The organism is Streptomyces sp. NPDC005483 (genome assembly GCF_040606035.1).
Lineage (GTDB): Bacteria > Actinomycetota > Actinomycetes > Streptomycetales > Streptomycetaceae > Streptomyces.
In genome coordinates, this window is the sequence record NZ_JBEXEA010000030.1 from 1 (window position 1) to 110608 (window position 110608).

Annotated in this window: 114 protein-coding genes, 2 tRNA genes and 1 pseudogene; 69 read left to right on the plus strand and 48 right to left on the minus strand. The window is 69.6% G+C overall.

Features of this window, described 5'->3' with window-relative positions; all coding sequences use genetic code 11:
- The first annotated feature begins 789 nt into the window (after positions 1-789).
- The 38 genes from ABZT06_RS38675 to ABZT06_RS38860 all read left to right on the plus strand — a co-directional run bounded on the left by ABZT06_RS38675 (position 790) and on the right by ABZT06_RS38860 (position 26764).
- Complete coding sequence (locus ABZT06_RS38675) at positions 790-1161, plus strand: hypothetical protein (protein WP_355752052.1); 372 nt, start codon at positions 790-792, stop codon at positions 1159-1161.
- Between the two features lie 67 nt (positions 1162-1228).
- Complete coding sequence (locus tag ABZT06_RS38680; RefSeq protein ID WP_355752054.1) at positions 1229-1786, plus strand: hypothetical protein; 558 nt, start codon at positions 1229-1231, stop codon at positions 1784-1786.
- A 114-nt stretch (positions 1787-1900) separates the two neighbouring features.
- A complete protein-coding gene (locus ABZT06_RS38685) occupies positions 1901-2500 on the plus strand; it encodes a hypothetical protein (RefSeq protein ID WP_355752056.1) in 600 nt (199 codons plus the stop codon).
- 441 nt (positions 2501-2941) lie between these two features.
- Positions 2942-4117 carry a DUF932 domain-containing protein gene (locus ABZT06_RS38690; protein WP_355752058.1) on the plus strand — a complete coding sequence of 392 codons (1176 nt, stop codon included), beginning with the start codon at positions 2942-2944 and terminating at the stop codon, positions 4115-4117.
- A 243-nt stretch (positions 4118-4360) separates the two neighbouring features.
- Positions 4361-4846, plus strand: coding sequence for a hypothetical protein (locus ABZT06_RS38695; RefSeq protein WP_355752060.1), 486 nt, complete (start codon positions 4361-4363; stop codon positions 4844-4846).
- Positions 4839-5312 carry a hypothetical protein gene (locus ABZT06_RS38700; protein WP_355752062.1) on the plus strand — a complete coding sequence of 158 codons (474 nt, stop codon included), beginning with the start codon at positions 4839-4841 and terminating at the stop codon, positions 5310-5312. Before ABZT06_RS38695 ends, ABZT06_RS38700 begins: the two co-directional genes overlap by 8 nt.
- Complete coding sequence (locus ABZT06_RS38705; protein WP_355752064.1) at positions 5309-5515, plus strand: hypothetical protein; 207 nt, start codon at positions 5309-5311, stop codon at positions 5513-5515. Before ABZT06_RS38700 ends, ABZT06_RS38705 begins: the two co-directional genes overlap by 4 nt.
- 167 nt (positions 5516-5682) lie before the next feature.
- Positions 5683-6495 (plus strand): hypothetical protein, encoded by an 813-nt coding sequence (locus tag ABZT06_RS38710; protein ID WP_355752066.1) that lies wholly within the window; start codon positions 5683-5685, stop codon positions 6493-6495.
- 124 nt (positions 6496-6619) lie between these two features.
- On the plus strand, positions 6620-7285 hold the full coding sequence (locus tag ABZT06_RS38715; RefSeq protein WP_355752068.1) for a hypothetical protein: 666 nt from the start codon (positions 6620-6622) through the stop codon (positions 7283-7285).
- 245 nt (positions 7286-7530) lie between these two features.
- Positions 7531-7773 carry a hypothetical protein gene (locus tag ABZT06_RS38720; protein ID WP_355752070.1) on the plus strand — a complete coding sequence of 81 codons (243 nt, stop codon included), beginning with the start codon at positions 7531-7533 and terminating at the stop codon, positions 7771-7773.
- A 67-nt stretch (positions 7774-7840) separates the two neighbouring features.
- The gene (locus ABZT06_RS38725; protein ID WP_355752072.1) at positions 7841-8176 is read left to right on the plus strand and encodes a hypothetical protein; all 336 of its coding nucleotides are present in this window, start codon (positions 7841-7843) and stop codon (positions 8174-8176) included.
- Between the two features lie 31 nt (positions 8177-8207).
- On the plus strand, positions 8208-8579 hold the full coding sequence (locus ABZT06_RS38730; RefSeq protein ID WP_355752074.1) for a hypothetical protein: 372 nt from the start codon (positions 8208-8210) through the stop codon (positions 8577-8579).
- Between the two features lie 43 nt (positions 8580-8622).
- Positions 8623-9330 carry a hypothetical protein gene (locus ABZT06_RS38735; protein WP_355752076.1) on the plus strand — a complete coding sequence of 236 codons (708 nt, stop codon included), beginning with the start codon at positions 8623-8625 and terminating at the stop codon, positions 9328-9330.
- Positions 9327-9527: a hypothetical protein gene (locus ABZT06_RS38740; RefSeq protein WP_355752078.1), complete on the plus strand. Its 201-nt coding sequence runs from the start codon at positions 9327-9329 to the stop codon at positions 9525-9527. Before ABZT06_RS38735 ends, ABZT06_RS38740 begins: the two co-directional genes overlap by 4 nt.
- Before the next feature lie 9 nt (positions 9528-9536).
- A complete protein-coding gene (locus ABZT06_RS38745; protein ID WP_355752080.1) occupies positions 9537-10148 on the plus strand; it encodes a hypothetical protein in 612 nt (203 codons plus the stop codon).
- Positions 10149-10308: 160 nt separating this feature from the next.
- Positions 10309-10382, plus strand: a tRNA-Ile gene (locus ABZT06_RS38750).
- A gap of 215 nt (positions 10383-10597) precedes the next feature.
- A tRNA-OTHER gene (locus ABZT06_RS38755) sits at positions 10598-10666 on the plus strand.
- 219 nt (positions 10667-10885) lie between these two features.
- Positions 10886-11584, plus strand: coding sequence for a hypothetical protein (locus ABZT06_RS38760; RefSeq protein WP_355752082.1), 699 nt, complete (start codon positions 10886-10888; stop codon positions 11582-11584).
- Positions 11585-11751: 167 nt separating this feature from the next.
- Positions 11752-12096: a hypothetical protein gene (locus ABZT06_RS38765; protein WP_355752084.1), complete on the plus strand. Its 345-nt coding sequence runs from the start codon at positions 11752-11754 to the stop codon at positions 12094-12096.
- A 56-nt stretch (positions 12097-12152) separates the two neighbouring features.
- Complete coding sequence (locus ABZT06_RS38770) at positions 12153-12395, plus strand: hypothetical protein (RefSeq protein ID WP_355752086.1); 243 nt, start codon at positions 12153-12155, stop codon at positions 12393-12395.
- A gap of 60 nt (positions 12396-12455) precedes the next feature.
- Positions 12456-13154, plus strand: coding sequence for a hypothetical protein (locus ABZT06_RS38775; protein WP_355752088.1), 699 nt, complete (start codon positions 12456-12458; stop codon positions 13152-13154).
- A gap of 138 nt (positions 13155-13292) precedes the next feature.
- On the plus strand, positions 13293-13784 hold the full coding sequence (locus ABZT06_RS38780) for a hypothetical protein (RefSeq protein WP_355752090.1): 492 nt from the start codon (positions 13293-13295) through the stop codon (positions 13782-13784).
- A 143-nt stretch (positions 13785-13927) separates the two neighbouring features.
- Positions 13928-14260, plus strand: coding sequence for a hypothetical protein (locus ABZT06_RS38785; protein WP_355752092.1), 333 nt, complete (start codon positions 13928-13930; stop codon positions 14258-14260).
- A gap of 184 nt (positions 14261-14444) precedes the next feature.
- Positions 14445-15917, plus strand: coding sequence for a ParB N-terminal domain-containing protein (locus tag ABZT06_RS38790; protein WP_355752094.1), 1473 nt, complete (start codon positions 14445-14447; stop codon positions 15915-15917).
- 82 nt (positions 15918-15999) lie between these two features.
- Positions 16000-16392, plus strand: a complete 393-nt coding sequence (locus ABZT06_RS38795) for a hypothetical protein (protein WP_355752096.1) — start codon at positions 16000-16002, stop codon at positions 16390-16392.
- A 101-nt stretch (positions 16393-16493) separates the two neighbouring features.
- Positions 16494-16829, plus strand: coding sequence for a hypothetical protein (locus ABZT06_RS38800; protein WP_355752098.1), 336 nt, complete (start codon positions 16494-16496; stop codon positions 16827-16829).
- 151 nt (positions 16830-16980) lie between these two features.
- Positions 16981-17364 (plus strand): hypothetical protein, encoded by a 384-nt coding sequence (locus ABZT06_RS38805; RefSeq protein ID WP_355752100.1) that lies wholly within the window; start codon positions 16981-16983, stop codon positions 17362-17364.
- Between the two features lie 66 nt (positions 17365-17430).
- The gene (locus tag ABZT06_RS38810) at positions 17431-18042 is read left to right on the plus strand and encodes a cell envelope biogenesis protein OmpA (RefSeq protein WP_355752102.1); all 612 of its coding nucleotides are present in this window, start codon (positions 17431-17433) and stop codon (positions 18040-18042) included.
- Positions 18043-18073: 31 nt separating this feature from the next.
- A complete protein-coding gene (locus ABZT06_RS38815) occupies positions 18074-18886 on the plus strand; it encodes a hypothetical protein (protein WP_355752104.1) in 813 nt (270 codons plus the stop codon).
- Between the two features lie 44 nt (positions 18887-18930).
- The gene (locus ABZT06_RS38820; RefSeq protein WP_355752106.1) at positions 18931-19401 is read left to right on the plus strand and encodes a single-stranded DNA-binding protein; all 471 of its coding nucleotides are present in this window, start codon (positions 18931-18933) and stop codon (positions 19399-19401) included.
- Positions 19402-19548: 147 nt separating this feature from the next.
- Positions 19549-20670: a DNA-processing protein DprA gene (locus ABZT06_RS38825; RefSeq protein ID WP_355752108.1), complete on the plus strand. Its 1122-nt coding sequence runs from the start codon at positions 19549-19551 to the stop codon at positions 20668-20670.
- An 8-nt stretch (positions 20671-20678) separates the two neighbouring features.
- Positions 20679-21899, plus strand: coding sequence for a hypothetical protein (locus tag ABZT06_RS38830; RefSeq protein WP_355752110.1), 1221 nt, complete (start codon positions 20679-20681; stop codon positions 21897-21899).
- Positions 21900-21989: 90 nt separating this feature from the next.
- Positions 21990-22622: a hypothetical protein gene (locus ABZT06_RS38835; RefSeq protein ID WP_355752112.1), complete on the plus strand. Its 633-nt coding sequence runs from the start codon at positions 21990-21992 to the stop codon at positions 22620-22622.
- A complete protein-coding gene (locus ABZT06_RS38840; protein WP_355752114.1) occupies positions 22619-23149 on the plus strand; it encodes a DUF6248 family natural product biosynthesis protein in 531 nt (176 codons plus the stop codon). Before ABZT06_RS38835 ends, ABZT06_RS38840 begins: the two co-directional genes overlap by 4 nt.
- Positions 23150-23241: 92 nt before the next feature.
- A complete protein-coding gene (locus ABZT06_RS38845; protein ID WP_355752116.1) occupies positions 23242-24276 on the plus strand; it encodes a phosphoadenosine phosphosulfate reductase in 1035 nt (344 codons plus the stop codon).
- Positions 24277-24312: 36 nt separating this feature from the next.
- The gene (locus tag ABZT06_RS38850; protein WP_355752118.1) at positions 24313-24654 is read left to right on the plus strand and encodes a hypothetical protein; all 342 of its coding nucleotides are present in this window, start codon (positions 24313-24315) and stop codon (positions 24652-24654) included.
- 133 nt (positions 24655-24787) lie between these two features.
- Positions 24788-25504 (plus strand): hypothetical protein, encoded by a 717-nt coding sequence (locus ABZT06_RS38855; RefSeq protein WP_355752120.1) that lies wholly within the window; start codon positions 24788-24790, stop codon positions 25502-25504.
- A 345-nt stretch (positions 25505-25849) separates the two neighbouring features.
- Entirely contained in the window at positions 25850-26764 is a 915-nt protein-coding gene (locus ABZT06_RS38860; RefSeq protein WP_355752122.1) for a replication-relaxation family protein, read from the plus strand.
- Here the strand turns inward: ABZT06_RS38860 and ABZT06_RS38865 are convergent, their stop codons facing one another.
- The 5 genes from ABZT06_RS38865 to ABZT06_RS38885 form a co-directional block, all read right to left on the minus strand.
- Positions 26765-27028, minus strand: coding sequence for a hypothetical protein (locus tag ABZT06_RS38865; protein ID WP_355752124.1), 264 nt, complete (start codon positions 27026-27028; stop codon positions 26765-26767).
- 23 nt (positions 27029-27051) lie between these two features.
- A complete protein-coding gene (locus tag ABZT06_RS38870) occupies positions 27052-27468 on the minus strand; it encodes a hypothetical protein (RefSeq protein ID WP_355752126.1) in 417 nt (138 codons plus the stop codon).
- A gap of 50 nt (positions 27469-27518) precedes the next feature.
- The gene (locus ABZT06_RS38875) at positions 27519-28235 is read right to left on the minus strand and encodes a hypothetical protein (RefSeq protein ID WP_355752128.1); all 717 of its coding nucleotides are present in this window, start codon (positions 28233-28235) and stop codon (positions 27519-27521) included.
- A 619-nt stretch (positions 28236-28854) separates the two neighbouring features.
- Positions 28855-30159 carry a hypothetical protein gene (locus ABZT06_RS38880; RefSeq protein ID WP_355752130.1) on the minus strand — a complete coding sequence of 435 codons (1305 nt, stop codon included), beginning with the start codon at positions 30157-30159 and terminating at the stop codon, positions 28855-28857.
- A gap of 155 nt (positions 30160-30314) precedes the next feature.
- The gene (locus ABZT06_RS38885) at positions 30315-31652 is read right to left on the minus strand and encodes a hypothetical protein (RefSeq protein WP_355752132.1); all 1338 of its coding nucleotides are present in this window, start codon (positions 31650-31652) and stop codon (positions 30315-30317) included.
- A gap of 989 nt (positions 31653-32641) precedes the next feature.
- Here ABZT06_RS38885 and ABZT06_RS38890 point away from each other — a divergent pair.
- From ABZT06_RS38890 to ABZT06_RS38930, 9 genes are all read left to right on the plus strand, one after another.
- On the plus strand, positions 32642-33574 hold the full coding sequence (locus tag ABZT06_RS38890; protein ID WP_355752134.1) for a conjugal transfer protein: 933 nt from the start codon (positions 32642-32644) through the stop codon (positions 33572-33574).
- On the plus strand, positions 33571-33903 hold the full coding sequence (locus ABZT06_RS38895; RefSeq protein WP_355752136.1) for a hypothetical protein: 333 nt from the start codon (positions 33571-33573) through the stop codon (positions 33901-33903). The genes ABZT06_RS38890 and ABZT06_RS38895 overlap by 4 nt, the downstream gene beginning before the upstream one ends.
- Before the next feature lie 23 nt (positions 33904-33926).
- Positions 33927-34463: a hypothetical protein gene (locus ABZT06_RS38900; protein ID WP_355752270.1), complete on the plus strand. Its 537-nt coding sequence runs from the start codon at positions 33927-33929 to the stop codon at positions 34461-34463.
- Positions 34460-37138 carry an ATP-binding protein gene (locus tag ABZT06_RS38905; protein WP_355752138.1) on the plus strand — a complete coding sequence of 893 codons (2679 nt, stop codon included), beginning with the start codon at positions 34460-34462 and terminating at the stop codon, positions 37136-37138. Before ABZT06_RS38900 ends, ABZT06_RS38905 begins: the two co-directional genes overlap by 4 nt.
- Entirely contained in the window at positions 37135-37512 is a 378-nt protein-coding gene (locus tag ABZT06_RS38910) for a hypothetical protein (protein ID WP_355752140.1), read from the plus strand. The genes ABZT06_RS38905 and ABZT06_RS38910 overlap by 4 nt, the downstream gene beginning before the upstream one ends.
- Positions 37513-40182 (plus strand): hypothetical protein, encoded by a 2670-nt coding sequence (locus ABZT06_RS38915; RefSeq protein WP_355752142.1) that lies wholly within the window; start codon positions 37513-37515, stop codon positions 40180-40182.
- Positions 40179-41327 (plus strand): bifunctional lytic transglycosylase/C40 family peptidase, encoded by a 1149-nt coding sequence (locus tag ABZT06_RS38920; protein WP_355752144.1) that lies wholly within the window; start codon positions 40179-40181, stop codon positions 41325-41327. Before ABZT06_RS38915 ends, ABZT06_RS38920 begins: the two co-directional genes overlap by 4 nt.
- Positions 41328-41584: 257 nt before the next feature.
- Complete coding sequence (locus ABZT06_RS38925; protein WP_355752146.1) at positions 41585-41965, plus strand: hypothetical protein; 381 nt, start codon at positions 41585-41587, stop codon at positions 41963-41965.
- Positions 41941-44571, plus strand: a complete 2631-nt coding sequence (locus tag ABZT06_RS38930) for an ATP/GTP-binding protein (protein ID WP_355752148.1) — start codon at positions 41941-41943, stop codon at positions 44569-44571. The genes ABZT06_RS38925 and ABZT06_RS38930 overlap by 25 nt, the downstream gene beginning before the upstream one ends.
- Before the next feature lie 38 nt (positions 44572-44609).
- Here ABZT06_RS38930 and ABZT06_RS38935 read toward each other — a convergent pair whose 3' ends face one another.
- Complete coding sequence (locus ABZT06_RS38935) at positions 44610-45857, minus strand: protein kinase (protein ID WP_355752150.1); 1248 nt, start codon at positions 45855-45857, stop codon at positions 44610-44612.
- 396 nt (positions 45858-46253) lie between these two features.
- On the opposite strand from ABZT06_RS38935, the gene ABZT06_RS38940 reads away from it, so the two are divergent.
- Genes ABZT06_RS38940 through ABZT06_RS38995 form a run of 12 tightly spaced genes read left to right on the plus strand, consistent with a single transcriptional unit; the run spans position 46254 to position 57629 of the window.
- On the plus strand, positions 46254-46778 hold the full coding sequence (locus tag ABZT06_RS38940) for a hypothetical protein (protein WP_355752152.1): 525 nt from the start codon (positions 46254-46256) through the stop codon (positions 46776-46778).
- Positions 46772-47623 (plus strand): ATP/GTP-binding protein, encoded by an 852-nt coding sequence (locus tag ABZT06_RS38945; RefSeq protein WP_355752154.1) that lies wholly within the window; start codon positions 46772-46774, stop codon positions 47621-47623. The genes ABZT06_RS38940 and ABZT06_RS38945 overlap by 7 nt, the downstream gene beginning before the upstream one ends.
- 33 nt (positions 47624-47656) lie before the next feature.
- Positions 47657-48361 (plus strand): SAF domain-containing protein, encoded by a 705-nt coding sequence (locus ABZT06_RS38950; RefSeq protein ID WP_355752156.1) that lies wholly within the window; start codon positions 47657-47659, stop codon positions 48359-48361.
- A 2-nt stretch (positions 48362-48363) separates the two neighbouring features.
- Positions 48364-49266: a hypothetical protein gene (locus ABZT06_RS38955; protein WP_355752158.1), complete on the plus strand. Its 903-nt coding sequence runs from the start codon at positions 48364-48366 to the stop codon at positions 49264-49266.
- A complete protein-coding gene (locus tag ABZT06_RS38960; RefSeq protein ID WP_355752160.1) occupies positions 49259-50851 on the plus strand; it encodes a CpaF/VirB11 family protein in 1593 nt (530 codons plus the stop codon). The genes ABZT06_RS38955 and ABZT06_RS38960 overlap by 8 nt, the downstream gene beginning before the upstream one ends.
- Entirely contained in the window at positions 50848-51771 is a 924-nt protein-coding gene (locus ABZT06_RS38965; protein WP_355752162.1) for a hypothetical protein, read from the plus strand. Before ABZT06_RS38960 ends, ABZT06_RS38965 begins: the two co-directional genes overlap by 4 nt.
- Positions 51768-52667, plus strand: coding sequence for a type II secretion system F family protein (locus ABZT06_RS38970; protein ID WP_355752164.1), 900 nt, complete (start codon positions 51768-51770; stop codon positions 52665-52667). The genes ABZT06_RS38965 and ABZT06_RS38970 overlap by 4 nt, the downstream gene beginning before the upstream one ends.
- A gap of 48 nt (positions 52668-52715) precedes the next feature.
- The gene (locus ABZT06_RS38975; RefSeq protein ID WP_355752166.1) at positions 52716-52922 is read left to right on the plus strand and encodes a hypothetical protein; all 207 of its coding nucleotides are present in this window, start codon (positions 52716-52718) and stop codon (positions 52920-52922) included.
- Positions 52923-52924: 2 nt separating this feature from the next.
- A complete protein-coding gene (locus ABZT06_RS38980; protein WP_355752168.1) occupies positions 52925-53341 on the plus strand; it encodes a TadE/TadG family type IV pilus assembly protein in 417 nt (138 codons plus the stop codon).
- On the plus strand, positions 53338-53793 hold the full coding sequence (locus tag ABZT06_RS38985; protein WP_355752170.1) for a TadE/TadG family type IV pilus assembly protein: 456 nt from the start codon (positions 53338-53340) through the stop codon (positions 53791-53793). Before ABZT06_RS38980 ends, ABZT06_RS38985 begins: the two co-directional genes overlap by 4 nt.
- Before the next feature lie 53 nt (positions 53794-53846).
- On the plus strand, positions 53847-54233 hold the full coding sequence (locus tag ABZT06_RS38990; protein WP_355752172.1) for a hypothetical protein: 387 nt from the start codon (positions 53847-53849) through the stop codon (positions 54231-54233).
- A gap of 3 nt (positions 54234-54236) precedes the next feature.
- On the plus strand, positions 54237-57629 hold the full coding sequence (locus ABZT06_RS38995; protein WP_355752174.1) for a LysM peptidoglycan-binding domain-containing protein: 3393 nt from the start codon (positions 54237-54239) through the stop codon (positions 57627-57629).
- Between the two features lie 27 nt (positions 57630-57656).
- Here ABZT06_RS38995 and ABZT06_RS39000 read toward each other — a convergent pair whose 3' ends face one another.
- From ABZT06_RS39000 to ABZT06_RS39190, 39 genes and pseudogenes are all read right to left on the minus strand, one after another.
- The gene (locus ABZT06_RS39000; RefSeq protein WP_355752176.1) at positions 57657-58097 is read right to left on the minus strand and encodes a hypothetical protein; all 441 of its coding nucleotides are present in this window, start codon (positions 58095-58097) and stop codon (positions 57657-57659) included.
- A 186-nt stretch (positions 58098-58283) separates the two neighbouring features.
- On the minus strand, positions 58284-60152 hold the full coding sequence (locus ABZT06_RS39005; protein WP_355752177.1) for a DUF2637 domain-containing protein: 1869 nt from the start codon (positions 60150-60152) through the stop codon (positions 58284-58286).
- A gap of 218 nt (positions 60153-60370) precedes the next feature.
- Positions 60371-61168, minus strand: coding sequence for a ParA family protein (locus tag ABZT06_RS39010; protein ID WP_355752179.1), 798 nt, complete (start codon positions 61166-61168; stop codon positions 60371-60373).
- 63 nt (positions 61169-61231) lie between these two features.
- The gene (locus ABZT06_RS39015; protein ID WP_355752180.1) at positions 61232-62488 is read right to left on the minus strand and encodes a ParB/RepB/Spo0J family partition protein; all 1257 of its coding nucleotides are present in this window, start codon (positions 62486-62488) and stop codon (positions 61232-61234) included.
- A 419-nt stretch (positions 62489-62907) separates the two neighbouring features.
- Positions 62908-63849 (minus strand): DUF1643 domain-containing protein, encoded by a 942-nt coding sequence (locus ABZT06_RS39020; RefSeq protein ID WP_355752182.1) that lies wholly within the window; start codon positions 63847-63849, stop codon positions 62908-62910.
- A 353-nt stretch (positions 63850-64202) separates the two neighbouring features.
- A complete protein-coding gene (locus tag ABZT06_RS39025) occupies positions 64203-64397 on the minus strand; it encodes a hypothetical protein (protein ID WP_355752184.1) in 195 nt (64 codons plus the stop codon).
- Between the two features lie 602 nt (positions 64398-64999).
- Positions 65000-66268 (minus strand): hypothetical protein, encoded by a 1269-nt coding sequence (locus ABZT06_RS39030; protein ID WP_355752186.1) that lies wholly within the window; start codon positions 66266-66268, stop codon positions 65000-65002.
- Between the two features lie 298 nt (positions 66269-66566).
- Positions 66567-67454, minus strand: a complete 888-nt coding sequence (locus tag ABZT06_RS39035; protein WP_355752188.1) for a phage Gp37/Gp68 family protein — start codon at positions 67452-67454, stop codon at positions 66567-66569.
- Positions 67455-67574: 120 nt separating this feature from the next.
- Complete coding sequence (locus tag ABZT06_RS39040) at positions 67575-68366, minus strand: NUDIX domain-containing protein (protein ID WP_355752190.1); 792 nt, start codon at positions 68364-68366, stop codon at positions 67575-67577.
- 138 nt (positions 68367-68504) lie between these two features.
- Positions 68505-68858 (minus strand): hypothetical protein, encoded by a 354-nt coding sequence (locus ABZT06_RS39045; protein ID WP_355752192.1) that lies wholly within the window; start codon positions 68856-68858, stop codon positions 68505-68507.
- Positions 68859-68926: 68 nt separating this feature from the next.
- Entirely contained in the window at positions 68927-69322 is a 396-nt protein-coding gene (locus ABZT06_RS39050; RefSeq protein WP_355752194.1) for a hypothetical protein, read from the minus strand.
- Entirely contained in the window at positions 69309-69470 is a 162-nt protein-coding gene (locus ABZT06_RS39055; protein ID WP_355752196.1) for a hypothetical protein, read from the minus strand. Before ABZT06_RS39055 ends, ABZT06_RS39050 begins: the two co-directional genes overlap by 14 nt.
- Positions 69467-70603 carry a GGDEF domain-containing protein gene (locus ABZT06_RS39060; RefSeq protein WP_355752198.1) on the minus strand — a complete coding sequence of 379 codons (1137 nt, stop codon included), beginning with the start codon at positions 70601-70603 and terminating at the stop codon, positions 69467-69469. Before ABZT06_RS39060 ends, ABZT06_RS39055 begins: the two co-directional genes overlap by 4 nt.
- Entirely contained in the window at positions 70600-70857 is a 258-nt protein-coding gene (locus ABZT06_RS39065) for a hypothetical protein (RefSeq protein WP_355752200.1), read from the minus strand. The genes ABZT06_RS39060 and ABZT06_RS39065 overlap by 4 nt, the downstream gene beginning before the upstream one ends.
- Positions 70858-71031: 174 nt before the next feature.
- Entirely contained in the window at positions 71032-71481 is a 450-nt protein-coding gene (locus ABZT06_RS39070) for a hypothetical protein (protein ID WP_355752202.1), read from the minus strand.
- On the minus strand, positions 71481-72359 hold the full coding sequence (locus ABZT06_RS39075) for an AAA family ATPase (RefSeq protein ID WP_355752204.1): 879 nt from the start codon (positions 72357-72359) through the stop codon (positions 71481-71483). The genes ABZT06_RS39070 and ABZT06_RS39075 overlap by 1 nt, the downstream gene beginning before the upstream one ends.
- A 197-nt stretch (positions 72360-72556) precedes the next feature.
- Positions 72557-73159, minus strand: a complete 603-nt coding sequence (locus tag ABZT06_RS39080) for a hypothetical protein (RefSeq protein WP_355752206.1) — start codon at positions 73157-73159, stop codon at positions 72557-72559.
- The gene (locus ABZT06_RS39085; RefSeq protein WP_355752208.1) at positions 73156-73749 is read right to left on the minus strand and encodes a hypothetical protein; all 594 of its coding nucleotides are present in this window, start codon (positions 73747-73749) and stop codon (positions 73156-73158) included. Before ABZT06_RS39085 ends, ABZT06_RS39080 begins: the two co-directional genes overlap by 4 nt.
- A gap of 341 nt (positions 73750-74090) precedes the next feature.
- Positions 74091-74735, minus strand: coding sequence for a hypothetical protein (locus ABZT06_RS39090; protein ID WP_355752210.1), 645 nt, complete (start codon positions 74733-74735; stop codon positions 74091-74093).
- A 346-nt stretch (positions 74736-75081) separates the two neighbouring features.
- Complete coding sequence (locus tag ABZT06_RS39095; protein ID WP_355752212.1) at positions 75082-77652, minus strand: DNA translocase FtsK 4TM domain-containing protein; 2571 nt, start codon at positions 77650-77652, stop codon at positions 75082-75084.
- A 110-nt stretch (positions 77653-77762) separates the two neighbouring features.
- A complete protein-coding gene (locus tag ABZT06_RS39100) occupies positions 77763-78419 on the minus strand; it encodes a Pycsar system effector family protein (protein WP_355752214.1) in 657 nt (218 codons plus the stop codon).
- A gap of 96 nt (positions 78420-78515) precedes the next feature.
- Positions 78516-78869: a hypothetical protein gene (locus ABZT06_RS39105; RefSeq protein WP_355752216.1), complete on the minus strand. Its 354-nt coding sequence runs from the start codon at positions 78867-78869 to the stop codon at positions 78516-78518.
- Entirely contained in the window at positions 78866-79216 is a 351-nt protein-coding gene (locus ABZT06_RS39110; RefSeq protein WP_355752218.1) for a hypothetical protein, read from the minus strand. Before ABZT06_RS39110 ends, ABZT06_RS39105 begins: the two co-directional genes overlap by 4 nt.
- Before the next feature lie 186 nt (positions 79217-79402).
- Positions 79403-80083, minus strand: a complete 681-nt coding sequence (locus ABZT06_RS39115; RefSeq protein WP_355752220.1) for a hypothetical protein — start codon at positions 80081-80083, stop codon at positions 79403-79405.
- 210 nt (positions 80084-80293) lie between these two features.
- Entirely contained in the window at positions 80294-80815 is a 522-nt protein-coding gene (locus ABZT06_RS39120) for a hypothetical protein (protein WP_355752222.1), read from the minus strand.
- 91 nt (positions 80816-80906) lie between these two features.
- A complete protein-coding gene (locus ABZT06_RS39125; protein WP_355752224.1) occupies positions 80907-81140 on the minus strand; it encodes a hypothetical protein in 234 nt (77 codons plus the stop codon).
- 33 nt (positions 81141-81173) lie between these two features.
- Positions 81174-83738: a hypothetical protein gene (locus ABZT06_RS39130; protein ID WP_355752226.1), complete on the minus strand. Its 2565-nt coding sequence runs from the start codon at positions 83736-83738 to the stop codon at positions 81174-81176.
- 86 nt (positions 83739-83824) lie between these two features.
- On the minus strand, positions 83825-84217 hold the full coding sequence (locus tag ABZT06_RS39135; RefSeq protein ID WP_355752227.1) for a hypothetical protein: 393 nt from the start codon (positions 84215-84217) through the stop codon (positions 83825-83827).
- Positions 84218-84219: 2 nt separating this feature from the next.
- Complete coding sequence (locus tag ABZT06_RS39140) at positions 84220-85680, minus strand: hypothetical protein (RefSeq protein ID WP_355752228.1); 1461 nt, start codon at positions 85678-85680, stop codon at positions 84220-84222.
- Between the two features lie 117 nt (positions 85681-85797).
- Positions 85798-86169, minus strand: coding sequence for a hypothetical protein (locus ABZT06_RS39145; protein WP_355752230.1), 372 nt, complete (start codon positions 86167-86169; stop codon positions 85798-85800).
- Between the two features lie 242 nt (positions 86170-86411).
- The gene (locus ABZT06_RS39150) at positions 86412-87917 is read right to left on the minus strand and encodes a DUF2637 domain-containing protein (protein WP_355752232.1); all 1506 of its coding nucleotides are present in this window, start codon (positions 87915-87917) and stop codon (positions 86412-86414) included.
- A gap of 462 nt (positions 87918-88379) precedes the next feature.
- Positions 88380-88721 carry a hypothetical protein gene (locus ABZT06_RS39155; RefSeq protein WP_355752233.1) on the minus strand — a complete coding sequence of 114 codons (342 nt, stop codon included), beginning with the start codon at positions 88719-88721 and terminating at the stop codon, positions 88380-88382.
- A gap of 41 nt (positions 88722-88762) precedes the next feature.
- Positions 88763-89737 (minus strand): hypothetical protein, encoded by a 975-nt coding sequence (locus ABZT06_RS39160; RefSeq protein ID WP_355752235.1) that lies wholly within the window; start codon positions 89735-89737, stop codon positions 88763-88765.
- A gap of 296 nt (positions 89738-90033) precedes the next feature.
- Positions 90034-90222, minus strand: a pseudogene (locus tag ABZT06_RS39165) (DUF5999 family protein); the annotation flags it as partial.
- 156 nt (positions 90223-90378) lie between these two features.
- Entirely contained in the window at positions 90379-90657 is a 279-nt protein-coding gene (locus tag ABZT06_RS39170; protein ID WP_355752272.1) for a WhiB family transcriptional regulator, read from the minus strand.
- A gap of 213 nt (positions 90658-90870) precedes the next feature.
- The gene (locus ABZT06_RS39175; protein WP_355752237.1) at positions 90871-91389 is read right to left on the minus strand and encodes an ATP-binding protein; all 519 of its coding nucleotides are present in this window, start codon (positions 91387-91389) and stop codon (positions 90871-90873) included.
- Positions 91390-91765: 376 nt separating this feature from the next.
- Positions 91766-92389, minus strand: coding sequence for a hypothetical protein (locus ABZT06_RS39180; protein ID WP_355752239.1), 624 nt, complete (start codon positions 92387-92389; stop codon positions 91766-91768).
- A gap of 160 nt (positions 92390-92549) precedes the next feature.
- Positions 92550-92942 carry a hypothetical protein gene (locus ABZT06_RS39185; RefSeq protein WP_355752241.1) on the minus strand — a complete coding sequence of 131 codons (393 nt, stop codon included), beginning with the start codon at positions 92940-92942 and terminating at the stop codon, positions 92550-92552.
- A 14-nt stretch (positions 92943-92956) separates the two neighbouring features.
- Positions 92957-93766 (minus strand): hypothetical protein, encoded by an 810-nt coding sequence (locus tag ABZT06_RS39190; RefSeq protein WP_355752242.1) that lies wholly within the window; start codon positions 93764-93766, stop codon positions 92957-92959.
- A gap of 354 nt (positions 93767-94120) precedes the next feature.
- Here ABZT06_RS39190 and ABZT06_RS39195 point away from each other — a divergent pair, with 354 nt between their 5' ends.
- The 4 genes from ABZT06_RS39195 to ABZT06_RS39210 all read left to right on the plus strand — a co-directional run bounded on the left by ABZT06_RS39195 (position 94121) and on the right by ABZT06_RS39210 (position 98403).
- Positions 94121-95425, plus strand: a complete 1305-nt coding sequence (locus ABZT06_RS39195; protein WP_355752244.1) for a GNAT family N-acetyltransferase — start codon at positions 94121-94123, stop codon at positions 95423-95425.
- Positions 95426-95878: 453 nt separating this feature from the next.
- Complete coding sequence (locus ABZT06_RS39200; protein ID WP_355752246.1) at positions 95879-96895, plus strand: XRE family transcriptional regulator; 1017 nt, start codon at positions 95879-95881, stop codon at positions 96893-96895.
- Positions 96896-96919: 24 nt separating this feature from the next.
- Positions 96920-97483, plus strand: coding sequence for an isochorismatase family cysteine hydrolase (locus ABZT06_RS39205; protein WP_355752248.1), 564 nt, complete (start codon positions 96920-96922; stop codon positions 97481-97483).
- 29 nt (positions 97484-97512) lie between these two features.
- Positions 97513-98403, plus strand: a complete 891-nt coding sequence (locus ABZT06_RS39210; RefSeq protein ID WP_355752250.1) for an oxidoreductase — start codon at positions 97513-97515, stop codon at positions 98401-98403.
- Between the two features lie 41 nt (positions 98404-98444).
- Here ABZT06_RS39210 and ABZT06_RS39215 read toward each other — a convergent pair whose 3' ends face one another.
- Positions 98445-99248: a hypothetical protein gene (locus ABZT06_RS39215; RefSeq protein WP_355752252.1), complete on the minus strand. Its 804-nt coding sequence runs from the start codon at positions 99246-99248 to the stop codon at positions 98445-98447.
- An 835-nt stretch (positions 99249-100083) separates the two neighbouring features.
- Between ABZT06_RS39215 and ABZT06_RS39220 the strand changes: the two genes are divergently transcribed.
- The 6 genes from ABZT06_RS39220 to ABZT06_RS39245 all read left to right on the plus strand — a co-directional run bounded on the left by ABZT06_RS39220 (position 100084) and on the right by ABZT06_RS39245 (position 108896).
- Positions 100084-102309: a hypothetical protein gene (locus tag ABZT06_RS39220; RefSeq protein ID WP_355752254.1), complete on the plus strand. Its 2226-nt coding sequence runs from the start codon at positions 100084-100086 to the stop codon at positions 102307-102309.
- 429 nt (positions 102310-102738) lie between these two features.
- A complete protein-coding gene (locus ABZT06_RS39225) occupies positions 102739-105006 on the plus strand; it encodes an NACHT domain-containing protein (RefSeq protein WP_355752256.1) in 2268 nt (755 codons plus the stop codon).
- 326 nt (positions 105007-105332) lie between these two features.
- A complete protein-coding gene (locus tag ABZT06_RS39230; protein ID WP_355752258.1) occupies positions 105333-105953 on the plus strand; it encodes a hypothetical protein in 621 nt (206 codons plus the stop codon).
- A 58-nt stretch (positions 105954-106011) separates the two neighbouring features.
- A complete protein-coding gene (locus ABZT06_RS39235) occupies positions 106012-106896 on the plus strand; it encodes a hypothetical protein (RefSeq protein ID WP_355752260.1) in 885 nt (294 codons plus the stop codon).
- Positions 106897-106996: 100 nt separating this feature from the next.
- A complete protein-coding gene (locus ABZT06_RS39240; RefSeq protein WP_355752262.1) occupies positions 106997-107800 on the plus strand; it encodes a DUF6042 family protein in 804 nt (267 codons plus the stop codon).
- Positions 107801-108524: 724 nt separating this feature from the next.
- Complete coding sequence (locus tag ABZT06_RS39245) at positions 108525-108896, plus strand: hypothetical protein (RefSeq protein ID WP_355752264.1); 372 nt, start codon at positions 108525-108527, stop codon at positions 108894-108896.
- A gap of 296 nt (positions 108897-109192) precedes the next feature.
- Here ABZT06_RS39245 and ABZT06_RS39250 read toward each other — a convergent pair whose 3' ends face one another.
- The gene (locus ABZT06_RS39250) at positions 109193-109843 is read right to left on the minus strand and encodes a DCL family protein (RefSeq protein ID WP_355752266.1); all 651 of its coding nucleotides are present in this window, start codon (positions 109841-109843) and stop codon (positions 109193-109195) included.
- 57 nt (positions 109844-109900) lie between these two features.
- Positions 109901-110608, minus strand: a 708-nt coding sequence (locus tag ABZT06_RS39255) for a hypothetical protein (RefSeq protein WP_355752268.1), incomplete at its 5' end; no start/stop codon positions are given.

Here is a 110608-nt window from a genome sequence, read left to right on the forward strand (position 1 = left end):
GCTTCGCTCTGCCTCCGGCAGCCGAATACTCGCTCCGCTCGTTTCGCGCGTCCCCGCGCGAATTGCCCGCCTCCGGCGGGGAATTATGGAATGGCCTCCGGCCAATCCATAACCTTGCGTGCCTCCGGCACGAACAGCGAAATGGGGTATGGGTGTTCCTCCGGAACACGAATGGGCGGGTTTTGTTTGTGGGGTGACGGTGTGTTTGGTGAGGGTTCGTCATACGGGTTTCCCTGCTTGGGAGTTTGCGGGAATCTCCGATTCCCTTACGTGCAAGGACATTTGATTGTATTCCGTGGAGAAAAGTAAACCACGGAATACGGTTAAAGGGAAATAGGGCCCCTCCGGGGCCCGGCTTCCCTTGGATTCAGGAGCGAGGGGGCAGGGGGAGAGACCGCCACTCATGACCGGCTGCACTCCCCCACCCGCGCGACGGCCCCAGGCCGACGCGCAACGCAGGAAAAGCCGCGCCCCGATCCCCGATGCCGCCGCGCCGACCACGCCCCGCCCCCACCCCTTCTCTCTTCTACTTGGGCAGGAAGCAGCGGCCGCAGAGGGGATGTCAGCAGGCGTACCAGGGCTGATTGTTGAGGTGACCAGCAGTGATGCGAAGACCAGTCGAGGGGGCCCGCAACCTCTAGCGCAACCTCTAGCGCAACACCGTGGCGCAACATCTAGCGCAACTTGTAGCGCAACAAGGGTTCCATCCGAGCAGTACAGACACTATTATTTGAAGTCCTGGGGGAGGCGACCCCCGGGAACCGCAAGGGACCAACGAAGGGGAAGAACGTGGAACTGACCATCACGGACGGGATCGTTCGCGGAGTACGCGGCGCAGACGCGCCCATGACCGATCGTGCAGTCCAGGCCCGCACGATCGCGAACTTCCTGCCCCTGCTGTGTGCGCGAGCAGGCGTGAAGATCGTGCACAACGCAGACCGGAACTACACCGGCATTCGGTTCGAGACCAAGGCCGCCGGACCGGTCGTGCTGGAAATGCCGACGGGCGAGGAGCCCTACCGACTGGTTCAGGAGTTCATCGACCCCGACAAGTCAGGCCGCATGGAAGTTGAGTTGCGGCGATTCCCGCAGATCTACAAGCCCCACGGAATCGCGCTCATCACGTCCGAATTCCTCCGGTCGAACGGGTTCCTGAGGTAATCCGCACGGGGCGCCCCGATTGGGGCGCCCCCTTCCACCCAGCATCACCGAAAGGAGAAAGGGAACCATGGAGAACACGCGGATTGCAGGGCAGGCCCACGAGATCGAGGCCCCGCTCACGGACGCCGAGAGGGAACAGGCCGGTTACGCGCTGCGGGAGCTGGCGCGCAGCGAGAGCGACCCGGAAGCGCTGAGGGTGCCGCACGACCAGTTGGAGATGATCCGGCCGTTCTTTGAGCTGGGTTGGGCCATGGGTGTGCGCACCGGTCACACCGGCCCGGCTATGGCTGATGTGCCGGTTGACCGTGCGACGATTGCGCGCGCGTTCGTGATGCTCATGTCCGAGCGGGTGGCGGATCAGTTGGTCATCGCTGTTGCCCGGAGCCTGGACCCGCAGCACGCCGGACCGGTCCTGTGGCAGAAGGTCAGGTATCACGGCAGTCTGACGCAGCGTCACGGTACCTACTGGGTGGGTGCGATCCACGCGCACGCCGAACCGTTCAGCGGAGCCCCGGAAGTGCGTTACGACCTGTGCGAATTGCGCGGTCTCGCGCTGGTCTCAGTGGTCACGAACGTACGGCGGACGAGTCTCACGCCGTTGAGTGAACACCGCTGGACGTTCTAAGTGTGCTGATCAGGGGTGGGTTCACCCACCCCTGAAACACACTATTATTGCAGTTGTTCGGGGGTGGTGGCCCCACCCCCGAATCCGCAGAAGCCAACGCCGAAGGGGAACGACATGGCAGAGCAGGGAACGCGGCAGATGCAGCCGGACGCACAGAAGTACATCGAGACCGTCAACGCGGCCATCACGGCCCGGAATACGGCCGAGAAGGCGGCGGGAGAGAAGTACCCCAAGCGTTTCGGGTACGGAGAGGACGAGGAGCGCCAGGCCCGCGCGTTCAACGAGGAGATCGACGCGGCTTACACCGCGTGCAACGCCGTCCAGGCGACTGCCTGGGAGGCCCTCACGGCGTCCAGCGATCCGCTGGTCAAGTGGATCGCCGAGAACTGCGCTCAGTACAAGGGAGAGGCTCAGACCGTCCTGGCCGCCCTCCCGGCCACGGTCGAGGAACTCGACGAACTGGCGGACCGCAATGACTGGTGCGGAGTCTGGACCACTTTCAGGCAGCAGGCCTTCGAGGCCGGGGTCATGCCCGGCGTCACCCCGCCGAGCCCGGCCAGGAAGGCCGTGTTCGATCAGATCAACAAGGAAGCCTGCTGCCCCATGGGGGACCGGGCGAAGGGACGCATCGGCAGGGCCCTCGACGCCCTGATCGCCGAAGCCATGGCGACCGCCAGCAACCCGGACGCGGAGACCGCCGAAGCAACGGCGTAACCGGAACGGCTCGCAGGCTGCCAGAGCCCGAGTAACGGCGCCGAGCCGCCGCGCCCTGCTTCCGCGCAGGGCGCGGCCAGCCCGGCCCGATTCCGGGGCCGAGGCACTGCCGCCCGGCCCCCGCGCTCCCCCCGGTGAGCGCCGGGCGGCAGGGGCACACCGTGAGCGTCCCGATCAGGACCGGCGTCGCGACGAGACGAGGGCCGGTCAGCAGTACGCACGAGGGTGCGGACGGACCGATGCTCACCGCCCCGTTTCCACTCGCGCCCTAGGACACCTCACCGAGGCCGGCCAGCGCGCCCCGAACTCCGTGGCGGCATCAGTCGGGACGCCAGTTCAGGGGTGGGTTCACAGACACCCAAGAAACACTATTATTGAAGTTGTTCGGGGGTGGTGGCTCCGCCCCCGGCCCGCAGAGACCAACACGAAGGGGAACACCGCATGACTCAGCAGTTCGCCGAGCGCGCTACGAACGTAGCCCCCACCGGCGCCCGTAACGCCGACCTGTCCGACCTGGTCCGCATCCTGGAGGACGGACAGCGCCGGAAGCTCGACGTCATCGCCCCCGCATCCGCGCTGAGCATGCGCGAGGGAAACGTGCACGTCGAAGGCGTCGAGGCCCAACTCAGCGCACGCGGCGTGACGGCCGTTGACGGCATCTACCGGCCGACCGCCGTTGCCGACGAGGGGATCTCCGACAAACTCCGCATCCCCCTGGCCTACCTGCGCCGCATGCGCACGGAAAACGTCCCGCTGCTGGACGAGAACGTGAACGCGTGGCTCCGTGAGGGTCCGGAGCGCCGTTTCATGCTCCGCGCGTTCCGGGGCGAGAACGGCCCCGGCATGCCGTCCGAGGGCGTGGCCCGCGCGCTCCTGTCCGACAGCTACAAGCTGATGGACAACCTCGACATGCTGCTGGCCGCCCTGGACGGGGTGGAGCAGTCCGGGCACCCGACCCGCATCACGGGGTGTGACCTCACCGACCGGCGCATGTACGTGCGCGTCGAGTCCGAGGCGGTCGCGGTCCAGGCCCGCAACCTGCTGCGCGGCTACCGCTCCCCGTTCGACGGTCGCAGCGGCGACGAACTCCCGATGATCTCCGCTGGGTTCGTCATCACGAACAGCGAAGTCGGGGCGGGGGCGTACACCATCACCCCGCGCGCGGTCATCCAGGTCTGCCGCAACGGTCTGACCCAGGCCAAGGACGTCATGCGCGCCGTGCACCTCGGAGGCAAGCAGGACGAGGGCGTTGTGTCCTGGTCAGGCAAGACCCAGGAAAAGACGCTGGAACTCATCACCTCCAAGACCACCGACGCCGTACGCACCTTCCTGTCACGGGAGTACGTCGAGGCCAAGGTGTACGAGATGGAGGCCGCCGCCGGTAAGACGCTGGACGAGCCGACGAAGACCATCGAGCACGTCACCAAGGCGCTCAGCATCGGCAACGAGACGAAGGACCGCATCCTTTCCCACTTCATCCGGGGCGGTCAGATGACGGCCGGGGGCGTGATGCAGGCCGTCACGTCGACCGCGCAGACCCTCACGGACGCCGACCAGGCCGCCGCCCTGGAAGCGCTCGCGGTTCCCGCCCTCACGGCCGCCGCCGCGCACGGCTGACAGACCCCCGTGCGGGCCGGGCAACTCCCCCAGCCCGGCCCGCACGGGCCCAACCGTCCCAGAGCGCGGAGCGCGTCACCCAGCCCGGCAGGGAGCGCGGAGCGCGCCGCCCCAGCCCTGCCGCGTAGCGGCAGGGCGACGTGTCGGCGGAGCCGACCGCGCGCCAACAAGACCTCTGTGCCCAGGGGCGAAACGGCGGCCGGCCTTTCTGCGTCGCCGCTCACCGCCCCGGAAGGAGTCCTCATGTCTGCACGCCCGGAACTCACCCACCCCGGAGACGACGCCATCGCGGCCGCCATGAGCCGCACCCTGACCGCCCTTTCCGCCGTGGTCCAGGCACTGGGAGACGGCGAACACACGCTGAATCTCGTGGCCCAGCGGACCGACAACACGTTCGTCACAGGCCGAACCGATCTCTCCCTCGGCATGGCGCCCCTCCGCCTGGCCGTCCTGGACGAAGAGGAGTTCTGCGCCCTGCGCATGCTGCTGGTGTTCGCGCTGGAGGGCAGCACCATGCACAGCGCCGTCCTGATCGCGACCACGGCCGCCGAGCCAAGCCCCCGCGCGTGCGGCTGGACCATCCGGGACGGGTGGCTGCACCCCATGGACACGGTCGAACTCCAGGACGCCGTCATTCCATGCCCCGACGTCGCCGCCATCACGCGCGAGGTGTACCCCGCCCCCGTTCTCCTCCAGCTCCCCGACACCCTGGAGGACCCGCATGCCTGAGACGGAGCTCCCACAGCCCGACAACGCCGCCACGGCGTCCGCCATGGGCCGCGCCCTGCACGCGCTGACCGCGTTGTTCCCTGCACTGGGAGAGGGGAGCCACGAGCTCAGCCTCACCGCCGAACGTACAGACGGCACGGAGTTGAGCGCCGACCTGTACGTGAACGTCGAGCCGGGTTCGTGGCGCGTGGATCACTCCGAAGAGGAGTACATGCGGTTCTTCGTGCTGCTGACGTTCGCGCTGGAGAGCAGCACCGTGTGTGACGGCATCCTGGTCGCCATGACCTCTGACGCTGGCCTGCGCGTGTGCGGGTGGGAGGTACGGGACGGGTGGCTGCACCCCATGGACACCTTCGAACTCAACCAGGCCGCCATGGCCTTGTCCGCAGACGACGCCGCGCCGTACGTCGCCTGTCACGCCCCCGAACTGCCCCGCCCCCACGGAACCGCCGAGGAGCGCTCATGAGCCAGAAGCCCGCCGTCACACCGGACGGCTACTGCACCAACACCAAGCCGGTCCCCGGCACGACCGGACAGGTCAACGGCCATGCTCTCGGCGGGAAGTTCCTCAAGATGCACGGACGCCGCTACGCGGACTGCCCGTGTGGCCGCCGCCCCAGCCTGACCGACCGGAACAAGCTCCGCCGCCACAAGCCGCCGAAGGAGTAACCCCGCAGACACCGTCCACGCCCCTCCCCGGTACGGGGGCGTGGACGGCCCTCCCCGGCCAGCGCGCCACTGGCCGGCTGCCGTCCCGACGCCCGCCCCTCCCCTTCGGCGGGCGTCGGGACGGCAGGCCCCGAGCCAGCCCTTCAAGCCCCGAGGAATCGCCGCACATGACCAGCCCGATCCTGACCATCGATACGCCCGCCGGCCCTGTGCGCGCCACCGCCGGACCCCGCGAGGCTGACGCCGTCGTGTTCGAGCTGGGCGGGGCGATGCGCGGCAGCGTGCACGTCACCGGCACCACCGACCCCCACCACTGGGACCAGTTCACCGCCGTACGCGCCTGTCTCGGCCCCGTGAACGCCTTCAAGACCACCGCCCCCGCCGAGGCCCTCCCCCGGCTCGCCAGCAGCCGCACCGGCTACCGCGGCAGCCTGATCCTCTACCGCGACAGCCTTGACCGCCCAGAGGTCTCGGTGAACCCGCTGTCCTCCGCCTCTGATCACCCTCCGTCAGAGAAGACAGCCGCGGTACTCACCGCCGTCCTGCGCGGGTGCGCCGAGCACGTGGCGCAGCGCGCCGACCTGCCCGCGATCCTGGAGGCCTCCCGGCAGCGCGACACCCCCAGCCTGCTGCGCTTCCTCACCTGGTCCACCGCCTACCACCAGGCCGAAGCCGTCCGCCTGGAGCGCGAGGCCCGGGCCGCCCGCCCCGCGTTGCGAGCCGCCGTGGCCGCGTGGCGGACCGCCGCACGGTGGCTTGCCCTCTCCCCGCACCCGGTCCTGCTGCTGATGCTGGCCGACCGCCCCGACTCGCTGACGCAGGAGATTCGGGGGTTGCAGTGGTGGGCCCCCTACTGCGTCGAGGCGGCCGCCGAGGAGCACGAGCGCGCCCGCCGCGCCCAGGATGAAGCCGACTCCCTGCGTGCCGAGCAGCGCAGGCGCCCGCGCGGCTGCCGCCCGTCCCTAGTCGACGTTCCCTGACAGCCCGATGAAGACGCAGGTCAGAGGCGGATTCACATCCCCTCGAACGACACTATTATTAGAAGCAGTGGAGGGGGCGTGACGGCCCCCGAACTGATCGAGACCAGGGACTGAGGAGGGCATCGTGCCGACCATGCTCGAGCAGCTCGCCACTGGGGAGAAGCACGATCCCACGATCCTCCTGCCGAACGTGTGGTACGCCCTGCTGCGTACCGTGGAGACGGTCTGCCCGTGCGGCAATACGACGAGCGTCCGCAACGGGGTCCTGACCACGCACGAGCCGAAGTCGACGTGGGACATGGACGGCACGCGGCGTGCGGCTATCCGTGACGCGTACGGCGCCGGGATCACCTGCCGCTACAGCGGACGGACCGTCACCCTGGCCGCCGCCCTGGAGCGCGACAGCGTTCTGACTCCGGCCGAGCGGCACGTCCGTGATGTCACGCAGGGCCGGCTAGAAGCAGGCATCACGGATACGGCCCCCGAGGGCTACGCCCTACCGAAGCCGGTTGCTGTCCTGTTCGCGCTCGCGGAGGCCCACGGCTGGCAGACACAGCAGGCGTGGGCACCCCTTGACGGGGGTTTCCTCCTGAACCTCCGTGTAAGTCGACCGGCCGACGGGGGCCGAAAGTGGCAGTACGACCTGCCCTACTTCATCGCTTCAGGCGTCGCGCGCCGGACCCGGTCCGGGCTGTGCGTCACGCCGGACCGCAGGAGCCAGCACGACACCCCGTCCATCAAGGCCATCACGGCAGTGATCCGGGCCAACCCTGCTCCGACGGAGAGCTGAGGGACGCGCGACGGGAGGCACCCTCGCAAGGCGGCGGCATCCCCGACTTCACCCGCCACGCCCAGACGGAACCCCCGCGGCCGCCGTCCGGCCCCGGGTCGACGCCCCCTGACAGACGAAGGAATACGCAGGTCAGGGGTGGGTTCACGCCACCCCTAAAGACACTATTATTAGATGTGCGAGAGGGGGCGTCACTGGTCCTGCCCCGCCCCCTCTCGCACCCGGAGCCGACCGAAGGAGCCACTGTGCCGCCTCAGTTCACGTTCACCGCGAACACCGGATCGCTCGGCTACCGAGTCAACGACCGCCGAGAGACCGGCACTTGCTACGGAATCGTCTGGCGCCTCCCAGACCTCTGCGAGTGGGTCGCCGAGTATCCCGGCAACCACCCCGGCAGCGGCGGCGGCATCCCCGGCTTCGCCAGCCGCGAATGGGCCGCGCGCTTCCTGTACCGCTACCGCAAGCCCGAGTCGTCCGGTCGCCCCTGACCCACCACCCCTCACCCACGCGCTCAGCCCGCGATCGCAGGTGCGCTTGACCGCGAAGGACCCCGACATGGCCCTGAGTACCGGCAGGCAGTACGCCCGCACCCTCGAAACCGGCGACCGCTACATCGTCACCGACCTCGACAACAAGCGCCACGAGGTCACCGTCTCCACCATCACCGAGCACCTCGACGACTCCAACTCTGTCCGCCACCAGTACGCCGACCCGGTCGACCACGCGCACTTCACGTACTCGGCCGTCGTGCACGTCACCCACCGGGCGCCCCGCTGCCCCCACGGCTACGACTGGCGTTGGTGCGAGCGCCTCCCGTGCGTCGACTGCGAGTGGCCCGACGAGATCGACACCGCGTACATGGGCAACGCACCTGCCTGTACCGCCGCGTGACAACCCGACACCGAAGACAGGAGCCCCGATCATGCGTTGGCTGATGAGCCTGGGTGAGCGCACCCGCCCCGACGCGCCGACCTACGCCGAGGACCCCGCCCCCGACCAGGCGCGCGCCCTGGCCCTGGTCGACGACTTCGCCCACCTCTTGACCGTTCTGCGGGAGTGGCAGCGCACGTACGGCGAGGAGCTGACCGCGTGGGCCGTACAGGTCGAGGCCGACGACGTCGAGAACCTCCCCGCGGAGCTCATCAAGCAGTGGGAGTGGGAGGGCGCCCCGGTCCGCCTCGACATTGACCGAGGCGGCTACGTGAAGGTGTCCGACTACCGCGACGTATCAGTGCGGCCCGGCATCCACGCCCGCACCACCACCGGCCTCCCGCTGTGGACCATCACGCCGTGAACCTCCCAGCCATCAGGCCGCACCACCCGGAAGGAGAAACACCGTGCCTGTCGGCCGCCACTTCGGCCTGGTCATCAGCCGCATGCCCCTCCTGACCTACGCGGCAACCATCGGCGCCTCCGAGGACTGCCGTTTCGTGTGCTCAACCTGCTACGACGACTGCTGGGGCCTCTACCGGCTTCACGGCGAGACGGCCTGGTTGTGCTCACTGTGCGCCGACATGAAAGACAACGGCATGGTCCCCGGCCCCCGCCCCTTCAACGCTCAGCCGCCCCGGCAGCTCAGGGTGGGCCAGCAACTGCGCAGCCCCGAGGGCGTGTGGACCGTGACCGGCTCCAAGCGCGTCCCGACACAAGAGAACAGCGCACGCCAGCACGCCCGCATGTACCTCCTCACCCGCGAAGGCGGTCAGGAGGAGGAACGGCGAGGCCGCGACATGGCCGACTTCCACCTGATCCCGGCCGAGTTCGAGCACATCACCCGCGCACGCTGCAACGAGCTCGGCGCCGCGCTCACGGCCGCCGGCCTCTCCTGGGGGGACAACGGACGCCAGGGCACCCCCCGGAGCCTGACGTACACCGCCACCGGCCCCCGCGGCCCCCAGTGGTCCATCCGGCCCGTCGCCCCAATCGACTTCGACCCGCGGCAGCCGTCGAACCTGTGGCATGCCGTTCGTGCCAGCCCGCCCCACCAGAGCCCCGCACTGTCCGCCCGGGATCTCGCCGACCACATCCGGGAGATCCCCGCATGAGCGGCCAGCCGCGCCCGTGGCGGCCGGAGGACTTCGACGACCGGTGCGAGACGTGCGGCGCACCCGCGGGCCAGGTGTGCCGCTCATGGTGCGACACCGGTTACACCGCCGAGGACGCCCGCCGCGACGCCGAGCTCCGCGACCAGAGCGCGACAAACCTCCCGCCAGCACACCCGACCCACAGCCCGAAGGAGTGACCAAGCGTCATGACACGCGAATTGATCACACAGGAGCAGTTCGACGCGTTCACCGACGAAGTGGCGCGCGAGCTGGGTACGCACTGCCGGACGGCCGAACTCACCGACTACGCTCGCGGTTTGGGACGGCTCATCGTCGACGGTGAGGGCCGCGCCCTGCGCCTGTGCCAGCCGGACGACCGCCGACCCGACCGCCTGAAGATCTTCGCCGCACTGCCGGACGAGGCCAAGATGATCGCGCCGTCGGTCGGGGTCACGGCCCGCAGTGCTCAGCACGTGGCCCGGGAGATCACCCGGCGTCTGTATCCGCTGCACGCCGAGGCCGTGCAGCAGGCCGCCGAGATCGCCGCCCGGCAGGAGGCGGAGGAGCGCGGCCGCCGCGCCGTCACCGAAGCCGTGGCCGGCGCACTGCCCGGTGCGCGGATCGACGAGCAGTACCGGCGCACCCGGATCATCTGGCAGCACGACACCAGGCCTTCTGGCGAGCATGGCCCCATCCGGGTCGACAGCGTGACCGTAGTCGTCGGACCCTCCGGGGAGGGTGTACAGGTCGAGGCGTCCGGCCGCCCTGGCTCCGTCACCGCCATGTTGGCCGCGTTCGCCCAGGCGGCTCAGGAGTAAAAGAGCAGGTCAGGGGCGGGTTCCCACACGAGCAGAAAACACTATTATAAATGTTGTGAGGCCGGGTCCCGTCGCTCACAGGGAAGCCCGCCCCGGCCTCGACCTCGCAGCCCCACCGACCGGCCAGCACGACCGGCCCGGTCACACAACCGAACACCGCAGTGCTGTAGCTCAGTTGGCAGAGCGCGGATCTTATAAGTCCTGAGGTCGCGGGTTCAAGTCCCACCAGCACTACTCCAACACCGTTCCGCCCGACCGAGACGCTCGCCAGCGTCTACGCGGAGCGAGGCGAGGAGCGCCGCCTGATCTGGGACGTTGCCGCCAAGGCCCTCAACCTGAAGCCCAGCGAGACATTCTGGTACGCCTCCGCGCCCACCGCACTGAAGGCACTTCGCGAGATCGCCGGACACTGACCCACCATCGACCGGCCGCCGCACAGGCGGCCCCAAGCCTGCGTAGCTCAGCGGTAGAGCGGCCCCACTTGTGGGTGGTCAGGGGTTCAAATCCCCTCGCAGGCACGCACGACGCACCCATCTGACCGCCCGCCGAAGCAGACGACGGCTAACAACCCCCCAGCATCGGCCGACGTCGCCCAGGCGTTCGCCGGCACCTGCTCCTGCACCATGCCCTGCGTCGCCGCCAGCCTCGGGTGCGCGAAAGCCGACACACTCACCGAGCCGTCGCGCCGCCGCCGAGCGACGCCCCACCCTCTCCACCAACCCCCTCAGGAGTTCGCTGTGCAAGGGAACGTGACGCCGGTCATCGATTGGTACAGCAACAAGACCTACCAGTGCCCACAGTGCCACCACGACACGGTCGCGGACCCCTCCCGCTGGGAGGTGTACACCTGCTGCAACTGCGCCACTCGTTTCGCCCGCTTCCCCCGCCTCCAGCGCTTCCTGCGCCACGTCGGCGTCACCTGCGAGTTCTGCCTTAAGCGCCACCCGGTGACGGTGGACGGCGAGCGCTTCGGATTCCTGCGCTGCCGCCACAACGGCGTCGGAATGTACACGGAGCACCAGTTCGAGGCATGGCTGTACGACCCGGACAAGGTCACCGCCCACCACGACGGCGCGACCTACCTCGGCACCCGCGCCAGTCGCGCGGAGGCCATGGCCGATCTCGCCCACTGGCGCAGCATGTTCGGCCCCGTCGAGGACGACCTCAGCCCCGTCCTCGCCGTCGTGGTCGACGAGCAGTTCTACAAGTACGGGACGGACATGTCCGAGGAGCAGCGCGACGGGTTCCTCGACGGCACGCTGGAGGTCTATGGCGTCGGCATCCTGCGCGCCTTCCCGGCCCGGCACCGTCGGCGGGGGCAGTTCCATGCCGACACCGCCACGTTCACCTGGGGTCTGATCGCCCCGTCCGGCCTGGAAGGCCTCTACACCCGCAGGGCACCGAAGTCCCTGGCCGCCTACGCCCCGCAGTTCTGATCTGCCCCGCGCCGCCCCGCCCGCTTCTCGTTTGTGCAGGTCAGGGGCGGGTTCCCACATCCTCAACTTACACTATTATTAGTAGTGAAGCGGGCTCGTCGCCTCCCTTGCCTCACACACCGGGTGACGGTCCCGCTCCTTTCGTCCTTCCAGCCCCAGGAGTTGCCATGCTTCGCACGCTGCGCCGCGCCCTGCGATCGGCGCGTCTGCTTGTTCCCGCCCGCCGTTTCACTGCCGGGATCGCGGCACTGCCGCCCACCGCGCGCGAAGCACTCGGCATCGACGTCACGGCCGGGGAGGCCATCGCCTACAACCGCGTCCGTGTCGCCACCGCGACCGCCGTAGCCCTCTACCGCGACGGACACACGCTGCCGATGCCCGACGACGACCTGGACGACGCGGTCCGCGCCCTGGACTTCCCCTTCTCTGCCCCGAGCCCGGAGACCCGTGCGTCCATCCGCGCCGCCCTCGCCGTCCTGGAAGCCGACTCCACCATCACCGTCACCCACTGACCACCCGTCCGCCCCGTGGGCCGCCCGGATGGGCGGCCCACACCGAAGGAGTCCCGGTGTTTCTCGTCGTACCCGACCCCGCCCACGGGCTGGTCGCCGCCCCGCGGTGCTCCGACGACCTCACGCCCGACACCGAGCATTCCCTTGCCGCCCAGGGGTTCGCCTGGAACGGCGAGATCGAGGCGTACACCCGCGAGGCCGACCACGGCCCCGCGGCCGTGGACGAGACCGCCGGCATGCTGCGCAAGCTCGGCCACTACGTCTTCTCCGCCTACAGGCCGCTGCCCAGCAGGAGCTGACCGCCGCCCGCCCGGCCCCCGGCGTCACCGCCCGCCCCCATTGCGCAGAGGAGTTCCGCCATGCCCCGACGCCGCACCCAGCCGCAGCGGCCCGCCCGGTACGCCGCCGCCGAGCACGAGGGACGCCACCAGGTCGTGGACCAGCTCCACGGGTACGCGCTGAGCAGCCACACGACCGCGACGGCCGCCGAGGAGGTGGTACGCGAGCTGACCGCCAGCCCCACGGCCGCAATCGAGGCCGTCGACGTGCTCGACGCAGGACAGAGGGGCCCGGCCGTCATCGAGCGCCGGATCCTGCGCCGGTACGGGTACGGATGGAGCCTTCGCCAGGACGAAATGCTGTCCCTGCGCGGGGAATTCAGCCATGACCGGCTGGAGACCCTGATCTCCGGCGGTCACCTGGCCATGGTGTTCAGCCCGGCCGGTCAGCCGTACTACACCACGCCCGAGCGGTACGAGCAGCTTCCGGTCCGCTGGATACGCGACGGCGACGAGTCGTTCCCGGCCGCCGATCCCGCCCACCTCGAACGCCCTCGCCCCGCCCTGGAGTTGCTGCCCGCGCGCAAGCGCTATGAGCTGTGCGAGCTGCACGGGATCACGCTGTGGCGGTGCCTGATCTGCGGGCCGCGCGAGCGCTTCGAGTGCCAGTGGGGCGAGTGCACCGCCAACCGCGTCACGGCCTACTGCGAGCGCTGCGTGCGCATGGACCCCGGCCGTGCGTTCCCGCTGCCACCGCGCCGAGAGCATGACTGGCCGTAAAACCGCAGGTCAGGGGTGGGTTCACACCTCCCCAAATGACACTCTTATTGATGTTGTTGGCCCTGCGGAACACCCCGTACGGCGGGGCCCCCCGCCGTACGGGCCCCCTCACGGACATGCCACGGAAGGACACCGGCGATGACACACGAGGAACTGGCCGCACTGCTGGCCGAGCCGACCACACCCCTGATGCGGACCGCGCTCCGCAGCCTCCCGCCCAAGACCCTGGAGACCCTGGCCAGCGCCGCCGACCAGGCCGCCGAGCAGGGGTGGCGGCAGATCGTCGTCGACCGGGTCCGGGCCTTCGCCGCCGAGCAGCCGGGAGACGGACCGCAGGCCGTGGCCGCCTACTTCACGACGACGGAGCAGCGCACGGGCAGCGGGATGTCCGTGAGCTGGAGCCCCTTCATCGCAGCTCTCGCCCCCACCGAGGAGATGCCGGACCTCAGGCATACCGAGACCAGGGCGCGCATGGTGCCGGTCGGCGAAGCAGCAAGGGCCGAAGAGGACTTCGCGGACCCGGAGCTGGCCGAGGCACTCCAGCGGCTCGCGGCCCTCGACCCGCCCGCGCACGCTGATGCCCTGCGCGTCCATCTGCCGACCTCCCGCGTCACCCGGCTGCATCCCTGACCACCCACACCTGCCGACGCACCGGCACCCGGAGTGCCCCGCCTCCCCGGCCCACCCCCGCGACACCCGTCCACATCAGCCGGCCTGCCAGGTCGGCGCCACCCGCGCGCCGAACCGGCGTGTAGGCCAGGAAGGTTGCACCCATGTCCGTGTCTCATGACGTGTACGCCGTGTACAGCGTCGCCGTCGCGCCGCCCGTGCCGCGGGAAGCGCTGGATCAGTCACTGGCCGCCCAGGCGCACCGCCCCGCCAGCGGGAGCCCTGCCGACGTACGCGTGCAGCTGTTCACCGTCGGGGACGACGAGCACACGCTTCTCGGAACGGGTTACGCGCAGCTGGGGGAGAACGCGTACCGGGCAATGCCCTCCCTCCCCGTGGACGCCGAGTGGGATGACGCTCTGCTTGAGCAGGTGAGGAACGTGGGGCTCACGGTCCTGTCCGGTCCGTGCTGGCACATCGTGCACGACCTGAGCTGAGGGCCGGACCTGTCGACTGTCCGAAGCGGCGCGCGGAGCACCGACCGTCCTCTGATGGCGATGTTTTCCCAGGTCAGAGGGTATCTAGCCCATACACCGAAACACACTATTATTGAATATGAGGCGAGGGGGTGACACCCCGAACGCCCTAATTCGCCGCACAGGCAAGGAGAAGGAGAGCCCCATGGCCACCGCCGTCTCGACCCCGCCCACCGATCCCGCGACACACGAGGAGGAGGTCACGCCGGAAATCGTTCTGCTCGACCCGGCGCTCGTGGTGCGTGACGAGTGCAACGCCCGTGAGGAGGACACCGAACCGGACGAGGACCTGATCAACTCCGTCAAGGAGATCGGTGTCGAGGAGACCATCAGTGTCCGGCCCCGACCCGACGGCACCTACGGCGCGTTCAAGGGCTGGCGGCGCGCACAGGCGCAGCAGGTCGCCAACGCCACCGCCGAGCAGGACGGCCGCCCCGTGCGCAGGATCAAGGCGCACGTGCGAGAAGACCTGGTCGGTCGCGACGGCTGGACCCGGTTCCTGTCCCTGGTCGAGAACAAGCACCGCGAGGGGATGAGCGAGCGCGACATCCTGAAGTCGCAGGAGCTGTCCCTGATCGACATGAGCGACATCGAACGGCGTCAGGCCACGAAGGCTCTCGGTGTCGGCCGCAACGCCGTCAAGCAGGCCAAGGCTGCGCAGAAGCTCGACGACGCCACCCTTCGCCGGGCAGCGGCCGGAGGCATGGACCTGGAGCAGACCGCCCAGCTCGCCGAGGTCGAGAACGTGCCCGGTGCTGAGCGCCGCCTGCTGCGCGCGCTGGAACGCGACCACGAGGAGGGCAACGGCGGACGCGGCCACTGGGACCAGGAGATGGCGCTGCTCAAGGCCGAGCAGGACGACGCCGACGCCCGGACCAAGGCCGAGGAAGACCTCAAGGCGGCGGAGATCCCGCTGCTGCGGCAGCCGGGGTGGGGGCAGAAGGACCCGTCCAAGCCGCTGTCCGAGCTGACCACCGGTCTGGGCAATCCGCTCACCGAGGACAACCACAGGAACTGCCCCGGCCACAGTGCCCGGCTCGACGACGAGCACCAGCCCGTGTGGCACTGCGCCGACCCGGCCGCGTACGGCCACAAGGTCCGTCCCCAGCCGAAGAAGCCCAGGACGCAGGAGGACGAGCACAGGGCCGAGGAGCGGCGCAAGGTCATCGCGTGCAACCGGGCCTGGAAGGCCGCCGCCGGTCCCCGTCAGGACTTCGTCGCCCGTCTGGTGCGCCAGAAGACGCTGCCGGATGCGGCCCGCGTGTTCGCGCAGGAAGTCGTGCTCACCCTCCCCTACTTCTACAGCTCCTGGACCGACAAGCACGAGACCGAGACGGTCGCCCGCTTCCTGGGCGTCAAGGAGCCCCAGAACGCGGACCTGACCGAGACAGCGGTGCAGCTGCCCAAGGCGCGCGTCGTCAACGCGCTGTTCGCGCACGTCGCCGCCGCCTGCGAGTACGGCATCCGTGAGCCCAAGACGTGGTCGCACCTCACCGCGCCGCAGGCCCGCTACCTGCTGCTCCTCGAAGCACTCGGTCAGGACGACAACGGCAGCTACCGGCTGTCCGAGGTCGAGGACCAGGCGGTCGCCCGCCACCGGCCCGACACCGCCGCCTGACCCACACCTCCCGCAGACCCCGGCCGGGCACAGCCGTGCCCGGCCGGTTGCCCATCCCTGTGTCACAGAGAGGCGAACCAGCATGACCGTCACCATGGACGAGGTCCTCGAATTCATCGGCGAACTGCCGGACGCGATCAAGGTTTCGAAGGTCCAGGAGGCCTGCGCGCATCGGCTGACCGCGATCGACAAGGAGGCGTTCGCGGGAATCGTGGCCGGACGCCGGGCCCGACTCAACGACACGTTGCGCCCGGCCCTGCTGCGCGGTCTCACCGGCACCGTGCAGGAGCGCAACCGCACCCGCACCCGCGCGGGCTTCCTGCTGGACGAGGAGTCCACCCGGCGGCTGCGTACCGACCCGCGCAACGGTGAGCCGGGCAGGCCCAAGTACCGCATCCCCGAGGACATGACGCGCTTCCGGATCCCGGGCAGCGGTATCCCCGTCTCCTGCCTGGACGTGATCGAGGACGACTGACCAGGCCTGATGGCGCCGCCCCGGCAACGGGTCGGCGCCCGCCCCCCTCCGACAAACCGGCCGGGCTCCTCACCATCCCGGCCCGCACCTGAAAGGCCGTCATGACCGACCAGCAGCAGGCCCCGTCCCCCGACCCGGACGGCGAGGCCCTCGATCGCCCCCTGACCCTCGCCGTGCTGCGCCACCTGGTCCGCGCGGACTGGAAAGGCTTGCCCGGAGACACGCTCGTCGTGCTGTCCCGGGACGCCGAGGGCAACCTCTACTCCCCGTTCTCCACCTACAGCATCTCCCGGTACGCGCCGACCCACAGCGACCTCGTCGGCGACGTCTTCCCGCTGCCGGAGGAACTGAAGAAGGACGAGTCCCTGCGCGAGCTGTACGCGGACGGCATCCCCGACACCGCCGTCCCCGCCCTGGTGCTCTACCCGCTCGGCTGAAGCCCACGGGGCGGGGCGTCCCACAGCGGCTGCCCCGCCCCGCCAGCTCCCCCTTCCCCGGGGCACCTTCCTGGCCCCCTCCTCACGAAAGCGACGTGTCACCGCCATGTCCGCCCCACCACACGCCGGTCGGGAAGGACCGCAGGCCCCAGTGCTGGTCATCAGCGACAGCACCATCAGCGATCCGGTCGGCCTGCGGACGAGCCCGGTCCCCCTCCTGCACCTGCCCTCACCGTTGTTCAGCGCGGAGGAGTACCAGCGTGCCCCGCTCGTGCTCCTGGACGACCGCAGCTACACCGCCTTCACGCACCGCCACGTGCCGCGCCGCCCAGGCCTGATCGTCGTCCTGGCCGACCCCGACGACGGCACCATCTCCCCCCGGGCCGCCGCCATCGGCGCCGAGGCCGTCATCCGAGCCGGAGAAAGCCTCAACTGGCTGCACCTGCGCCTGCACGACGCCACCGACTGCCGCTACGCCCACTGGGAATCGCTCCTGGCCGGCGGCCCCGCCGACCCTCCCCCACCCAGTAGCTGACCGCGCGGCACCCGAACCCCAATCAACCCCGCCGCTCGCCCTCCCGCGATGTGAAGGAACTGACTCATGCACGCGATACCCCAACGCTGTGCCCACCGGCCGCTGGCGGGCGGACTCGTGGTGCCGTACGTAACCCTGATCCACGACGGACACGCTGCCTTCGGCGTCCTGGACGCCGACAAGACCATCAACGCCTTCCGGCGACGCCTGTGCCAGATCTGCGAACAACCGCTGAACGAACGGTGCTTCCTGATCGTCCGCCCCGCCGACGTGTCCAAGGGCTGCTCTCCCGAACCGGCGCTGCACCCCGAGTGCCTGCCCTACACCGCCGAACACTGCCCGATGCTGAACGGCACCCGCACGCACTACCGCCGCAGCCCCGTCCTGGCCAGTCACCCGGCCGGACGGCCATGCACCGATCCGTCCTGCCCCTGCCCGCCGTCGAGCCCGGACGAGGGTCACACCGCCCGCAGCGGCAGCTCCGCCGACCGGTACGAGGCCTGGATGATCCACACGCACAACTACCAGTTGATCTCTAGGCCTGAGCGGCTCGACGCGCCCTTCGGCATCAGCCTCGACGCGCCCGTCCTGCGCAAACGCGTGCTGCGCACCGCGGCCCTCAGCCCGGAGGCGCAACACCTGATGGACCTCTGGAACGCCCTGATGGACGGGTCCTGACCGCCCTCGTACCGCACGGAAGGAAACCACCATGCTGATCAAACCGGACCCGGCCACGCCCGCAGGCGAGGCCATCATCGACCTGGCCAACCTGCTGGACCGTCTCCAGGAACGCACCGGCGAATTGCCGGGAGCGGACACCGTCGACATCGTCGAAGAGTGGCTGGGCCGCTTCACCTTCGCCGTCCCCGCAGACCGCACCCCGCAGGCAGTCGGCCGGGCATGGGTGCTGCGCCGCTGGGACCTGCACGCCGATGACTTCACCCTCTGGTCCGACGAGGCCTCCGCTCTGGCCGCGCTCGCGCAGGAAGTACGCAGCTCCTGGGACGACGTGGCGGGCACCGACGGCCTCCCGTACCGGCCTCCCGCCGACGACCAGGCGGTCGTGGACCTGTACTACGGCCCGGACAAGACCCGCGGAGACGAGGGCTACATGGTGTACCCGGCCGATATCTCCCGTCACGTGGGCGCCCCGCGCAGCGTCAGCCTCTCGGACGCCGAGGCCTGCGCGGTGGTGAACAGCTCGGCGGTCTTCCACCCGCAGGAGCACCCCGACGACGAGGGTCTGCCCTGCATCGAGATCGCGGGTCTGCTCGTGTTCGTCTACCTCGACGCCGACTGCGGAGCCGTACGGGTCTCCGTTCATCTGGACACCGCCGACGAGCAGTTGGTGCGGGCTGACGGCACGGTCCCGATGTGGGTGGAGATCGGGGACGCCACGGTGTTCGACAACGTCAATCAGCAGCCGGCACCGATGGAGCGGACCGGGTGGAAGGCCCTCATCCGGCGGCTTACCCGTTCCTCCTCGCCCGCCGGCGGCGGGAAGCCTCGGCAGGGGGGTTGACCCACCCCCGAAAGACACTATTATTTGTAATAGGAGGTGTTCGCATGGCCCCGTCCGTCACGCACGTGACCGGCACCATCAGCGGTGACGTGGAAGTCCGCTTCACCCAAGACGGCATCGCCGTCTGCCGGTTTCGTCTCACCGAGACCCCCACACACTGGGACACCGCCACGCGGAAGTGGCGCGACGGGGCCCCCATCACCTACATCTGCACCGCCTGGCGAGACCTGGCCCGGAACGCCGCCGAGTCCCTTGTCGACGGAGTCACCGTTCTGGTCAAGGGGCGCATCACCGAGATCAGGGACAACTCCCTCTACCTGAGCGTCGACGACCTCGGCATCAGCCTGCGCAGGCGCATCGCCTACACCGAGACCAGCCTGCCCAGCCCGATCGCCGCCCGCCCCTACACCCCGCCCCCGGCACCTCCACCGGCCCCCGTACCCCAACCCGCCGCCGGGCAGCCGGGCAGCCCGCCCGCCTGGTGGCAGGAGAAGCGGGCCACCCGCTGGTCCTAGCCCGGCCCCTGCACCGCAGCCGCCGACGGCACCTCCCCCTTCCCCTCGGCCGCTGAATCACCTTCCCCCCTTCGTTCCCTTCGCCCGCCCCTGCGCGGCACCGGCTCGCCTGCCGGTGCCGCGCCCTGCCCGAAAGGCCGGCCACCCGTGCCCGCACACGCCCTGACCGAACGCGCCGCACGCGCCGCACTCTCCGCCCACTTCACCCCCGGCCAACTCGCCGCCGACCTCGCTGAGTACACCCCGGCCGAGGTCTGGGACCTGCGCGTCCGCGCCGACGGCAGCGGGCGCCTGGCCCACTACCGGCCGCAGGCGGAGCTCGCCCAGGCAGAAGGGACCTGCCCGTTCGTCATCCCGTCCGACGAGGAGTGGCCCACCGCCCTCGCCGACCTGGGGCCCGCCTGCCCGCTGGGCCTGTGGGTCCGCGGCCGCGCGCGACTGCCGCAATTGACCGGCAGTGCCGTCGCCGTGACCGGCAACCGGGTCCCCACCGAGCAGGCCGCAACCCGCGCGCACGCCTTCGCCACCGCGCTCGCCGGGGCCGGTCACACCGTCACCGCGACCCTCGCCTTCGGCGTCGACTCCACCGCCCACCAGGCCGCCGCCGAGACGGGCCGGGCCTCTCTCGCCGTCCTGCCGCGCGGCCTGGACGGTGCCCACCCGCACTCCCACGCCCCCCTGCTGCGCTCCATCCTCGACAGCGGCGGCGCGGCCGTCAGCCTCTACCGGCCGGGCACCGCGGCCAGCGGCACGTCGCTGAAGGCCAGCGCCGCCCTGCTCACCGCACTGGCCAGGGCCGTGATCCTCGTCGAGGCCCTGGACCACGCCGTGGCCATGCTTACGGCCGAGACCGCCATCGACCTCCACCGCCCTCTGCTCGCCGCTCCCGCGACCGGCGACGTCCGCTCGAGCGGCAACGCCCGCCTCATCGACAAGCAGCTCGCCGTGAACAGCCCGGATCCCCATCTCGTGCTCGCCCTGCCGCACGCGCGCGTAGCCCGGGCCGGCGACGTCGCGGACGGCGACCTGCTCCTGGCCGCAGTCGGGAAGGACGGGGCCGCCGACTACTTCAGGACCCCCTACATCGCCCACCCCGAGCCGTTCGACCCGTCGTGCGGATGCGGCGTGTGCTGCCTGGTCACGGCGCCCGGCGAGGTGGTGGTGCTGTCCCAGGGCGATCCCTGGGAGTCCTGCGATCCGTGGCCCGCCGACGACCTCCTGCTCATCGTCTCCGCCCAGCGGCTGACCAACCGGTTCCTCGAGGAGTGACCGCTGCCATGTCCCCTACGACGTACACGCCGCCGCTGCCCGGCCTCGGTGCCAACGACACCCTGGACACCGTCATCAACTGGGGCGCGGGCGCCGACTCCACGGCCTACCTCACCAAAATGCTCACCGCCCCCGAGGCCCACGGGATCGACCTCGATCGCACCGCCGTCCTCTACATGGCCACCGGCGCCGAGTGGCCCGAGACCCAGCTCCTGGCCGACGAGTTCATCATCCCGCTGCTGCGCGAGAACGGCGTGCGCTTCGTCCAGCTGGCACGCAACGGGCACCTCCAGTCCGACGGGTTCACGATCCTGGACGACTCCTGCCGCCCCGAACGGCTCTTCGCCCGCGGGCCGTGGACTCTCTGGGACGACCAGGAGTCCGTCGGCACCGTGCCCCAGGTCGCGGGCACCCGCAAGTGCTCGCTGTGGGCGAAGGGTGACGTCGGCGACTGGTGGCTCAAGCAGGTCTTCGGCGGCCGCCCGTTCCGCCAGATCATGGGCTTCAACGCCGACGAGGAAGGCCGCCGCTTCAGCGACCAGATCACCTCGAAGATGGCCGGACGCACCGGGGAGTTCCCGCTCATCGACTGGGGCTGGCACCGGCAGGAGTGCGAGGCCTACCTCCTGAAGCGGTTCGGCGTGCACTGGCCGAAGTCCTACTGCTGGTTCTGCTGCTTCTCCGCCTCCATGGGCGCGCTGCCCGCCCACCTGGAACGCATGCGCTCCCACCCGGACATCGCCGGCAAGGTGCTGCGCCTGGAGTACACGGCGATGAGCCTCAACCCGCACGCGAAGCTGTACGGCCGCAAGAGCCTCCTGGAGCTCTTCGACCCGGCCCAGCCCCGGGACCGGGCGTGCCTGGAGGCGTTCGAGCGCGAGCTTGACATGCCGTGGGCGCTCTACCGCGTGCGCCGCCTGTTCCTGGTGACGGAGGACGGCAGGCGCCGGCCGGTGAAGCGCTCCACCGAGCGTGTCGACATCGGCCGCCCGCACCAGCTCGCCCGGCGGCTGATCTCCGTCTCCGAGCGGCACGGCGTCGACGTCGAGCACGACCCGGTGTACGGGCGTGCCCGGGCCTGGCTCCGCCCGCGCGCACAGGGCTGGCCGATGGCGGAGGAACTCTTCGTCACCGCCCCCGCCCGCGTGATCAACAAGCAGGACCAGAACTTCGAGCAGCACTGGGATGCCCTCGTCTCGGGCTCCACCACCCAGTTCCCCCTGGCCTGAACCGCCCCTCACTGCCGCTCTCGGAAGGACTTCCCGTGCGCGTATCCCTGCTCTCAGCCCCTGATCCTCCCCCTCTCCCGCTTCTCCGCCGTGCGGTACCTGGCCACGCCGTCCGGAGCTGACGTACGGGCCGCCATGCAGGCCGGGCTGCTGGCCTGCATGACGACCCCGGCCCAGGGCAACGTGATCCCGCCCGGCGCCCTGTATGCCTGCGACAACGGCAAGTTCGGCAAGGGCTGGCCCGGCGAGCAGGCCTGGTTCGCGTGGCTGAAGGCGACCGTCGACCGCTACGGGCCCGAGCTCTGCCTGTGGGCCGTCGCCCCTGATGTCCCGATGGACGCCGCGGCCACCCTGGCCGAGTCGCTGCCCTGGCTGGAGCCCATCCGCGTCCTGGGCATCCCGGCCGCGTTCGCCGCCCAGGACGGCAGCGAGCACGGCCTCATCCCCTGGGACTCGATCGACGTGCTGTTCCTTGCCGGCAGCACCGAGTGGAAGACCTCACCGGCCGCCCACCGCCTGGCACTTGAAGCCCGGGAGCGCGGGCTGGCCGTCCACATGGGCCGCGTCAACTCCCGCCGGCGACTGCGCATCGCGCAGGCCTTCGGCTGCACCAGCTGCGACGGCACCTACCTCGCCTTCGGGCCCGACACCAACCTCCCCCGCCTCTTGGCCTGGATGAACGAACTCCACACCACCCCCACCCTGTTCGGAGACGAAGCATGACGACCCGCCTGCGCCACATCGGCGCCGCGATCATGGGCATCCTCGACCCCGTTCCCTCCGCCGTGCCCTCCCCGATGACCGAGGAGGAAGGCGCATGGGTCCGCGCACACGCCTGGACCAAGGGACTACGCAAGATCGACGACGCCTACCCCCACGGCTTCCACCGCTGGTGCTCCTGCGAGCGCGGCATCTGCCTCGGCTGTGCCTCCGGGCACCACGACCGGTGCGTGAGCGCCGACGGCCCCCGCGTCGACGAGCACGCCGACACCATCACCGATGCCCAAGGGTTCGTCGTCGCCGTGATCCGGTACGGCCCGGACCAGCGGCCCTGCCGGTGGGCCTGCCCCTGCACTCACGCGACGCACCCCGAGGAGACTGCCGACACAGGCGGCCCTGAGGAACCCACCGCCCCCCGGCAGGCCGCGGCCGCACCCGGGCCTGCCTCCAGGGCCGAGAGCCAGCTCACCCTCTTCGCCGATCAACAGCCCTATCCCAAGCAGGTCGACCCCGAACGGCAAGCGGGCTGAACACTCCCGGCTGCGCTGTCCGCGCTGCTGCCCCGGCAGTCCCGTCAGAGACACCGGTCACCCCCCTCCCCCTCCACGGAAGGAACGGATCCATGTCGAATCCCAGCCCGCTGTACGTCGACCCGGTCGAGTTCGCGGCGAGTCGGCACCGCATCGTCATCAACCTGTCCGGCGGTAAGGACGGACTCGTCGCCGGAGTCATCGCGATGGACGCAGCCCGGCAGGCCGGCGTGGCCGACCGTGTCTGGACCGCTCACGCCAGTCTGGGGCCGATGGAGTGGCCGGCCGTCACCGTGGACGGGGTCCGCTGGCCGGGCGCCAGCGAACTCGCCGCGCAGCACAGCAAGGCGCTCGGGGTGCCGCCCGAGCGGCACATCGAGGTACGGCGAAGCCGTGAAGTCGACGGCGAACGGGTGCCGTTCGACCTGCTGACCTTCATCGCGGAACGGGGCGACTGGCCCTGGCTCGGCCGGGCCCGCACCTGCACGGGCCCGTGGAAGACGAGGATGGTGTACCAGGCGTTCACCCCGCAGGTCCGCGCGCTCAGGAAGGAGACGGACGGCCCGCTGATGTTCGCCAACGTGCTCGGGTTGCGGGCCGAGGAGAGCCCGGATCGCCGCAACAGGGAGGTGTGGCGCCGTACGACCGACAACTCCGCCCGGGTCGTCGACGAGTGGCTGCCCGCCCATCAGGTGAGCACCGAGGAGGTCTGGGAACGCACGATCGGCGCGGGGCTGCCCTACCACTGGTGCTACGACTCGCACCCCGGAGCCAAGGACCGGCGTGGTTCCAGCCGCTGCTCGTGCTCGGCCTGCACCCTGGCCAACCACCGCGATCTGCTGCTGACCGCCGGGCGCCGACCGCGGCTCGCCGAGCTGTGCGCGCTGGTCGAACGCGTCCGCCAGGTGCCGTTCAACCCGAACATCACCATGGCCGAACTCATCGAACTGTCCCGCCGGCGCGACGCCCCCGACCCCGGCGTCCAGATCGAGGAGAACGCGGACTTCGAGCGGATGGAGCGCGACGTCCACGCCGCCCTGCGCAAGCCGCCCACGTGGGACTCCAAGGCCCGCACCGGCCCGGACGAGCTCCTGCACAGCTCCGCCGGTTGCGACGGCTGCACGTGACCACCCCACCGCCCCCCTTACGGAGGGATACTGCTCATGATGACGACGACTCAGCGCCTCCTCGACCTCGCCGCGGCCGCACCGGCCAGCCACGGCGAGGACCTGGTGCTGCTCCTCAGCGAGGCGAACGACTTGTACCAGCAGGGCCTTCAGGCCCTGCACCGAGAGGTGGCAGCGCGTCTCGGCGGGCTGGCCATCGCCGATCTGATGCTCGCCGCGGATGCGGCCGGTATGCCCTGCGATGTCTCGCAGGACCGTGACGAGGTGATCCTGCTGCTGGCCCTGGTCGAGTGGGAGATGACCCCGGCCGCCATGGCGTACACGGAGATGGCTACGGACGCCGCGCGCCGCGGTATCTGCTTGATCCCCGAGGAGTAGTCCGTGCGCCGTGAGCGCGGCCGTCGGAGAAAACCTTGGGCCGCGGGCTGGACCTCCACCCGAAACTCCTGCCATTATTTGCGTTGTGAGTCGGGCTGGCCGGCTCACTGCTGACAGGACGGACGGTTCTGCCATGACCTCGCGCCGTGAGCCTCGCCTGGCCGACGCCGCCGAGATCGCGGCTGAACAGGGCCTGACGCCCGCGCGGATCACCAGCCTCTACACCGAGCGCGCGGAGAACACGGCTGGCACGACGTTCCCCGAGCCTGCCGACAAGCGCGGCCGCGCACGCCTGTGGGACCACGCCGAGGTCACCGAGTGGTTCGCCCACCGGGCGCCGGCACGACTCGCGGAACACGCACCACCTTCGCTCGCCCCGGAGACGTTGCTGAACGCGGCGGAGGCCTCGAGGTATCTCGGCTACAAGAACTCCAACCAGGTCACGACCTTCGTGCGAGACCACCCCGGGTACTTCCCCGACCCGGATGTCGTCGACGAGAAGGGCACGGCGGAGAACCCCTACCGCCGGAAGCTTTGGAAGGTGGAGACGCTGCAGGCGTGGGCGGCTACCCGACCGGGCCGCGGAAGACGAGCAGGAGCCAAGCAGGCACCGCCCCTGCCCGAGGTCCCGGTCGACGGCGATCCCGAGGAGCTTTTGGGGGCGAGCCAGGCGGCTGCCCTGCTGGGGTACAAGACGGTCGGTTCCTTCTCCAGCAGCCTGTCCCAGGGCAACCTTCCGCTGTTGAAGGACACGGACGGGGTCGCCGTGAACGCCGGGCGTCAGAACGGGCGCCGGCGGTGGACGCGCCGACGCATCCTCGAGCAGGCGGCCCAGCGGTCGCAGAAGTAGAACCCGGCGGTGAGTGGACCTCCGCGCACCGCCCCATAGACGCGGCAGCCGGCTTTGGGAGTTGGTCCCTTGCGGGCCGGGTGTCGCACGATGGCCGGCATGGCGTGGCTCGCCACCACGCCCCGCAGCAGCATCCGCTGCTGCGGACCGGCCATCGCCGATCTTCCAGGACAGCTTCTGTGTCATCCGTCGTGTTCGCGGAGGTCTGGGGGACGTCGCGCAGTCTCGTGGTCGGGGCCGTGGCCCCCGACCACGGCCCCGACCACGAGAGCGTTGTTGGGTCGTGACCCCGGTCGGGGTCTCGTGGTCGGGGTTTGGGTCGGGGGCTGAGGGTTACCTCCTTCCATGACCCGTTCCACATCAGGTAATGCAGCCGCTGATCTGGCCCCGAGCCCCGCTGAACCGCTGCGCTTGCAGGTTCTGACCGCGCTCGCCCTGCACCGCATGGCCACGACAGGCCAGTTGCGTCAGATGCTTCGACCGGACAGCTCCCGCCAGCTGTTTTCCCGCGTGCTGAACAAACTGCGTTCGACGGGCTTCGTCGACCTCACCCCGCTGCGACAAACAGACCGGTCGCGTACGCACGCCTGGTACCTCACCTCTGAGGGAGCGCGCCAGACTCGCGATCTCCCCGCCCTGCGAGGGAGGCCGCCGTACCCCATCACCTCGACCACCGCGGCCTCCTTGAAGACAACGCACACGCTGACCGTCGTACGTTCGCACCTGCCCTTTGCGGCAGACGCGCGCCGACTCGGGCACGAGCACGGCCCGTGGGACTGGACACCTGAGGTAGCGCACCCCATCGGTGAGGGCGAGCAACTCGTCGCCGACGCCGTCATGCACTACACCGTCGTCGACCGCGAACGCCGGCGGAAAATGCGCGCATTCATCGAAGTCGACCGCACCACGATGAGCAGCGAGCGCCTGGCCGTGAAGTTGATCGCTTACGCGAGATTCCTCCACTACGAAGCCCAGCCCGTCGGCCGCCGCAAGCCCGCCTCCATCGCTTCGACGTGGCTGCGCTGGTATCCGGTCTTCCCCCGCGTGCTCGTCGTACTCACCGGCGCCTCTCGGGCGCGGCTGGGGAACCGAATCGGCGATCTGCAAGCCATGGTCGCGCAGCATCCGCTCGTGGCAGCGCTCTCCCGCGAGGCGCCGCTGGGAGCCGCCGTCCTGGAAGACATCGAGGAACAAGGTCCGTCCGCGTCGGTGTGGGTGCCACTGACCGGAGGCGAGCCACGTCCGTGGACCGACCTGTGATCACACAATTCGGCGTTCGTCCCCGCGTGCGGTCAGGTAGACGAATCGGTCGTCCTGGTAGCGTGGCGCCACCCCGAACGGTTCTCCCTCCGTTTTCGCGTCGGTCACTTCGGTCCCGTCGCGCTGGCCGCCGGAGGCATGGACCTCGGAGGCGGCCAGGTGGTCCGCGTACATGGTCATGGCCATGGCGTCGCCGCGGTCCGGGGCGCGGCCGAGGCGGGCGCCCGCACAGTAGGAGGGCGTGGGAAGGGCGCCGACAGGCAAGAGTTTGTACGCCGCTGCCCACGTCAGATAACAGGTGGAGGTGTGCCGGCGTTCGTCGAGGAGCGCGCCGCTCCCGCCACGGCCGCCATGTCGCCTGGATCGCTACGCCGCAGCACGAAGATTTTGACCAGTGCGAGCAGGCTCGGACCGCACAGCAGGGTTGACAGCCACCAGGAGTCCGGAGCGACGTACACGCCGCCCCCCAGCATCGCCAAAGCCACCACCGCGCCAACAATCAGTTCCGCGACGTGACGGCGGTGCGCACGCCGCTGTTGACGTTCTGTTTGTTGCTGCTGCGCTGCCTCGCGCTGGAGATCCAGACGAGCCATTCGCTCACGATGCTCACGGCGCAGTGACGGCTCCATCGCCGACATGGCTACTGCTAGGTGGGCCGCGTCCAGTTCCTTCCACTGCATGGCGACCTGCATGGCCGCATACACGATGGGGTCCTCGTCAGGCACTCGGTCGGCAGGCAGTCGCCCCTCTGTCGTCACTGTTGCGCTCCCCCGCCGCCGCTCGTTATCGGTCCGAACTCTCGTGCGATGTCCTCTGGAGGCGGTCCCAGGCGAAGGAACAGCATCGCCAGGGTCTGGTTGATCGCGGCGGCTGTCGTCTCGGCCATCTGCCTTCGCTCGCCGCCAGACAAATGAGCAAATGCCGCGACGTTAGGCGGCGTTGAGGCCCCCGATGGAGGATCATCGTCGTCGTCGATAAGGAACGCGCTCATTGGGGACGGATAGCTCTGAGCCGCGGGCGGCGTCGGAAGGTCCTCTGCCGCGACGTTAGGCGGCGTTGAGGCCCCCGATGGAGGATCATCGTCGTCGTTGATAAGGAACGCGCTCATTGGGGACGGATAGCTCTGAGCCGCGGGCGGCGTCGGAAGGTCCTCGTCAGGCTCGATGAGGAACCCCTCGCGCTGGAGCCGTGAAGAAAGGTAGTCGGGCCGTTCCCGAAAGCTGTCATCCAGTGCGCCCATGCGGGCCAGTAGCTCGGGACTAATGGGCGGCTCGTCATCGTCACTGTGAAAGCTGATACGAGGCCCGCTCGTTCGCTGCAGGTTCGTATTCTTCCAGGCGCTCAGCTCGCCCCGTTCCATGTCTGTGAGGGCTGCGAGGCTGCCGCCCGGCGGCCCGAAACACAAACCCGCCCCGTCACTGTCCTCACGCACCCAGACTTGGAGATCACCGGGACCGTCGCTGCTGGTCACGCGGCTCACCAGCCCTTTGAGCTCTTGCGCTGATAGGGGCGGTCCCTTGTGCCTCCGAGTCGCCTTGATGATGGCTCTTGCCTCATCAAAGCTGACAAGTGCAAGCGTCGAATCTGGTGATCGGCGCTGCAGTAGCCACCGCCAGAATGCTCGTACGCCCATGCCTCGCCCCCTCACGGCGAAAGGTGCCGAGGGGCCCACTGTAGTGACGTAGCCAGGGCAGGGCAGCAGGAACAATGGTCTGTTCTTCGGCGGGCGCAAAGGATGGTTGGAGGTGGGGCCTCTCCTACAAGCTCTAGGCCACCGCCATCGGGATCCGAACGAGCACCTTCGGGTCGTCGGCCGCGAGGGCCCCAGAGTTCTCCGTAGCGGACCAGATCGCGGCCTTCGAGGCATAGCGGTGGGCGATCTGGACCGGACGTCTTAAGGCGTCTCCAGACGAGAAGATCGCCAAAGTCGCCGGGAATGGGCATCGTGCTGCCAACGGATGCAGCCGACACGTAGCCGGGCTGTCTCGCCACTGCGTCGTCTGGCGAACAGGCAGGTCAGCGTGATCGAGCGGATGAGTTCACCTGGGTAGGTGCAGCCGTCGGCGGCGACAGGTCGCCGGGCTCGACGTTCAGGCCGGCCCCCGTTGGAAGAGCGGGGGCAGCAAGCCATCGCCCGGCCAGGGATCCTGTTCGGCTACCAGGCACGTCAGGAACGCGTGGATCTCGGCCAGAACCGCCGCACGCTCCTTGGGCCCGTACGTGATGAGGTCGTCGGCTCCGGCGTCGAAGGCGCGCACCTGGCTGTGCGGTCCGGTGATGATGAGGGCGCGGGCGATCTCCGGCAGGCCGAGACTGAGGGCGTCGCACTCCCCTGCACGGACGAGCTGTACGAGGTCGGTGATGACGTTTTCCCAGTCACCGACCTCCGGCCAGTCGGCGCCGCCGCCCAGTTCGTGGGTCAGGGTGGCCAGCGGGACGATCTCACCCGGCTGGCGCCCCCGGGTGAGTCGGTCGTGGATCCGGGCGCCGTCGGGCTGCTGCACCTGGGGGTGGAGCAGGGTGTCGGCGGCGACCACGGTGGTGTTGATCTCCTGGGTCCCCGCGTTGGGGTAGTACGGCTCGTGTGCGAAGAGGAGGTAGACGTCCGTAGTGCGCGCTGCGTGGGCGGGCCGGGTCTGCGTCATGGGCGGGTATCCCTTCCGTGGTGCCATGTCGTTGGTGGGCGGGGGTGTTGGCCGCGGCGCTGGTTCGAAGCCGGGCGGAAGCGGGCCCAGGGGGCTTTCGGCGCTGCGGGGCTCGCCGGCCTCGTCGGCGGTCGGCGCGGCGCGGGGGCGCTCGAGTATCTGGGCGACCTGGTCGGCGAGTTGGCCCATCAGCCGCTCCCGGTGTGCAAGACGCATCGATGCAGTGCTGGTGTCCTGGTCCTGGAGCAGGTCGGCGGCGCCCCACAGCAGGGTGTGGCCGATCTCGGCTGAGCGGCGCAGTTCGTAGCGATCGCTGTCGGCGCCGGCCTGGACGATGTAGGTGTGCAGGGCGGCGAGGCGCTGCAGGTAGTGGCAGGCGGCGTCTCCTTCAACGCTGCGGACGTGTGTGCGGGCCCGTTCGTCGAGCAGGTCGGGCAGGTGCTCGGTGAGCAGCGGGGCGAGCAGCATCGCTGGCAGCACGAGGTCGGCGGGGATGCCGCGGCTGAGGGCGAACAGGGCGGCGAAGAAACTGACGGCTCCCATGGCGGCGGCGGAGTACCGCAGGGAGGCGGGGCTCGTGGCGGTCAAGGCGATGCGGTGGGCGGGGCGTCGGGTCAGCCAACGCATGGCCAGCCGCTGCGGAAGCGTGGCGCCCGGGGTGAAGACCCCGATCTGCGAGGGGACCTTGGGCGGGGTGCCGTCGCTGGGAACGCTCCAGCCCAGCCAGCCCCATCCGGTGCGCTCGTACACGAGCGCAGGTTCGCCTGTGCCAGTGCATATGGTCTCGCGGCAGACATGGCCGGAGCGCAGGGCGCGGGAGCGTTCTTCGTCCCATCGTTGCGGATCGCGGGCGAAAGGGCGCAGCGGCTGCTGGGGTCCCGTTCCGAGCGAGTGGAGCGTGTCCGTCATGGGTTGCTCGCTTCCAGATGAAGGTCGGTCGCAGTGAGGGCAGAGGTGCAGGTGGCGCATCGGCCGCCGGCGTCGGGGTGTGCACGACGGGGAGTCGGCCCGGGGCAGGTGCGGCACAGCGGCCAGTCGAGGCAAGCCGGGCAGAGGTCTTCACCGGGTGCGGTGCCGGGCCTGCCGCAGCCCGCGCATTCGACGAGCGCCCGGTAGGTGATCGCCTCGTCGACCGTGCGGGCAGCAGCGGGCTGCGGCGTCCACGGGGTCTCGCCCGGGTCTACGTCGTCGGCGCTGGCAGCCGGAGGCGGGTAGAGCTGAGCGGAGCGCAGCCGGGCGGCGACGATCGCCCCGACGGAGGTACGGATCTGGCTCGGCAACGGGCGGCTGGTGATGACGTGGCGCAGCTGCTCGCCGCTCCAGCCGGCGTCCAGCATCGCGGTCACGACCCGGCCCTGGTCGTACAAGGCCTTCTCCTGCAGCAGCAGTCCAGGATGGGCCGAACCGATCGACAGCAGCAGCCGTGTGCCCGCATCGAGAACCTGCGGCGCCGCCGCGCCCCTTCGCGGCGCGGGCACAGCCGGGCGGCTGCTTGTGCGCTTGTCGTCGGCGCACGGAGGGACGGAGTTGGTGTTCTGCTCGTTGGTCTTCTTACTGCTGGTGTTCTTTGTGCGGCGGCTGGCCAACGTAGGCATATCCAGTACTGGATTTCCCGACTCTGGCTGCGACCTGGTGCTTTGCAGAGCAGGCAAGTCGGTGATGAAGTACGTGGCCGATCCGAGGGTGCCGTCGGGATTCCGGTCGCGATCCCGCTGCAGGTAGCCGCAGCGTGCAAGCTCATCAAGTCCGGTCGTCACCGCGTCCACGCCCTCGCGACCCCGCCGAGCCAGATCCGCGACCGTCATGTGCCAACCCTCGCGATGGGTGCTGATCAGTCCGAACAGGCCCTTCGCTTTGAAGGACATCCTGTGGTCACGGAACATTGAGTTGGCGATCTGCGTGAACTGGTCGCCGGCCATGACGCCGCGGCGGATGCCCATGCCGTATTCGCCCCGGCTGTCGCTGGGCGCCAACGGCGCGTGGACCGCTGTGGCTGCGTCAGCCATGAGGGCGTCGGCGACGGCGGGATGGTCGGTGATGAAGTACGTAGCCGATCCGAGGGTGCCGTCCGTACGGCGCAGGCGTTCACGGATGAGGTAGCCGTGTTTCTCCAGTTCCATGAGTCCGGTGCGCACCGCGTCCCGTCCGTCAGGACCGGAGCGGACCAGGTCGGCGATGGTTACCTGCCAGCCGTCCTGATGGGTGCTGATCAGTCCGAACAGGCCTTTCGCTTTGAAGGACATCCTGCGGTCACGGAACAAGGCATTAGCAACCTGAGTGAAACGGTCCCCGGCCATCGAGCCCCGTCGAATGCGCGCTCCAGGCATCACGCGTCCACACGTGCGCGATGTGCGCGGCAACCGGGGCCTCCCACACCGCTCGGGTGAGTAAGCCGGCAGGCGCCTGCGGTTGAAGGGACGTGCGTGGGATCCATACAGACAGCTCAGCCGTCGACGCCGACCAAAACTGCGGCCACAACCCCCGACCACCGATCACGATCCAGCAACATGCGTCCTGGGCTGCCGTGGTCTGGCGCGTGGTCGGCCCCGACCACGCCCCTTGGCCAAGCCCCAGGCTTACCCGGTTCACCACTTCGAGGCGGCAGCGGCCCCGCTCCACTGGCAGATCGCCACGGGTTCAGCGAGCTGCGTGTCCCGTGGATCACCCCATGCGGTAATCGATCAATGAGCTACTTCATGTACGCCGTCATGGGCGGGACGGTCGACGAGCCTGATGAGCACATGCCGTCAAAGCCCCGTGCCACGATGAACAGCGGTCTGATCCGGCTGCGCATTCGGTCAGCACCGCAGACTGCGCAACCGCGCGCCGGCCATTGCGCACACGCTGCGCACCGGGTCCCGGATCGTGCGCAATCGACGTGCGCGTGTGAGTGCGCAGCCTCCGCCCGGGCTTGGCAGGAGCCGGCTGCGCAGTCGCCTGCCGCTGCGTAGCCCCCGGCGCGGACGCTCGGGCGGACTGCTCGCCAGCGGGCTTCACCCACCCGCGTTGTACCAACGCCATCCGCCTCGATGGCCGTGTGCTCCGGAGTATCGGAGCGGGAGTTCACGGGGTGCGAAATGTCGTGGTCGGGTCTGTGGTCGGGGCGACCACAGACCCGACCACCGGTTTGTGTCCCCTTCGTGATCGTGGTCGGGTCTTCGTGGTCCATGGTCGGGTCGGGGTGGAGAAGTTGTCTCGGGTCAGAAGCAACAGTTCTGACCTGGGAGTTTGAATGTCTCCTGCCATACAGGCAGCACAGGAGCACGCCGCGCCGCCGACCGCCGCGGGGGCGCGGCTGCAGCAGATGCGGCGCCGGGTGCGTCTGGGCCGCCTGGGCGTGTGGGCCGCGGTCGCTGCTGGTCCCGTCGCGCTGGCCGTCGCCGTGGCCACGCCCAGCACCGTGGTCCAGGCGGCCTCCGCGGCAAAGCCGACCTCCGTGAAGTCGACCGTGCCGGCCGATCCGTCCGGGTACGCGGTGGTGTTCCTCGACGCGTGGCTGCGCAGCCGCGCAGGCGCCGAGACCACTGCGCAGGCCCGGCTTGCGCAGTCGATGGCACCGGACGTTGATCTTCCCGAGGTGTCGGATGCGCAGGCCGGGCCGGAGTCGGTCGTGGCGGTGCGCAGTGCGCAGCAGACGGCCACGGCGTGGTCGGTGACCGTGGCCGCGCAGTACGCCGACGGCTCATTGCGCTACTTCGCGGTACCGGTCGTCACCGACTCGCACGGCGCCTCGTTCACCGTCTCCGCCGCCCCTGGGTCGGTGGCCGGCCCTGCACGCGCCAAAGGGGCACAGTCTCCGTACTCGGTGGCCGTCCCGACGGGCAGCGAGATTTCGACCGCCGCCGGAGAGTTCCTTGCCGCGTACCTCGCGGGTGCCGGTGAGGTCGACCGCTACCTCGCGCCCGGCGTGAGCCTGTCCCCCGTCGCTCCCGCCCCGTACCAGACGGTCACGGTCCGGCAGATGCTTGCCGCCAACCAGGAAGCTGCCGCCGAGTCCGTCCCGGCGGACGGGACCCGGGTGCGGGTGATGGCCGAGGTCGAGGCCCGCAACCGGGCGGGGCGGTGGCCGCTGGCGTACGAACTGACACTCACGGCCCGCTCGGGCCGCTGGGAAGTCGCCTCTCTGGAGTCCGGCACCGCGCAGTTGGGGGGTGCCCGGTCATGACCAGTGTGATGCTCGCCGGCGAGCTCGGCGATCTTGGCAACTCGTGGATCTCGATGTTCGAGGGATGGGCAACGAAGGGTCTCCAGGCCGGTCTGCTCGTGATGGTCGTCGTGATCATGATCCAAAAGTTCTCGCTCAAGGCGGGGATCGGCGCCCTGATCCTGATGGTGATCGCGCTCGGACTGTACAACTCGCGTAACGACCTTGCCCGGATGTTCGAGGACGAGGTGAAGAATCCGTCCAAGGGCGCACCCGCCGTTCAGGGCATCGTTGAGGGCGGTTCTCCGGATGCTCGTGAACCCTCCGCAGGGTTCGGGGGTGGGCTGTGAGCGCCGCCGCCGCGTCCGTGCGGATGGGCCGTTTCTACACCGCGGCCCGCCGCCACCCGTGGGTGCTGGGCAAGGTGGCCGACTGGCGTATACCGCTCGGTCCGTACACGCCCGCGCAGATCCTCCTCGCCGTCGTCGGCGGCTTCGTCCTGGTCAAGACCCTCTCCTTGTGGTCATGGCTGGGGCCCGTTCCGATCGCCGCCTGGCTGCTGGGCATCTGGGCGGTACGCCGTCCGAAGATGATGGGCCGCGCCCCGCTCCCGGCCGCCCTGGGCTGGTTGCTGCTTCTCTGGCAGCCGCGCGGGGGCCGGATCGGCGGCCGCGCAGCCCGCGACCGCGCCGCACGATCCCTCATCGGTGGCTTCGTCATCGAGACCAACGCCCCGGCCGCGCCGATCCCTTCGGCTCCGAGGCCGCCAGCCGTCGCCGAACGGACCCCGCGCCAGGCGAAGAGACCGCGGCGGAGCGGTCGTCCAGCGGTGGCCGCCGCTGGGCCGGTACGGCCGGTGTCGGGTGTGCAGCAGTTGCTCGCGCGCGCCGAACAAGGGGGTGCGCGGTGAGGGTGCCGATCCGTCACATCGCCGGGCACCTGGTGTGGTCGACGCACGGCAGCGTGTGGGCCGTCTACCGGCTGCATCCGGGCCCGGATGAGCAGGGCCGCCGCGAGGAGACCGTCCAGGGCAGCTACGTGCCCGCCGCTGTCCGGGAAGAACAGCTCACCAAGATCACACATCTGGTGCGGTCCCTGACCGGGTCGCCGAGGGTGTTCGGCCTGTGCGCCCAGGTCGATCCGGGCGAGGTCGCGCTGCGCATGATCGAGGGCATCGAGCCCGCCGAGGCGGCGCCCGGCCAGTCGCACCCGTGGGTGGAGAACGTCGAAGCCACCCTGGATCTCCTGGACGGACAGGAGATGCACCGCCGCACGCTGTGGCTTGCCGTCCCGCTGCAGAGCGAGGGGGCCGGCCGGCAGATTTCCGCTCAGGTTGGCGCGGTGTGGGCGGAGATCGCCCCGGCGCTGGGCATGCGGCCCACCCCGGTGGCACGCCGGGAAGTGACCGCCTACCAGGAGCAGGCCTCCCGGGTGGAGGCCGCGCTCGCCGGCGGCGTCGCGCTCCGCCCGGCCCGCCCGGCAGAGATCGTGTGGATGGTCCAGCACGCGCTGCACCGCGGTATGGACGAGCCGCTGCTGACCGAGGCCGAGAACAGCGAACTGTACGGCGGGCAGATGCGCGAGGGGGTACTGCACTCCCCCAGCTACGCCGATCTCGGCCAGGTCCGCCTCCAGGAGGGCGGCATCGACCCGACCGTCGACGACGTCGACGAGCTTAAGAACGCCGCCCAGCTCACCCGGTCGGGACGCACAGCGTGGTGGCGGGTGAACACCGGCTCGCCGCTGCGCCGGCGGTGGCTGCAGATCGAGTCCGACGCCGGCACCGGCTACCAGGCGCAGTTGGCGCTCGCCGAGTGCCCGCCCGCCATCAGCGCGGATGCCGCCGACCTGTTCGCACAGCTGGAGACGCTGGATTTCCCCGTCGACTACACCGTCGATCTCACGCTGGTACCGGCGGAGAAGGCCCGGGATCAGGTGCGGCGCAAGCGCACTGAACTCGTCGACCAGGCCGACCAGTACGACGCCCGGCCCACCGGCATGCCCGCCTCGCTCACGGACGCCGCCCGCGACCTGGGCGAGCTGGATGCCCGCCTGTCCCGCACCAGCGTGGAGGTCGAGGTGCAGTCCGTGACCATCCTGACCGTATGGGGGCCGACCGCGGCCATCTGTGACGCCCGCGCCCGGGCGTTGGCCTCGCTGCTTGGCGGCGCCGACTACCGCGCTGTACGCCCGGCCGGACTGCAGGAGGCCCTCTTCCTGCTCGGTCTTCCCGGCACCACGCGGCCGGGAGCCGTCAGGGAATTCACCCAGCACCAGGTGAGCGAGGACTGGGCGTTGAGCGGCGCCTTCACCATCACCGAGGCCGGTGACCCCAACGGCATGTTCCTCGGCCTCGACCTGGACTGCGGCACCACCCGCCCCGTCATGATCAACGTGGCGGACGCGCCCAAGCACGACGCATCCGCGTCTCTGGGCATCGTCGGCGACCTCGGCGCCGGCAAATCCGTCCTGCAGAAACTGATCGCGGAGGCGGTGTGGGCGCGTGGCGGCTGCGCGATCTGCATCGATCGCACCCCCGTCCGGGAATGGGCCGCCTTCGCCCGAACCGCCGCCAAGGGCCGCGTTCAGATCATCGACGCCGCCCGGGCCGAGGTGTCCATCGACCCCTTGCGCATGTTCGATGGGCCCGAGGGCCGCCACTACGCCCTGTCCTACCTGACCCTGCAGCTCGGCATCGGCCCGATGAGCACCAACGGCGAGGTCCTGCACCACGCTGTCGAGCAGGCCGCCGCTGGCGAGCAGCCGTCCATGCGGCGCGTGCTGGAAGTCCTGGAGGAGATGGCCAGGAGCGAGGTGGGCAAGCGGCAGGACGCGGCGTCCACGCTGGCCGGCCTCGTCCGCGTCGTCGCCAGCAATTCCCTGGCGGCGATGGTGTTCGACCCCGCCCTGCCCCCGGTGCGCCTGGACGCGTCCAGCACCTCCGACATGATCGTGATCACCACCGCGGGGCTGAGATTGCCGCCCAAGGCGGCGTTCGCCAATCCGGAGGTGCTGCACCAGCAGCCGCTGGAGGCCCTGATCGGGCGCGCGGTGCTGTATCTGATCGCCGCTATCGCGCGGCAGACCGCGTTCGAGGACCCGGAGCGGTTCACCGCGGTGGTCGCGGACGAGCTGTACTGGCTTACCTCGTCGGCCGAGGGCACCGCGCTCGTCCACGAGATCCTCCACGATGGCCGCAAGCACGGTGCCGGCCTGCTCGCCGCCTCCCACGACGCCGAGGAACTCGGTCCGGACCGCGGGCTGATGGCCTACCGGGCGCTGGCCCGTACCGCCGACCGCAGACGCGCTCGACGTGGCCTGGAGTTCGTCGGGCTCGACCCGAACGATGACGGCCTGCTGCGGCTGGTGACTACCGGTCTGTCCCCCGTCGGCCAACGCGGCCGCGAAGGCGAGTTCCTGCTGGCCTGTCCGCGGCAGAACACGGGCCGCATCAAGGCCGTCATCCCCCGCATCACACGGATCACCGCCTCCATCACCACCACCCCGGGCCGCCGTACGAGCGCGAGCAGCGCGAACGCCTTTACCGAGGCCGCCACGGCTCGACCGAAGGAATACTTCGCATGAGCACGTCGTCTTTTCCCTCATTCCGGCGTGTCGCCCGCACAGCGAGCACCCTGATCGTGGTCGCCCTGCCGGCGGTCCTGCTCGCCCTGGTCATTCAAGCTGGCGTGCCCGAGTCGTGGTGGCCGCAGACCGGGCAGGCCTTCGCCTCCGAGCAGCCTCACGTCGCAGCGGCGCGCACTGATCCGTGCACTCTGATCGCGGGCCCGGCCCAGGAGTATTGCGAGCGCGGCCACCAGGCGACGGCGTCGTCCCTCGCGGACGAGGACGCCCGCAAGGGGGCCAGCGCTGCATGGATGCTGCTTCCTCCGGCGGCGGGACTGGTAGCTGTCGTCATGTGGCTGCGCCGGGGCGCTGCCGGACACGGGCGGCCCTGAATGTGGCGCCCAGACCGCGGCAGGCTCCGCTCGGCCGGCACCGTCGTCCTGCTGGCCGGCGTGTTCGTTCTGGTCAACAGCCAGGTCGTGTACGCGGCGAGCAGCAGCAGTGAGACCGGTGACCTCCTCGCGCCGCTGAACATCCCCTCCTCCGAGGGACTGCCGATCAACGGCTACGAGCTGGGGGCGGACGGGGGCTCCATCGTCGCCTTCAAGACGCAGGCTTTGGCCTTCGCGCTGTCGGGCCTGTTCACGCTGATCCGGCTGCTGGTCGGCCTGGCCGGCTGGTCCGTCGAGGTCGCTTTCCGGTTCCCGCTGCTGAAGATCCTCATCGTCCCGGCTCAGAAGGCGGCAGACGCCTACAACAACGTGGTCGTCGACACCCTCGGCCTCAAGGCGCTGTTGCTGGCGTGGGCGTTTGTTTTTGCCGGGTTCATGATCGTGCGCGGGCGTCTGGGCCGCGGGCTCGGCGAGATCTTCCTGACCCTGCTGATCGCGGCGCTCGCCGCCTCTACCTTCGTGCGGCCCGACTACCTGCTGTCCGAGAACGGGCCACTGGGGCAGACCCAGCAGGTGGCGGCCGAGGTCGCCCAGCAGAGCGTCAACTCCTACGACTGGGGCGGCAAAATCGCCAGCACCGACCCATGCGCGGGCATGGCCGGCAACGCTGAACTCAAATGCCTGGAGCGTGAAGAGGAAGCGCCCGTCTCCGCGGCGGACGTGGCCCGCCCTCTCCAGGACTCGATCACCAATGCGCTGATCGTCAAGCCGTACATGCTGCTCGAGTACGGGCGCATCCTCGACCCCGCCAAGAAGTCCGACCGCCAGGCCTACGCCGTCCATCTGAAATGGGTCGCTGGCGGATACAAGGCCTACACCAGCGACGACGATGACGGAGGTGCGGACTGTTCTTTGATCGCGCCACCGGCGCGGAAGTACTGCGAGGAGCAGAACGCGAAGCAGAAGAAGGCGAAGGATGCCTGCTCGCTGGTCCACGGCCCGGCCAAGGAGTTCTGCGAGAGCGACAAGGAGGAGGCGGGTAACAACTGCGATCTCCTTGACGGCCAGGCCAGAAAGGTCTGCGAAAGCGATGGGCTGCCCGAGCTGACGCCGGGCGGTGATCTGCTGGACTCCACAACCGCGATTGTGTCCGAAGAGGACCAGGAGTTCGCCGCGTTCATGGCGGACATGAAGGAGGCCGGAGACGTCGGGAAGTCGTGCGCTGCCTACGCCGAGCAGCCCACGTGGTGGCGGGTCGGCGGCGCATTCCTGCTGCTGATCGCGGCCCTGTTCATCTGCGGCATGCTCCTGTCCAGCGCGATCGTCCTGCTCGGCACCCAGGGTGTGTGCGCCGCGGCGGCGGCCGCCGGGGGCGTCACCTTCGTCGCGGGCATGCTGCCGGGCCCTGCCCGGCAGTCGGTGTGGAAGTGGTTGTCGATCTGGGGCATTGCGATCATGACCATGGTCGCGGTGTGCGCCTTCGTCCCGTTCTTCGGGATCGCCATCGACGCCACCATCACCAACGGGCCTGACCTGATGGTCGAACGGATCTTGCTGATCGACGTGCTGGCCATCGCGGGTGCGGCCGGGCACCGCCGCCTGCTGTCGGGGATCACGTCCTTCGGGCAGCGCATGGCGATGCGGATGCGCTACGCCAAGGTCGGCGGCACCCACCTGCCCGGCGACACCTCCGAGCTGGGTGCCGCGCTCGCCATGAACTCCCCTGCGGCGATGGGTGGATACGGCGGCGGGCTGCGCGCCTTCACCGGAGGTGGCGGCGGCCGGTTCGGGCTCCTCGGCACCCGCCAGCGGCTGATGGGCGCCCTCACCTCGCTGGTCGACGGGGCGGGGATGCCCGTCGACACCGGGCGGATGTTCGCCGATGCCACGGCGGAAGCTGGGCGGGGCCTCGCTCCGCTGTCCGCCGCGGCGGCCAGCGCCGGGCTCGGTGCGCGGATCGGCGCGAAGGGCGCGCACTGGCTACTGATCGGCAAGCGGCCGGAGGAGCAGCAATTGGCCCAGTGGCAAAAGCCCACCGGCGTCGATGGGGAGGCCGACAGCTCAAACAGCGGCGGCGGCCGGGGCGGCGGGCTCCGTCGTGGTGGTCCGCGGGACCGTTACCGCGATGACGAGGGCCAGGTCGTCGACCGGAACACCGGCGAGGTGCTGCACGACCAGAACACCGACCGCCCCCTGTTGTCCACGCGCGCCCACAACCGGCTGGTCCGTTTCCGCGGCTACCGCATCCTCAACCGGGGCGGCCGAACCGCCTACGGGGCAACCGCGGGTCTGCCGGTAAGTGTGCGCCGCGCCCGCCAGGGCGGTTCGCGCTACACGCAGGACGCCCGCCAGCAGGTTCGGGTGTGGCGCAACACCGTGCGCGAAGACAGCCGGGTCTGGGGCGACGCGGGACGCAGTGCCGCCCAGTGGGTCCGCGAACACGGTGACGACCGCAGCGGGACAGGGCCCTTCCACAGCCGTCGCCTGCCCACCGGGGACCCCACGGCACGGCCGGGTACTTCCGGACCATCGGGCTCCGCACCTACGGGAACGCCGTCCGCGTCCCGGCGGCGGCTGACGGACGCTCCCTCCGAGGTGCGCCGCAAGCTGCGGGAGGCCTTCAACCGTGGGCGCGACGACAGCTCTTCTGACGGTGGTGACGGTTCGTGAGCCGCCGCGGTCGGAAGGCCAAGTGGGTCTTCCTGGTGGTGATGCTGCTGTTCGCGGCCGTGTGCTGCGCCGCACCAGTGGGCAACGCGATCAGCGCGTACCTCGCGCTCACGTCGGCGGCGCAGGACGACGGCGGGATCGCCGAGGGCGGCAGCGCCGCGGACATCCCGCCGCGGATGCTCACCGCGTACAAGGGGGCCGTCCAGCAGGTCAGCCAGCATGTTCCGAAGTGCCGGGGCATGCGCTGGCCGGTCCTCGCCGGGATCGCGAAGGTCGAGTCCAACCACGCCGTCGGCAGGAACATCGCCGACAACGGCGACATCCGCCCGAGAATTTACGGGGTGCTCCTCAACGGCTCCGGCCAGGGCGGCAACACCACCGTCTTCACCGACACCGACAACGGCCGATGGGACGGCACCTCGAGTTCGGAGCGTGCTGTCGGCCCCTTCCAGTTCCTGCCCTCCACCTGGGAAGGCGTCGGCAAGGATGCCAACGGCGACCAGCAGGCGGATCCGCACAACGCCGACGACGCCGCGCTCGGCGCCGCGATCTACCTGTGCGGAAACGGCCGTGACCTGACGCAGCGGTCGCAGCTGAAGGCCGCGATCTTCCAGTTCAACCAGTCGAATGAGTACGTCGCCAACGTGCTGGGCTGGATCGACCAGTACACGGCGGCCGCCAAGGACCCGGACCTGAAGAACGTCACAGGTACGGTCCGCACCGTCATCGAGGCCGCACTCTCCCAGCAGGGTGTCCCCTACTCGTGGGGCGGCGGCAACGCGAACGGCAAGTCGAGGGGCATCTGCTGCTCCCCCAGCGGGAAGAGCGGCGCGGGCATCAACGGCTTCGACTGCTCCGGACTGACCCAGTACGCGTACGCGAGGGTTGGTATCAGCCTTCCGCGCGTCGCGGCCGCCCAGGCAGGTGTCGGCAAGCGGATCCCCGCCAGCCTCGGCACAAGCGCGCTCAAAGCCGGTGACCTCGTCTTCTACGCCACCGCTCCCGGACGCGATCAAACGATCTACCACGTCGGGATCTACGTAGGCAGCGGAAAGATGATCAACGCTCCCCGCCCGGGCGCTGTGGTGCGCCTGGACTCCGTCAACGCAATGTCCGGCTTTGCCGGAGGAGCGCGGCTGCTATGACCACCCTCCCGCGCTCACCGCGCTTGCTGTTGCTGAGCACCCTTGTACTCGCCGTCGCAGGTGTCGCTTTGCTCAGCGTGCCGGACGACCGGGTGCAAGCGAGCCCGGCTCCGGCGACGCACGCGACGTCGGCTCCATCGCCGGCCGCCACGGTTTCTCCGGCCGGCCAGCAAACCGCTGGCGCGGCTCCCTCCGCGACGTCCAAAGCAGCGACCCCATCTCCTGTCACATCTCCTCTGCCGCCGCACGGTGAGGGCGTGGCCGGAGACCCGGCGATCCAAAGGAATCTGGAGGCGGCATGGCCCGCCGACCTTCCCCTAAGCGACGAGCGGGAGTTGCTCAACGCAGGTCGCACTCTTCTCCGCGCGGACGCCACCGGCATCGGCCGCGCCACGTGGCCACAGGTGTTCCCCAACGCAGGCCGCCAGGCGGTAGCCCCGGCGTTCGCCACCGCCCGCTTCCGTATCCAGGCCGCGATCGCCCGCCGCGACACCAGCCCGGACACGGCGGTGGTCCATCTGGTGTGGGCCGGCATGGACCGCGGCGGCACCTTCACTGACCTCCGCATCACCGATCTGCTCTTCACTCGCACCACCGAAAAGGGAAAAACGACGTGGACTCCGCAGCCGCGCATCTGACGAGCCATGCCTCCGAGGGGACGTACGGTCAGGTAATCGGCCTGATCACCAGCCTCCTCGAAGCCGTCGACTGGCTCTACGACCACTGGTACCTGTTCACTCTCGCCGTAGCGATCGGGTGGGGCACGGGTGAGCTGGTGGTGCGTCATCTCGCCAAGCGGGCGCATGCCCAGCGGATGGCTCTGGAACTCACTCCCGCCCGGTACTTCGACCCCGGCCTCGAGGAGATCTTCCGCCGCGGTGTGCAGCTCTCGCGCGCCTCGACGAGCATGCCGTGGTGGGTGCCGCGGCGTTCGAAGACCGTGCAGATCAGGCTGCGCGCGGACGGCAGTGCGCCGCTGCGCTACCGCGTCGAGGGTCCCGCGGGCGGTGAACGGCTGCTGTCCATCACCCCCTTCGGGCCGAACGTCACCGTCGACCGGGCCCGTCCGATCGTGGACAAGCCCCGCGACCACACGGTGCGGGCGGAGTTCATTCTGCGCGGCAAGCTCACCTCCCCCCTGCGGGACGTACCGCTGGAGCCCGACCCTCTGCAGCCCTTGGTCGACGCCGTGTCCGACCTGCGCACCGAACTGGGTGACCTCGCCGAGATACGCCTGGACATCCAGCGCGCCCCCAAGTGGGCGCTGCGCGCGCGCCGGATGCAGCTCATGAGTGCCGCCCGCCGCCGGGAGCGCCGGGAGACCCAGCGCGCGTCCCGAGTGGTGCGCCAGGATGCCGCCGGGATCGAGGACTCCCTCGCCTGGAACCTGCAGTCGCTGCTCACCGGCAAGGACGGATCCGCAGGGCGGCGGCTGGTGATGCCTCCCGTACCGCGCCGCGTGGAGCGTGACGAGGCGCTCGGCAAGCTCGCCGATGACGATCAGCTCGTACGGGTCCAGTTGCTTGTGATGTGCGCGTCGAACATCGAAGGACGCGCCGAGGCCCGTCTGGCCCAACTGCAGGCCGCGTTCGATGTGTTCGGCGGACAGTCGCGGTGGGCGATGCGCGGCTGGCGGCTGGGACCGTGGCGGCTGGGTGCCGATCACTGGCCCACCCGGCGCAGCTGGGAACGCCGCTGGCAGCTGGGGCAGTGCCAGCCGCCCCGCGCGAACTGGGTGCGCCTGGAGGAACTGACGGGACTGCTCAAGCCGCCGACCGTCCACTGCCGGCTTCCGCTGCTCGCCGGTGACCTCCCCGACTTCGAGTTCGGCAATCCCGACCTGCTGCTGCAAGGCATCTACCGGGGACCTGACGGCCGCAAGCGCCTCGTCGCGACCCACACGGCCGAAACGCTGTTCGAGTGCGGAGTGGGCAAGGCCGGCGGCGGCAAGACCGAGAGGGCCCTCGCACAGGCGCTCGGGGTGGCGCACGCCGGCGGAGGGTTGATGTTCATCGACCCACACCGCGACTCCTGGCCCCGGGCCGCGACGTTCCTCGCCCACGACCACCTGATGCCGAGGATCGCGCTGATCGACCTCAACGCGGCAGGACCCTCACCGATGTTGAGCTCGTGGAATCCGATCGCCATGCACCACGGCCCGGCCCCGCACGACGTCGTCGAAGCGGTCACCGACGCCTTCGCGTCCATCCTCGGCTGGGACGATGCCGCCGCTCCCCGGGCGCTGACCATCCTCACGTCGTGCCTGACCGTCCTGGTCGCCGTCAACCAGGCCGCCAGCCGGGCCGGGCGCCGCGAAGACCAGGCCACCCTCTTCCAGGTACGGTCGTTGATCTCCGACGCGGGTTTTAGGGCCGCGGCGCTGTCCGCCGTGGCGGACCTGCTGGACGAAGACACACGGTCGTGGTGGCGGACGGTGTTTCCCACCTTCCCGCCGGACGCGTTCGGCGTGGTCCTCAACCCGCTCGCCCGGCTGGCCGCGAACCCGGTCACCCGCGCCTTCCTCGGGCAGCCGGTCGGCGTCTACAACAGCCGGGCCGCCATGGACAGCGGGATGATCGTGTGGGTGTGCCCGGCCGGCAACGGGCCCACCGACCGGCTGCTGACCTCGCTCATCGCACGGGACCTGCTGCGGGCGGTGCGCTCGCGCAGAGACACGCCCGAAGAGCAACGTCGGCTGTTCCGCCTGTACTTCGACGAGCTGATCACCCTGACCGGGGCGGCCCCGGAGACCATTGCGTCGATGTTCGAGGACTTCCGCAAGTTCCGGGTCACGGTGCACGGGATGACCCAGCTGCTGGGCCGTCTGCCGGCCCCGGTGCGGATGTCGCTGACGCAAAACGCGTCCACGCTCGCGTCCACGGCGGGATCCAAGAGCGCAATCGCGCCGATCACCGCGGAGTGGGGGGACACCCCGAGCGCGGACGAGGTGGCTGTCCTCGACCGGTTCGAGCACTACGCCTCGTTCTCCGTCGACGGCCGCCGTGTCGGACCGGTCCGGATCACGGGCCCGCACCTGGACGAGGTGTTCGCGGACTACGCCCGGCCCGGCAAGGTCGGCGCCCTGGAGCGCGCTGCCCGGGTGACGGCTGGGGCGGCGCCGCTCGACGAGCTCACCGCCAGGGCTGCCGCCCAGCAGGGCCGGGTCGCGAGGTTTCTTGCCGAGCGTGCTCCCGCCACCACAGCTCTCGTCAGTCTGAGCAAGCCGCCTAAGCGGTACACGTGATCGCCGCAATCGTGTGCGGGCGCGAGCTGCGTGCCAGGTCAGATGCCGATTTTCCGCATGGGGGCGTAGCGGAGCTGGATCCGCTTGAGGTTCTTCTGGGCGCCGAACGACACCCGGGCCACCGCATCGAGGCCTTCGCCTTCCACTGCGATCACGGTGCCGATGCCGAAGCGGTCGTGCTCGACAACGTCACCGTCCGCCAGGGCGTCGACGCGGGGACCTGGTGCCCGCCCGCGGTCGTTCTTCTCCTCGGCCCGGTACTCCAGGACCGCCTGGGCGCCGACAGTGAAGGCGACATCGACGGGTTGTGGCGCGTCGGCCGCGACGGACCACCATGCGCTGTCGGGCACCGGCGCGTCGTCGTACGGGCGGGGATCCTCGGGCAGGAACGCGGTGTAGCGCATGGTCGGGGTGGGCTGCTGCCACCAGGCGGGTTTGCTGGACGCCGGTGCAGGCTCGGGTTGTCGAGGCTGCTCGCCGTCGGTGGGGGTGGTGGGCGGGTTGGCCAGCAGGGTCAACAGGCCGGCCGCGGTGGGGCGTCGTTGCGCCTCCTTGTGAAGGCAGGCAGCCAGGGCCGGCCGCAGCACGTGCGGGATGGCGGCGAGGTCGGGAGCGTGGTGCACCACCCGGTGCAGGACTGCGGGTACGGGTCCGTGTCCGAACGGGCCGGTGCCGGCGGCGGCGTAGTAGAGCGTGGCGCCGAGGGAGAAGACGTCGCTGGGCGGGCCGGTTCTTGCGCCGTTTGCCTGTTCAGGCGACATGTAGGCGGGTGTGCCGAGGATGCCGCCGACGGTGGTGAGGGTGGCATCGGTGTCCGTGCGGGCTATCCCGAAGTCGATGATCCGGGGCCCGTCGTCGGTCATGAGGATGTTCGCCGGTTTGAGATCGCGGTGGGTGAGGCCGGCGTCGTGGATGGCTGCCAGCGCTTCGGCCAGGCCCCTCGCAAGCACCAGCAGGGCTGCGGCAGGAAGTGGTCCGCGACGTCGGACGTGCTCAGCGAGGTCGGGGGCGTCGAGGTAGGCGGTCGCGACCCAGGGGGTGGCGGCATCCGGGTCGGCGTCGACGACGGGCGCGGTCCAGTAGCCGCCGATGCGGCGGATGGCGTCGATCTCCCGGCGGAAGCGTTCTCGCACACCGGGGTCGGCGGCCTGGTCGGCAGAGAGTGTCTTGACCGCGACCCGGCGGCCACCGGGCGACTGGGCGAGGTAGACGGTGCCCATGCCGCCGGTGTTGAGGCGCTCCAGAACGAGGAAGGGCCCGAACCGGTCGGGGTTTCCCGTGTTCATTGGCGGATTCACTCCTTGTGCGCGGATGTCGGTGGCCGCGTGGTGCGGCGTTCCAACGTACCTGCCGGAGCGAGCTGGTTCGCAGAAGTAATGGTAGAAGCGTTAAGTCGAATAACTCAAAATGCGCTTTCTATTGTGGTCGTGTACGTCCCGAGATGTACGGGTGAACTCATTTTTCCTGCTGGGAAGTTGCCGGGCATATGCGTAATCTTGCGGCTGCGTAAACGCATAACCGCAGCTTGGATCGGGCCGCGGCTGTGGACTGCCGTACGCGGCATCTGGGGCAGCGGTCTGCCGCACCGCGTCGTACGGGGAGATCACGTGATACGAGCACAACGCCGCCCGGCGGGGCTCACCGCTGTTCGCATCCGGAAGCACGCAACGTCTTTGCTGATCGTGGGAAGCCTTCTCGCACTGGCCGGATGCAGTGACGATGATTCGGGGGCGTCGAACTCCGCCCCCAGCGAGACGTCCAGCACCAGGCAGTCCGCCTCGCCCAGTTCCTCGGAAGGTGCGGAGCAGTCCGCGGTCCTCGCCGTCTACGCCCGGTCCTGGCAGGCCCAGGCCGACGCCTACGCCAGGGCCTCTTCTACTGGCACGGATCTGAGGAAGACCACCACGTTGCGGGCGCTGGGCAGCATCGAGCAGGACCTCAAGGCCATGCGGGAGGCCGGCCAGGTGACGGCCGGGAAGCCGGTCATTCACCCCGGCCATCCCAAGGTGATGGCCGGTGAGATTCCCAGGGCCACCCTCACGGACTGCGTCGACACCGCGAATTGGACGCTGATCGACAAGGCCACCAAGAAGAAGGTGCCGCTGCCGTCGACACGGCTCGTCAAATACGTCAGCACCGCAAAGTTTGAGAAGTGGGGGACGAAGTGGATGGTCACCGAGTTGACCGCTCAAGACCAGAGTTGCTGATACGCCGCTCTGTCCTCCTCGGCGCCGCTCTCGTCCTGGCCGCCGCGGGCAGCGCCCAGGCCGGCGATGGCCCCGGTGTCGATGCCGGCAAGTGCCAGGTCGTCAAGTTCTGCGTGGGGGTGAGCACCGGCGGGAAGGCCGGCGGCGCAACGCCGCAGACAGGCTCCCAGGACAGCAGCGCCGCCAGCGACCTGAAGTGCGGGTACACGAAGATCGCCCCAGAGCCACCGGCCAGTGCCGAGGAACTCTGGAAGGGGGCCGACCCGGCCAAGAACGACCTGTACTTCTACTCGTGTTCCGACGGCGGCCAGAACAACCCGGACGGCTTCGTCGTCGTGCCCACCGGCCAGCAGCCTCAGCAGCAGGTGAATCCTCAGGAGCTGGCCCAGCAGGCCGTGGACTCCATGACGCTGCTGGGACCCGACATCAACATCAACCCGAAGCCCGGCGGGCGGGGACTGGTGGGCATGCCGGTGTGGATGGCCGTCGGCCGGTCGCAGACGACATGGGGGCCCAACACCGCGTCCGCGTCGGCCGGCGGGGTCACCGTGACCGCGACGGCGAGGGTGTCGAAGGTCGTGTGGTCGATGGGCGACGGAACCTCGGTCACCTGCACCACGCCCGGCACCGTCTACAGGACGTCGTACGGGCTGAAGCGGTCACCCGACTGCGGCCACGTGTACACCCAGCCGTCGACGAACACGTCGGGCGGTACGTACCGGGTCTCCGCGACCTCGACCTGGGTCATCGACTGGAACGGCGGCGGGGCGAACGGCCAGCTGACCGAGGTCCGCACCTCCTCCGTGGCGGTGACCATCGTCGAGTCCCAGGCCGTCAACTCCTGAACGCCGCACGAGATCGAAGGGCCAGTCAGGCCGATGGACAGCACCCAGACCTCCTTTGCGCCGCGCGCCGACGCCTCGCGGCAGCCCGACCTGCCCGTCAGCACGGGAACGAAGAAACGATCCGGCCGTGCGTGGTCGGTCCCCGTTCTGCTCGCGCTGATCACGCTGCTCGGTGTGCTCGGCGGCGCGGTCGTCGTGGCGCGGGCCGGGGACCGCACCGACGTCCTCGCCGTCGCACGGGAGGTCCCGGTCGGCCAGCCGGTCACGGCGCAGGACGTGCGGGTCGTGTCATTCGCCGACGACCCCGGCCTGTCCCCCATCCCGGCCGCCGACCGGGCCTCGATCGTGGGCCGGCGCGCGGCCGTCGACCTGCACCCCGGTGACCTGCTCACCCGTTCGCAGCTGAGCGTGCGCGGGCTGGGAGACAGCGCGCAGGTGGTCGGGGTCGAACTCAAGCGGGGCTTTGTCCCCCGCGACGAGCTGCGGCCGGGCGACAAGGTGGCCGCGGTCGTCCTTCCCGCTCAGGGAACGGACACCCCGTCCACGGGCTCCGATTCCGCAGGCAGCGCCGCCCCGGATACGATCGAGGCGACGGTGCAATCGGTCGGCACCCCGGACTCGACCGGCGCCCTGGTCGTGAATCTGGTGGTGGATCCCGCGGACGGGCCGCGGCTGGCGACGAAGGCGGCCGCCAAGCAGATCGCGCTCGTACGGCAGCCCCGCCAGGGCGGGAGCTGATCGTGGCTCTGATCGCATTGGTGTCCGCGAAGTCGGACGGGGTGACCACCTCGGCTGCGGCGCTGGCCCTGGCCAGCCGCAGGCCGGTGCTGCTCGCCGAACTCGACATGGGCGGCGGGACATTGCGCCACGGCCTGTTGCGTGACGTTCCGCGCGGTGCACAGCACGAACGGCTCGACGGGAACATCGGCCTGCACCGGCTGCCGCAGGCCGACTGGGAACGCGCCAGTGATGAGCAGGACTTCACCCCGCAGGTGGCCCAGCATCTGTGGCCGATGGACGACAGTGACTACCGGGTCGCGCTGCCCGGGCTGATCGATCCGCGGCAGGCCGCTTCCCTGACGTCGACGTGGCCGACGCTGCTGAACGTGCTGCAGCTGACGGACCAGCAACTGCGCTGGGACGTGCTTGTCGACGGCGGGCGCATCGTTCTCGAGGGCGGGCGTCTGCACCCGGTGCTCTCCCCCGCTCTGGTCCTGCGCGAGGCTGACCTGGTGCTGCTGGTTGTCCGTATGACCGAGGAATCGCAGGCGCTCGCCTACCCGATGGTGCGGGCGCTGCAGGACGACCTCTCCACGCACGGGTCGGGGGCCCGGGCCCTTGGACTGCTCGTTCTCGGCGAGGGCTACCGTCCCGCCGACGTGGCCCGGAGCCTGGACGCGCCGGTGCTGGCCACGCTTCCGTGGGACGAGCCGGCCGCGGCCTATCTGCGCGCCGGCGGGCGGATGCCCCGCGGAGTGACGCGCTCGAGGCTGATGCGCGGCGCGCGCGACATGATGGCGCCGCTGCGGGAGCACGCCGACCGCAGGCGCCTGCACCTGCAGATGCGGCAGGTCCGGGCGGCCACTCCCGGGGTGGAACGGATCGTCCAGCAGCTCGCCCAGCGGGGAGCACGTCATGGCTGAACGGCTGCCCTTGAACGGCACTCACGGCCAGGGCGTGGCCACCCGGCTGGGGGGCCTGCTGTCCGAGCACGCGGCGCCCCGTACGTCCCCGCCTCCCGCCGCGCCCTCGGCCGCGGGGCCGGGGCCTGTGGCACCCTCGACGGGCCCGCGCCCCGGCCCGCCGGCGGCGGGAGTCGGGCCGGGCGACATCGGCGCGGCGGCAGCCCTGCCGGGGGCGCTTCCTGTGCCCTGGGGGGAGATCACGACGCTGCGGCAGCAGGTCGCCCAGGACGTCGACCAGGTCAAGAAGGAACGGCGCCAGGCCGGCGCCCCGCTGGGTGAGAAGGACCTGGAAGAGGTAGTGCGCGCCCGGGTGCGTTCGCGCGTCGCGGAGTGGGCGCAGACATGGTCCCTGAGGAACGCCCCGCTGTCGGGCGAGGAACTGGAGCGGGTCCGGACCGAGGTCTTCAACCTGATCTTCCTGGCCGGTGCGCTGCAGCGGGTCCTGGACCGGCCGGGTGTGGAGGATGTCCTGGTCGACGGCGACTGGATGTACATCGACTCCCACGGCACACCGCGCGAGCGGGTCCGCTCACCGTTCGCCAGCCGGTCGCAGGCGATCGAGTGGGTCAACCAGATGGCTGCGACGTCCGGGCACGGCGAGCGGCTGCTGTCGTACGCCACCGGGAAGGTCGAGTTCGACCTGCCGGACGGCTCCCGCGTGGCCGCGACACTGCTGACCGACGACGTGACGATCGCGATCCGCCGGCACGTGGCGGAGGCTGCCACGCTCGCCGACCTGGAGCGGTGGGGAGCCGTCGACACGATCGTCGCCGCGTTCTTGTCGACGGCGGTGAAAGCCGGGCTGTCGATCATCATCGCCGGTGACATGGCGACGGGTAAGACGACGCTGATGCGGGCCCTAGGCCGGGAAGTTCCCGCTCACGAACGGCTGGCGACGCTGGAGAGCGAACCAGAGCTGCGGCTGAACCACGACGACCCGGAGAAGCATGCGCATGTGCTGGCCTTCCGGACCCGGGAGGGCAACGGCGAGAAGGACGCCACCGGCCAGGTCACGCTCGCCGACCTGGTGCCCGTTTCCCTGCGCTACAAGGCCACCCGGGTCATGGTCGGCGAGGTCCGCGGCGATGAGGCCGTCGCCATGCTGGAGGCGATGATCGCGGGCGGTGCGGGCTCGATGTGCACGCTGCACGCCAAGGACCCCGAGGCCGTGATCGACCGGCTGATGGTGCCGCTGGCCAGAGCCGGGCTCAGCGAGCAGGCCGCGTACCGGCTCATCGCATCCGCCGTCGACCTGATTGTGTACGTGGACGCGATCGACGAGACCTCCCGCGGCGGCCAGGTGCACCGGTTCGTCTCGCACGTGTGGGAGACGGCCGGCCGCAGCGAAGGCGGCGGGGTCGCGCTGGCGCAGCTGTTCGCGCCCCGTGAGGACCAGGACGAGCCGCGGGCCCTGCCCACCCGGACCCCGATGAACGAGCGCCGGATGCGCAAGCTGGAACGCATGGGGTTCTACCGGCGCTGGCTGGCCGACTACCCGCAAGGGCAGTGGCGGCCGCTGCGCCGGGCGGGAGGTGCCGCGTGAGCCCGTCGTACCTGTCCGCCCTGGGCATGCTGGCCGGCGCGATCGTGGCCCTGGGCCTGGCCGGACTCGTCGCCGCGCTGCGCGGCTGGCGTCCGGCCGTGCGCGGGGCTCGGCCCGGCCGGGTGCGCGGCCGTCTGGTGCGGGCGGTGGGAGAACTGCCGCCCGCCTGGCGGGACAACTACCGCCTGCTGCTGGCTGGTGCCGCGGGTGCGGGCGCTGTGATGTGGGCGGTCACCGGGTGGCCGGTGCACGGGCTGCTGGCGTTCGCGGTGGTGGCCGGGCTGCCTTTCGTGCTGTACCCGGGCGGTTCGGGCCGTGCCGAGGTGGCCCGGCTGGAGGCGATCGCGGAGTGGCTGCAGCAGCTCGCCAGTGTGCGGGCCGGCGGCAAGCCGCTGGAGGCCACGATCGTGGAACTGGACACCGTGCCTGCGCTGTTGCATCGGCCGGTGGGCGCGCTGGCCGACCGGCTGAGTTCCGGGATGCCCGCCCGGTGGTCCTACCGGGCCTTGGCCGATGACCTGGCCAGCCGCATCGGCGACGACATCTGCCAGCTGTTCATGGACCACGTCACCAGCCGCGGCCCGGGACTTGCGCGCGCCCTGTCCGCGCAGGCCTCCCTGATCGCCCGGCAGGCCGCTGATCTGCGGGACATCGACGCCGAGCGCGCCAAAGCCCGCTCCGAAGCACGACGGGTGTCCCTCTTCGCGATCGCCGTGGTCGCCGTGATCCTCGTCAACGGCAGCTACTCCGAACCCTTTGCGACCCCGCTCGGCCAGCTCGGCCTGCTGGTGCTGGGCGTGCTGTTCGCCACCTGCCTGCTGTGGCTGCGGACGATGGCCCAGATGGAGGACGAGCCTCGCACCCTGCTCACCGCCGATGAACGCGCCAAGGAGCAGGAGAGAGAAGGTGAAGCGGCATGAGTCTGTCCGTGCCCGGAATGATGTTGGGAGGACTGACCGCGCTCGCCGGCACCCTCGCCGTGCGCAGCATGCTGGCCCAGCGGACCCCACTGGACCAGGTCCTGCGCCGCACCCACGCCCCGGGCCCGCGCACCGCGTCCACCAGGACCGCGGCGAAGGGACCCGCGCAGTGGGCGGACCGGGTCGGGGCCCGGCTGATGGAGACCGAAATGTTCGTGACCCGGCTGCCCGCCCGGGACCTGAACCTGCTGGAGATGGCGCCCGCCTCCCTGCTGGGCCGCTGCGCTCTGTATGCGCTGGGCGGGTTCCTCATCCCGCAGTGGATCATCTTCCTGCTGCGGTTGGGCGGTCTCACGCTGCCGTTCGTCGTGCCGGCGGCCGCCGGGCTTGGTGTCGCGCTGTTCATGGTGTTCAAGTGCCTGGACGATGTCCGTGCCAAGGCCACCGGTGCCCGTCTTGAGTACCGCTACTACATCGCCTCGGTCCTGGAGCGCGTCGCCCTGGCCCGCAACTCCGACGCCGGCGCGGCCGAGGCCCTGGCTCGGGCCGTGGCCGCGGGCGACGGACGTGCCGCGGTCCGGATCAGGGACACCGTCGAGCATGCCCAGCTGGCCGGGCTCAGCCCCTGGGACGCACTCGGCACTCTCGGCACCGAACTCGGCGTCCCCGACATCGCCCGCCTGTCCGCCAGCTTGTCCCTCGCGGGCGAAGAACAGGCCGCCGTCTACGACCAGCTGGAGTCCCAGGCCGAGGTCGTGCGCAGGGGACTGCTCTCCGACCGCAAGGAGCAGGCCAACGTGGCCACCGAGAAGATGCACGTCCCCTCGCTCGCGATCGTCTTCCTGATGGCTGTCTTCCTGCTGGCACCCGCCCTCGTCCGCATCCTGACGTTCTGACCCGCCCGCACGGTGCCGTCCAGCGCCGTGAGCCTCTGGAGGAAGAGCATGCACACCGTACGAAGCCGCTTCCGTCTCGTGCTGCGGGCAATGCGCCGGCATGGCGCGGTGATCCGCAGTCAGGCCAACGACCGTGGAGCCTCGGCGATGGAGTGGGGGCTGATCCTGGTCGCCGGGGGCACGATGGTCGGCGTCGTGTACGCGGCGGCCAACACCACGGTCGGCGAGAAAGTCACTCAGATTCTGGGCTTTTGAGCATGCCTGCCACACGCACACGCCTGCGGCGGCACCCGGCAGGCCGGCCGTGGTGGCGGGAGGACCGCGGCGCCACCGCCTTGGACATGTCGATGGTCGTCCCGCTCGCGTTTCTGCTGGTGTTCACCCTGATTCAGGGCGGTATCTGGTTCCACGGCCGGTCGGTGGCGCACCATGCTGCCCAGCAGGCCGTGGATGCGCAGCGGGCCTATGACGCCGCACCCGGGGCAGGGCAGGCGGCGGCCGGAGCGTTCCTGGCCCGGATGGGCGGCTCCCTGAACGGCACGGCCGTGAAGGTGAGCGACGACGGCGAGACCGTCTCCGTCGTGGTGGAAGGCAATGTGATCAACCTGGTGCCAGGGTGGAGCGGGCATGTGAGCCAGCGTGTCCAGGCTCCCGTCGAGCGGTTCCGGCCGTGAGGTGGCGTCTGTGGCCGGACCGGCTGGCGCGTGATGACCGCGGTAGTGCCGCGCTCAGTCTCGCGATGTTCGTGCCGGTGGCGCTGGTGCTGATCGGCTTCACCATCGCCTGCGGCCGCGTGGCGCTGGCCGAAGGTGTGGCTGATGCGGCCGCGCGGGACGCGGCGCGTACCGCCTCCCTGGCGAGCGACCCGGCCTCCGGCGAAGCAGAGGCCCGCCAGGCCGCGCAGACCAGTCTGGCCAACTCCGGGATCCACTGTTCCGGCATCAGTGTCGAGCTGGACACCAGCGGGCTGTCCGCACCGGTCGGGCAGGCCGCCCGGGTGACGGCCACCGTGTCGTGCACGGCGCCGCTGAGCGAGCTCGCGCTGCCCGGGATCACCGGATCGAGGACGCTCACCAGCACCAAAACATCCGTCGTGGACACCTGGGCAACCCGGGGCCGCTCATGACCAGATGGCGTCGCCGGCTTCGCATCCCTTCCACTCGCGGGGACCGCGGCAGCATGGAGCTGTTTTACGCAGGCACCGTGCTGATCGCGTTCCTGATCGTGGGCCTGGTCATTGATGGCGGGCTGGCCCTGGACCGGATGTCGGACGCCGACTACGTCGCGCAGGAAGCGGCGCGGGCCGGCGCGCAGCAGATCGACCCGGGCCGGGCCATCACCGGCGAGGCGATCGTGGTCGACCCGGACTCCGCCCAAACCGCAGCCCGCGCCTTCCTCGCCCGTGAAGGCGTCGACGGTGACGTCGCCATCGCCGGGGACGGACAGAGCATCACGGTGACCGTGCGCGACAACTACCGCCCCTACTTCGCGTCCCTGATCGGCGTCGGTGAGATGCCCGTGACGGGACACGGCACCGCTACCTTGCTGCACCAGCCCGGAGGCTGACCCATGCCCCACTCCCCCACGAACGGGCCCCGCCGGGAACGCTCTTGGCCACGGGCCGTCGTCCGCGGACTGTGCGCGTTGACCGCGCTGGCCGCTCTGGTCGCCAGTGTACCTGCGCTGCTTCTCGCCGTCGGCAGCCTGCCGGCGACCGTGCCGAGCCTGGACACTGTGCGCGATGCGCTGCTGAGTCCGGACGATGACGGCTCGGGATTGCTGACCACGATGACCGTGGCGGCGTGGATCGCGTGGCTGTGGCTCGTGATCCCGGTTCTGCTGGAGGTCGTAGCCGTGTTGGCGCGGCGGACGACTCCGCGGCTGCCGGGCATGGTGACCGGTCAGCGTCTGGCCGGGTTCCTGCTGAGCAGCCTTGTACTGGCGTCGCCCGCGGCCGCAGCCAGCGCCGCCACCCCGGCGGTCGCCGCCACCGCAACCCACCTGCCGTCGGTCGGCCCGGCGACGAGCAGCCAGCCGAGCACGCCGGCCAGGGCAATGACGCCGACAGCGACGGCCGAAAGCTCCCGGGAGTTCACCGTGGGGGCGGGGGACATCACCTGGTGGGAATTGGCCGAGCAGCTGCTGGGGGACGGCACGCGCTACGCCGAACTGCAGCGCCTCAACCCCGAAGTGCCCACCACGGCCACGGTGGTGCCGCAGGGCACGACCCTGCGCGTGCCCGGCCACACCGAGGGGCTCAGTGAGGCGGCCGAGGCGGGGTTCCGCACGCAACTCGCCTCGAGCACGCACGACACGCCCGCCGAAGGTCGGGACATGGTCATCGTGAAGGCTGGCGATTCCCTCTCGGAGATCGCGGCTGAGGAGCTCCACGACGGCAGCAGGTGGCCGCAGTTGTTCGAAGCCAGTCGGGGCAGGGAGCAGCCTGACGGCCTGCCGACGATCACAGATCCGGATGTGATCTATCCCGGGCAGCGGGTCACCGTGCCCGGGGCTGCATCCGAGCGACCGGAGCATCCCCGAGCGAACACAGGTGGCGGTTCCGGACCGGAGCACTCCACTCCCCCGGCCCCGGACAACAGCGCGCGGGAGCCGGGTGCCGGAGCAGGAGGTGCCCAGTCAACGGCTCCCAGTGGTTCCGCTGCCACGGGAACGAAGACTCCTACTCCCAGCGAGTCCAGCCGTCCGGCCGAGCAGCCGAGTCAGGGCGCCGAGTATTCCGGGCCTTCGACCGGCACCAGCGCGTCGTCCGTACCGGGATCGGGTGTGCCGTCGGCATCGGATGCGTCTACGGCGTCGACGTCCGAGACGCCCGCGTCGTCGCCTGCGAGTCAAGGGCTGCAGTTGCGGATGGTGCTGGGCGCCGGTGCGCTGCTTGCAGCCGCCGTGACCGGGGCCCTCGCCACGCGCCGCATGCTGCAGCGCCGTCGCCGCAGGCCCGGTGAGACGATCGCGATCGTCTCGGAGACCTCCTCTGCCGAAGCGCAGATGGCGGCCGCCGCCGAGCCCGAGGGATCGGGCCGACTGGATGTGGCCCTGCGGACGATGGCCCACCGGCTGGAAGACCAAGCCGGCCTGCCCCGGCTGCGGGCCGCTCGGATCGGGAGTCGCACGCTGGAGGTTCTGCCCGAGGACCCCGCGCTGCAGCCAGTGGAACCGTTCTCGGCAGGACGTGATGGCTGGTGGGTCCTGCCCGGCGACGCCCAGCTCCTGAACGAGGAGGCCGCCCGCGAAGTGGCGGCACCGTATCCGGGGTTGGTGACGCTCGGCAGCACCGCGAACGGCGAACTCCTGCTGGTGAACCTGGCCTTGTTGCCCGCGCTGCTGCTCGACGGCGATCCGACACGCATCGCGGAAGTGTGCACGTCCCTCGCGGTGGAGATCGGCATGAGCCCGTGGGGAAGTGTGGTCGAGGTCGTCGTCGTCGGCTTCGGTGAGGAACTGCCCCGGCTGCTGCCGACTTCTCGGATCATGCACATGCGGGAGGCCGGGCACGCCCTGCGGGATCTCTCCGAGCGTCTGCTGGAGGTGCACCAGATGCCGGAGACCAGCCACCACCCCTATCTGCTGCTGTGCGCTGCTTCTCTCGACGGGGACACGGCGTGGCAGATCGCCGACGTCATCGACAAGGCCCGGATCCCGGTCACGCTGATCGCACCGGCAGCCGCGGCGGCCGCGCACTTTCCTGATGCCGAGATCCTCAACGCCGACCTCGACGAGCCGCAGCCACTCGACTACGCCGGCACCGAGATCACGGTGCAGCGACTTGAGCGCGCCGCGTACCAGCAGATCGCCACGGCGCTCGCGGTCTCCGGGCAGCCCGCCGCGCCGGCCGAGGGGCCGTGGGAGGAGGTCCCGGACGAGCCAGAGCCCGAGGCGACGACGCCACCGGTTGGAGCGGAAACCGACGAGCAGGACGCTGGCGTCGGCACCTACGTCGACGACCTGTCCTCCGTCGCGCCGGTCGCATCGGCGACGGGGCACGACAGCGAGGTGTTCCCCGCCCTGTTGGCTGCCTCGGCGGACCCGGCCGGACTTCGTCTCCTGCCCACTGAGCCGCCTCAGGGACAAGATGATCCTGAGGACCAGGCGCTCACCGACAACCCGACAGAGGATGAAGCGCCGGCGGCAGTTCCTCGAGTCCCGGAGCCGCACGGCGCCACGGGTGCAGAGGAACCGGAGGCACACGACCTGCACGCCCCGGAGATCCGTGTCCTGGGCCCGGTCGAGGTGGACGGTGTGACCGCGTCAGGGCACGGTCCGCGGATCGCTCAACTCGCCACGTTGCTCTACTTCCGGCCCGGACGCTCCGCCGATGCGCTGTGCGCGGACATGGACCCGCTCGCTCCGTGGAGTTCGAGCACCCTCAACGCCCGCCTGCGTGGCCTGCGCAGTGCCCTGGGCAACGACCCCGCCGGCAACGCGTACGTTCCGCGCCGCCGCGCCGGCGACGACCCCTACCGGCTCTCCCCTGCCGTGCGATGCGACTGGCCGAAGTTCCTTCACCTCGCCGAACGCGCGCTGCCCCAGGGGCCTGCAGGGCTGCCGGATTTGGAGAAGGCCCTGGGGCTGGTCCGGGGACGTCCATTCGGATCGAGACCGCTGCCCTGGGCTGGTCCCTACCAGCAGGAGATGATCACGCGGATCATCGACGTCGCTCACACGGTGGCCACACACCGCACCCCGGCCGGCCCGCACCACGACCTCACTGCAGCCCGGCGGGCCATCGCGACCGGCCTCGACGTTGACAGCAGTGCCGAGCTCCTCTACCGGGACTGGATGCGGGTCGAACATGCGGCCGGGAACCGCTCCGGCCTGCACACCGCGATCACGCAGGTTCAACAGGTCAACAGGTCGCTGGACTGCGATCTCGAGATGGAGACGGAGCAGCTGATCAACGATCTCCTTCACGGGACCGGACCGGGGATGCGCAAGGCTCAGTAGACGGGTACGCAAGCTGCGCGGTGGGCACTACCGGTTGGTGGCTACGTCCCGGGCTGCGTAGGCGAGCAGCTCCCGCACAGCGGCCTCGTTCGACGCGGGAAGCCGAGTCTGCCAGGTCTGCCGCGTCTCCCTCACGGTCTGCGCAACTGCGTGCACGTGCCGGGTGAGATCGTCGTCCAGCGCACACACCTCCCCGCCCTGAGTGCGGCCGGTGACGACGACGGCACCGTGGAACGGGTACAAAGACATGCCGCGCCAGGCACTCGCGAGCGCCCAAGCGGTGAGGTTGCTGTCGAGGCCGATCACTCGCCCACGGCCGTGCATGTGCAGCAGGGCGTCCGGGCGGTACAAGCCTTGATCGACTGCCTCTGACGACCCGACGTGGTTTCCGATCGCGGTGCGCGCGCCGGACTCCGGGAGGTTGAGTGCGGTGACGGTGCCGGCCGGGGCGATGAGTAGGGCTCGCATAGATCCTCCCGAGTCCGAGGGTGGGGGCGCTCGCTGCGCAGGACACCGAAGGCGCAGGTTGGCCGAGGTCTGGGCTGCGCAATGATCAAAACCTGCGCAATGACCTGCTGACCTGGCACTTTCTGCGATTGCGCAGCATGCGAGCCGGGCCATCGTAGGTCATTGCGCAGGTGCCGGGCAGAGGCTTCATGGTCGGGCCTGCGCGTGGTGGTGGGTGAGTGCCTGCCAGCGCCGCTCGAAGTCCTCAACCTGGTCGGCGAGGTAGACGGTGGTGATGGGCTTGTTGTGCTGCGCAGTGATCCCGAGGGCAGCGCACTCCTGCGCAATGGCATCCAGCGACGGGGGGTCGTTGCGCAGACGGTGCTCGGCCCAGAGGTTGTAGATCCGGAACGGCAGCAGGTAGCGGCGCAGATTGGAAGGGCTGACCGGCTTCCCGCCGCGACCGTGCATCCCCTTCGTCGCAAGGAAGAGCGACAGCTGCTCGGCCTCCCGGGTCGAGGACTGCAGTTCCCCGCCGCTGTGCGTCTGGAACTCCGACCACGCGAGGTAGTAGCGATCGACCGTCGTGAGTTCGGCGGCCTCGGTAGCCGGCGCATCCGCGTCCTCGGTCGGCGCGTCGCTGATCTGAGCGCTCACGCGGGGACCCCGGGTGTCCTGGGCTGCGCGGGCGCCCACGCTGGCGGCAATGCCGTCCGGGTCTTCTTCACGCGGCTGAGGTACCCCGGCCGGCTCCCTGGTGGACGAGCCCTCTTCGGGGAACTCTCGCTGCTGGAACGCTGTGACGAACTCCTCCAGGTCTTCGCCCGTGATAGGGCGTTCGCCTGGGCCGGTGTTGTGGTCCCGTTCGTAGACGTATGCGGCAAGGGCGGCGGCGTCAGGGTATGACCCGTGGTCCTGGGCGTACGTGTTCCAGGCGTTGTAGAAGTAGTCGTGCCAGGACAGCTCGTTGTCTGCCTGCGGTGCGTCGACAGGCTCAGCCGCGGGCAGTGGCCCGTAGCGCTGCTTGAGGAGCCGGAGCAGGGGCTGCAGTTGTTCGTCGGTGAGGGGGTTGCCGGCCGCGGTGGTGATGCCGTGATCTTGGAGCCAGTGCGCGAACTGGGCGGCCGTAGGCTCGGTCTGGAAGTTCGCGATCCATGCCTGGTAGGCCTCGGCGAGACCCTCTGCCGTCTCGGCGCCCGCCTGGTCCCGCACGAGGGAGCGGTCCGGCTCCGCGGGTGAGGTCACGAGTTCGGGGTGTACTGCTCCCCTACTGCGCTGCTCCGCGGCTGCTGCGGCCTCAAGTTCGGGCTCCTGTCCGTGGATCGGGGCGGCCGGCGTCCGGTCAGCGGTGAAGGTGAACGCGATCGGCGGCTCGTCGATGCCTGCGGCGGCCAGGCCGGCGGGGGCCGTCTCGGCGAGGGGGACGCCGTAGCGAGCCAGACGGAGCGGCATCAGCGACTCGACCGGGGCCTTGCGTCGCCAGCCGCGGCCGAAGCGGGAGCGGAGGCTGGTTTCGTAGACGAGGCGTTCCTGTTCGAGCCGGATGACCTGCTCGTAGGAGCGGAGCTCCCACAGCTTCATGCGGCGCCACAGGAGGAACGTGGGGATCGGTGAGAGGAGCCAGCGGGTGAGGCGGACTCCTTCCATGTGTTTGTCGGCGGTGATGTCAGCGATCCGGCCGATCGCGTGGCGGGCGGCCTCTACCGCGACGACGAAGAGGACCGGGATGACCGCGTGCATGCCGACGCCCAGCGGGTCGGGCCAGGCCGCTGCGCCGTTGAAGGCGATGGTGGCCGCCGTAAGGAGCCAGGCCGTCTGCCGGAGCAGCGGGAAGGGAATGCGGATCCAGGTTAGGAGGAGGTCCAGGGCCAGAAGGACGCAAATGCCGGCGTCGATGCCGATCGGGAAGACGTTCGCGAAGGTCCCGAAGCCCTTTTGGATCGCCAGCTCACGGACCGCCGCATAGGAACCGGCGAAGCCGATCCCGGCGATGATCACAGCTCCTGCGACCACCACACCGATGAGGACCCGATGCGCTCGGGTCAGCTGGGGTATCACACCATTCCCCGCAGCCACGTCCCACTCCCTATCTACGCCTCGCAACTGAGCAGCTCTCACACTCCCACGATGTGTGGCAGGTTGTTGGGTTCCGGCGGCTGACCGTTGAGGATCGTCAGCGAAAAGTGATCGCTTGGGTGCTCCTCTCGCAGCCCGGCTGCTGCTTTACGCCGTAAACACGCGACCCCCGGCAAGGGCTCCGGGGGTCGGGTGGTGGTCTTTACGGCGTAAAGAACTCATCGGTACAGCTTCATCTGCCGACCGATCTTCGTGAAGGCCTTGGCGGCCCGGCAGTCCGGAGCGTAGAGCGTCACGGGCTGCCCGGCCGTGTATGCCTCGGGGACCTTGACATCGTCTCCGACCGTTTCCAGAACGATGTCGCCGTACGCCTCCCGGAGCTGGTCCTCCATGTCTTTGTAGACCTTGCCTTGCGACTTGTGATCGACGCCTTCACTGATGACCACCCAGTCGATGCCCGTGGGCATGCCGGTGTGGCCGTACGACTTAGCCACGTCGACGATCTTGTCTTCGAGTTCCGTGAGGCCCCGGGCCTCCTTCTCCTGGGACTTGGTACAGCCGACGACTTCGCCACCGGCGATGATCGCTCCTATCGTCGCGAGCTTCACGTCACCGGGGCAGTCGAAGATGATGACGTCGAAGCGCCCTCGGAGTTCCCCGATGAGTCGGTACATCCAGAGTTCCCGGGCGGTCTCCGCCGCGAGCTTGAACTCCAGTTCATCGAGCTTCTTCGACTCAAGGACGACCCACAGATTCGGGATCACTTCCTTGGTCTTGCTGTCCTTGGCTGGTAGGACCGCCTCGGCGAGTGAGCAGATCTTGTCCACCACGTCGTACAGGGTGGGGAGATCCTCATCTCCGTCCGGGTCGTCGTACCCGAGCAACCGAGAAATGTCCCGCTGTTTGTCGAGTCCGATGACGCAGACACGCTTCTTCTTCTTCGCTGCGGCGTAGGCCAGAGCGGCAGCGGTCGTCGACTTCCCGGATCCTGCGGAGCCGTTGGTGCACACGAGCACGCGGGTCTCCAGTCCCGTGTCCTCCGGGAGGTGAGTATCTGTGGTCACGAAGAGTCTCCGTCGTTACGCAGTGAGGGCGGGCTCGGCGTCGTCGGCCGGCTGGTAGTCGGAATGCGTGCCCAGCCAGTCCAAGTACGCGTTGGCGTGTGCGGCGTCGTTGCCGCCGTTACGCGCCATGTGGATCTCGCAGCGCGCGAGTGAGAGTGCGAGTGCGGCCCTCGCCTGTCGTCCCTTGCCCTCATCACCGGGAAGCGCCGGCAGGCTCAGAGATGAGGCACCGACGCCCGCTTCACTGAGCCACTGAGACGCGAGCGCGACAGCTTCATCCGGGTCGATTGAGGTCTGCAGGGCGATGATGTGGAGCCGGGATGCATCCTCACTGAAGTCATGGACAGCTTCCTGGCACGCTGCTCGCCGCGCCTTGGTGGCCTCGTCCAGTTCATCGCGCCCGGTGCCACCCTGCTTGGGGAGGCCCTTCGGTGCGTTCTTCCCGCTGGTGTCTTGTCCCTTGGCGCCGTCCTTCTTCTCGCCGGCGCTCTTCTCTTCGGCGGTCGTCTTCTCGCCGCCGTCGTTCGTGCGCCCCTGCGGCCCCTTGGGCTCAGCATCGCGAGCCGCAGTCAGTGCCTTGACTTCTTCCCAGGCCTTGAGCTGTTGGTCGCGGTCCTTGATCTTCCCGAGGTCGCGAGCCAACTCGATCGTCATGCCGTCGGTGCGCTGTTCCAGGGCTTCGCGGATCTCGGGCTGCACGTGATGCAGCCGTCGTCGTTGCGACACCCATCCAGCCGACTTGCCGAGCACCTTCGCAACGGCGTCGTACGTCCCGAACTCGGCCTTGAGTTCCTCGATGGTCGCAAGCTCCTCGAAGGGCTTGAGTTCTTCACGGGCGAGGTTTTCGGTGGCGGCTGCGACCAAGATGTCCTGGCGCGTCGTCGCCTTCCTGTTCACCAGGACCGGCAACTTCTCCATGCCCGCGAGCCGGGCCGCAGCGAGTCGCCTGTTGCCGCCGATGACGACGAAGCGGGCGTTTCCGATCGCATCCGCGTTCTCCGGGAAGGCCGTGGTGAACACGTCGGCAGGGACAGCGGCGACCGACTGGAGCAGGCCGAAGGACTCGTAGGTGCTGGCGAGGCCTTCAAGCCCCTCAAGCTCTTCACGCGCGTTGCGGGGGTTGTGAGCGAGCTCTTCGATCGCGACTTCGAAACCGTTGCCTGCATTCCCTTGCTCAGATGCACGCCGCTGCCGCTCTTCCTCGGCAAGCCGCGCCGCTTCTCGCGCCTTCCGTCGCGCCGCTACGGACAGCTCGTTTTGCGCCCCGGCCATTCACGCTCCTGGAGTTACTCGATGGGGTTCTCGGGCTGGAGCTTAACGAGGCGAGCGGCCCCTGGCTCGCACTCCCCCGGTCTTTACGCCGTAAAGAGGGGCTCGGCCGAGGTGGTGGCGGGCCCGGCATCCGCCACCGCGACCCTGCCCATCGCGTCAACTCGCCAATCGGCATCCTCCCGTTGAGCGCTAGCCGGCACCGAAGGAGCTGCACCCGCAAGGGGCCCCGCGTGCTGCGAGGCGAACGCTGTGGAGGAGGCTCCCGCTCGCGGCCAGGTCCAGCAGCCTCTTTACGCCGTAAAGATCAGCCGTGAAACACGAAGAGCCCCGCACCCTGGAGGCTGTCCAGGGTGCGGGGCTCTTCGTGGCGCATGCCGGCCTGAGGGCGAGGGTTGGCGGGCAGGACGCGTGGTGGGCTCTCACTCGAAGCCGTCCACGCCGTTCATAGCGTCGTACGTTGCGCAGGCACCGCGCCAGATGGTGCTGGCCCGGTCGTACCCCTCTTGCGCGTTGAGTCGCGACCAGAGGTCGGGGAAGTCGTGCCCCATCACCCCGCTTTGTTCCTGTGCGTCCAGCATGCCGGCGATCTGGACGGGGTCCGTCGGGACGTACGGATCCTGGTAGGTGAGGTGCGGCCGGTACGGCTGAACGGTCACGGTAGAGCCGTCCACATGCTGGGTGTTGTGCATCTGGAGGCGCAGGCTGCAGGCGAACGAGAGCGCCTGGTGCGGGTACGCGAATGGACCCAGCCGAATGTCGGGAAGGCCGGGACGTGCGATGACTACGGCGAGCGTTGGGCTGCTCTCGTCATGCGGTGTCGTGACTGGGCCCAGCTCGCTCGGCGGCGTCCAATGGGCGGGCCTCAGGTTCTTGCTCAACCGGAGCGGATGGTGGGGCTGTCCCAGTCGGGTGACCGCGAGGGCGCCGAGTCGGCGCATGCGGGGCAGCGCGAGCACTGCGGCGATGCGGTCGGGGCGGGCGTGGGTGCCCCATCCACCGACGAGCGGGCCGCCGGAGTTCTCTGCGGCGGCGGCCGCGGCGTACAGGAAGTCATCGTTCTCGGGACCCACCGGATCGTCGACCGTTCGTAATTCGCTCGGCTTGGTCGCGCGCCAGGCGTACAGGTTGACGATGAGCAGGGCGCCGCATCCCCAGCTCCTGGCATAGCGGATGCAGTGACGGCTGGTGGGATCGTCGCTGGTCCCGTCAGCGGTACTGGGGTTCAGCAGCACGAACACGGCGGTGGGGCCGGTGTTCTCCCATTGCCGCGCCAGGAGATAGCGGTACTGGCCGCAATCCGAGATGACCGCGGATCGCCGTATCTCAGGGGCCGCGGTGGGGGTCTGTTCAAGGGATTCCATGGATGTCCGTTCGTACGGTGGCTGTTCGCGAAGGGTTCGTTGCCTGAGCGCGGCCGCTGTGCCGACGTCCCTGATGGGCGTCGAGGTTGGCGGGCGCAACGGGTTGAGGCGGGAGGGCGGAGTCGGCTGGCTCTGGTGGTCCGCCTGTCTGCATCACGGAGCGGGCGCCTCAGTGACCGGCCCGTGTTCTGCGATGAGGACACGCCACCGAATCCAGTTCGAGCCGGTGCATGTCCAGCGCGTTGGGCCGCGGGTCCAGAGGCGTCCCTCACGGTCCCGTACGGCGCGCACGCCGGCGGGGGCCTGGAACGAGCCTGGCCCGTCCGGCCGCCAGGTACGGGCTGCTGAGCTGGTCACGGGACGGGTGTAGTGGCTTCGTGCTGCGCCGCTCCTCCAGCGGACAACAACCGGTCGAGGGTGGGTTCGTCGACGCACAGGGCGTCGGCGATGTCACGTCGGGGCCAGTTCCGTGCGGCGTACTCGCGGGCCAGGGCCATCCAGGCGGCGGGGCGGTCGCCGGGTTCGATGTAGTCGGTGCTGTCGAGCATTGCCGCCTCCCTGAAGGCAGGTTGTCGGTGGGTACGGCCGTGGCCTTGTTCGGCCCGGGCTGTCTGCATGTGTGTGTCCTGTCCGTCTGCTCCCCCGGCGCGACGGCTCGGAAGTCTTTACGCCGTAAAGACGGAGGGGATCGGACTGGTCCACGAGTAGCGCGTAAGAAGAACCGGAGCGGGTGCCGATGCAGAAGGGGCAGAGAAGGGCGGGGCCCACAGCCGCTCCAGGGTTGAGTGGGCGAAGGCGGGGCGTTGCTGCTCGTGCCGCTCACACGGCTGGATTGGATGCGGCAAGCAGGTCGTGTCCGTACGCCTGCATCGACGCCATGCGGAGGTCACGGTCTGGGTTGGCCGGGGCGGTGAGCCAGAGGCGGCGCCAGGTCGGCAGCTGGCCTTCCATCGCGACCTGGTCGAGGCTGTCGTGGTCGTCGCGGTTGCCCGCGGGCCAGTGCTCGAAGAGAACCAGTGGGCCGGGGAAGCAGTCGGCGAGTTCCGTCCAGATCTGGCCCGTGCTGTTGGTCGTGGAGGCTCCGTCTCGGAACTAACGAAAGGCCCCTCAGTCGCCCGAGGGGGCGGTTGAGGGGCCTCATGGGTTCGCGTCAGTCGTCGCTCAGCTCGGTGTCGAAGTACTCCTCGGCTGCGAGGGTTCGCAGGAAGGAGCCGACGAGGCGGCGGGTGACCGCTCCGGGAGTCTCGTTGAGTTCGGCCCAGGTGGTCTCCGTGGCCTGTTCGTAGGTGTCCCGGTCGTAGCGGTTTCGCATCACGGAGGTCCCCCGGAAGTTCTGCGGGACGCTGGTGTAGGGGCCGCGGCCGCGGAGCCTGGTGACGCCCAGGGCGAGGGCCCAGTTGCCCATGTAGCCGGCGTCTGCTGCAGCCTGGCGCACGAGTGCGAGGAAGCGGCGGGTGTTGCCCACCACAGCGGGATCGTAGATGAAGTGGTCCTCGGTCTCCTCGTGGAGCCGCTCGGAGAGGCGGCTAGAGAAGAGCCGGAGGCCTCCGTCCTCGAAAACCTGCAGTTCGATCGCGTTTTCGTCGTGGTAGCTGCCCGGGTTCCTGGTGAAGATGCGGCCCTCGCCGAGGTTGTTGCTGGCCCGGGCCGCCCCTCCGCTGCGTCGGTAGCCATTGCCCGCATCGATGAGCTTCGGCCTGACCTCAAGGCCCTCCAGACGGGCGTTGATCTCGGAGGTGTAGGCCTTGTTGATGAACTCGGCGAGTTGCATGTTCCACTTCGGTCCCCCGGTGAGGTCCAGGAGCATGTCCCGCGGGGCAGCGAGAGGCTGGGCGACGAGGAACATGTGGGACTGCTTCCCGACGTCGTGCATCGGGTCGTTGTCGATCTCCTGCTTGAGCAGGGCGAGTGCATCCTGTTCAGCATTCCGGCGTCGTTCGTGAAGCCGGACGACTTCGGAGTCCAGGAGGATCCGCTTGGTCTTGTCGCCGCGCCCGAAGTAGCGCCCGTCGACCATGTGCGGGGCGAGCGGGCTGGCCGGGATGTGGATGACGAGGTATCCCTTGGCGGGATCAGCCTCCGACTTGATGGGGTCGGTGAGGATCACCAGGGGAGGGTCGGGGATGGAGTGGGCGACCTGCTCGACCTTCTCCGGCAGCCCCTGCAGGGGCTGCGGGGCGAGGCTGAAGGTGCTGTTCTGCTTGTCCTCTGCGAGCCCGACGATCATCGTGCCGCCGTCGATGGCGAAGGATGACAGGTCGCGCGCCAACTCCTTGTTGTCGCCCTTCGTGGCGAGCTGTTCCTTGGCGTCGAAGTAGTGCTTCTCCTCGATGAGACCGCCGGTGATCGCGGCCTGGAGGTCGGTCTCGGTCTTCGGGGTCCAGCGGGGGTTGCTCGGGGACAGGTAGATCGAGATCACGCGCGGATCCTCACTGTGCATTCAAACGGGCGTCCCCGACTCGGAACGCCCGCACCAAGGCTAGGACCATCGTCACAACCTGCGCATACCGATTTCCGTGCTTCCTTCGCTCCCGCCTCAGGGAGGGTCAGGGAGACGGTGGTTCGTCGACCTCACTGGGTCGGGCGGCGATCCGGCTGAAACTCGGCTGACGATGATCCGGCAGATCTCCGGGGTGGGTATCAACGGTGCCTCCGCAGGAGGTCACGTGAAGAGGGCGAAGGGCTGCGGTCTTTACGGCGTAAAGACCGCAGGGGAGTCAGGCTTCGGGCCCTGTCGCCCTGGCAGTGCTGAGAGGCGGTACGGCGTCGTGCAGTCGACCATCCAGGCGGCGTCCGGCCTTCTTCTTGCCGACGCGGACCATCTCGACACGATGGCCGAGCTCGTCCACCGGATCGCCCACCAGGGCGTGGCCGCGCTGGTTCCCGCCGATGGCGATACGGCCGGACGGTGCCCACTCTCCCCATTGCTTGAAGAAGTAGGCCGTGCCCGCCGCTTCGCACTGATCCCGGAGGACGCGGGCCCCGGCCGGGTTCATCGGTCGGGCCTTCGCACCGGATTCGCCGCCGACGATGACCCAGTGGATGCCTGCGCCGGTGGTGACGTCGGCCAGGTAGGGCTGCAGATCGATCTGCTCCACGAGTGGCTCGCAGGAGAGGAACCGGATGGGCGCGTTGATCTTGAGGAGGGCGGGGATTCGCTCTTCGGCGTAGCGCTGGTTTTCCACGCTGGCGCCGATCCACACGTGGTCCGGCCATGCATCGCCCCACGGTGCCATGGCGGCGATGTTCTCCGGCCGCTTCGTCAGAAGCTGCCAGCGTAGCCAGGGGGTCTGCTCGATGAGGTGCCAGAGCCTGGCGCGTGCTTCGGTGACCTGGGGGTGGTCCTCGAATACGTCGGCCATGGACGCGCAGAAGACGCGTGTGGGGGTGCCTGTCTGTTGCGCCGTCCGGTTCCACTTGAGGGGTGTGCGCCAGTATGCGTCGGAGAGCATCCGGCGCTCGCCACGGAGGTGGAACACGTCGTGCCCCCAGCGCCGGGCAGTGTCGGCCGCGTAGCAGTTTCGGCAGGCGGGTGAGATCCGTGAGCATCCCCACCAGGGGTTGAAGGTGGCGTCCGTCCATTCGATGCCAGTGTTGTCACCCATGGGGCTGTTCTCCTGCGCGGCTAGGGGCCTTGGTGGTCTCGGTGTTGAGGGTGTGCCTGAGGTAGGAGGGGCGTAGGCGGCCTCCGCGAGGCGCCATGTGGCGGGTTCGGTGGCCGGGGGCTATGACTGCTGGTTGAGATATTCGAGGGCGCGCTGCAGCAGCGGGCGGTGCGCGGCGTAGAGGGTGCGTCCGGCTGCGGCGACCGCTGCCTCGAGCTGGTCGAGGGAGCCGAACGGGAACCAGTTCACGTCCGCTGCGTCGTCACCGGCCGTTGCGGTGACCTGTCCAGGCAGCTGGAAGAGCGCGCTGGTGGACGCAACCCAGGCGTGGTCGGTCGTGCGCCAGTCGTCGACGACCTGGCGGCCGAGGATGGTGGGTTGCTGGTCGGTGAGGTCGATACCGGTTTCCTCGCGCAGCTCGCGCACCAGGGCGGCCGGGGCCGTCTCGCCCGGGTCGACCATGCCGCCCGGGATGGCCTCCACCCCGATGTCGTCGCGAGTGATCAGCAGCACCCATCGCTGCGCATTGGTCGTCCCGGCGACCACGATCGGGTCGGCGGCTTGGTTTTCGCCCCATCGGCCGAGGTGTCGGCCGGCGCGACCGGTGCGACCGTGCGGGTGCAGCGGCCTCCGCTGCTCATCGAGCTCGAAGTGCACCAGGGCGTCGGCCTGGCGCTGCTCCCAGTCGGGCACCATGTCCGGCGTGGCGTGCGGCTCGGCCCAGCCGGGCACGTGCCGGGTCAGCGCCAGTGGCCTCAGCTCGGGCGGCGTGATCGTCACCGGTGCGTATCCCGGCCAGCTCACCGACCAGCAGCGCCGATCCTCGGGCACGGTCACGCCGGGGTGATCGACCGGGGCGTAGCTGTCCGCGTCGAGGGCCACGACGTCATTGGTGCAGTGGTTCTTGTTCATGGTTCCTCCCGGTAGAGGGGTTCAGAAGCAGGCACTTGAGCCGATTGGCTCTGCGCCCGGTCATGCGGGCGGGATGGGGGGAGGGCATCCGGGGCGGCCGGGCTCGGAGGTCGACGGCCGCCCCGGGCCGACAGGGGGTTATGCGCGGGCGGGAGTGTTTCGGCGGCGGCGGCCTCCGTGCTGCGGGTGGAGGGTTCGCTCGGCGTCGGCGATCCGCTGCCGGGCCCGCTCTTGGGCGTCGAAGCGGGCCTCGAAGGGGGCGCACTGCGTGCAGGATGCCTCGTGGCGGGCCCAGTGACAGCCGAAGCCTTCGACCGTGCCGTGTGGAGCCGGAACGTTGTGCAGGGCGGCGAGGCGGTAGAGGTCGATGGGCGCGATCTCGGTGCGCAGCCGGATGTCGCCGGCGGAGAGGCCGTCGGCCATGAGGTCGAGGGCGAGGGCCTGGGCTGCGGTGAGGGCCGGCGGAGTGGCGGGGCCGGACGGTATAGCCATCAGGACGTCCTTCAGTCACAGGGGCGCGGGCAGGCCGCAGCGGGCCTGCCCACGCGGGGTACGGGGGTTCAGTGGGTGGTCGTTCCGCTGGTGGGGACGAGGCGCAGGGCCGGGCGCTGCGAGGGCGCGGGGGTGGCGAACGCCTCGTGCTCCGGGTCCTCGCGCTGGACGGTGAGCACGACCAGGTGCAGGGGCGTGGTCGGCTGGTCGGGCAGCGCGAGGTAGCCGGTGACCTTGAGTGGGGCTCCGGGCGAGAGCGCGGCGACCTCCGGTGCGCCGACGGGGTCGGACAGATAGCAGGGGAGGACGGCTTCGCGGACGTCGTGTTCCGGCGGGGTGAGCTCGTGGCCGTCGTGGCCGTCGTCGCCGTCGGGTGCGAGCAGGAGCCGGAATCGGGCTTCGTCTCCGTGGAGGACGGCGGGTTCGGCGAGCGCGCCGCTGAGGGTGAGCTCAGGAGTCTTCATCGGGGCGCTCCTTCTCCTGGGCGAGGGGGTCTTGGTCCTGGGCGCGCTTGTCGCCGACGGCTGCGGTGAGGGCGGCGCGTAAGGCGGCCGCGGTGAGCTGGTAGCCGGCGATCGGGTAGAGGGCGCAGGCGTACGCGATGTGGATCACGCGGGGCCTCCTGTCTCGCCGGAGGCAGCGGGGCGTTCGTAGGCGTGGATCAGGTCGCTGATCTCCGACGGGTCGTCGGTCACGCCGACCTCTTCGCCGCTCTCGTGCCACACGTGGGTGAGGCCGTCGGGGTCGTAGAGGGTCACGTAGGAGGCGTAGCGCTCGACGAACGGTGTGACCTCTTCGTCGGTGGGGTCGGTGAGAAGGGTGGGGTGGAGGACGTCGATCGCGTGGACGTCCAGCCACATGGCGCCGTCCGGGGTCTGGGGGAGGCGGAGGTGGCCGGAGACGCGGAGCAGGTCTCCCCGCTCGCGTTCGGTCAGGACGTAGGCGGCCAGGGCCGGGTTCTCCACGACGCAGGGCAGCACGGCCTCGTCGACGCGGTCCTCGTCGGCAGCCAGATGGATGCGGAAGCGGGCGGTGTCATCCCGTGTGCCGGGCAGCGTCTCCTCGTCGAGGAAGCCCTCCAGGACCACGGCGTCGTCCGCTGCGGCCATCGGCTTGCCTCCGTGCGTCGGCTGAAGGCTCGCTTCGGCGCCGGGGTCCGTGTTGGTGCTTCGGCGCGGGGCGCGATGGCCTTGCCCGCCTCGGGACTTCTTGACGGCGTACATGGCCTCGTCCGCGCGCTTCAGCGCGGTGGATGCGGACGGCTGCTCCAGGTCGGCGATCGCGACGATGCCGATGGAGGCGGTGACGGCGAGGGGGCCGTCGGGCCACGGCACGGGTTGTGCGAGCTCGTGCGCCAGGTCCGCGGTAAATACCTCCACATCGTGGTCGTTGAGGGTGATGGTGGCGACGAACTCGTCTCCGCCGAGGCGCGCGCACTCGGTGTGCGGTCCGCCGTGTTCGGCAGTGAACTGTTCCAGGCGTGCGCCGACGGCCCGCAGGACGGCGTCACCGGCGGGGTGGCCGAAGGTGTCGTTGACCGGCTTGAAGCCGTCCAGGTCGAGCATGAGCAGGTGGCTGGCCTGGCGGCGGCGGATCAGCTGGTCGGCGCGGCGCATCCACGGCTGCCTGGTCCACAGGCGGCTGACCGGGTCGCGGCGCGCGGCGCGCAGCTTACGGCCCAGGAGTCCGGCGGTCAGGGCCCAGCCCGCAGCGGGGAGAGTGACGGTGATGGCTTCGGCGATCACTCGGTCACCTCGTCCGAGTCGATGGCGCGGACGACGACGAACGCGTCGTCGGTGAGGGAGAAGTGGACGTGGGCGCCGTTCCCGAGGCGTATGGCGGCCATATTGGCGGCGGCGGCGGAGCGCGACTGGCCTCCGCCGTAGGAGTCGAGGCGCCGGGCTCGGCGGCCGCCGCACGTCTTGCACCCGGGCGCGCTGGAGGTGACAGCGACCTGTCCGGGGTGGGTGGTTGCGGTGTTGGTGTGCGCTGTGGTCATCTCGTGTGACCTCCTTCGTTGGGGGAGCGGGGCGCGCCCAAGTGCTTGCAGGCCAGAGGGTGCGCCCCGCGCATGTGCCGTTCAGGGGTGGCCAGTTGGTGTCCGGTGCGGCGCGGCGGATGCATCTCGCCGGTCCGGGTGCCGTCTCGTCTTTACGGCGTAAAGACGAGAGGTTCAGATGGCGGCGGCCGCTGCCAGGAAGGCGTGGTCGGTGGCGACACCGCGATCGTGTCGGGCGTCCTTCTCGGCCGAGCTGACCGTCGCCAGGTCCTCGCCGCGCGGTTTCACGGCGTACGTCGCAGCGATGGCCTTCCCGGCCAGCCGCAGTAGGGCTGTGTCGCGGGTCAGGACGCGCAGCTCGTACAGGGCGAGCGTCATGTCGCTGCGGGAACTGTCGCTGACGCAGTTCGCGGACGACATCTCCGCGGGGCTCGGGTTCTCGTGCCGGGCGAGCTCCCAGCGGGCGTAGAGGTTCCCGCGGTGCACGGCGAGCCGGTGCGCGAACCGGGCCGCCGTGGTGCGCAATTTGTCCTTGCGGGCGGTGTGCCACGGGATGAGGACGGGGAGGACCGAGCCGAGCAGAGCGCCCATCAGCCCGATGCGAGCAGCCAGTACGACGACCATCACCGCTCCCGGTCGGCTCCGGCCAGGCCGTGGCTGTGGCGGCCGTCGCACCACGGCTCGTCGGGCGTGCCGCCGAGGTAGACGCTCTGCAAGTCCGCCGCATGGCTGACCTTGACCCACAGCGGGCCCGGGCAGCCGTAGGTGCAGACCTCCCTGAGGCGAGCCTGCCAGTGGTGGTCGTACGGGTCACCGTCGTCCATCCAGCGCACCGTGATCTCGCGGTCGGCCACGGCGAAGGTGCCGGTGGCGAAGCCGCGTTCACACTCGTTGTGCCAGGCGAACACGGCGGCCAGGTCCTCGCCGAAGGTGCGCCGTACGTCGGCGAGCGGGTCGGGATCGGCGTTGGCCGCTCGGCGCAGCAGCAGGCCGAGCAGGTCGAGTTCGTCGGCGTAGGTCGCGTACTCGAAGCCCTCGTCGATCAGCTGCTCGGGGGTGGGGACGCCGGACGCCTGACGGGTGACGGCGTCGGGCGGCACCTGCTTGGCCTTCGTGCGCCTCTCCTGCCGGGCTAGGCATTCCTCCACCGGGACGCGGAAGACGATCGCGACGGTGGTCATCCCCCAGTGCCGGGCACGCCGGAGCAGGTAGGCGCGCACGTCGGGCTCACTGTTCGTGCTGTCCGCCAGGACAGGCAACTTTCGGGTGAGGCGGGCGTCCAGGAATTCACGGAACACGACACTCGCGATCGGAGTCGCGGTCTGGTCGCCAGGCGACCCGGTGGCCTGCCAGCGGAAGTTGTCCAGTTCGAGCCGCCAGGAGGCCGGGAACGCCCGTGCGACGCGGCTCTTGCCGCTGCCGGCGGCGCCGATCAGCGCGATCAGGAACGGGCCGTCGGGCAAGGAGAGCGGGGCGAGCACGAACTCTCTCTGGGAACGCACGCGGTCCTCCAAAAAGGGCGAGGGAGGCGCACGGAGGACGGGCGGCCGAAGCTGGCTGCACCTCGTGCGCAAAGTCAGGTGGCGGCAGTCGCCGAAGAGGACGCGGAGGTGGTCCGCGGTCCAGGGGGGGCCGTCCGGGTCTGGCCGGTCCTCCGCACCGCCCGATCCGGGATGGATCGGGGCGGCACGGGGAGCCGTCAGTTGCGGGGGACGCTGGTGTCGGTGGGAATGGGGCTGCGCAGCAGATCGACGCGGATGGCGGTGCGGGCGGTCTGCCCGGCCAGCCTGAGGAGCCTCTTCGCGTTGTCCGCGACGGGCTTGCGGTAGATGAGCCGGGCCGTGAACTGGCTGGATTGCCGGGCCAGTTCACCCGCCTGCACGGCGAGGTTTCCGAGTTGCTCCTCGGCGGCGTTCAGGTCGACGGGCTCTCGGCTGTCCGTGAGGGGCGGGATCGACTCGAATTGGTCGAGCAGGCTCCGCATCAGCTTCTTCATGGCGTGACCGGCCTCGGTGAGATCTGCGCACGACAGCCAGTGGTCGATGTCGCGGTGGCCTGCCAGGTCGACCGTGAACACGGCGGTCGGGGCCACCCAGTCCCAGTCGACCCAGGCTTGCAGGACGATGCGGTTCGCTGCCGGATCGGGGGTGGCGCACATGGCGCGGCCGGTCTGGGTGCGCAGCACTGCGCTGCATCCGTCGGCATCCCGCTCGGGTATCCAGGCTTCCCCGAAGCGCAGGCGCAGCAGGGAGGCGAGGCGTTCAACCGGATCGGGAGCGAGGCTGAGATCGAGGTCCTTCATCGGCGGCCGCCCTTGCGAGTGGCGAGCCACGTGGTGACCGCGGCGGCGCCGACGCCGATGACCCGGTGGAGCGCGGCATCGAGTTCGATCCACGCGGTGCCGGGCCCGTTGATCTCCTTCTTCGGGGTGCCGTCCTGGTCCAGGCGGACGGCCTGGCAGTGCTCGATGTAGCCGGTCTTGCCCGCCTTCTTCGCGAGCCACAGGAAGAGGGCGCCGCGGTCGATCGCGGCGTGGGTGACTCCGTTGATGGCGGCCCCGGCCAGAAGGGCGGAGGCCGAGACGCGATAGCCGAACGCCCGGGTGAGGGCGGCGGCCGCGCCGGTCTGGATCGCGGTGTACGTCGCGACGTGCAGCGCGACGGCGCGGCGGCCCCGTGCGGTGGCGGTCATGGTCGGCTCGTCCGCCCGGCCCGCGTCCTCGGCTTCGACGGGGCAGCCGTCGCGGTAGACGAGCTGGGGGCCGTAGAGGCGTTTACAGCAGGCGCTTTCACTTCTCTGCGCCCAGTGGTCGCAGAAGGGGTGCATCTCGCCGAAGGCGGCGAGGAGGCTACCGAAGAGCGCCAGGCGCTCAATGGCGCAGGTTTCGGGCATGGTCGGGTGTGCTCCTCAACTCATGGAGCTGGTACAGGGGTTGTGGGACCGGACCGAGGTCGTACCGCAGGTGGCTGCTGGCCACGTTGGGGCGCGGCGGATCAGTTGACGGCTGGCAGGGCCGGTCGGGGCAGACGAACCCAGTGCGCGGACTGTGGGTCAGTGGTCTCGTGGCGGCCGCGTGCGAGGGGTTCACGGATCAACTCCGGGGTCGGAGCGGTTCTTTACGCCGTAAAGAGTCCCGGTGCCGCAGCTGTGTGCGCTGGGGACGATCCGCCCTACCGGGCCTCCGCACCGCCCCGGCCTGCGAGAGGCCGAGACAGCACAGGGGGCCGGCAGGCTCAGACCGCGACCGGCGTGTCCTTCAGCTCGCGGCTGACGTGCTGCTCCAGCAGGTCGCGCACCTGCTCCAGGGACGTGACGGGGACCGGCACCGCCCCGGTCGCGGGGGCGACGAAGGAGTACTGGTGGATGGGGTGCTTTCCGCTCTCGTCCTTCTCGTAGTACACGTACGCGCCGTCAGCGAGACGGAACATGGCGCTCGTGCCGTCGACGCCCATCCACAGGTTCTCGTTATCCAGCAGGGCGTGAGCGGGGTCGACCTTCCCGGAGTAGAAGGCGGCCTGGTTGGCGGCACCGGCCCGGGCGCCCTCGGTCAGGAGGTCGATGACGTCCTGGGTGTTGCTGGGCAGTGCGTCCTCCGGCTCCTCCAGGTTCCGCTCGGAGGCCGTGGAGGACTTGGCGCGGGTGAGTGCGCGCACCGACGCCCTGAAGGAGTCGAGGATCTGCATGACGCCGGCGGCGAGGCCGAGACCGAGACCGCCTCCGAGCGCCCCGGCCCAGCCACTGGGCACGCCCGGCGCGTTGGAGCCCACCCAGCCTCCGGTGCACGCGGCGGCTGCCAAGAGGACGAACTCGAGGCCCGCCACGGCGATCGCTCCGATGTGGGCGGCAGCTGCCGAGGCAACTCGTTTGTTCCTGGACATGAGGATCTGCTCCTTATGGAGTCGGGAGTGGGTTGGAAACACGGGTAGGCCACCTGATCTGGGATCTGGCGGCCGCTGAGAGGTGTTGCGGTACGGAGCCCGGACGCCAGTTGATCCGGCGACGGGATGCGAAGACGAGTAGGGGCCCATGGAGGTACCGCACCCTGGGCCCCCGACCACGCGGGCGACCATCAGCCCCGACCACCGGTCACGATGAGGCAACGCGTTGCCTGTGCTACCGCGGTCAGGTCCATGGTCGGGCCGACCACGGCGGTCGACGGGTCAGTCCGCTGATGCCCGGCCCAGGGCGTCCGCGCAGGCGCGGGGTCCTGGCGGCGGGAGCGGCTCATTTCAGCCGGTCTCCGCCAGCTGCGGTGTGAACTCGCGCCTGGAGGCTGTCGGTGGCCGTGCCGGCGCCTTGCGCACTGGCGGGTTCGGGACGGAGCAATGCCAACACCCCGTCCAACTCGTCGGGTTTCACGAGGACGTCGCGCGCCTTGGAGCCCTCGCTGGGCCCGACGATGCCCCGGGACTCCATCAGGTCCATCAGCCGGCCCGCCTTCGCGAACCCGACCCGCAGCTTGCGCTGGAGCATGGAGGTCGAGCCGAACTGCGTGGAGACGACAAGTTCGGCCGCCTCGCACAGCAGGTCCAGGTCGTCGCCGATGTCCTCGTCGATCTCCTTCTTCGGCTTGGTGCCCACGACGTCGTCCCGGAAGTCGGGTGCCATCTTGTCCTTGCAGTGCTCGACGACGGCCGCGATCTCGTCCTCGGTCACGAAGGCGCCCTGCATACGGGCAGGCGTGTTCGCCCCCATCGGCAGGTACAGGCCGTCGCCCTTGCCGATCAGCTTCTCGGCGCCGGGCTGGTCGAGGATGACCCGCGAGTCGGTGAGGGAGGCGGTGGCGAAGGCGAGCCTGGAGGGCACGTTCGCCTTGATCAGACCGGTCACAACGTCCACCGACGGCCGCTGGGTGGCGAGCACCAGGTGGATGCCGGCCGCGCGCGCGAGCTGCGTGATGCGCACGATCGCGTCCTCGACGTCCCGCGGGGCGACCATCATCAGGTCGGCGAGCTCGTCGACGATCACGAGCAGGTACGGGTACGGCTGGAGTTCCCGCTCGCTGCCCGTCGGCGCCTTCACCTTGCCGCTTCGAACGGCTGCGTTGAAGTCGTCGATGTGCCGGAAGCCGAACGCCGCGAGGTCGTCGTAGCGAAGGTCCATCTCCCGTACGACCCACTGGAGGGCCTCGGCGGCCCGCTTGGGGTTGGTGATGATCGGCGTGATCAGGTGCGGGATGCCCTCGTAGGCGGTCAGCTCGACCCGCTTGGGGTCGATCAGGACCATGCGTACGTCCTCGGGGGTCGCGCGGACCATGATGGAAGTGATCAAGCAGTTGATGCACGAGGACTTGCCGGACCCGGTGGCTCCGGCGACCAGGATGTGTGGCATCTTCGCCAGGTTGGCCATGACGTAGCCGCCCTCGACGTCCTTGCCGAGCGCGACCAGCAGCGGGTGATCGTCCTCGGCGGCGGCCGCGAGGCGCAGCACGTCCCCGAGGTTGACCATCTCCCGGTCGGTGTTGGGGATTTCGATGCCGACCGCGGACTTGCCGGGGATCGGGCTGATGATCCGCACGTCCGGACTGGCGACCGCGTAAGCGATGTTCTTCGTCAGCGCGGTGATCCGCTCGACCTTCACGGCGGGTCCGAGCTCGACCTCGTAGCGGGTCACCGTCGGCCCGCGGGTGAAGCCGGTGACGGCGACGTCGACCTTGAACTCGGTGAAGAGGTTCGTCAGCGAGGCGACCACGGCGTCGTTGACGGCGCTGCGCGCCTTGCCGGGGCCGCCGCGCGTGAGGAGGTCGAGCGCCGGCAGGGAGTAGGTCTTGTCGCCCGACAGTTGGAGTTGCTCCGTACGCGCGGGCAGGTCGCGCTCCTCGCCAGCGGGCGGCGTCTTGGTGAGGTCGGGGACGGCCCGGGGGGACGGCGCCACCCTGGTCGGTTGGGCGGCGGCGGGCGCTAACGTTGCGGCGGCCTTGAGGTTCCCGCGCTGTGGGAGTGCCGTCTGAACGCCGCCGGAGTCGTTGGCCTCTCCGGTGGACCCGCTGCGGCTGGATCGCGTGGGCACCGCCTCGCGCCTCTGCTCCGCAGGTCGCTCGTCGTTGCCGGGAACGTCGGCCGCTTGCCCCGGGACGACGCCGAGGTGCGCTCCGAGCGCCCGCAGCCGCTGCGGGATGGCGTTGACCGGGGTGGCCGTGACCACGAGCAGCCCGAAGACGATGAGCAGCACCAGCAGCGGTATGGCCAGCACGTCGCCCATGCTGTAGGTAAGAGGCGTTGCGGCGCCCCAGCCGATCAGGCCGCCGGCGTCCCGTATGGCCTGCATGCTTTCGCTGCGGGCCGGAGAGCCGCAGGCGATGTGGATCAGCCCGAGCAGGCCGATGACCAGGACGGACAGTCCGATGACGACACGGCCGTCGCCCTCGGGCTTCTCCTTGTGCCGGATGAAGCGCACGGCAATGGCCCCGAGCAGTACGGGCACCAGCAGGTCGAGGCGGCCGAAGAGACCGGTCACCAGGATCTCGACGAGCTCGCCGACCGGCCCTTTCAGATCGGCCCAGGTGCCCACGGCGGTGATCAGCGCGCCACCGAGCAGGAGCAGCGCGACGCCGTCCTTGCGGTGGGCCGGATCGAGGTTCCTGGCGCTGCGCCCCATACTGCGGAAGAGCCAGTACACGATCCTGGTGCTGGGCGCTGTCTTTGCCGCAGGCCTCTTGGCGGCGGGCCGCTTGGCTGGCGCCCGTTTCGCCGCGGCCCTCTTGGCGGGAGCCCTTTGTGCCGGGGCCCCTTTCGCGGCGGTCGTCTTGGCCGGTGACCTCTTCGCGGCCGGCTTCTTGGCGGGGGTCTTCTTCACGGCGGGCTCCAGGGAGGTTGGTCAGTCAGGCGGTACAGGGGCAGGTGGGTGACGAGGCGGGGTAGAGCAGTCGTCTTCCGGCGTCGTCACCTGGCCCGGGCCTTCTGCTGTCAGGCGAGCGCGGTCACGATGAGCGCGATGACCGCGATGACGATGAGGACGACAGCGGCCAGGGAGAGGCGGATGGCAAGCCCCAGACCCTGGAATTTGGGCAACGCGATCTGGGAGAGGACCCGGAGGCGGTCCGCGCGGCGGTCGTCGCTCATCTCGGCGCGGATCTGTTGGGTGTCGCACCTGGCCCAGTAGGGGAAGCTCGCGCGGTCCGCGCCGTGCAGCCGGGGCGTGACGACGAGCAGCAGGAGGACGGTGGAGACGGCCAGGACGAGGACCGCGAGTCCGCCCGTGACGAGGCACAGCAGGGGGACCTTGTCGGCCGAGCCCACCAGGCCCGCAATGACCGCGCCGTTGAAGGCAAGGAGGAACGAGGTCTTGTTGTCGGTGCGGCCGATCTCCGAGGCCACGGTGGCGAGCGCGTCGTTGAGGTTCTGGTCGACGAGCGAGTGCTGAGTGGGCGCCGGGGTCGGCAGGGGCAGTCCCAGGCTCAGGGCAAGCGCATAGCGGGCCGCGAAGTCGTGGGCCTGATCGTGGATGAACTCGGCGGCCTTGCGGAGACTGCCCCGCAGCGCCTGCAGCTCGTTCTCGGCGGCGCGCAGGGCGACGGACTGGGGTAACGGCGTGGTCACCGGGTCCTCGGAGCGGCTGGTCATCAGGACTCCTCAGGGGGTCGGAGTGTGAGCGGGGGGCGTTTGTGGTGGCATCGCGCGGCACCCTGTTGTGGGCTGATGCGACTGCTGTGGGGGCGTTCAGCGGATGCGGTGGGCTGGCGTGCAGCGGCGGCAGAGGAAGCGACACTTCTCGCTGAACGGGTCGGTGGTGCAGGTGCCGAGTTCGGTGAGTGCGCCGCACTCGGCGCAGGTCGGGCCGAGGAGTTTGCGGAGTTCCTCAAGGTGGTCAGCAAGGTTGGCGCGCTCGTCGGGGAGCAGTTCGGCGATGATCCGCTGGGCGGTTTCGCGGTTCCCGGTGCGTACGGCGGCCAGGGCCGCGTGCCCCGCGGCTTCCGGGGCGGTGAGCGCGGCGTCAAAGGCGTGGCCGGTTTCGTCCTGGGACGGGTCCGCGGCGGTGGCCGTGGAGAGCGTGGTGTCGGTGGCGACGGTCATACGTCGTCCCCGGCAGCGTCCGCGTGCTCCAGGACGAGGGTGGCGTAGGTGGAGTCGTCGCCCGCCACGAGGCGAACCGCCTTGGAGAGCTCGATCCACCCCCCGGCCCGTCCCAAGTGGTAGGGGCATGGCTGTTCCAACGCCTCGCAGGCGGGGCACAGTTCGGGGTCGGTGTGGTGCTTGGGCAGTCCGTCCTTGAGCTGCTGGAGGCGGTCGCGCAACTCCAGGTATTCGCGGATGAGCGCGTCGACAGCGTCGGCGGCGTCGCCGTCGACACCGGCGAGGATGCGCTGGCCGTCGCGTGCAGAGTCGAGCACGTACGACTCGTTGTTGGGGCCGATGAGCATGGTCGAGAAGTCCCTTCCGGACGGGATGTCCGGCCTCCCCTGCTCTTCGCCCGTGCCGGTCGTAGGCCGGGGCGGGCGACGGGGCGGCCGCATCGGGGTGATGAGGGGGCAGCGCGCGTTGGCTGTTCCGGCTCCCTGCCCGCCCCCGGCCCCGTGGGTGCGGGGGCGAGGGCGGGCAGGCAGACGTCAGTTCGGCGACGGCGGCAGGTACGGGAGGGGGTAGGGCAGGAACTGGGGCGGCTCGGTCCGCGGCATTCGGATCTCCGTGCGGACCTGAACGTCGGGAGGGGGCGGCGCTTCGTTGTGCACGTCAACGTGGACGAACGCGAGTGGCGGGAAACGCAGTCCGTGGAGCGCCAGGCTGGACAGCGCGGCCCATGCAAGGAGGCCGACCGCAGTTGCGACCGGGCGGCCGGGCCCGGGAGTTCCGATCAACACCATGATCACGGTGGCGGCACCCCACACCGTCCAGGTGAATCGGGCGGGGCCGTTGTGGAGGGCGCCGAGGACGAACGCAGCCAGTCCGAGGGCCTTCCAGATGCTGTAGGTGGCGCCAGCGGTGATGGGCAGCCCCTGCGTGTGGGCGACGAGGTAGCGGCGTACGGGGTCGTCGATGGTGGCGCACGCCGCGTCCAGGGTCGTGGCCAGGCCGGGCCTGCTGGGCAGGAACTGGCCCAGCAGCCAGGCTCCGAGGAGAGTGACGGCGGCGCAGAAGGCTACGTGGCGGACGGTTTCGTGCCGCCACAGTCGCGTCAGCTTCGTGCGGGCCTGGCCGGTCCGGTGGCTGATCCAGCCGCGGGCCCGGTGTAAGGAGGGCCACCGGAGCGTGTGCTCGTGGCCGTTCCCAGCAGCGGAGTTGGTGGTCATGGCGGGTTCGCCTCTCTTCACGAAGGCAGGACGGTGGACAGCACCGCGCCCCGCCAGCGAGGGAGCAGCCGACGGGGCGCGAGGGAGTAGGGCTGGTGGAGCGGTGTGGCTGTTCCGGCTCCCTGCCCGCCCCCGGGCCCCGCCGTGGGGTTCGGGAGTGGACAGGCAGACATCAGCGTGAGCACGTCGTGGGCGGGCGGCGTCCGACGGTCACTGCGTGCCGTCGGTGATCTGGTTGTTGGTCCGCCCGAACCCGCGGGTTTCGGTGTGCAGTTCGGTGTGCTGCACGTAGACGGTGCCGGTGTACTGGTTGACCGTCTGGTCAGGCAGCTCAGAGGCGACGTCCCGGAAGGCCCGCCCGATCATCCGGGCAGCGACGCCGATCGCGATGAACACTCCGGCGGCGCCGATCCCGCTGATGGCCATCGTGGCCGGGCTGACGCTGGACAGCTTCCACAGGACCAGGGAGATCGCGCCGCCGACCGGGAGCGACCCCCAGGAGTAGACGATCACGAGGACGGCGTGGTCAGTGGCCTTCTGGGACATGGGGGGCCGTCCGTGCTGGGCAAAGGGCACAGCGTTCCCCACAGTGGGTTGGGCCGGCGGGGGAACGATGTCCTTGTAGTGGGTCGCGGCGGGGGTGCTGCTGCTGTATCCCTCGGCGATCAGCCTGGCCGACTCGAAGTGCTCCTGAGCCGTCAACTCCCGCCCGTGCTCGGAGTAGTTGTGCATGGGTGTGCTCCTTGGTGTGAAGCCGAAGGCGTAGATAGACGCAGGAGGCGGCCCGCTATACGTGGCGGGCCGCCTCCCTGCCGGGCTCTTGTTACTTGGCAGAGACGTTGTTGACGGTCTCGCTGAAACCGGCCGCCCCGTTGCCGAACATGTCCTGGATCTTGTCGACGGTTTCCGTGCCAGCGGGCGTCATCATCAGGAGGATCCAGAACACCGAGACGACGGCGACTTCCCGCTTGCGGAAGCTGCTGTCCTTCTTCATCCAGATGCCGATGCCGATGGCGACGAGCAGGGCGAGGCCGGATGCGGTGAGAGAGAACACCATGGTTGGGCTCCAACTTCTTTGATGGGGATGGGGTCAGGCGTCGAGGCGCTCGAGGGTGTGCCAGTCACGGTCGATCTGGGTGAGCTTGCCGAGCCGCTCCAGACGCTTTGTGGCGTTGGCGACGTTGGGCGGCTTCAGATCCGTGACCTTGGCGATCTCGCCGTTGCGGCGGGCCCCGCGGTCGACGGCGTGCCAGACGAGCTCGGATCGGCTGGGCGGCACCAGGTCGTCCAGGTCGTCGTCGTCCACGTCCGTGTCCACACCGGCCGGCATGGCCGGGGCGGGGGCGAGGTCGACGACGGTGGTGTTCTTGCCGCGCTCCTCCTGCTCCCGCTGGACCAGGTCGCGCAGGAACTCCTCCTCCTCACCGGCGTCCATGTGCCGGTACTCGTCCCGCCGCAGGTATGCGATGCCAGCGGGGCTCATGTCGGCGATGGCGTCGGCTTCGGAGGGGGTGAGGGTCGGCTGGGGCAGTTCGCGGGCGATGCGCACCGGGTTCGGGTGGAACATCGTGCGGGACTGGGTGTACTGGTCGGAGCCGTCGGCGATGTAGCCCAGGCCGCCGGTGCCGGCGCCGTTTGGGAAGGTCTCCGGGATCGGTTCCAGGCGGAACCTCGGTGTCCTGGATCCGAGCGACATCACGTCGACGTCCGCGCGTGCAGTCCGGAAGAGGGCGATGTTGCCGGACTGGAGCATGTCGCGGATGGCGTTGGCGTGCTTGTTGGTGCCGATGGAGTCGAGATTGGGGATCTGCACGTAGACCCGGGCTCCGATGCCAGCGGACCGTGTCTGGCGGCCGAGGTTGGACGCGGACGCCAGGAGCGGGTTGACGTGGTCCTTGACCGGGTCCATCACCATCTCGTTGAACTCGTCCCAGGTGACCTGCATCGGGGCGAACGGCTCGCCGGGGACGAAGAAGCTGCGGCCGTCCATGACGTAGCCGTCGGCGTCCTGCCACTGCATCTTCATTTGGGTCGAGAAGCGGAACTTGCCGACGTCGACGGCGGCCTGGCCCATGAGCATGGCGCCGTAGTGGCTCTTGACCATCCAGTCGAGCACGTGGGTCCAGGAGGCGAAGCCGGCGCCGTACTTGCCGTCGGCCAGCCACCCGACGATCCCATTGATCATCTGGGCGATCAGGAGGGTCTCTTCCAGCGAGCTCTTACCCGAGCCGGTGGTGCCGGAGGAGAAGGAGTGCACGGCGGACATGCCCTGATGGCCTGTGAGTCCGTATTTCCCTTCGTTGGGGATCATCAGGCGCCAGCGGGCGGGGTCGCCGTAGATGTCCTTGCCGACCGTGACGTAGCCCTGCTCGTCCATGACGAGCGCGTCCAGGTCGAGGGGGACACCGTCCTGCAGCGGGTTCGTGGACATCTCGTTGACCTCGATGCGGCGGGCGTCGATCACTCGCAGGTGGAGGTGGGAGACGGCGTCCTCTCCGTCCATGTCGAGGGCCTGGGCGATGGCGAGGGGCTGCACGTCGGCAACCGAGGAGCCCCGGCGCGGCATCAGCAGCTTGAAGCGGCGGCCGAACTCGGTCTCCTCTGCGTCGTACAGCTCACTGCCGTGGTAGGGGCTGTACTCCTCCCACACGGCCGCGAGGTCGTCCATGTCCAGCTCGGAGGTCCTGTTTTGCAGTTTGACGGTGAGCTTGGCGCGGGAGGCGGCCATGTCGTCGGGACGGTAGATGTTGACCGCCCGTGGCGGGACTTCGAACGCGATCGAGACGGAGTCCTGGCCGACGCCGAGGGCGGGCTTGGCGGTGGTGGAGACGATGATCGCGGTCAGCCGGTCCTCGTCCAGGTGGACGTCGGTGAGCTTGGACGCGGCCAGCGGGCCCTGGTCGCAGGCGATCCACTCGTTCCACCGGGCCAGGTACCAGTCGAGGCCGGCCGGGTCCCCGGCCGCCGCGGGCGTTCCCCGGTCAGGCAGGGACCACATCCGCGCGCCCCAGGTCGCCGCGGTGGAGGCGACGAGGAGGCGGGCCCACCAGGGAACGTCGATGTAGCTGCTGGCGGGTATCACCGCGAGGGGGCCGGCCCGCAGCGCCATCTCGGCCGGGGTGTAGCGGCGCCACCAGGCGCGCTCCCAGTTGGGAAGCCCCTTGGCCCAGATGGCGCGCAGTGCCGCGGACCGCTTGCGGTAGGCGTCGGCTTTCGCGGCGCGGACCAGGGCGGCACGGTTGTCGTGGTGGCGCCAGCCGTCGGCGATCCCGATGGTCGGCACGAGCATGCCGTCGGAGCCGACGGCCGGGCTGTAGGTGTGGTCGAGGTTCAGGCGGCGGCGCATCCGGCGGACTCGGCGCCGGTAGCCGCGCTGGCTGCTGCGGCTCATCCACTCCCACGGCTCGCCCTGTCCGGGCAGCCAGCGCCACGGGCCCGGGTTCATGCCGAGGGCGGCCCAGCCGGCGGCGACGCCGGTGGAACCGAGGGTGGTGAGCAGCAGCGGGTCACCGGACAGCCAGCCGGAGGCGATGCCAAGGCCGGAGCCGACGTACAGGCCGGGGTTGTGCATCCGGGCCATCTGCGCGCGCAGTCCGGTCAGCTCCTGGGGAGCGGTGTCTTCCGTCTCTTCCTGGGTGGGTGTGGTCGTGGCCATCCGGTTCTTCTCCGTTTTCAGCGAAGACGAAGGGCGGGACCGCATGGTGCGGTCCCGCCCTTCGAGGAGGGGGTGGTGTCTGGTGCCTAGCGGGGCTGGATGAAGCTCGCCTGGGCCATCTGCACGGTGTGGGTGCGGTTGGCGTCCCTCATCCGGCCGTGCTCCGCTTCGGTCGCCTCGGCCAGGCCTTGGGCGTTGGCCTGCAGGGAGTCGGCGCGGCCGACGATGCCGGCGACGTCGTTCGCCATGGCATTCGACAGCGTGAAGACCTCCATGTAGCCGGCGGTGGTCGGCTCATCGACGTCCAGCTTGCCCATCGCCTCGGACAGGTACCGGGCCGAGTCGGCTCGGTCCTTGTACCGCTTCTCCAGCCGCTCGACGGCCCGCTTGGTCATGGCGGCCCGCACCCCGTACGCCGTCGCCCTGGCCAGGATGGCCGCGACGGTGACGAACGAGCCAACAGCCTTGCCTACGCTCACGGTCAGGCTCCCTTCGTCTCGTAGACCTCGGTGTGTGCGGAGGTGTCCTCGGAGTCGACCGCGTCGCTGATGTACGCGTCGCGTTCGGCGACCTTCTCCATGTCCTTGGCGATGTTGTGGTAGACGCCCTGCCCGGCGATCAGCAGGGCCTTGGCCCTCACCACGGCGTCGTCCTGGGCGGCCGTGTTCGTCTTCAGGTCGGTGAGGTGGGAGCCCATTGCCTGGTAGTCCTCCCGGCAGCGGGTGACCCAGGCCTGGAGGGACTTGCCGAAGCCCGTCGCCTCCATCTCCGCGAGGAGCGTGTCGCCGCGGCCGACTTCCCGGTCGGCGCGGTCCTTGATCCGGTCGCAGACCTGCTGGTCCTCCTTGCACATCAGGGAGAGCTCGTCGCTCTCCTCCTCGACGGACTCGTACGTCACCTCTGCTGCCATACGCCCAACTCCTTCACCGGCGGCAGCCGGTTCACGGTCTCGGATCCGTCCCGACGCGGTGCCTTCGGGCGCCGTTGCCGGGCTTTCGGGTTCGGCTGCCGGGCTTTCGGGCCCGGCTGCCGAGTCTTCGGGTGCCGCCGCGGCGGCTTCCGGCTCGGCCGGGGCCGGCGCGGGTTCCGTTTCGGCTGCGCGGGAGGGCTCCTCGGAGCTCTTCGGGTCCGCGGTGTCCTTGGTTTCGGCGGCGGCGGGCTCGGGTTCGGCCGCCACGTCCGTGGTTTCGGGCCCGGCCGGAGCCGCTTCGGGACCTGGTGAGGCCTCCGGGGCGGGAGCCGCTGGCTCCTTGACCGGCGCCTCTGCGGCCTCATCTGGCGCCGTTTCAGGGCCTGTTGAGGCCTCCGGGGCACCTGGGGAGCCGTCGCCGCCTGCGGGAGGCTCTGCGACCCCCTCAGGCGGCTTCACGGCGCCTTCCGGCTTCGGGGGCTCGGTCGCCTCCTTGGGCCTCTCCAGTGAGACGCCCTTGCCGTCACCGCTGTCGGTGCCGGCCGTCGGCGGTGCCGCCGGCATCGGTGGCACGTCCGGCGGGTGGGAAGGCGGCAGCGGCACAAGCACCGGGGCCGGATCGTCATGGCCGGCGGCCTTGCGGCGCTTGCGGTACTCGCGCAGCGCGCCCCGGCCGGTGTCCTGGCCCCACGCCACGCCCCGCGCGGCCCACCTGCCGGCGCGGCGCCCCATCGGGGTGGCCACGCGCTCGACGCGGGTGTGTCCGCGGTAGCCCGAGCGGAACGCCTCCGGCAGCGAGAGCACCGGATCGCGCTCCGAGGCCGGCGGTTCCTTCCAGGGCGAGAGGCCCGCCTTGCGGTCGGCCGGCGCAGAGACCCCGTGCTTGTCGGCGATCTTCTGCACGGCCTTCTCGTGCCGCGTCCGTTCCCTCAGGATGTCCCGCTGCGCCGGGGACAGTCCGATCTTTGCCTGCTCGCTCTGCGCGCCCGCCGTGTACACGAGCCATGCGCACGCGAGAAGCAGCAATTCCATCGCTTTCCCCTCACGGTCTGCGACCGGGGGAGTGAACTCGAGCCCTCGTGCGCGTACGTACGCGTGTAGGGCCGGGTCGAGTTCATCTCTCCCCCGGGTGAATGAATGGGTGAACGATCACCGTGTGTGACGAACAGTGATCTGCTGGAGGGTGTCGCTCACCTCGCGCCAGGCGCGGTTGGCGACCACCGGATCGACCCGCTGCAGCACGCCGCGCAACCGGTCCAGACGCTTGGTCGCGCCCTCCTTGGGCGACCGTTTGTCGGCTCGTTTGATCTCGCTGGTCCAGTACGCGGATCCGTGTGCCGAGTGGCGGTCGGTGGTCCGCTGGAGGAGGTCGACGACCTCGCGCCAGACGCGGTCGGCGACGGCCGGCTCGGCGTCCTTCAGCAGTCCGCGGAGCCGGTCCACCCGTCGGGTCGCGCCCGCTTTGGGTGACCGCGCGTCCGCCCGTCTTATCTGTTTTGTCCAGTACGCGGTTCCGCCCACGTTCCTGTGTCCCTCCGTTCGATCGTTGGTTCAAAATGGGTCAACACGGCCGGGTCGGCTCGCGGTCCGCGATCCCGGTCACCCGGCCGCTGTTTGTGCTGGTCACCACCCGATTCACCTTCCTGACAGGCAGGTTGGGTGAGAGGGTGGGACCCGGCGCTTCGGCGCCTTCACCGTGTCCCCGAGGTGTTGACGTCATCTCGGGGGCCGGTGGAACCGTCGAAGCAGCGCGTTTGTGCAGGTCACTGCTCCGGGCGGTAGCCCTCGCGGAGCAGGTCGACCGCCTCCTGGCGGTACTTCGAGGCGGTGTCGGTGGACGACACCGCGGTCTCGCGCTGGATGTCGGCGAGCAGCACCTGGTTGGCGTCGCCGCCAGCCGCGAGGATCATCCGGGCGACCCTGCGGACCGCGCGCTCACGCGGGGTGAGCTTCGCTGCGTCCTCGATTTCGACCGCGTGCCGCTCGATTTCGGCGGTGGCCAGACGCGTTTCGGCTACGCGCCGATCGGCTTCGGCAGCACGCTCGCGGGCGTCCTGCGCGTTGGCCTCGGCGACGGCCTTGCGCTCCTCTTCCTCCGCCGCGCACCGGGCGGCTTCGACAGCGCGGCGGCGCGTTTCGGCGGCGTCCAGTTCGACTCCGGCGGCGCGGCGATCGGCTTCGGCAGCACGCTCCCGCTCCTCGGCCTCCAGGCGAAGGGCCTCCGCCTCGCGGGCCTGGGCCTCGGCGACCAGAGCCGAGCCGAGCGCCTTCTCCTCCAGCTCGGCCGCCCGGTCAGCGGCGCTGGCCTGGGCGCGGGCACGCGCACGGGCCTCGGCCGTCTGGCCTTCCACCCGGGCGCGGACCGCTTCCAGAGCGCCATCGGCCTCCAGACGCTCGGCCTCGGCCTCCTTCAGCGCCACCTCCCGGCGCGTCTCCGCCGCCAGGCGCCGGCGCTCGGCTTCCTCCGCCCGCTCCTCCGCCTCGCGTTCCTGCTGGTCAGGAAGCGCGAGCGCCTCGGCAACGGTGTAGCCGTAGGCGGCCATCTTCATCGGCAGCCGCTCGTCCTCGCTCGCCTTGCTCAGGTCGCCCTGGTGCTTGCGCTTGAGCCACTGCTCGTAGGCGAGGAGGTCCTGCTGACGCCGGATCATCTCCGGGTAGGAGGCGATCCCGTACAGGCGCATGCGGCGGTAGAAGCGGGGGGTTGCCAGAGGGCTGAGGATCCAGCGGTGCAGGGGGATCCCGTCGGCCGCGGTGCCCGCCTGGAGCCGCGCCTTCTTGATGAACAGCCGCCGGGCAGCTTCCACTCCGATCACGAACAGCAGCGGCATGACACCGTGACTGGCCGATTTCACCAGGTCAGCGCCGATGCTGCCCTGCGAGCTGGCGTTGAACCAGATCGTGGCGGCCGTCATGGCGTGCGCGGCCATACGCAGCACCGGCCACGGGGTGTTCTTGTAGATGAGGTACAGGTCCAGCGCGAGGAACGCGATGATGCTCGCGTCCACGCCGACCGGGAACCACGGCGCCAGGCGCTCGCTGAAGCCCCAGCTCAGCGCGACCTTCGCGAGAGTGCTGTAGGACATCGCGAAGCCGATGATGCCGACCGCCGTGCCGCCGCTCGCGGCGAGGAACAACAGGGCGGTCATCAGCCAGTCGCGGCCGGGCTTGATCGGCCGCTGCGGTGCCGTCTGCGAAACGAACTCCTGCGTATCCGAAACGGCGGTCGGCGGGTGCGAAACGGTGGTCTCGGGTGCCGTCGTGTGCGGCACTTCAGTGATCGTCATGGGGGCCTCCGGAAGGGGCGGTTCAGGGTGTGCGCGAAGCGGCGGAGGCCGCTCCCGAAATGCGGACGGCTGCTCCCGAAACGCCGGTCGGTGGAGCCGAAACAGGCCCTGAGGGGAACGACGCCCACCCGGACTCGGCCGTACTGCATGGCCTGCCACCCGCGAAGCTGGTGGCGGTTCCGGGAAGTCCTGCGAGGCGGGCACGAAACTGCCCGCGCCTCCGGCAGGGTGGGCACGAAACTCAGGGCGCAACGGGGAACTACACGCCGGGCCCGGTACGAAGGGGGATGGCCGTACCGGGCCCGGCAGCACGATGGTCGACCTCCCACGAGGGAGGCCGACCGTGGAGCGCGGGATCGGGGGAGGGTCCCTGCAACTCCCTGCCGTTCCCGGCGGCTTGGATCGCCGGGAACGACAGGCAACTCAGGGGAGGGAGCCGACGGGTGGTCACCCGGCTCGCCACAGGCCGTCCTTGCCGCGGATGTAGCGCACCATCGAGAAGGTCGGGCCGAGTTCGTTCTCGCCCCTCACTTCGATCGTGGTGACGTCGCCGCTGGCACCTCGGCCCAGGGTGCCGCCGAGCACCATGGCCCGGCGGCGCAGTTGGTCGTTAGTGAGTCCTTGGTCGCTGTTGGCTTCGGCCCAGTACTGCTGCTCGGGTGTGGGGGTTCGCCCGGCGGACCGGAGGCTGCCGAAGAGCTGCTGGAAGAACGGCTGCTTCGGGTTGGCGGCCAGCACGAGCGCGGTGCCGCCGAACAGCACCATGAAGAGAAGAAGCACGATCGGCATCACAAATGCCCTTCCATGGTCGGATCTGCATGGAGTCGCGATCAGAGGAGGGCCGCCCAGGTCGAGGCGTACTCGTCGATCTCAGCCTCGGTGACCGAGAGCTTCACTGCGGCGGCCCTGAGGTTCGAGCAGAGCTGGAGGAAGTCCTCGGGCGGCTCGACCTCCTGACGGCGCATCGCCGCGCACCGTCCGGTCGCCATGGCTGCGAGCAGCCGGGCGTGGTGCCGGTGTGCGCCCTTGGTGTCCAGGCCGTGCTCATCCGGGGCGGCCGTCGGGTACAACTGGCTGTCCGCGATCGGCTGGCTGACGACCCTGATGAGGGCGGGCTCGGTGGCGGCCATGCTCGTGATGACGCAGTCTCGGCGGGCGGCCTGCTCGGTTCCGAACGCCGCGATCGGCCGGTCCCGGTGGAGCACCAGGTGCACCTGGCTGCGATCCGGCCACGGCACCTGCACGGGCAGCAGATAGAGCGAATACGGCATCGGCCCAGGCATCTCGGAGCAGCTGCGGTCCTGGCACCAGCCCTCCGGGGGAGCGCCGTCGGTATGGGCCTGGCGCACGGCGGCCTCGCTCCAGCGGTGCACGGACCGGATCTGCCCCTGGTGGACGTAGACGTGCACGTAGGGTTCCGTGCCGTCCTCGCTCTCGGCGCCGGCCGGCTGTGACTCCGGTTCGACGGGGGCGGTGGGGGACGTGCTGTAGGGCTCGCCGCTGTGCAGCCGCTTCACGTCGAGACCGAGGCCCTGGGCGTGGCGGACGAGTGAGGCGGCGATGTCGAGGATGGCTTCCCGCTGCCGGGCGTCCGGCTGAGTGAGCGTCGCCGCGATCTCCGCACCGGCCTTCCGGGCGTCCGCCAGGTCCTCGGCCGTGCGCGCGGCGCCCTTCCTCTCGTTCCGCGCGATCTCCAACTTCTTGCGGAGGTCGGCGAGTTCGGTTTCGAGGCCGGGGATCCTCTCGGCCTCCGTCACCGCCTCCTGGAGCCGGCGGTGGGTGCTGCTCGTGATGACACGGAGCATGTGCTCCCCCTTATACCTGTGGCCGTGCCGTCCGGGCTGTCCGGCTCTCTTCGACCCCGTCCGTGCCGGCGCCGGGCCGGGACGGACGGGGGAGGCAGCCGTCAGACCGACGGGTGGTCGGCGGGAGCGTCGGCGCGGTCGGGGTCTGGGGCCAAGGCGAACCGGTGCATCGCCGCGGCCGCGCTGGTCTTCCCGCGACCAGCCGTGCCACTGATCAGACGCTGGGTGTCCACGAGGTGGATGGGGAGCGACGCCAGTTGGGTACGGACCGCGCCCTGGAGGGCGGCCGTGTCGGTGGGCCGGTGCGGGGCGATGACCCGTCCGTCGGGGAGCAGCTCGCCGGTGTCCTCGAAGACGAGGGACCCGTTGCACAGCAGGCTCCATCCCTGTTCCGGGCGACTGGCGATGACGCGGGCAGCGTCACGGTCGGGGCTGCCGGCGGGCGGGCAGGGCGGGGTGTGGTTGCACCGGGTGTTCGCGACCATCGAGATCTCCCTGGGGATGTCGGAGGAGTACGGGTTCGGGAGCGGCCGCGCCAAGGTCTGGCGCGGCCTGGTCCCTGCGTTCTCCGCCGCCACCGGGCCAACGAGGGGCTGGTCCGGTGGCGCCCGGGCAGCGCAGGGCTGCAGGTGGCGAGGCCGTCAGGCGCTGGCCTGCCGGGCGCGGTTGCGGGCGGCGCGCCGCTTCATCTGGCGGCGCTCGTCCTCGCTGAGCCCGCCCCAGACGCCGTGGTCCTGGCCGGACTCGAACGCCCACTGAAGGCACTGGTCCATGACCGGGCAGCGACGGCACACGGCCTTCGCCTCCTCGATCTGCAGCAGCGCCGGGCCGGTGTTGCCGATCGGAAAGAACAAATCGGGGTCTTCCTCGCGGCAGACCGCGTTGTGCCGCCAGTCGACGCCGGCCTCGGAGGCGGGCATGTGGGCAGCGGACAGACCGACGAGGTCCTGGACGTTCTTCATGGGGCCCTCCGTTGAAATCGCAGACTCAGGCAGCCCCAGGAACGTGGAGTCCCTGAGGCTGTTGGGGGATGGGGAGCGGGCGGGCGGTGATCTCCGGCGCAGTCGGACGCGAGGGGCTGCGCCCGAAGGAGCTGACCTTCCGCGCGCCCGCCCTCCCGTACGGCGGCGGTGCTACTCAGCTCGGCTGACGCGGCACCTGATCATCTTTTCGAAGGACGGCTCCGTCGACGGCTCGACGGACCAGCCGTCCGTGACCGCGGCGAGGATGCCCAGGCCCCGGCCCGACTCCGCCTCGTCGCTGTCCAGCGCGGCGTCACCGCGGTGCGGCTGCCCCGGGACGGTGTCGTGGACGATCACCTCAATGCCCGGCGAGCCAGCCAGTGCGGCGTACACCTCGACGACCAGGGGGACATCCGCGTTCGGGGCGCTCGCCCGCACCGCGTTGCCCACCAGCTCGGAGACCACGAGCTCCGCGGACTCCGCGAGGCTCAGGTCCGCGCCGTACGAAGCCGGCATCGACCGGGTCAGCCGGCGCACACTACTGACGGCCTCGCGGGACGCCGTCAGATCAGCGCGGAACCCGCGCTCGCGCTCGCTCACCATCAGCCCCGGCACCGGGTTGGGCGGCAACGGCATCTCGTCCACGGCCACGGCGTGCAGAGTGCCGGTGCCGTAGACGGTGGCGGTCACCGCGTCCCACCCCTCTGGTCCAACTCCTTGGCGCGGCGCAGCGCCTCGTCCTCCTGGCTCGGATTGCCGTCCCCCTGCGCACTGATCGGCCTGGGGGATGTCATCATGTTCTCCAACAAGGTCGTGTTCCTCTCGCGATGAACGACAAGCGACCGACAACGGCCCCGGGATGCACCCCGGGGCCGTTCTCGTTTTTCGGTTGTTCTCGGGCTGGGTTGGCCTTCCCTGGCGGAGGCCAACCCAGCGGGGGCTGCTGACCTGATGAGGCCCTGCTGCCCCCTGCCATCGCCGCACGTCACACGGGCGGCGATCACAGGTAACGCAGGAGCGGACAGTGGGGACAGAGCTGCGACGGTCGGAAGTTGTCGGCCATCACCTAGAAGGCATGCACCCCGACAGGCTGGGTCTCGTACAGGTCAATCGCCTCGCCGAGTGCCTTCCACAGCCGGTCATTGCTGCCCCACATCGGATCGATGAGGGTGACCTGCCGGACGGCGTACAGGAGACCTCGGCCCACCGGGCCCAGGTGCCCCCACTCGCCGTGAAGCGTCGCCACCGACTTGGACGCGCCGATCTCGGTGCCGTCGACGCCATCGATCCGCTCTACGGCCTGGCCGCCCAGCTCATCGCCGTCGCGCACGGACCGAACCAGAAGTGTCAGGCCGTGCACGTCGGCGACCCGGGCGAGAGCCCCGTACAGGTCCATGTCGAAAACGAACCCGAACACGGCGGCCCGCCGCTCCCGATGGCTATCGCCGTCCTGCTCGATCCCACCCGGCATCGCCGTGTGGATCAGATAGCCAGCCCGGTTCGTGCGGGCCAGCACTTCGTCTTGCGGCAGCTCGGGGTCGAGAGACTCCACGTAGTCGGCCATCAGCTCGCACAGCTCGGGCCACGACTCGGCCCGGCGCCACGCCCGGCGGTCGGCGCGCTCCTGGCGCCAGCGGGCCGACATCACCCGCGGCCGCGGGCAAGCGTCGGGGGTCAGGGTGCTTTGCATGAACCAGTCCTCCTTAGACGGGAAAGCTGGGTTGGCCTCCCCTGGCGGAGGCCAACCCAGCGGGGGCCGGTGACCTGATGAGGCCCTGCTGCCCCCTGCCTTCGCCGCACGTCACACGGGCGGCGAAGGCAGGTAACGCAGGTCCCACGGTGCTCGGCGATCAGACGAGGAGGCTCTCGCGCCGCTCGTAGCGGTCCAGCGCCAACTCGAGGTGATACAGGATCGGTTCGGCCGCCTCGCAGTACTGCTCGTTCTGGCAGGCCTCACAGGAATCCAGATGCTTGGCGGCGACCCGGATGCAGTCCATGTAGTCGATGACCGCCTGTTCCGCGACCGTCGGCCCCGACGTGGGGATCAGCTCCAGCCGCGTGACCGTGATGTCCTTGCCGGCCAGGCCCGTGAGGCGGTCCGTGAGCCGCTTGGCCAGCGCGTCCTTCGCCACCGGGTGCTTGACCGTGACCCTGCCGCTCGATCCGCGGTAGGTGCTCTTCCTCGCGGCCGGGAAGGTGACGGCGAGGCCGAAGTCGTACGTGCCGGGTTCGACGTTTTCCATGGAGCCCCTCCGTGTCAGCGCGAGACGTGGACCGGTTCCAGCGGGACGCTGGTGTGGTTGTCCGGGGAGTCGGTGCCCGCCGGGCGCTGCTCACGGACTCGGTCGGTACGCCGGACCGCGGGCCCCACCCGGCGCCAGTCCGACGCCCGCCGACCGGCGAGACGACGATCACGGCGACGCTCCCAGGCCTGCTCTTCCTGCTGCTCGCGGACCTGCTGACGTTCCACGTCCTGGCGGGTCTGCTCCGTCCAAGCCTTCCGCTCCGCCAACTCGTAGCCCATCAGGCAGAACTGGCCCTTCCTGCAGTCGGCACAGGCGACACGATGACGGGCGACCGCATGCAGCGCGCGCTCCAGCGCCTCCAACCCCGCCCGGCCGGCCTCGCGTTGGGCCAGAACCCGGGGCATCCGACACTTCTTACCGCCAGAGCAGATCTTGCAGCTGGCCTGGTGCCGAGCGATCGCCTGCCGCGCTCGCTCAAGCGGCAACGTCTGGCCGGTGTAGGGCAAACGGTGAAGCGCCTGCCCCGCCGGAGTCGCCGGCTTGTGGAACTGCTGCGTACTCCGGCGGGCACCAGCCTCCAGGGCGCCCTCGACCAGAGCGGCACCCCACTCCTCGACGGTCATGTCGAAGACGATGCGCCGCGCGCTCCCCGAGCACCGCTTCCCGGGCTGCGGGTAGTGCGGCGTCAGGAGGTTGCGTTGGATCGAGTGCCAGGCCTCGCACTCCGGGCAACGCAGAGACGGAACCTCGCCTTCACGGAGGTTGACGTTCTGGGGCCGGACGTCGCTGAGCCGGTACGGGGGGAGCTTGCTGACACGCAAGGCGGGCTCCTTGGCGGGGGAGTGACATGGGCTGCGTTCCCTGCCAACCAGGAGCCGTACAGCGGGAGTTCGCTGGTCGGATCGTGGAGGACAGGCAGCGCAACTGCTGTCGGGCTGCCCTGCTCAAACCCGTCGGGGGACATCGTGTCGACTCTGTGGTCGGTCACCCCGGCGCCGCATGTAAGCGATGGCGAGCAGGCTGCGCTATTCGAATGGCGAGATCAACTAGTTGAAGTAGATTGACTAGTCAATGCCCGATGAGATGATGCTGACACCCTCGGCAACTGATCGTCAAGAGGAAAACCGAGATCGGATAGATTGACTACTCATTACGCCCACCTGTAGATCTGTCTTATGGCAGTCAGCGGGAGGCCTCGAGCCCTCTACCAGCGCATCGCGGACAAGATCCGTACCGAGATCGCCCACGGCACGCTCGGACCAGGCGCACGTCTGCCGACCGAAGCAGAGATCGCGGCCGAGTGGGAGACCACTCGGTCGACTGCTGTTCAAGGGCTGAAAGTCCTGGTGAACGAGGGGCTGATCATCAGTGACCGTCCGCGCGGATACTTTGTCCGCAGCCGTCGTCCCATGGTCTACCGCCCCCAGGCGGAGTTCTCGAAACGTCCGCTGTCTCCCGAGATGGACGCCTTCCTCTCCCAGATGACGGAGGACGGCCGGGAAGCCAGCCAGGACATCGAAGTACGAGTCATCACGCCCAGCCCAGAGATCCGCGATCGGCTCCGGCTGCGCGAAGGCGAGCTCGTAGCTGTCAGGCGTCGTGTGCGGTTCGTTGACAACGTCCCGTACAACACAAACGACTCCCACTACCCGCTGTCCCGGGTTCAGGACACCGAGATCATGAACCCCGACGACATCGCCCGCGGAGCCAACACCGTGCTCGCCGAGCTTGGTTACGAGCAAGTCCGCGCCTTGGACGAAATCCAAATCCGCATGCCAACCCCTGAGGAAGCGGACCGACTCCAGCTCGGCCCGGGGACACCGGTCGCCGTTCACGTCTGCACCGGTTACACCGAGGACGGCACGCCGGTGCGCGCCGTCGTCAACGTGCTGCCAGGAGATCGCCACGTCATCACTTACGAGCGGAGCCGACCCTCGCTCGGCTCCGACCCGGTGATCCGCCCCGCCGCCCAGGAAGACCTGGAGACCATCGTCGACCTCTGGAATCACGCCGCTTCCTGGCTGCGAGATCGGGGTAGCGACCAGTGGCAGTATCCACCCCGCGCAGAACGCATCCAGGAGAACATCGCCGCCGGCGAGTGCTGGATCGTCGAAGACGACGGCCTGCCCATCGCCACCGTTACGGTGGACGACCACGCGGACTCCGACTTCTGGAGACCCGAAGAGGCTGCCGAACCGGCCCTTTATGTACACCGCATGGCCGTGCGCCGCGACGTCAGCGGTTTGGAACTCGGCTCCGCCATGCTCGACTGGGCAAGCCAGCGTGCCGCCGATCAAGGCAAGCGGTGGCTGCGTCTTGATGCGTGGAGGGATAACGGGGGCCTCCACGACTACTACAGCTCCCGCGGTTTCACTCATGTGCGAACTGTCGAAGTCTCTGGCCGCCAAAGCGGAGCCCTCTTCCAACGCCCGGCAGGTGAGGAACGTGGGATCGGCCCCACGCTGACGCCTGCCAGTTGATGCAGAGCCCTGCTGCTCGAGGAAGCAAGGCCTGCCCTCACACGACGCCGGGAGGCACGGAGTGACGAGGCGCAGCGTGACAGCACCATTGCCCAAGTGCCAGGAACGACCGTTGAGTCGACCTTGCAGGCACGTCCTCGGCATGCAGCCCTCCGACCGATCGCTGAATGATTGGTTCCGTCACCAAATAGCTTCCGGTTCATGGACTGTGAGCGAGATGCCCCCGCGTAGCAGTGGCGTGGACCTAGCGTGGCAATACGGCCTCGATTGCCTGGCCAAGCAACCGTTTGGGGGTGTGTAGTGATCGCTGTGGATCAGTGGACAGGCGAAGAGGGGCTGCTGCTGCGGTCGGTGAAACGCCAGTCCGTCCGTGCCTTCGCCGCCGACCTTGGCATCAGCCCACGGACGGTCTCCAACTGGCGGAAGGACCCAACTCGCGAGTGCCGTCCCCAAATGGCACAGATTCTCGACACGGCTCTTGCCCAGTGCACGCCGGAAGAGCAGGAAGCGTTCCGCTTCCGGCTGGCGGCACAACGTGGGGAGCCTGTTAGTGCCCAAGGGATTGAGCTCGCCCAGCCAGCGCCCTGCACCGTCGTCTCGTACAAGTTTCTGCCGGTATACCTGGGGGAGCGACTCAGTTCGCTCTACGCTGCCGGCGCGGCCCGGCCGTCGGGCCCCGGAGGCCTTGAGCAGAGAGTCCTGCCCGGGGAGCACCGGACGGCACACACCTCCACAGTCCACGTCTTCGCGTGCGGGATCGCCCTGGCGCTCCTGGAAGAGCACCACCGCGTCAATTCGCTGACCGAGTTGGCGCTGTGGCGTTACAGGTCATACCTGATGAATCGGGCCTGGGCCGGTCAACGCATTACGCGCCTGTTGGAGCAGCACAGCCCTGTCGGCAAGGCCGTCGATCCGTCGCCGGACCCCGAGTACGTCCTGTCCGTGTACGAGCTCCGTGATCACTCATGGACGAAGACAGGACTCGACCCTGCCCTGCACTTGTTGACGACTCCGTCAGTCCTCGTCAACCGGCAAGACCCGCACAACATCAGGCCTCTCGGCGCCGGTGTTGAAGACGCGAAATTCCGCGAAGGCTGGGCGCACCCGGAAGCCGTGGCCTTCGACGGCGGTGCGTCGAAGGGAGTGGCCGGCTGGTCCGGAGTGTCCTATCACCCGCAACCGGACGAGCGTGCCCTGACGACGAGCCAGATCGTTGCCCTGGAGTTGGACGTCCAGGCGCTCTGGGCTCTGTCGTCCCACATCCTGCGCATGATCGAAGAAGGGCAGGACCCAGTGATGCCCCCGGCGTACGGGTGGCGTTTCCTGCGCGGCGCGTATGTCCGGCTGACGACGGCAAGGCCAACGGAAACCGCCCAGCATCGGGTAATGCGCGAAGCCATCCTGGCCACCAGTGAACTTCCTGATCGGCTGCGCGCTGCCCAGGAAGCATTGCGAGACAGCAACCCATAACCAGACAAATGGAAGGCGGACTGGGTGAACCCTCGTTCGACAGCACTGCTGGTCATCGACGCGCAGCAGGGCTTCGTCAACCAGCACAGCCGTGGTGTTCTGCCCGCGATCGCGCGGCTCGTTGAGGGCTGGCGAGCAGCTGGCGCCCCCGTGGTGTTCACCCGCTTCCACAACAAACCAGGTTCGCCGTACGAAACGATCACCGGGTGGACTCGGCTGCGCTCTCCCGAGGAGCAGGCCCTCGCCGCCGACCTCGTCCCGTTCACCGATTCCGCGGCCGCCGTCATCGACAAGGACCAGGCGTCCGTTTTCACGCCCGAGGGATCCCAACTCATTCGGGATGCGGGATGGACTGACCTGGTGCTGTGCGGAATTGACACGGACGCGTGCGTGTACGACTCGGCCCGAGACGCCTATCACCATGGGCTCCGGCCGTGGCTCGTCACTGACGCCTGCGCCTCCACCGGAGGGCCGCAGTACCACGACGCAGCGCTGCTGATGGCCGCCCGAAACATCGGTGCGAACCACCTGGTCACCAGCGACGTCGTCTTGTCACGGATCAGCGAAACACCGGGGGCTCAGTCGTGAATACACGGTCATGCGACACAGACGTCCTCGTGGTCGGCGCCGGCCCGGCCGGGGTGGCGGCCGCGGTCATGGCAGCCAGCCTCAACCTGCGGACCATGGTCGTCGAGGCCAGCTCGGTGGGCGGCAAGCTGCACCGGATCGGCGCCCTGGAGAACGTCCCCGGCAACTGGTCGACCGGCCCCCAGCTCGCCGATGCCCTGGCCGCGGACCTTGCACGCCTGGAGAAGGCCGGGCGATGCACAGTGGTCCAGGCCCTCGCCGCGGAGGTGAGCGGGCACGAATACCGTGCCGAACTCGCCCTCGGCGACGGACGTGTCCTCACCGCGAACTTCATCGTCGTCGCCACCGGCGTGACCGATCTGGCCCCGGCAGACGCAGGGTGGATTACCGCTTCCGCCGAGTTCTCCGCTCCACCGCTCTGGCGCGCCACTCCGCAGGATCTCACCGCGCGAACCTACGTCCTCGGCGCTGATCGTCCGCTCGGAACCTGGCTGCGAGCGCACCAGGATGTGACGACGACACTGCACGTGCTGTGCCCACCGGCCGACGCATACAAGGCAGCCGAAGTCGAGGCCGACGGCCGCATACGGCTCGTGCCCATCTCACACGCAGCAATTACCAAGCCCACGTACGGAGGCGGCTGGACGGTCGAGGTGGAAGGCAGCGATGGGACCAAGACCACCTACGCCGCCACGTCAGTACTCAACAACCTCGGCAACAAACCGGCAGCTGTGGCTGGGCTCGTGTCCGGAAATGACGGCTACTGCCCGCCCGACAAGCAGCACCGGCGCATCCGGATCGCCGGCGACCTCAGGTCTGCGCGCTACCAGCGCATCACCACCGCACAGGGATCGGGCGCCGAGGCCGTGCTCGCCTACTACTACGACATCACGCTGTCGCACGCAGGCGGGATTCGATGACCCTCCCGAAGTGCTGGGCACCACGATCCCGCCATCAGCGGTCAGTTCGCCCCAGCGGCGAACGGAGCCACCAGGTGCACCTGCATGCGTTCGCGCAGTTCAGGCTCCTGCCCGGTGGTACCGAGTGGGCGAAGGGCGTCCAGAGCAGCGTGAAGCGTGGCCGAGTCACGGCGCCAACGTTTCGGAGCAATCAACTTGAGTCTCGGTGCCTCGGAAGGGGCCATAACCTGACTCATACAGTCGATCGCCGGCACCAACCCGAGGTTGTGGGTGAAGAGCAAAACGGGCTTACTCGCGATGAGCGAGCGGAGCTCAAGGCGCGCTACGGGGCCGAGGAGGTGCACGCGGCTGCCGAGACGTTTAGCCCGGCCGATGACGACGAGGCCGTCGAGCTGGCTGGCAAGCGTGTCCCAGTCGTAGGAGTCACCCTCGAACGCCGTGCGGTAGTGGAGAAGTTCAACGCCGTCTGGCAGGTCCTCGGCGATGCGCTCCAGCAAGCGCGGCCAGTTCGAGTCATTGACCGTCTTGGGGCTGGCACTGACATAAACGCGGACCGGAGTGCCAGGACAGCGCTCCGCAGCGATGCGGTTCATGGCCGCGACATATCGGCGTCGCTGCTCAGGGCGAGCGAAGGTCTCCACGTCAAGAGGATCGTCCTGCCAGGGCTTCTTCGTCGCATGCATACCGTTCATCATGCCCGCACGACGCCACTGGTGTGGAGCGGGGCAGGCCATCGGCTGGTTCTGGCGCTCCGTCAGGAGACGCAATCCCATTGGCGACACGAACGGTACCGGGGTGTCGCCGAGGGATCGCCGAGGGGTACCGTGTCCGTGAATAAGATCCATACGAACATGGTTAAGCCCCGCGAGGTGGTGCTCCGGGGCACGGCCGCAGACCTATCCAGGGAAGGTCTCGACATGGAGCAGGGTACCCGTACCCTCCGACAGACACACTCCAAGGCACCCGCCGTGGCAGCGATGACCCGTGCGTCGCTCCGGCTGGGTGCCTTCTCTGTCTTCCCGCGCCAGTCCGGCTGCGGATGCACCTCCGCCCCGGAAGGGGGCGAGATGTCGTAGTCGTCTGTGGCGGCGCCCGTTGATCGGGACTTCGAGCCGCCGGGACGCCCGGCCACCCAGGTGATTAGCGGTCACCTCGGCTACGGCATCCCATCTGCCACCGGGCGGGCTTAGCGGGCCCTCCCGAAGGTTCTGCTCTTCCGGTTAGCGGCCGGTCGAACAGTTCGAACTTGGTTCTGCAGCGAACCACGAAGCGCCGAAGAGGCCTTCGCTATGCCCACCTCGATATCGAAGCGAGGCACGACCCAATGTTGCAGCATCGTGCTGCCCTTTGTCAGCCCATCCATGCCCGGATGGCGCATTTTGTGCCGTCTATCCGGTCACAGTTTCCCCTTCAGGTGGCCTTTCCGCCGTGCCAGCGGACTGTTGCTGCCGCATGTGCGCGGTTCGCCGGGGTGTCCGGGTGAGCGCCGCGGCAGTGCCCGCCGCCCACCGACGGTTGCCGAGACGTCGTTGGCTGCACGCAGTGCCAGAGGTGGCGGGGCCAGCTGCGAAGCGCGGTCCGGGGCATTCCCTGGCACTCGGCCTGGATGCTCGTTCTCGCTTGGCGGCCGCTGTACGGACGCTGTTGGACAGTCCGGGCCTTGAGGAGGCGGCGGACCCGGTGCGGCTGGCGGTGGTGGTGCTGGCTTCCCGTACGCCGTCCGAGACCGGCGTTGTGGAGATCCGGGCTCGTGAGCTGGGCCGGTGGCTGGGCCTGTCGGTGTCCAGGGTTCGGCATGCGGTCGTGCCGGGTCTGCGTCGTTCCGGTGTGGTGGATGTCGAGACGCTGGCAGGCGAGTTCGGCGAGGACTGGGGGCTGACTTGCCGTGTGCTTCCGATGTGGGAGGCCCAGGACAAGGTCGGGCATCCGTTGCGGTTGATGAAGCCGGAGCTCGCTACCCTGCTGCGGCTGTTGGAGGCATTGATGGCGCCGGGCTGGGCGCACCGTGACGGGCGGGTGACGCCGGCCGGGCTGCTGGGTGCCCGTACGGGGCATGGTGCGGCGGCGGATCGGCTCGCCTTGCTGCTGCTGGTGCTGGAGGCGGGGGAGACGGGGCGGGTGCGGCTGTGTGGTGGCCGGGTAGACAAGCGCTACGGCCGACCGGTGGCGACTTTGGCCCGGCTGCTGGGGCGCTCGCTGTCGCAGGCGGAGCGGGTGTTGGAGAGGCTGGAGGGCGTCGGATTGGTGGAGCGCCCGCGGCGGCAGACGGTGTCCGGCATGCGCCATGTGGCGAGGCTGGTGGTGCCGGCGGTTGCCGCAGCGCACCGCGGCCGTCAGGGAAGCGCGGGTGTTGCTGATGACCATGTTGTTGGAGACCTCGCAGGTACGGCATGGCCTGGTGAGGGCTCCACGCCTCCGAAGAAGCCACAGGCCAGCGAGGTTCACGAGGCTGACGGGACTGGCGACGGAGACCTCGCGACGACGACATCCCTTCACACTGATCACTCTTCTGTGGCTGATGCGTCTTCTGAAGTTACTGGTGGTCTGGGGTTTTCCGGCTATGCCGATTCGGGGTCCTGTGATCGGCCGGAGTACGCGTGCGCGCACGAGGACCAGGCCGTGAAGGCCTCGGTTGCTGTGTCTCAGCGCGCGCTCGGTGGGGATAGCCCGCTGCGCGGGGAAAACCAGGGAGAGAGTCCAGGCGGGGGGTTGCCGACGGGGGGTTCGGGGAGCCGGTCGCGGCTGACAGTCGTGGATAGGGCTCGTGGACAGCAGCAGCAACAGCAGCGGGTTGCGAACCTTGGTGATCTTCGTTTGCAGATCGCTTTGGCTCCGGTGGCCTACCTGTGGGGTCAGCTCCGTCGCGGTCAGCAGGCCGTCGCCGTTCGCGCTGTTGAGCGGGCCCTTGGGGACCTGTCCGGGATCGTGGAAGCGAAGGCAGCGCCGGGCGTGCTCGCGGCCCGGCTCGCCGACCGGCTTAAGGAGGTCGGGGGCGAGGCCCTGGTACGAGATCCGATGGGCTGGCTACTCGGTCGGGGCCTGGTCCAGCGCCCTGCCTGCCCAGACCTGAGGTGCGACGACGGCATCCGCCTGGACTCCGGTACCGGCTGCCCGACCTGCGCAAACATCGTCCACATCCGGCGCGCACTACGGGCTCAGGTCGCATCTCGGGTGGAGGCCGAGATGCAGGGCAGCGATCCGGCCGCGCGCCGTGCCGAGACCGAGCGACGCCTGCGTGACGAAACCGCCCTTGATGAGCAGCGGGCGCAGGTCCGTCGGGCCCGGACCGCGCGCGAGGTCGAACAACGTCAGCAGGCGATCGCGCGGCGCCGTGCCCTCGAGGAAGGCGCGGAGCTGGCCCGGAGGCAAGCGCCGTGTGCAGACTGCGGGTTGCCCGGATCAGCGGGGTTGTGCCCGGGGTGCTCCTACCGGCGGCGTACCGAGGAGCTGGTGCGGGAGGCGATCGACCTGGCGGTCGCCGCGCGGGTTGACCTCCTGGACGCGGACGCCGTCGACGAGCTCACGCAGCAGTGCGAGGCGGACACCCGTGCCCTGCTGCATTTGGCGTGCGAGCGGGCCTGCGGTCCGGACGCCGATCCGGCGTGGGCAGCGTTCACGGCGCCGGAGGTGGCGCAGCAGATCCGGGACGAGCGGCGCGCGGCCGCGCTGCGTCGGCTGCTCGGGTCACAGGAGGCGGTAGCGGAGGCCGACGCGGCGTACGAGGCGTGTCTTCGGCTCCGGGGCAGAGGGTCCGAGTCCGCTGCTGAGGAGGCCGCGGACGCGGCGGGCCGCCGTACTGCCGAATTGCTCCTGCGCCAGCGCCTGGGTGAACTGCATGCTGCCCGCCGGCGCGCGGCTGCGGCACCTTTTGCCGCAGGCAGGGTGCTGGCCGATGCGGCGGCGTAACCCGTTACGCGCGTCTCGTGGCCGATGCCGACGCTTGGGAGTTGTTAGCCCCTGCCGCCAGCGCCAAGCTCCCGCCCTGGCTCCACGAACGTCGCGAATACCTTCGACCCGATCGCGCTGGCGCGAGGGACCTGCGGGCTAGGCCAGCGTCGATCTCCCGCAGTTGGTCCCGCAGTATGTAGCCTCGCCCGCCGCAGGCCTCCGGTCTGCTGGGTGGCGCTCGGCACCGTAGCGCGCGCCCCCGGCGTGCCACCGATGCCCGGCTCTGTGAGGAACGTGTGCCCTCGCGCAAAGCGTCCACGGAAATGAGAACCAAGGGGTGGGCGCGTCATGGCTAGGTTGCAGCATTTCACGGGACTGGACTGGCTGAGGTGGGCACTGCGGTTGGGCGCGGGCGGCTGGTTGGCCTACACCCTTGCAGTCCATGGAGTGGCCGAGGCCGACCCCGTGTCCTCGGTTCTCTCGCTCGCGATCGTCTTGCTCTCGCCGTTGATCCAGGAGCCCGCGGCTAAGCGGACCTTGGATGACATCCTGCCCGAGCTCCGCAAGGACATCAGGGCGTACTGGATAGATGAGCGCGACTGGCGTGACCTGACTCGCCAAGTACTCATGCCCGTCACGTTGACCAATGTGTCCCTCAGTCCGCCAGCCGCTCTGCCGATGTGCGCCAGCTTGTGGTCTTTCCAGGAGTACGGCGAGAAGGTGGCCCACCTGCTCGCCGCGGGAGGCATATCAAGCCGAGCCATGATTTTCGGTGACGCGGGGGCAGGGAAAACGACCTTCGCCGTCATGCTCTCCAGCGAACTGGCCAAAGGGGAGACGTACATCCCGTTGTACCTTTCCTTGGCCTCCTGGAGCCCGAAGGACGAGGAATTCCCGGACTGGTTCGAGCGGCAGGCACTCACCGAGCACCGCAGGCTCCGGGAAATCATGCCCACGCCCCGGCCTCTGCTGCGGGAACTCCTGATCAGCAACAAAGTACTCCTCATCCTGGACGGCCTCGACGAACTGCGGGACGGCCAGGCGCAGGACGCGGCCCTCAAGAAGATCCAGCGCTGCATCTCTGCCGACCTGCCCGTCGTGCTGCTTACCCGTACCGATCCCACCCTGCCGTTGCTGCCCGGAGCGCAACACCTGCGGCTGGAGCTACTGGAGAGCCACCAGGTCATCAACTACCTGGACACTCTGACCGCAGAAGTCGTCTCGGACGCGCTGGTCCCCCAAGAGCACCGCGACGCCTGGCTGGAGGTCCGCAACGAGTTCGCCAGCGGCACGTTGCCCGCCCTGAACCACCTGCTGAGCCGACCGCTGTACCTGGACCTGCTGGTGCGAACTGGGCTGAGGGACACCTCGCTGCCCGGCCGGTTGCTGCACGCCGTCCGGCAGGCGAGCGACGGGATCGAGGAGGGAAAGAAGGTCCTGTACGCCTCGTTCGTGGACGATGTGCTCGATCACCGGTTCCACGATGCCCCCCGACGGGCCCGCAAAGCGCGGCGGTTGGCCATCCGCATGGCCACGGAAATGTCGAAACCGCCCACAGCCCGGACGATGGCGTGGTGGCGCTTGTACAAGCGGGTGCCGCCGGTCGTGTTCGGGGCCGCGATGGCGCCCCTCTCTGCTCCCGCCTACCAGCTGTGCCTGTTCATGCCGGCAGGCCTGACACGAGGCTTCGCCCTGGGCGTGATCACCGGAGTCGTCCTGGGCATGTGTCGGGGGGTGGACACCAGTAGTCCCGCCTGCATCAAGGCCGCGGTGGCCAGCACCAGCGCGGCCGTCATGGCTGTCGGAACCGTCTGGGTCGGCTGGCGGATCGCCGCCGTAGACACGGTGGAGATCGCGCCCGTGGTCGGTCTGGTCTTCGGGGCCCGGCTCCACCTCGCCGCCGGTTCGTGGCGTCATGTCACTGCGCTCATCGCCGGCGCAGGTGCCGTCAGTGCGCTGATGACCTGCGGCACAGCTGCCGTGTGGGCACCTGGCGCCGATCCGCCGCGCAGCCTCTTTGGCGTCTTCATGGCGGTGAGCATGGGGCTAGGCGTGGCCACGGCATCCGCGCGGCTGCTGACCGACCCGCATGCCGATCTGCATCCGGCCACTGCCACGTTCCGGTGGCAGGGGAACCCGCTGCCACATCTTGTCGCCGCGGGCACCGCGGCCGCAGCCGTAGGCGCGGCGGGAGGATTCGTCGGAGGCTTGTCCCACGGGCTGTCCCACGGGCTCCATGTCGCAAAATTCTTCGGCGTGGTGGGCGGCCTTGGCATCGGCCTCGCTGGCGGAATCATCCGGTGGCTGAATCAGCCGGGGACCGAAGAAATGACCGCCACACCACAGCGGCTGTATCGCCATGACCGTGCGCTCGCCGCGCTGAGCGTGCTCGGCGTTGCGGCGGGCGCTACCGCCGCGCTGGCGGTGATGGATGCCTTCTTCCGACACTTCCTACACTCGCTCAGCGGCAGTTCCTTCACCCCCAGCCCGGTGCACGGCATCCTCTTCGGCGCCACCCTCGGGGTGATCGTCGCTGCCTTCAACACCGCGTGGCCCAACTACGTGGTCTGCATGATCTGGTTCACGGCCCGCTACCGCATGCCGTGGGCACTCCTGCGCTACCTCGACATATTGCACACCTGCGGCATCCTGCGACAGAAAGGGTCCTACTACAGCTTTCAGGCGGAAGGTCTCCAACGGCATCTAGACCAGTGATGGCTAGGCGAGTGCCTAGCTGTGCAGCGCTCATCATGGCGTCCGTCGGCCCGGTGCACGGCCGATCGTCACCCCTCCAGCCCAAGCTGTTCCCCCTGCTGAGGGACGGACGGCGCAGCCGAGTAGACAGCAGCCCCGCCGCGCCGGGCAGGGTGCTACCCGCGGCTGTCGGTGTGCTGGCGTCGCACCGCGGTTCGTGACGAGCCCGGGAAGAAGTCGGGGTGGCACCCGGTCGGACGAACACCGGTGACCTGGGGGCATCGCCCACGTTGTCCTACCGTGCCCGCCAGGCGAGCGTGCCCCTGGGGGCTCTTCGGGAGGTAGTGGTGAGGCGAGCAGTGCCGCCGGCCGTCCGTGAGCGGGCCCGCGCCAGGAGTTGCCCGAACTGCCGGGCCGCGCCGGGGGAGAAGTGCGCGCCCGATCGGGCCGGCCGCTCCCAGCTGCACCGCGGGCGGATCTCCGATGCCCGGCGCGCACTGGAGCCCATGCCGCCCCACCGGATCCTGCCGCCGGAAGCGGACCGCATCTACATGGAGCTGGACCCGGCCGACGCTGACACGCTGGTGGTGTCGTGGCACAAGGACGTCCTGGAGGCCTTGGTGGCTTCCCCGTACGAAGCGGCCGTCCTGTTGTGGCTGGCCCTGCAGGAGGCGGAGGTACTCCAACCCGGCGGCCCGAAGATGAACAACTTCGGGCTGGCACTGATCCTCATGCCGCTCGACTTCTTGACCGTCGGCGAGGTTCACGAAGCCGTCGAGCGACTCACCGCACGAGGATTCCTCGAGCGAGCAGGCCAGGACAGTGTCTACATCGACCCGGTCGCGATTCGCGTGATCGACCGGCGTGAGTTGCCCGCCCAGTTCCGCATGGACTGGAACGCAGCGAAGGCCAGCGCGCCGAACCCCGGGCCGCCTCCTGAGGCAGCTGCGGAGACATCCACCGGGTGACGGACGGACGTTCCGGGCGTCACGAGGACATGCTCGATTTTCATCGGAGTGGAGGGTCATGCCGAAGAAGCGGAAGAAGGACCGGAAGGCGCGCACGCGGCGCGTACCAGGTCAGGCCGCGACGGTCGCTGAAGTCGAGGAACTCCTCGACGACGGGGAGTGGGACGAACTCGAGGCCGATGAAGAGCGCGACATTTTCCACTGGTTCACTCAGGACTACCCCACACCTGCCGATGCGGTGCAAGCAGCATGCGCGGGGGAGGAGGTGGAGTGGCACGGTCGCGTCGAGGGCGGCCTGATGCGGCACCGCGTACTCGGCGGCGAAAACCCGGTCGTTGAGCAGGCCGTCTTCATGGACGGCTTCCTCGCCTCAGCCTCCTGCTGCGGCTGGCTCCAGGCCCAGGACACCGCGAAGGCGGAGCGTGGAATCCTTACCACCCTCGCTGAACTGCACGAAATCTGCCGACCCGTTCTGGAAGCGGAGATCCGTACGATCCGCGCTGACTATAGGGCGCAAGAGCTGCACCCTTTCGCCGAGGAAGCAGTTGATGACCTGCTGGGCTTTCCCAGGTTCGGCCTGCGCGTCACCTATCCCGCTCGGGAGCTGACCGACTGGGAGCAGACCCGCGATCCGGCTACCTGGAACATGGCGCAGTGCTTCTCTTCCTTCCTGGGATACGACGAGCAGATTCCAGAACTCGGCAGGGACGCACTGGTCGCCAGGCTCCAGCTCAACGGTGTGCCGGCGATCCGATGCGTGCGGTGCGGCGTGCCCCTCACCAATCAGCATCCCCGGTGGAACGGGGTATGGACCTGCCCGATCGCGGAGATCGGCACGCTGTGCGAGGTCTCGTCCGACGCCTACGACCACGACGGCACCTACATGTTCACCGACCGCGACTTCGGCCACCCCCACCAGCCCGAACACAGTCTGCTGACCTGACGTCGCTCGGCTGCCCGGGCGTGCGGGCCGCCGAGCGGATCACGCCGTTGGCACCGCCACGAGCCAAGCCACTGACCACGAAGCGCGGAGGGAATCCCACATGACGGCCGTGTCGTTGCCGGACGGGTCGCAGGACCAGCATGAGCGCATCCACAGCGTGATCGGCGGCGGCTGGTTGCGCGTGCCCCCGCCGATGACGGGACTGCTGCTGATGGCGCTGGCCAGCAGGAGGGAGCCTGTGACACGGGAGGACTTGCGTCCCTTCCTACGGAACAGCGCCAACCCCTCAGGTGACTGGAAGGCCTCCTGCTGGGACGACGGACACGAGCGCGACGCCGAGGAACTGGCGGATCTGGAGGCAGCGCGGACGACCGCTGCTCGATACGCAGCCCACTACGAGCTGCCGCCGGTGTGCACCCTCAGCGACATGCTGACTCTCCTGATCGCCGCCGGGCTCGTGCGCGAGCTTCCCGGCGCGGACGGTCAGCTCCGTCTCGCCGCGGCATTTCCGCTGCCGGGACCTCACGAGGTCTTTCCTTTGGACGCCGAGGAGCAGGCGGCGCAGGGCTGGCTGCGGCGACACAATGCCTACCACGGCGACGCAGCCGGGATCATCGCCCTGTTCGATCCGTCCGGAGTGCGAGGGCAGGAGATCACCACGAGCCTTGACCGTCTGGCGCGGGTGATCGACGGGCACCCGCACGATGCACGCGAGGCCGTGCGACTCCTCCTGGAACAACAGGACTTCACGACTGCCGCGGACATCTCCGCGCTGCCCTCGCACAAAGTCTTCCGGCTGCGCTGCGACTGGCCCGGGTTCGACGCGCACCGGATGCGCGTCCGGCGCGGGAGGGAAGGCCAGCTCTCTGTCACCACCGCTGCCGAGAGGGGCGACAGCGCCTGACAAAGCCCTCGGGCGTCGACACGGAGTGGGAGGACAGGGGACCAGGGCTCAATGTGGGCGAGCTGCGCCCCGCAGCCGTCCAGCAGCACTCCGCACCAGAAGGTGTCGTGCCTATGGGCCCGGCGGAACACGTCCAGTTCGATCGCCTCGACCGGCAGTACAACCGGCACGTCCGAGTGATCGTCTCCGATCACAGCCGTCTGCACCAGCCGGGTGTCCCGCACCACGACGACCCCCAATCGCCCCAGGTCAACCCGCGATAGACCGGCGCGCGGCGCGGCCGACAGGGAATGTGGGGGGCGGGCTCATTGCTGTCGTCGCCGAGGCGCTGTCCACCTGCTCCGAGAGACCTCCCTTGCGCTTTGCGCACACCCTGTGCCACTCTCTAGGTGTGCGCAAAGCGCACATCCAATCTGCGGGTGGAACCAATGCCGCCCGCACACCACCGTGGACCGACCAGGGAGACCGATCATGGCACTGTTCAAGGACATGACGAGGCGATGCGGATGGCTGTCACGTCATCGAGGCGACGCGCCCGGAGACCGAGCGCATCATCGCCCAGGCGCAGGCTGAACGGAAGGCCGCCGAGAACGACGACGAGTAGGGCGCTCCCAGCACCCTCCCGCGAGGCGCGCCCCACTGCGGCCTCCGTGCAACCCCCGTCCACAGCGGCCCCTTCCCTTCCACCGGCAGGGGCCGTACCGCCGTCCAGCAAGGACAGACTGTGTCTGTGTATGTGAATAAGACCAGCGGCCATTCCGCAGAGATCGTCTGGGATCCGAAGAACGATGATCCCCAGGGCCACATCGCTAGGGCCTTCGAGAGCGACCAACTCGCGTACGCGCTGGAAGCCCTCGGCGATCCCGACGAGGTGGGGCTGAAGGGTCTGTCTCCGGAGACGGCACTGCACGCCACAGCGCTCACCGCCCAACTGACCGCCCTCCTGGAACGGCGCTCAGCCATCCAGGTCGTCCTGCTGCGCGACGTCCATAAGTACTCGTGGCGGCGGATCGCCGCTTCGGTCCTCGACGACGCTGAAAAGCAGTCGTCGGTCCGGCGGATGTACGACTCCGGCCGGCGCCACCTGGGCCGCTGAGCACCCTTCGCCCCTGCCAACCCACCAACGAGGAAAGGGAAAAGCATGTCCGAGGAGACGTCACCTGAGGTGATGGAGGCTCTGCGCCGAGCGGCCCTCGAGCAGGAGGAGGCCGAGCGACAACTGGCCGAGGAGATTGCGCGGCTGGCCCGAGAGGGCAAGTAACCCCCTGCCGCTGGCAGGTCCGGTGATGACGGGCCCACGCCGGATCTCCTGGCGTGGGCCCGCCTCATTGAGTCCGTGGGTTCCGCGAACGGGGACCCCTGGGCCCGGATTACCTGAGCCAGTGGAGTTAGTCACCTGCGAGGGCGGCGCAGGTTCTCCTGCGACGTCAGCAGGGCCAGGACCGCGTGCTCGCGGTGGTACTCGCGCCATCGCTCGGCCAGTTGGCGGTCGGCGAACTGCCCTCGGCCCGGGTTGCTCGACGTTGTCAGTTCGATCGCGTCCCAGCCGCCGGCGTCTGCGGCGAAGGCCGCGGCGAGGTCCGCGAACGACGGGCCCCGGTAGTAACTGACGTGGGTGTCGGTGATGTCCAGCGTTCTGCCGGATTCGTCCGAGACCAGGGTGTTGGCTGCTGCCCGGGCCGTGAAGTAGGCGGTCACGTTGGCCTCGGCTTCGACGCGCATCGCGGCACACACCTGCTGGCGGTAGCTCGGAGGCTTCAGGCAGGCCAGGTAGGAGAAGTCGATCCGGGAGCCGTCGGTACGGATCACCTCGAAGCCGGGGTAGGGGCCCGTGAGTGGCGGCGCGATCGCGAAGGCCTCCACGCCCACGCCGATCTTCTCGTCGGCTTCTTCGTGCATGTCGAGAAGGTCCAGCAGGAGCAGGTGGTCCTTCTCCTTGTCCACGATGCTGCCCACGCTGTATCCGTACAGCACATCGCGGACAGCTTCCTGCGCGGCCTTCTTCGACGGGTACTCCTGGGATCCGATCCTGAACTTGGGCAACGAGACCTCTCCCTCTCCTCTTCCGTGTGTGGCAGTGCTGCCCGCCCGCGCTCGGGTCTATTCGGTCTCGACGAGCTGCCCCGATGGGTTGACCCGGCACTGGAAAAGGTGGAAGGGGCCGCCGCGTTCGGACAGAGGGGTGGGGTGGTCGGTGAGCTGCAGTACCCGCTGACGGTAGCGCCAGCCCGTTCCGTACTGAGCCCGTCGCACCCCGGCCGGGTTGGTCTCCCATTCAGCCAGGTGCTGGACAAGGGCCTCAAGCGTCTCCCCGTCCCGGGGCGTCATGGCCGGGGAGTCGGGTGCCTCCCTCAGGACGGCGACGATGGTGTGCGCGGTCTGGGCGCTGAGCCAGGTAGCCGGGTCCGCGTCGGCGGCACCGGTCCGCAGTCGCACCAGGGTGTTCTCCAGCGGGTCGGCCGTCCACGGCTTGCTGCTGGCGAGGGCCGGCTCGCCAGTCAGCCAGTCCAGGAGGACGCCGCACTCGTGGCCGTTGAGTCCGACTCCCTCCACGCCTGCGAACAGGGCGTGGAAGATGCGCAGCAGGACGTCGCGGCGGCGGGGCTGCTGTCGACGCTGGACCAGGCAGTGCCAGCACAGCCAGCCGATCGGCATGTAGGGGAGGTCCTCTGTGAACGGCGGGCGGCCGATCAACTCGCCCGTAGCGTAGGCATCGCCGCACAGTGCGCACGTGCCCGGCGCGCTCGCGCTCTTGACCGACCGGGGCCGGGGCAGCCGGCCAATGCCGCCCGGCCGGTCGACCCGGGT

Excerpts from the sequence above, each read along its gene's own strand:
- ABZT06_RS39015 (WP_355752180.1), bottom strand. The coding sequence starts at position 62,488 with ATGGCCGGGGCGCAAAACGAGCTGTCCGTAGCGGCGCGACGGAAGGCG.
- ABZT06_RS38995 (WP_355752174.1), top strand. The coding sequence starts at position 54,237 with ATGCCCCACTCCCCCACGAACGGGCCCCGCCGGGAACGCTCTTGGCCA.
- ABZT06_RS39090 (WP_355752210.1), bottom strand. The coding sequence starts at position 74,735 with ATGTCCAGGAACAAACGAGTTGCCTCGGCAGCTGCCGCCCACATCGGA.
- ABZT06_RS38895 (WP_355752136.1), top strand. The coding sequence starts at position 33,571 with ATGACCAGTGTGATGCTCGCCGGCGAGCTCGGCGATCTTGGCAACTCG.
- ABZT06_RS38855 (WP_355752120.1), top strand. The coding sequence starts at position 24,788 with ATGACCTCGCGCCGTGAGCCTCGCCTGGCCGACGCCGCCGAGATCGCG.
- ABZT06_RS39215 (WP_355752252.1), bottom strand. The coding sequence starts at position 99,248 with ATGGATCTTATTCACGGACACGGTACCCCTCGGCGATCCCTCGGCGAC.
- ABZT06_RS39025 (WP_355752184.1), bottom strand. The coding sequence starts at position 64,397 with ATGCTCGACAGCACCGACTACATCGAACCCGGCGACCGCCCCGCCGCC.
- ABZT06_RS39235 (WP_355752260.1), top strand. The coding sequence starts at position 106,012 with ATGCCGAAGAAGCGGAAGAAGGACCGGAAGGCGCGCACGCGGCGCGTA.
- ABZT06_RS39040 (WP_355752190.1), bottom strand. The coding sequence starts at position 68,366 with ATGAACAAGAACCACTGCACCAATGACGTCGTGGCCCTCGACGCGGAC.
- ABZT06_RS38810 (WP_355752102.1), top strand. The coding sequence starts at position 17,431 with ATGCACGCGATACCCCAACGCTGTGCCCACCGGCCGCTGGCGGGCGGA.
- ABZT06_RS39170 (WP_355752272.1), bottom strand. The coding sequence starts at position 90,657 with ATGCCCGCCTCCGAGGCCGGCGTCGACTGGCGGCACAACGCGGTCTGC.
- ABZT06_RS39125 (WP_355752224.1), bottom strand. The coding sequence starts at position 81,140 with ATGGTGTTCTCTCTCACCGCATCCGGCCTCGCCCTGCTCGTCGCCATC.
- ABZT06_RS38970 (WP_355752164.1), top strand. The coding sequence starts at position 51,768 with ATGAGTCTGTCCGTGCCCGGAATGATGTTGGGAGGACTGACCGCGCTC.
- ABZT06_RS38795 (WP_355752096.1), top strand. The coding sequence starts at position 16,000 with ATGACCGTCACCATGGACGAGGTCCTCGAATTCATCGGCGAACTGCCG.
- ABZT06_RS39000 (WP_355752176.1), bottom strand. The coding sequence starts at position 58,097 with ATGCGAGCCCTACTCATCGCCCCGGCCGGCACCGTCACCGCACTCAAC.
- ABZT06_RS38740 (WP_355752078.1), top strand. The coding sequence starts at position 9,327 with ATGAGCGGCCAGCCGCGCCCGTGGCGGCCGGAGGACTTCGACGACCGG.
- ABZT06_RS38725 (WP_355752072.1), top strand. The coding sequence starts at position 7,841 with ATGGCCCTGAGTACCGGCAGGCAGTACGCCCGCACCCTCGAAACCGGC.
- ABZT06_RS38690 (WP_355752058.1), top strand. The coding sequence starts at position 2,942 with ATGACTCAGCAGTTCGCCGAGCGCGCTACGAACGTAGCCCCCACCGGC.
- ABZT06_RS39100 (WP_355752214.1), bottom strand. The coding sequence starts at position 78,419 with ATGACCAGCCGCTCCGAGGACCCGGTGACCACGCCGTTACCCCAGTCC.
- ABZT06_RS39050 (WP_355752194.1), bottom strand. The coding sequence starts at position 69,322 with ATGAAGACTCCTGAGCTCACCCTCAGCGGCGCGCTCGCCGAACCCGCC.
- ABZT06_RS38990 (WP_355752172.1), top strand. The coding sequence starts at position 53,847 with ATGGAGCTGTTTTACGCAGGCACCGTGCTGATCGCGTTCCTGATCGTG.
- ABZT06_RS38800 (WP_355752098.1), top strand. The coding sequence starts at position 16,494 with ATGACCGACCAGCAGCAGGCCCCGTCCCCCGACCCGGACGGCGAGGCC.
- ABZT06_RS38730 (WP_355752074.1), top strand. The coding sequence starts at position 8,208 with ATGCGTTGGCTGATGAGCCTGGGTGAGCGCACCCGCCCCGACGCGCCG.
- ABZT06_RS38890 (WP_355752134.1), top strand. The coding sequence starts at position 32,642 with ATGTCTCCTGCCATACAGGCAGCACAGGAGCACGCCGCGCCGCCGACC.
- ABZT06_RS39020 (WP_355752182.1), bottom strand. The coding sequence starts at position 63,849 with ATGGAATCCCTTGAACAGACCCCCACCGCGGCCCCTGAGATACGGCGA.
- ABZT06_RS38685 (WP_355752056.1), top strand. The coding sequence starts at position 1,901 with ATGGCAGAGCAGGGAACGCGGCAGATGCAGCCGGACGCACAGAAGTAC.
- ABZT06_RS38775 (WP_355752088.1), top strand. The coding sequence starts at position 12,456 with ATGCCCCGACGCCGCACCCAGCCGCAGCGGCCCGCCCGGTACGCCGCC.
- ABZT06_RS38710 (WP_355752066.1), top strand. The coding sequence starts at position 5,683 with ATGACCAGCCCGATCCTGACCATCGATACGCCCGCCGGCCCTGTGCGC.
- ABZT06_RS38935 (WP_355752150.1), bottom strand. The coding sequence starts at position 45,857 with ATGAACACGGGAAACCCCGACCGGTTCGGGCCCTTCCTCGTTCTGGAG.
- ABZT06_RS38780 (WP_355752090.1), top strand. The coding sequence starts at position 13,293 with ATGACACACGAGGAACTGGCCGCACTGCTGGCCGAGCCGACCACACCC.
- ABZT06_RS39115 (WP_355752220.1), bottom strand. The coding sequence starts at position 80,083 with ATGACCACCAACTCCGCTGCTGGGAACGGCCACGAGCACACGCTCCGG.
- ABZT06_RS39045 (WP_355752192.1), bottom strand. The coding sequence starts at position 68,858 with ATGGCTATACCGTCCGGCCCCGCCACTCCGCCGGCCCTCACCGCAGCC.
- ABZT06_RS39200 (WP_355752246.1), top strand. The coding sequence starts at position 95,879 with ATGGCACAGATTCTCGACACGGCTCTTGCCCAGTGCACGCCGGAAGAG.
- ABZT06_RS38680 (WP_355752054.1), top strand. The coding sequence starts at position 1,229 with ATGGAGAACACGCGGATTGCAGGGCAGGCCCACGAGATCGAGGCCCCG.
- ABZT06_RS38745 (WP_355752080.1), top strand. The coding sequence starts at position 9,537 with ATGACACGCGAATTGATCACACAGGAGCAGTTCGACGCGTTCACCGAC.
- ABZT06_RS39130 (WP_355752226.1), bottom strand. The coding sequence starts at position 83,738 with ATGGCCACGACCACACCCACCCAGGAAGAGACGGAAGACACCGCTCCC.
- ABZT06_RS39195 (WP_355752244.1), top strand. The coding sequence starts at position 94,121 with ATGGCAGTCAGCGGGAGGCCTCGAGCCCTCTACCAGCGCATCGCGGAC.
- ABZT06_RS38850 (WP_355752118.1), top strand. The coding sequence starts at position 24,313 with ATGATGACGACGACTCAGCGCCTCCTCGACCTCGCCGCGGCCGCACCG.
- ABZT06_RS39080 (WP_355752206.1), bottom strand. The coding sequence starts at position 73,159 with ATGAAGGACCTCGATCTCAGCCTCGCTCCCGATCCGGTTGAACGCCTC.
- ABZT06_RS39185 (WP_355752241.1), bottom strand. The coding sequence starts at position 92,942 with ATGGAAAACGTCGAACCCGGCACGTACGACTTCGGCCTCGCCGTCACC.
- ABZT06_RS38860 (WP_355752122.1), top strand. The coding sequence starts at position 25,850 with ATGACCCGTTCCACATCAGGTAATGCAGCCGCTGATCTGGCCCCGAGC.
- ABZT06_RS38840 (WP_355752114.1), top strand. The coding sequence starts at position 22,619 with ATGACGACCCGCCTGCGCCACATCGGCGCCGCGATCATGGGCATCCTC.
- ABZT06_RS38765 (WP_355752084.1), top strand. The coding sequence starts at position 11,752 with ATGCTTCGCACGCTGCGCCGCGCCCTGCGATCGGCGCGTCTGCTTGTT.
- ABZT06_RS39180 (WP_355752239.1), bottom strand. The coding sequence starts at position 92,389 with ATGCAAAGCACCCTGACCCCCGACGCTTGCCCGCGGCCGCGGGTGATG.
- ABZT06_RS39240 (WP_355752262.1), top strand. The coding sequence starts at position 106,997 with ATGACGGCCGTGTCGTTGCCGGACGGGTCGCAGGACCAGCATGAGCGC.
- ABZT06_RS39155 (WP_355752233.1), bottom strand. The coding sequence starts at position 88,721 with ATGCCGATCGTGCTTCTTCTCTTCATGGTGCTGTTCGGCGGCACCGCG.
- ABZT06_RS39070 (WP_355752202.1), bottom strand. The coding sequence starts at position 71,481 with ATGGTCGTCGTACTGGCTGCTCGCATCGGGCTGATGGGCGCTCTGCTC.
- ABZT06_RS38785 (WP_355752092.1), top strand. The coding sequence starts at position 13,928 with ATGTCCGTGTCTCATGACGTGTACGCCGTGTACAGCGTCGCCGTCGCG.
- ABZT06_RS38845 (WP_355752116.1), top strand. The coding sequence starts at position 23,242 with ATGTCGAATCCCAGCCCGCTGTACGTCGACCCGGTCGAGTTCGCGGCG.
- ABZT06_RS39105 (WP_355752216.1), bottom strand. The coding sequence starts at position 78,869 with ATGACCGTCGCCACCGACACCACGCTCTCCACGGCCACCGCCGCGGAC.
- ABZT06_RS38815 (WP_355752104.1), top strand. The coding sequence starts at position 18,074 with ATGCTGATCAAACCGGACCCGGCCACGCCCGCAGGCGAGGCCATCATC.
- ABZT06_RS39110 (WP_355752218.1), bottom strand. The coding sequence starts at position 79,216 with ATGCTCATCGGCCCCAACAACGAGTCGTACGTGCTCGACTCTGCACGC.
- ABZT06_RS38830 (WP_355752110.1), top strand. The coding sequence starts at position 20,679 with ATGTCCCCTACGACGTACACGCCGCCGCTGCCCGGCCTCGGTGCCAAC.
- ABZT06_RS38820 (WP_355752106.1), top strand. The coding sequence starts at position 18,931 with ATGGCCCCGTCCGTCACGCACGTGACCGGCACCATCAGCGGTGACGTG.
- ABZT06_RS39140 (WP_355752228.1), bottom strand. The coding sequence starts at position 85,680 with ATGGAATTGCTGCTTCTCGCGTGCGCATGGCTCGTGTACACGGCGGGC.
- ABZT06_RS39065 (WP_355752200.1), bottom strand. The coding sequence starts at position 70,857 with ATGACCACAGCGCACACCAACACCGCAACCACCCACCCCGGACAGGTC.
- ABZT06_RS38790 (WP_355752094.1), top strand. The coding sequence starts at position 14,445 with ATGGCCACCGCCGTCTCGACCCCGCCCACCGATCCCGCGACACACGAG.
- ABZT06_RS39085 (WP_355752208.1), bottom strand. The coding sequence starts at position 73,749 with ATGCCCGAAACCTGCGCCATTGAGCGCCTGGCGCTCTTCGGTAGCCTC.
- ABZT06_RS38910 (WP_355752140.1), top strand. The coding sequence starts at position 37,135 with ATGAGCACGTCGTCTTTTCCCTCATTCCGGCGTGTCGCCCGCACAGCG.
- ABZT06_RS38980 (WP_355752168.1), top strand. The coding sequence starts at position 52,925 with ATGCCTGCCACACGCACACGCCTGCGGCGGCACCCGGCAGGCCGGCCG.
- ABZT06_RS38695 (WP_355752060.1), top strand. The coding sequence starts at position 4,361 with ATGTCTGCACGCCCGGAACTCACCCACCCCGGAGACGACGCCATCGCG.
- ABZT06_RS38960 (WP_355752160.1), top strand. The coding sequence starts at position 49,259 with ATGGCTGAACGGCTGCCCTTGAACGGCACTCACGGCCAGGGCGTGGCC.
- ABZT06_RS38950 (WP_355752156.1), top strand. The coding sequence starts at position 47,657 with ATGGACAGCACCCAGACCTCCTTTGCGCCGCGCGCCGACGCCTCGCGG.
- ABZT06_RS39160 (WP_355752235.1), bottom strand. The coding sequence starts at position 89,737 with ATGCTCCGTGTCATCACGAGCAGCACCCACCGCCGGCTCCAGGAGGCG.
- ABZT06_RS38885 (WP_355752132.1), bottom strand. The coding sequence starts at position 31,652 with ATGTCCTTCAAAGCGAAAGGCCTGTTCGGACTGATCAGCACCCATCAG.
- ABZT06_RS38700 (WP_355752062.1), top strand. The coding sequence starts at position 4,839 with ATGCCTGAGACGGAGCTCCCACAGCCCGACAACGCCGCCACGGCGTCC.
- ABZT06_RS38915 (WP_355752142.1), top strand. The coding sequence starts at position 37,513 with ATGTGGCGCCCAGACCGCGGCAGGCTCCGCTCGGCCGGCACCGTCGTC.
- ABZT06_RS38705 (WP_355752064.1), top strand. The coding sequence starts at position 5,309 with ATGAGCCAGAAGCCCGCCGTCACACCGGACGGCTACTGCACCAACACC.
- ABZT06_RS38975 (WP_355752166.1), top strand. The coding sequence starts at position 52,716 with ATGCACACCGTACGAAGCCGCTTCCGTCTCGTGCTGCGGGCAATGCGC.
- ABZT06_RS39035 (WP_355752188.1), bottom strand. The coding sequence starts at position 67,454 with ATGGGTGACAACACTGGCATCGAATGGACGGACGCCACCTTCAACCCC.
- ABZT06_RS38900 (WP_355752270.1), top strand. The coding sequence starts at position 33,927 with ATGGGCCGTTTCTACACCGCGGCCCGCCGCCACCCGTGGGTGCTGGGC.
- ABZT06_RS39120 (WP_355752222.1), bottom strand. The coding sequence starts at position 80,815 with ATGCACAACTACTCCGAGCACGGGCGGGAGTTGACGGCTCAGGAGCAC.